The 114,395-nt window shown below is 65.0% G+C and carries 101 protein-coding genes and 1 tRNA gene (2 of these 102 cut by a window edge); 85 read left to right on the plus strand and 17 right to left on the minus strand.

What is annotated here, in order from left to right:
- The 6 genes from LSQ66_RS03650 to LSQ66_RS03675 all read left to right on the plus strand — a co-directional run.
- Nucleotides 1-711: the end of a glycoside hydrolase family 43 protein gene (locus tag LSQ66_RS03650; RefSeq protein WP_231768458.1), read on the plus strand. The gene continues 867 nt to the left of window position 1, outside the view; the window shows 711 of its 1,578 coding nt (coding positions 868-1,578); its start codon lies off the left edge, out of view; the stop codon is at nucleotides 709-711.
- A 2-nt stretch (nucleotides 712-713) separates the two neighbouring features.
- A complete protein-coding gene (locus LSQ66_RS03655) occupies nucleotides 714-3,536 on the plus strand; it encodes a glycosyl hydrolase 115 family protein (protein WP_231768459.1) in 2,823 nt (940 codons plus the stop codon).
- Nucleotides 3,537-3,551: 15 nt separating this feature from the next.
- On the plus strand, nucleotides 3,552-5,699 hold the full coding sequence (locus LSQ66_RS03660) for an alpha-glucuronidase family glycosyl hydrolase (RefSeq protein WP_231768460.1): 2,148 nt from the start codon (nucleotides 3,552-3,554) through the stop codon (nucleotides 5,697-5,699).
- 93 nt (nucleotides 5,700-5,792) lie between these two features.
- Complete coding sequence (locus LSQ66_RS03665) at nucleotides 5,793-6,884, plus strand: LacI family DNA-binding transcriptional regulator (protein WP_231768461.1); 1,092 nt, start codon at nucleotides 5,793-5,795, stop codon at nucleotides 6,882-6,884.
- 228 nt (nucleotides 6,885-7,112) lie between these two features.
- Nucleotides 7,113-10,172 carry a TonB-dependent receptor gene (locus LSQ66_RS03670; RefSeq protein WP_231768462.1) on the plus strand — a complete coding sequence of 1,020 codons (3,060 nt, stop codon included), beginning with the start codon at nucleotides 7,113-7,115 and terminating at the stop codon, nucleotides 10,170-10,172.
- 58 nt (nucleotides 10,173-10,230) lie between these two features.
- Nucleotides 10,231-11,883 carry a GH35 family beta-galactosidase gene (locus LSQ66_RS03675; RefSeq protein ID WP_231768463.1) on the plus strand — a complete coding sequence of 551 codons (1,653 nt, stop codon included), beginning with the start codon at nucleotides 10,231-10,233 and terminating at the stop codon, nucleotides 11,881-11,883.
- 29 nt (nucleotides 11,884-11,912) lie between these two features.
- On the opposite strand, the gene LSQ66_RS03680 is transcribed toward LSQ66_RS03675, so the two are convergent.
- A complete protein-coding gene (locus LSQ66_RS03680; RefSeq protein ID WP_231768464.1) occupies nucleotides 11,913-12,410 on the minus strand; it encodes a MarR family winged helix-turn-helix transcriptional regulator in 498 nt (165 codons plus the stop codon).
- A 246-nt stretch (nucleotides 12,411-12,656) separates the two neighbouring features.
- Between LSQ66_RS03680 and LSQ66_RS03685 the strand changes: the two genes are divergently transcribed.
- Entirely contained in the window at nucleotides 12,657-13,049 is a 393-nt protein-coding gene (locus LSQ66_RS03685) for a hypothetical protein (protein ID WP_231768465.1), read from the plus strand.
- Here LSQ66_RS03685 and LSQ66_RS03690 read toward each other — a convergent pair.
- Both LSQ66_RS03690 and LSQ66_RS03695 read right to left on the minus strand, forming a co-directional pair.
- Nucleotides 13,046-14,095 carry an SDR family oxidoreductase gene (locus tag LSQ66_RS03690; RefSeq protein WP_231768466.1) on the minus strand — a complete coding sequence of 350 codons (1,050 nt, stop codon included), beginning with the start codon at nucleotides 14,093-14,095 and terminating at the stop codon, nucleotides 13,046-13,048. The two genes, LSQ66_RS03685 and LSQ66_RS03690, sit on opposite strands and share 4 nt — an antisense overlap.
- A 77-nt stretch (nucleotides 14,096-14,172) precedes the next feature.
- Nucleotides 14,173-15,069 (minus strand): LysR family transcriptional regulator, encoded by an 897-nt coding sequence (locus LSQ66_RS03695; protein WP_231768467.1) that lies wholly within the window; start codon nucleotides 15,067-15,069, stop codon nucleotides 14,173-14,175.
- A gap of 102 nt (nucleotides 15,070-15,171) precedes the next feature.
- Here LSQ66_RS03695 and LSQ66_RS03700 point away from each other — a divergent pair, with 102 nt between their 5' ends.
- The 3 genes from LSQ66_RS03700 to LSQ66_RS03710 all read left to right on the plus strand — a co-directional run bounded on the left by LSQ66_RS03700 (nucleotide 15,172) and on the right by LSQ66_RS03710 (nucleotide 17,023).
- Nucleotides 15,172-15,906, plus strand: coding sequence for an SDR family oxidoreductase (locus LSQ66_RS03700; RefSeq protein ID WP_231768468.1), 735 nt, complete (start codon nucleotides 15,172-15,174; stop codon nucleotides 15,904-15,906).
- Between the two features lie 115 nt (nucleotides 15,907-16,021).
- A complete protein-coding gene (locus LSQ66_RS03705; protein WP_231768469.1) occupies nucleotides 16,022-16,495 on the plus strand; it encodes a hypothetical protein in 474 nt (157 codons plus the stop codon).
- A 51-nt stretch (nucleotides 16,496-16,546) separates the two neighbouring features.
- Entirely contained in the window at nucleotides 16,547-17,023 is a 477-nt protein-coding gene (locus tag LSQ66_RS03710; protein WP_231768470.1) for a hypothetical protein, read from the plus strand.
- 9 nt (nucleotides 17,024-17,032) lie between these two features.
- Here the strand turns inward: LSQ66_RS03710 and mgrA are convergent, their stop codons facing one another.
- From mgrA to xseA, 4 genes are all read right to left on the minus strand, one after another.
- Entirely contained in the window at nucleotides 17,033-18,070 is a 1,038-nt protein-coding gene (gene mgrA, locus LSQ66_RS03715) for an L-glyceraldehyde 3-phosphate reductase (protein ID WP_231768471.1), read from the minus strand.
- A gap of 67 nt (nucleotides 18,071-18,137) precedes the next feature.
- Nucleotides 18,138-18,716: a superoxide dismutase [Fe] gene (gene sodB, locus LSQ66_RS03720; RefSeq protein ID WP_231768472.1), complete on the minus strand. Its 579-nt coding sequence runs from the start codon at nucleotides 18,714-18,716 to the stop codon at nucleotides 18,138-18,140.
- 74 nt (nucleotides 18,717-18,790) lie between these two features.
- On the minus strand, nucleotides 18,791-19,789 hold the full coding sequence (locus LSQ66_RS03725) for a LacI family DNA-binding transcriptional regulator (RefSeq protein WP_231768473.1): 999 nt from the start codon (nucleotides 19,787-19,789) through the stop codon (nucleotides 18,791-18,793).
- A gap of 103 nt (nucleotides 19,790-19,892) precedes the next feature.
- Nucleotides 19,893-21,227, minus strand: a complete 1,335-nt coding sequence (gene xseA / locus LSQ66_RS03730) for an exodeoxyribonuclease VII large subunit (protein WP_231768474.1) — start codon at nucleotides 21,225-21,227, stop codon at nucleotides 19,893-19,895.
- A gap of 799 nt (nucleotides 21,228-22,026) precedes the next feature.
- Between xseA and LSQ66_RS03735 the strand changes: the two genes are divergently transcribed.
- The 27 genes from LSQ66_RS03735 (at nucleotide 22,027) to LSQ66_RS03865 (ending at nucleotide 52,880) form a co-directional block, all read left to right on the plus strand.
- Nucleotides 22,027-22,632, plus strand: a complete 606-nt coding sequence (locus tag LSQ66_RS03735; RefSeq protein WP_231768475.1) for a MotA/TolQ/ExbB proton channel family protein — start codon at nucleotides 22,027-22,029, stop codon at nucleotides 22,630-22,632.
- A gap of 18 nt (nucleotides 22,633-22,650) precedes the next feature.
- The gene (locus LSQ66_RS03740) at nucleotides 22,651-23,070 is read left to right on the plus strand and encodes an ExbD/TolR family protein (RefSeq protein ID WP_231770043.1); all 420 of its coding nucleotides are present in this window, start codon (nucleotides 22,651-22,653) and stop codon (nucleotides 23,068-23,070) included.
- Between the two features lie 3 nt (nucleotides 23,071-23,073).
- Nucleotides 23,074-24,105, plus strand: coding sequence for a tetraacyldisaccharide 4'-kinase (gene lpxK / locus LSQ66_RS03745; RefSeq protein WP_231768476.1), 1,032 nt, complete (start codon nucleotides 23,074-23,076; stop codon nucleotides 24,103-24,105).
- Entirely contained in the window at nucleotides 24,086-24,262 is a 177-nt protein-coding gene (locus LSQ66_RS03750) for a Trm112 family protein (protein ID WP_231768477.1), read from the plus strand. Before lpxK ends, LSQ66_RS03750 begins: the two co-directional genes overlap by 20 nt.
- A 3-nt stretch (nucleotides 24,263-24,265) precedes the next feature.
- Complete coding sequence (kdsB, locus tag LSQ66_RS03755) at nucleotides 24,266-25,015, plus strand: 3-deoxy-manno-octulosonate cytidylyltransferase (RefSeq protein WP_231768478.1); 750 nt, start codon at nucleotides 24,266-24,268, stop codon at nucleotides 25,013-25,015.
- Nucleotides 25,016-25,103: 88 nt separating this feature from the next.
- Nucleotides 25,104-25,760, plus strand: coding sequence for an adenylate kinase (gene adk / locus LSQ66_RS03760; protein ID WP_231768479.1), 657 nt, complete (start codon nucleotides 25,104-25,106; stop codon nucleotides 25,758-25,760).
- Nucleotides 25,761-26,058: 298 nt separating this feature from the next.
- Nucleotides 26,059-28,227, plus strand: coding sequence for a sodium-translocating pyrophosphatase (locus tag LSQ66_RS03765; protein ID WP_231768480.1), 2,169 nt, complete (start codon nucleotides 26,059-26,061; stop codon nucleotides 28,225-28,227).
- Nucleotides 28,228-28,551: 324 nt separating this feature from the next.
- Nucleotides 28,552-30,348 carry a DUF1800 domain-containing protein gene (locus LSQ66_RS03770; RefSeq protein ID WP_231768481.1) on the plus strand — a complete coding sequence of 599 codons (1,797 nt, stop codon included), beginning with the start codon at nucleotides 28,552-28,554 and terminating at the stop codon, nucleotides 30,346-30,348.
- 9 nt (nucleotides 30,349-30,357) lie between these two features.
- Nucleotides 30,358-31,773, plus strand: coding sequence for a DUF1501 domain-containing protein (locus tag LSQ66_RS03775; RefSeq protein WP_231768482.1), 1,416 nt, complete (start codon nucleotides 30,358-30,360; stop codon nucleotides 31,771-31,773).
- A gap of 36 nt (nucleotides 31,774-31,809) precedes the next feature.
- Complete coding sequence (locus LSQ66_RS03780) at nucleotides 31,810-32,337, plus strand: hypothetical protein (protein ID WP_231770201.1); 528 nt, start codon at nucleotides 31,810-31,812, stop codon at nucleotides 32,335-32,337.
- Nucleotides 32,338-32,406: 69 nt separating this feature from the next.
- Entirely contained in the window at nucleotides 32,407-33,165 is a 759-nt protein-coding gene (locus tag LSQ66_RS03785) for an SDR family NAD(P)-dependent oxidoreductase (protein ID WP_231768483.1), read from the plus strand.
- A gap of 63 nt (nucleotides 33,166-33,228) precedes the next feature.
- Nucleotides 33,229-35,007: a gamma-glutamyltransferase gene (ggt, locus tag LSQ66_RS03790; protein ID WP_231768484.1), complete on the plus strand. Its 1,779-nt coding sequence runs from the start codon at nucleotides 33,229-33,231 to the stop codon at nucleotides 35,005-35,007.
- Between the two features lie 160 nt (nucleotides 35,008-35,167).
- Complete coding sequence (locus LSQ66_RS03795) at nucleotides 35,168-36,337, plus strand: patatin-like phospholipase family protein (protein WP_231768485.1); 1,170 nt, start codon at nucleotides 35,168-35,170, stop codon at nucleotides 36,335-36,337.
- Nucleotides 36,338-36,347: 10 nt separating this feature from the next.
- Entirely contained in the window at nucleotides 36,348-40,535 is a 4,188-nt protein-coding gene (locus LSQ66_RS03800) for a hybrid sensor histidine kinase/response regulator (RefSeq protein WP_231768486.1), read from the plus strand.
- Nucleotides 40,536-41,255 carry a response regulator gene (locus LSQ66_RS03805; RefSeq protein ID WP_231768487.1) on the plus strand — a complete coding sequence of 240 codons (720 nt, stop codon included), beginning with the start codon at nucleotides 40,536-40,538 and terminating at the stop codon, nucleotides 41,253-41,255. It abuts the gene before it with no gap.
- Nucleotides 41,256-41,349: 94 nt separating this feature from the next.
- Nucleotides 41,350-42,975, plus strand: a complete 1,626-nt coding sequence (locus LSQ66_RS03810) for a benzoate-CoA ligase family protein (protein ID WP_231768488.1) — start codon at nucleotides 41,350-41,352, stop codon at nucleotides 42,973-42,975.
- Nucleotides 42,976-42,982: 7 nt separating this feature from the next.
- A complete protein-coding gene (locus LSQ66_RS03815; RefSeq protein ID WP_231768489.1) occupies nucleotides 42,983-45,358 on the plus strand; it encodes a bifunctional salicylyl-CoA 5-hydroxylase/oxidoreductase in 2,376 nt (791 codons plus the stop codon).
- 2 nt (nucleotides 45,359-45,360) lie between these two features.
- Nucleotides 45,361-46,143, plus strand: coding sequence for an SDR family NAD(P)-dependent oxidoreductase (locus tag LSQ66_RS03820; protein WP_231768490.1), 783 nt, complete (start codon nucleotides 45,361-45,363; stop codon nucleotides 46,141-46,143).
- Complete coding sequence (locus LSQ66_RS03825; protein ID WP_231768491.1) at nucleotides 46,143-46,667, plus strand: MarR family winged helix-turn-helix transcriptional regulator; 525 nt, start codon at nucleotides 46,143-46,145, stop codon at nucleotides 46,665-46,667. Before LSQ66_RS03820 ends, LSQ66_RS03825 begins: the two co-directional genes overlap by 1 nt.
- Entirely contained in the window at nucleotides 46,664-47,518 is an 855-nt protein-coding gene (locus LSQ66_RS03830; RefSeq protein ID WP_231768492.1) for an enoyl-CoA hydratase family protein, read from the plus strand. The genes LSQ66_RS03825 and LSQ66_RS03830 overlap by 4 nt, the downstream gene beginning before the upstream one ends.
- Nucleotides 47,519-47,520: 2 nt before the next feature.
- Entirely contained in the window at nucleotides 47,521-48,675 is a 1,155-nt protein-coding gene (locus LSQ66_RS03835; protein WP_231768493.1) for an acyl-CoA dehydrogenase family protein, read from the plus strand.
- A gap of 18 nt (nucleotides 48,676-48,693) precedes the next feature.
- On the plus strand, nucleotides 48,694-49,089 hold the full coding sequence (locus tag LSQ66_RS03840) for a RidA family protein (protein WP_231768494.1): 396 nt from the start codon (nucleotides 48,694-48,696) through the stop codon (nucleotides 49,087-49,089).
- An 89-nt stretch (nucleotides 49,090-49,178) separates the two neighbouring features.
- On the plus strand, nucleotides 49,179-49,895 hold the full coding sequence (locus LSQ66_RS03845) for a PEP_CTERM-anchored TLD domain-containing protein (RefSeq protein WP_231768495.1): 717 nt from the start codon (nucleotides 49,179-49,181) through the stop codon (nucleotides 49,893-49,895).
- 5 nt (nucleotides 49,896-49,900) lie between these two features.
- Entirely contained in the window at nucleotides 49,901-50,518 is a 618-nt protein-coding gene (locus LSQ66_RS03850; protein WP_231770044.1) for a DapH/DapD/GlmU-related protein, read from the plus strand.
- A gap of 94 nt (nucleotides 50,519-50,612) precedes the next feature.
- Nucleotides 50,613-51,170, plus strand: a complete 558-nt coding sequence (locus LSQ66_RS03855) for a PAAR domain-containing protein (RefSeq protein ID WP_231768496.1) — start codon at nucleotides 50,613-50,615, stop codon at nucleotides 51,168-51,170.
- A gap of 1 nt (nucleotide 51,171) precedes the next feature.
- Nucleotides 51,172-52,215, plus strand: a complete 1,044-nt coding sequence (locus LSQ66_RS03860) for a DUF2515 family protein (protein WP_231768497.1) — start codon at nucleotides 51,172-51,174, stop codon at nucleotides 52,213-52,215.
- Between the two features lie 158 nt (nucleotides 52,216-52,373).
- Nucleotides 52,374-52,880 carry a hypothetical protein gene (locus tag LSQ66_RS03865; RefSeq protein ID WP_231768498.1) on the plus strand — a complete coding sequence of 169 codons (507 nt, stop codon included), beginning with the start codon at nucleotides 52,374-52,376 and terminating at the stop codon, nucleotides 52,878-52,880.
- A gap of 25 nt (nucleotides 52,881-52,905) precedes the next feature.
- Here the strand turns inward: LSQ66_RS03865 and LSQ66_RS03870 are convergent.
- Nucleotides 52,906-52,980, minus strand: a tRNA-Arg gene (locus LSQ66_RS03870).
- 98 nt (nucleotides 52,981-53,078) lie between these two features.
- Between LSQ66_RS03870 and LSQ66_RS03875 the strand changes: the two genes are divergently transcribed.
- The 20 genes from LSQ66_RS03875 (at nucleotide 53,079) to LSQ66_RS03970 (ending at nucleotide 77,878) form a co-directional block, all read left to right on the plus strand.
- On the plus strand, nucleotides 53,079-54,983 hold the full coding sequence (locus tag LSQ66_RS03875) for an ATP-binding cassette domain-containing protein (protein WP_231768499.1): 1,905 nt from the start codon (nucleotides 53,079-53,081) through the stop codon (nucleotides 54,981-54,983).
- A 115-nt stretch (nucleotides 54,984-55,098) separates the two neighbouring features.
- A complete protein-coding gene (locus LSQ66_RS03880; RefSeq protein WP_231768500.1) occupies nucleotides 55,099-55,833 on the plus strand; it encodes a CAAX prenyl protease-related protein in 735 nt (244 codons plus the stop codon).
- A gap of 34 nt (nucleotides 55,834-55,867) precedes the next feature.
- Nucleotides 55,868-57,079, plus strand: a complete 1,212-nt coding sequence (gene epsL, locus LSQ66_RS03885; protein WP_231768501.1) for an XrtB/PEP-CTERM-associated polysaccharide biosynthesis outer membrane protein EpsL — start codon at nucleotides 55,868-55,870, stop codon at nucleotides 57,077-57,079.
- 9 nt (nucleotides 57,080-57,088) lie between these two features.
- Nucleotides 57,089-58,471 carry an undecaprenyl-phosphate glucose phosphotransferase gene (locus LSQ66_RS03890; RefSeq protein ID WP_231768502.1) on the plus strand — a complete coding sequence of 461 codons (1,383 nt, stop codon included), beginning with the start codon at nucleotides 57,089-57,091 and terminating at the stop codon, nucleotides 58,469-58,471.
- A 248-nt stretch (nucleotides 58,472-58,719) separates the two neighbouring features.
- Nucleotides 58,720-59,694 carry an EpsD family peptidyl-prolyl cis-trans isomerase gene (locus LSQ66_RS03895; protein WP_231768503.1) on the plus strand — a complete coding sequence of 325 codons (975 nt, stop codon included), beginning with the start codon at nucleotides 58,720-58,722 and terminating at the stop codon, nucleotides 59,692-59,694.
- A gap of 35 nt (nucleotides 59,695-59,729) precedes the next feature.
- A complete protein-coding gene (gene epsE, locus LSQ66_RS03900; RefSeq protein ID WP_231768504.1) occupies nucleotides 59,730-60,521 on the plus strand; it encodes a polysaccharide export protein EpsE in 792 nt (263 codons plus the stop codon).
- A gap of 27 nt (nucleotides 60,522-60,548) precedes the next feature.
- Nucleotides 60,549-61,946 (plus strand): chain length determinant protein EpsF, encoded by a 1,398-nt coding sequence (gene epsF / locus LSQ66_RS03905; protein WP_231768505.1) that lies wholly within the window; start codon nucleotides 60,549-60,551, stop codon nucleotides 61,944-61,946.
- A gap of 13 nt (nucleotides 61,947-61,959) precedes the next feature.
- Nucleotides 61,960-62,844 carry a chain length determinant protein tyrosine kinase EpsG gene (gene epsG / locus LSQ66_RS03910; protein WP_231768506.1) on the plus strand — a complete coding sequence of 295 codons (885 nt, stop codon included), beginning with the start codon at nucleotides 61,960-61,962 and terminating at the stop codon, nucleotides 62,842-62,844.
- Nucleotides 62,844-63,755 (plus strand): exosortase B, encoded by a 912-nt coding sequence (gene xrtB / locus LSQ66_RS03915; RefSeq protein ID WP_231768507.1) that lies wholly within the window; start codon nucleotides 62,844-62,846, stop codon nucleotides 63,753-63,755. The genes epsG and xrtB overlap by 1 nt, the downstream gene beginning before the upstream one ends.
- The gene (epsI, locus tag LSQ66_RS03920) at nucleotides 63,752-64,435 is read left to right on the plus strand and encodes an exosortase-associated protein EpsI, B-type (RefSeq protein WP_231768508.1); all 684 of its coding nucleotides are present in this window, start codon (nucleotides 63,752-63,754) and stop codon (nucleotides 64,433-64,435) included. The genes xrtB and epsI overlap by 4 nt, the downstream gene beginning before the upstream one ends.
- Nucleotides 64,436-64,464: 29 nt before the next feature.
- On the plus strand, nucleotides 64,465-65,259 hold the full coding sequence (locus LSQ66_RS03925) for a glycosyltransferase family 2 protein (RefSeq protein WP_231768509.1): 795 nt from the start codon (nucleotides 64,465-64,467) through the stop codon (nucleotides 65,257-65,259).
- A 4-nt stretch (nucleotides 65,260-65,263) separates the two neighbouring features.
- Nucleotides 65,264-66,373, plus strand: coding sequence for a DegT/DnrJ/EryC1/StrS family aminotransferase (locus LSQ66_RS03930; RefSeq protein WP_269449141.1), 1,110 nt, complete (start codon nucleotides 65,264-65,266; stop codon nucleotides 66,371-66,373).
- Between the two features lie 12 nt (nucleotides 66,374-66,385).
- Nucleotides 66,386-66,958 carry an acyltransferase gene (locus tag LSQ66_RS03935; RefSeq protein WP_231768510.1) on the plus strand — a complete coding sequence of 191 codons (573 nt, stop codon included), beginning with the start codon at nucleotides 66,386-66,388 and terminating at the stop codon, nucleotides 66,956-66,958.
- Nucleotides 66,955-68,031 carry an acyltransferase family protein gene (locus LSQ66_RS03940; RefSeq protein WP_231768511.1) on the plus strand — a complete coding sequence of 359 codons (1,077 nt, stop codon included), beginning with the start codon at nucleotides 66,955-66,957 and terminating at the stop codon, nucleotides 68,029-68,031. Before LSQ66_RS03935 ends, LSQ66_RS03940 begins: the two co-directional genes overlap by 4 nt.
- The gene (locus LSQ66_RS03945) at nucleotides 68,028-69,269 is read left to right on the plus strand and encodes a lipopolysaccharide biosynthesis protein (protein ID WP_231768512.1); all 1,242 of its coding nucleotides are present in this window, start codon (nucleotides 68,028-68,030) and stop codon (nucleotides 69,267-69,269) included. Before LSQ66_RS03940 ends, LSQ66_RS03945 begins: the two co-directional genes overlap by 4 nt.
- Nucleotides 69,270-69,292: 23 nt before the next feature.
- The gene (locus LSQ66_RS03950) at nucleotides 69,293-70,858 is read left to right on the plus strand and encodes an O-antigen ligase family protein (protein ID WP_231768513.1); all 1,566 of its coding nucleotides are present in this window, start codon (nucleotides 69,293-69,295) and stop codon (nucleotides 70,856-70,858) included.
- On the plus strand, nucleotides 70,848-71,861 hold the full coding sequence (locus LSQ66_RS03955) for a glycosyltransferase (RefSeq protein ID WP_231768514.1): 1,014 nt from the start codon (nucleotides 70,848-70,850) through the stop codon (nucleotides 71,859-71,861). The genes LSQ66_RS03950 and LSQ66_RS03955 overlap by 11 nt, the downstream gene beginning before the upstream one ends.
- Nucleotides 71,862-71,864: 3 nt before the next feature.
- The gene (locus tag LSQ66_RS03960; RefSeq protein WP_231768515.1) at nucleotides 71,865-72,899 is read left to right on the plus strand and encodes a glycosyltransferase family 2 protein; all 1,035 of its coding nucleotides are present in this window, start codon (nucleotides 71,865-71,867) and stop codon (nucleotides 72,897-72,899) included.
- A 332-nt stretch (nucleotides 72,900-73,231) separates the two neighbouring features.
- Nucleotides 73,232-75,478, plus strand: a complete 2,247-nt coding sequence (locus tag LSQ66_RS03965; RefSeq protein ID WP_231768516.1) for a heparinase II/III domain-containing protein — start codon at nucleotides 73,232-73,234, stop codon at nucleotides 75,476-75,478.
- 1,249 nt (nucleotides 75,479-76,727) lie between these two features.
- A protein-coding gene (locus tag LSQ66_RS03970; protein ID WP_231766978.1) for an IS3 family transposase occupies nucleotides 76,728-77,878 on the plus strand; the annotation gives its coding sequence in 2 pieces (ribosomal slippage) (nucleotides 76,728-76,968 and nucleotides 76,968-77,878; 1,152 coding nt in all).
- Nucleotides 77,879-77,893: 15 nt separating this feature from the next.
- Here the strand turns inward: LSQ66_RS03970 and LSQ66_RS03975 are convergent.
- On the minus strand, nucleotides 77,894-78,703 hold the full coding sequence (locus LSQ66_RS03975) for an RHS repeat domain-containing protein (RefSeq protein WP_231768517.1): 810 nt from the start codon (nucleotides 78,701-78,703) through the stop codon (nucleotides 77,894-77,896).
- A 910-nt stretch (nucleotides 78,704-79,613) separates the two neighbouring features.
- Complete coding sequence (locus LSQ66_RS03980) at nucleotides 79,614-80,942, minus strand: phenylacetate--CoA ligase family protein (protein WP_231768518.1); 1,329 nt, start codon at nucleotides 80,940-80,942, stop codon at nucleotides 79,614-79,616.
- Nucleotides 80,943-81,144: 202 nt separating this feature from the next.
- Here LSQ66_RS03980 and LSQ66_RS03985 point away from each other — a divergent pair, with 202 nt between their 5' ends.
- The 10 genes from LSQ66_RS03985 (at nucleotide 81,145) to LSQ66_RS04030 (ending at nucleotide 92,850) form a co-directional block, all read left to right on the plus strand.
- Entirely contained in the window at nucleotides 81,145-82,200 is a 1,056-nt protein-coding gene (locus LSQ66_RS03985) for a glycosyltransferase family 4 protein (RefSeq protein ID WP_231768519.1), read from the plus strand.
- Between the two features lie 84 nt (nucleotides 82,201-82,284).
- Entirely contained in the window at nucleotides 82,285-82,749 is a 465-nt protein-coding gene (locus LSQ66_RS03990; RefSeq protein ID WP_231768520.1) for a serine O-acetyltransferase, read from the plus strand.
- A 19-nt stretch (nucleotides 82,750-82,768) separates the two neighbouring features.
- A complete protein-coding gene (locus LSQ66_RS03995) occupies nucleotides 82,769-84,751 on the plus strand; it encodes a heparinase II/III family protein (protein WP_231768521.1) in 1,983 nt (660 codons plus the stop codon).
- A 35-nt stretch (nucleotides 84,752-84,786) separates the two neighbouring features.
- On the plus strand, nucleotides 84,787-86,097 hold the full coding sequence (locus tag LSQ66_RS04000) for a nucleotide sugar dehydrogenase (protein ID WP_231768522.1): 1,311 nt from the start codon (nucleotides 84,787-84,789) through the stop codon (nucleotides 86,095-86,097).
- On the plus strand, nucleotides 86,078-87,316 hold the full coding sequence (locus LSQ66_RS04005) for a glycosyltransferase family 4 protein (protein WP_231768523.1): 1,239 nt from the start codon (nucleotides 86,078-86,080) through the stop codon (nucleotides 87,314-87,316). Before LSQ66_RS04000 ends, LSQ66_RS04005 begins: the two co-directional genes overlap by 20 nt.
- Nucleotides 87,316-88,314 (plus strand): UDP-glucose 4-epimerase GalE, encoded by a 999-nt coding sequence (galE, locus tag LSQ66_RS04010; RefSeq protein ID WP_231768524.1) that lies wholly within the window; start codon nucleotides 87,316-87,318, stop codon nucleotides 88,312-88,314. The genes LSQ66_RS04005 and galE overlap by 1 nt, the downstream gene beginning before the upstream one ends.
- A 26-nt stretch (nucleotides 88,315-88,340) precedes the next feature.
- Nucleotides 88,341-89,510: a sugar phosphate nucleotidyltransferase gene (locus LSQ66_RS04015; RefSeq protein WP_231768525.1), complete on the plus strand. Its 1,170-nt coding sequence runs from the start codon at nucleotides 88,341-88,343 to the stop codon at nucleotides 89,508-89,510.
- Nucleotides 89,507-90,925: a mannose-1-phosphate guanylyltransferase/mannose-6-phosphate isomerase gene (locus LSQ66_RS04020; RefSeq protein ID WP_231768526.1), complete on the plus strand. Its 1,419-nt coding sequence runs from the start codon at nucleotides 89,507-89,509 to the stop codon at nucleotides 90,923-90,925. The genes LSQ66_RS04015 and LSQ66_RS04020 overlap by 4 nt, the downstream gene beginning before the upstream one ends.
- Nucleotides 90,926-91,263: 338 nt before the next feature.
- Nucleotides 91,264-91,776 (plus strand): FxDxF family PEP-CTERM protein, encoded by a 513-nt coding sequence (locus tag LSQ66_RS04025; protein WP_231768527.1) that lies wholly within the window; start codon nucleotides 91,264-91,266, stop codon nucleotides 91,774-91,776.
- 66 nt (nucleotides 91,777-91,842) lie between these two features.
- Complete coding sequence (locus tag LSQ66_RS04030) at nucleotides 91,843-92,850, plus strand: TIGR03790 family protein (RefSeq protein WP_307730242.1); 1,008 nt, start codon at nucleotides 91,843-91,845, stop codon at nucleotides 92,848-92,850.
- Nucleotides 92,851-92,982: 132 nt separating this feature from the next.
- Here LSQ66_RS04030 and LSQ66_RS04035 read toward each other — a convergent pair whose 3' ends face one another.
- Nucleotides 92,983-93,642 carry a PEP-CTERM sorting domain-containing protein gene (locus LSQ66_RS04035; protein ID WP_231768528.1) on the minus strand — a complete coding sequence of 220 codons (660 nt, stop codon included), beginning with the start codon at nucleotides 93,640-93,642 and terminating at the stop codon, nucleotides 92,983-92,985.
- Nucleotides 93,643-93,901: 259 nt separating this feature from the next.
- Here LSQ66_RS04035 and gspG point away from each other — a divergent pair, with 259 nt between their 5' ends.
- From gspG to LSQ66_RS04095, 12 genes are all read left to right on the plus strand, one after another.
- On the plus strand, nucleotides 93,902-94,330 hold the full coding sequence (gene gspG, locus LSQ66_RS04040; protein WP_231768529.1) for a type II secretion system major pseudopilin GspG: 429 nt from the start codon (nucleotides 93,902-93,904) through the stop codon (nucleotides 94,328-94,330).
- 21 nt (nucleotides 94,331-94,351) lie between these two features.
- Entirely contained in the window at nucleotides 94,352-95,536 is a 1,185-nt protein-coding gene (locus LSQ66_RS04045; RefSeq protein WP_231768530.1) for a type II secretion system F family protein, read from the plus strand.
- Nucleotides 95,533-97,245, plus strand: a complete 1,713-nt coding sequence (locus LSQ66_RS04050; RefSeq protein ID WP_231768531.1) for a GspE/PulE family protein — start codon at nucleotides 95,533-95,535, stop codon at nucleotides 97,243-97,245. The genes LSQ66_RS04045 and LSQ66_RS04050 overlap by 4 nt, the downstream gene beginning before the upstream one ends.
- Entirely contained in the window at nucleotides 97,238-98,062 is an 825-nt protein-coding gene (locus tag LSQ66_RS04055) for a hypothetical protein (RefSeq protein ID WP_231768532.1), read from the plus strand. Before LSQ66_RS04050 ends, LSQ66_RS04055 begins: the two co-directional genes overlap by 8 nt.
- Nucleotides 98,059-98,604, plus strand: a complete 546-nt coding sequence (locus LSQ66_RS04060) for a PilN domain-containing protein (protein WP_231768533.1) — start codon at nucleotides 98,059-98,061, stop codon at nucleotides 98,602-98,604. Before LSQ66_RS04055 ends, LSQ66_RS04060 begins: the two co-directional genes overlap by 4 nt.
- Nucleotides 98,601-99,149 carry a hypothetical protein gene (locus LSQ66_RS04065; RefSeq protein WP_231768534.1) on the plus strand — a complete coding sequence of 183 codons (549 nt, stop codon included), beginning with the start codon at nucleotides 98,601-98,603 and terminating at the stop codon, nucleotides 99,147-99,149. Before LSQ66_RS04060 ends, LSQ66_RS04065 begins: the two co-directional genes overlap by 4 nt.
- A complete protein-coding gene (locus tag LSQ66_RS04070) occupies nucleotides 99,146-99,691 on the plus strand; it encodes a hypothetical protein (protein ID WP_231768535.1) in 546 nt (181 codons plus the stop codon). Before LSQ66_RS04065 ends, LSQ66_RS04070 begins: the two co-directional genes overlap by 4 nt.
- Entirely contained in the window at nucleotides 99,691-101,733 is a 2,043-nt protein-coding gene (locus LSQ66_RS04075; RefSeq protein WP_231768536.1) for a secretin N-terminal domain-containing protein, read from the plus strand. The genes LSQ66_RS04070 and LSQ66_RS04075 overlap by 1 nt, the downstream gene beginning before the upstream one ends.
- A gap of 11 nt (nucleotides 101,734-101,744) precedes the next feature.
- Nucleotides 101,745-102,221, plus strand: coding sequence for a type II secretion system protein (locus LSQ66_RS04080; RefSeq protein WP_231770047.1), 477 nt, complete (start codon nucleotides 101,745-101,747; stop codon nucleotides 102,219-102,221).
- On the plus strand, nucleotides 102,215-102,595 hold the full coding sequence (locus tag LSQ66_RS04085) for a type II secretion system protein (RefSeq protein WP_231768537.1): 381 nt from the start codon (nucleotides 102,215-102,217) through the stop codon (nucleotides 102,593-102,595). The genes LSQ66_RS04080 and LSQ66_RS04085 overlap by 7 nt, the downstream gene beginning before the upstream one ends.
- On the plus strand, nucleotides 102,561-103,268 hold the full coding sequence (locus tag LSQ66_RS04090) for a type II secretion system protein (protein WP_231768538.1): 708 nt from the start codon (nucleotides 102,561-102,563) through the stop codon (nucleotides 103,266-103,268). The genes LSQ66_RS04085 and LSQ66_RS04090 overlap by 35 nt, the downstream gene beginning before the upstream one ends.
- A gap of 150 nt (nucleotides 103,269-103,418) precedes the next feature.
- Nucleotides 103,419-103,892: an FxDxF family PEP-CTERM protein gene (locus LSQ66_RS04095; RefSeq protein ID WP_231768539.1), complete on the plus strand. Its 474-nt coding sequence runs from the start codon at nucleotides 103,419-103,421 to the stop codon at nucleotides 103,890-103,892.
- 46 nt (nucleotides 103,893-103,938) lie between these two features.
- Here the strand turns inward: LSQ66_RS04095 and murJ are convergent, their stop codons facing one another.
- The gene (gene murJ / locus LSQ66_RS04100) at nucleotides 103,939-105,489 is read right to left on the minus strand and encodes a murein biosynthesis integral membrane protein MurJ (RefSeq protein WP_231768540.1); all 1,551 of its coding nucleotides are present in this window, start codon (nucleotides 105,487-105,489) and stop codon (nucleotides 103,939-103,941) included.
- Between the two features lie 213 nt (nucleotides 105,490-105,702).
- Between murJ and rpsT the strand changes: the two genes are divergently transcribed.
- Nucleotides 105,703-105,969: a 30S ribosomal protein S20 gene (rpsT, locus tag LSQ66_RS04105; protein ID WP_231768541.1), complete on the plus strand. Its 267-nt coding sequence runs from the start codon at nucleotides 105,703-105,705 to the stop codon at nucleotides 105,967-105,969.
- A gap of 88 nt (nucleotides 105,970-106,057) precedes the next feature.
- Here rpsT and LSQ66_RS04110 read toward each other — a convergent pair whose 3' ends face one another.
- Nucleotides 106,058-106,495 carry a DUF192 domain-containing protein gene (locus LSQ66_RS04110; RefSeq protein WP_231768542.1) on the minus strand — a complete coding sequence of 146 codons (438 nt, stop codon included), beginning with the start codon at nucleotides 106,493-106,495 and terminating at the stop codon, nucleotides 106,058-106,060.
- A 33-nt stretch (nucleotides 106,496-106,528) separates the two neighbouring features.
- Nucleotides 106,529-107,089 (minus strand): pseudouridine synthase, encoded by a 561-nt coding sequence (locus LSQ66_RS04115; protein WP_231768543.1) that lies wholly within the window; start codon nucleotides 107,087-107,089, stop codon nucleotides 106,529-106,531.
- Between the two features lie 129 nt (nucleotides 107,090-107,218).
- On the opposite strand from LSQ66_RS04115, the gene icd reads away from it, so the two are divergent.
- From icd to LSQ66_RS04130, 3 genes are all read left to right on the plus strand, one after another.
- Nucleotides 107,219-108,472: an NADP-dependent isocitrate dehydrogenase gene (gene icd / locus LSQ66_RS04120; RefSeq protein ID WP_231768544.1), complete on the plus strand. Its 1,254-nt coding sequence runs from the start codon at nucleotides 107,219-107,221 to the stop codon at nucleotides 108,470-108,472.
- Nucleotides 108,473-108,611: 139 nt separating this feature from the next.
- Nucleotides 108,612-109,016, plus strand: a complete 405-nt coding sequence (locus tag LSQ66_RS04125; RefSeq protein WP_231768545.1) for an STY0301 family protein — start codon at nucleotides 108,612-108,614, stop codon at nucleotides 109,014-109,016.
- A gap of 82 nt (nucleotides 109,017-109,098) precedes the next feature.
- A complete protein-coding gene (locus LSQ66_RS04130; RefSeq protein ID WP_231768546.1) occupies nucleotides 109,099-110,367 on the plus strand; it encodes a DUF4214 domain-containing protein in 1,269 nt (422 codons plus the stop codon).
- Nucleotides 110,368-110,419: 52 nt separating this feature from the next.
- On the opposite strand, the gene cspE is transcribed toward LSQ66_RS04130, so the two are convergent.
- Entirely contained in the window at nucleotides 110,420-110,623 is a 204-nt protein-coding gene (cspE, locus tag LSQ66_RS04135) for a transcription antiterminator/RNA stability regulator CspE (protein ID WP_107141363.1), read from the minus strand.
- Between the two features lie 332 nt (nucleotides 110,624-110,955).
- On the opposite strand from cspE, the gene clpS reads away from it, so the two are divergent.
- Nucleotides 110,956-111,258, plus strand: coding sequence for an ATP-dependent Clp protease adapter ClpS (clpS, locus tag LSQ66_RS04140; RefSeq protein ID WP_231768547.1), 303 nt, complete (start codon nucleotides 110,956-110,958; stop codon nucleotides 111,256-111,258).
- Entirely contained in the window at nucleotides 111,255-113,558 is a 2,304-nt protein-coding gene (clpA, locus tag LSQ66_RS04145) for an ATP-dependent Clp protease ATP-binding subunit ClpA (protein WP_231768548.1), read from the plus strand. Before clpS ends, clpA begins: the two co-directional genes overlap by 4 nt.
- Before the next feature lie 40 nt (nucleotides 113,559-113,598).
- Here the strand turns inward: clpA and LSQ66_RS04150 are convergent, their stop codons facing one another.
- Both LSQ66_RS04150 and LSQ66_RS04155 read right to left on the minus strand, forming a co-directional pair.
- The gene (locus tag LSQ66_RS04150; protein ID WP_231768549.1) at nucleotides 113,599-114,321 is read right to left on the minus strand and encodes a LytR/AlgR family response regulator transcription factor; all 723 of its coding nucleotides are present in this window, start codon (nucleotides 114,319-114,321) and stop codon (nucleotides 113,599-113,601) included.
- Nucleotides 114,318-114,395, minus strand: partial view of a sensor histidine kinase gene (locus LSQ66_RS04155; protein WP_231768550.1) — the final stretch only. The gene runs 954 nt beyond the window's last position; only the last 78 of its 1,032 coding nucleotides appear in the window; its start codon lies off the right edge, out of view; its stop codon occupies nucleotides 114,318-114,320. Before LSQ66_RS04155 ends, LSQ66_RS04150 begins: the two co-directional genes overlap by 4 nt.

Genomic DNA, 114,395 nt, shown 5'->3' on the forward strand with positions numbered 1-114,395 from the left:
CTGCTCGCGCCGGTGGAGTGGACGGCGGAAGGCTGGCCGGTCGTCAATGGGGGCAAGGCCATCGGCACGACGATGACAGTGGATGGCCTGCCTGCGCCCCACCCCTGGCCAGCGGAACCGGTGCGCACACAGTTCAATACAGGGAAGCTTGCCCCGCACTGGACGCACCTGCGCACCGCGGCGAGGGATAAATGGTCGCTCAGCGAACGTCCCGGCTTCCTCCGTCTGAAAGGTTCGGCAGAAACGCTGGCGGATGTTGCCTCCCCAGCGTTCGTCGCCCGCCGCCAGCAGCATTTGCATATGCGGGCAGCCGCGCAAGTCGAGTTTTCGCCGTCGGGCGAACGGCAGGCGGCAGGTCTGGTGCTGCGCCAGAATGAAGACAACCATTACGCACTGCGCATAACGGGCGTGGCGCACCGGCGTGTGGAACTGGTGCAGCGGGTGAAAGGCCGTACAAGCGTTGTCGCGTCCGCGCCGCTGCCTGTGGGTGCAGCCAGGCTCCAGATCGAATCGTTCCCGGACCGATATGAATTCTCCTATGCCATGGCCGAAGGAGCGATGAAGAAGCTCGGCGAAGCTCCGGCCGCGCCGCTGTCCTCCGAGAACGCCGGCGGTTTCACGGGAGTCTTTGTCGGCATGTATGCGGACGGTGAAAATAATATGGCGCCAGCGGACTTTGCCTGGTTCGACTACGAAGCGCTCGGAGACTGATAGTGAAAATCCTGGGTATTGTCCTGTGGCTTCTCGCCACACCTGCGTTTGCACTCGGCGGGAACAATGTGGTCCGGTTTGGGAACGACACTGGCGCCCTGGTGGTCGCTTCGGGCGGCAAGGCCGCGCCGCTTCATCTTGACCCGCAGGACTGGCCGGGCGTGATCCGTGCCGCGCGGGACCTGCAGGCCGATATCCAGCGTGTCAGCGGCGCCTTGCCCGCCCTGAAGCTCGGCCCGGCTGCTGGAAAGCAGGCTGTCATCGTCGGCACCATCGGCCGCAGCGCCCTGGTGGACCAGCTCATTGCTTCGGGAAAGCTCGACGCATCTTCCATTCGCGGCAAATGGGAGGGATGGATGATGCAGACCATCGACAATCCAATGCCCGGCGTGTCGCAGGCGTTGGTCATTGCGGGCAGCGACAAGCGGGGAACGATCTACGGAATATATGAACTGTCCGAACAGATCGGCGTATCGCCCTGGTACTGGTGGGCGGATGTGCCGCCGGTCCGGCATGCCACCATCGCCGTCAGCGCCGCGCAAGCGGTGAGCGATGCTCCTGTCGTGCAGTACCGGGGCATTTTCCTGAACGACGAGGCTCCGGCGCTGACCGGGTGGGCGAAACAGCGCTATGGCGGCTATAACCATCGCTTCTACGAGAAGGTATTCGAGCTGATTCTGCGCCTGCGCGGCAATTACTTGTGGCCCGCCATGTGGGATGCCGCCTTCTTCGATGACGATCCGCTCAACGGCAAGCTGGCGGACGAATATGGCATTGTCATGGGCACCTCGCACCACGAACCGATGATGCGGGCACAGAAGGCGTGGCACCGCCACGGCACGGGCCCATGGGACTACCAGCGCAACGAGCAGGTGCTGAAGGATTTCTGGCGCGGCGGCTTGCGCAATACGCGGGACTACGAGAAGGTGTTTACCCTGGGCATGCGTGGCGACGGCGACGAGCCCATGTCCGAGGAATCGAATGTGGCGCTGCTGCAGCGCATCGTACGCGACCAGCGCGAGATGATTACGCAGGAGATCAACCCCCGCCTCAGCGAAGTGCCCCAGGCATGGGCGCTGTACAAGGAGGTGCAGGAATACTATGAGAAAGGCATGCGGGTGCCGGACGACGTGCTGCTGCTGTGGTGTGACGACAACTGGGGCAATATCCGGCGCCTGCCCACGGCGGAAGAACGCAAGCGGCCCGGCGGTGCGGGCGTCTACTACCACTTCGACTACGTCGGCGGCCCGCGATCCTACAAATGGCTGAACGTTACACCGCTCCCGAAAGTCTGGGAGCAGATGCATCTGGCGTGGAAGCATGAGGCCACGCGCATGTGGATCGTGAATGTGGGCGACCTGAAGCCGATGGAGGTGCCTATCGAGTTCTTCCTCAGCTATGCCTGGAACCCCGCGAAGTGGCCCGCCGAGCGGCTGCCGGAGTACCTGAAGCTCTGGGCTGCCCGGGAATTCGGACAGGAATACGCGGCCGACATCGCCGATATCGTTTCGAAGTACACCAGGTACAACAGCCGCCGCAGGCCGGAGATGCTGGAGCCCACCACCTACAGCCTCCTGAACTACCGGGAGGCGGAGCGGGTGGTGGAGGACTACAAGACCATCGCCAAGCGCGCACAGGACGTTTCAGCGAAGTTGCCAGCCGCGCGCCGCGATGCCTTCTTCCAGCTGGTGCTGCACCCCGTGCAGGCTGGCGCGGTGCTGAACGAGATGATGGTGAGCGCGGGCCAGAACCGGCTGTATGCGAAGCAGGGCAGGGCCTCGGCCAATGCGCTCGCCGAACGTGTGCGCGCCCTGTTTCGCGAAGATGCAGCGTTGACGCGCCGCTACCATACTATCAACGGCGGCAAGTGGAACCACATGATGTCGCAGACGCATCTGGGCTATACCTACTGGAACCAGCCGCCACGCAATGTCATGCCTGCGGTGACCGAAATCCAGCTGCCCGAGGCAGGCGACATGGGCGTTGCCGTGGAAGGCAGTGAACAGGTGTGGCCGGGGCCTGGCGGCGATGCACTTGCCGTGCCCACGCTGGAGATGGCGGACGGGCAGCCGCGTTTCATCGATGTGTTCAACCGCGGAAGCAAGCCGTTTGCCTATTCCATCCGCAGCGACCAGCGCTGGCTGAAGGTCAGCCAGACCAAGGGCGCCGTCACCAGCGAGCAGCGGGTCTGGATCAGCGCGAACTGGAATGACGTTCCCGAAGGCGAGCAGCAGGCCATGCTCACCGTTTCCGGCCCGGATGGCGCGGAAGCTAAGGTACGTGTGCCCGTGCGGAAGCAGCATGCCGCGCCGGGCTTCACTGAAACGAATGGCGTTGTGTCCATCGAAGCGGAACACTATGCCAGGGCGCTGGCGTCGGCTGGGCGTCAATGGCTGCGGGTGCCGGACCATGGACGCACGCTGTCCGGCATGACGTCGGTCGAGGCGGGATCGGCGGGCGCAGAGCAGGCCTCGCACCTTGAGTACCCCGTGGTCCTGCACAAGGCGGGCGAAGTGACGGTGCAGGTAACGCTGGCGCCGACCCTGAAGTTCCAGCCGGGGCAGGGCCTGCGCTACGGCATTTCCTTCGACGACGAGCCGCCGCAGATCGTGAATGTGCATGCCGACCAGTCCCTCGCGCACTGGGAAAAGATAGTGGGAGATGGCGCTGCGCAGTTCACATCGAAGCATCGCCTGCCGCAGGCGGGAGCGCATACGCTGAAATTCTGGGCGGTCGATCCCGGCCTCGTGGTGCAGAAGCTGGTGATCGATGCGGGAGGCCTCGAGCCCAGTTATCTCGGGCCGCCCGAGAGCCCAAGAAAATAATACGGAGACGATGGAATGAAGAGAATTCTTGGCGCGATAGCGCTTCTGGTGGCAACGGCGCTCGCCGTCCCGGCGTGGGCCGTCGAGGAAGACGGCTATCAGCTATGGATGCGCTATCGCCCCCTGGACAGGGCAGCACAGGCAAGACTGGATGCCAGTGCCATTATCTATCAAGGTGCGGCATCGCCTACTGTGAACGCGGCCATCGGTGAGCTTCAGCGCGCCACCAAGGGCTGGGCAGGGCATGCTGCCCCGCTGCGCTCCGGGTTGCAGGATGGAGCCATCGTGCTCGCCACGCCCGCCAATGCGCCACAGCTCGCGGCGCAGATCGATGGCCTCAAAACCCTTGGCGCTGAAGGCTATGCGCTGAAGCGCCTCAAGCTGCAGGGCCGCCGCATCACGCTCATTGCCGCGAACACCGATATCGGCCTGCTGTACGGCAGTTTCGCATGGCTGCGCGCGGCTGGAAGCGGGGCTGCGCTGGACAAGCTCGATGAGCGCTCCGCGCCAAAGCTCCAGTTGAGGGTTCTGAATCACTGGGACAACCTGGACCGCACGGTGGAACGCGGCTATGCGGGCGAATCCATCTGGGACTGGTGGGCCCTGCCCGAAGTGCGCGACCGCCGCTACATTGACTACGCCCGCGCCAACGCTTCGCTGGGCATCAACGGCGCAGTGCTGAACAACGTGAATTCCAAGGCCGAGATCCTGACGGCGCCATGGATCGCCAAGGCCGCCGCAGTGGCGGATGTTCTGAGGCCCTATGGCATCAGGGTCTATCTCTCCGCGCGCTTCTCCACGCCGCTGGAATTGAAGGAGACCGCCACGGCGGACCCGCTGGCGCCCGAGGTGGCGGCCTGGTGGCGCAGGAAGGCGGACGAGATCTACCGCGCCATTCCCGATTTCGGCGGCTTCCTCGTCAAGGCGAATTCCGAAGGCCAGCCCGGCCCGCAGGACTATCACCGCAGCCACGCCGACGGCGCCAACATGCTGGCCCAGGCGCTCGCTCCGCACAAGGGTATTGTGATGTGGCGTGCATTCGTCTACGCGGCAGAAAAGCCGGTGGACCGCGCCCGGCAGGCTTACGACGAGTTCAAACCGCTGGACGGCAGCTTCGCGCCCAATGTCATGGTGCAGGTCAAGAATGGCGCCATCGACTTCCAGCCGCGCGAACCCTTCCATCCCCTGTTCGGGGCGATGAAGCATACTCCGCTGATGATGGAGTTCCAGATCACGAAGGAGTATCTGGGCTTCGCGACGCACCTCGCCTACCTTGGCCCCTTGTTCCAGGAAACCCTGCGCAGCGATACCAGGCAGCGCGAAGGTGGGTGGACGGTGGCCCAGGTGCTGGAGGAGGGCGCCGGTCCTGCAGGGCTGACCGGCATGGCAGGCGTCGCCAATATCGGCAGCTCGCGCACCTGGAGCGGTTCGCATTTCGACCAGGCCAACTGGTACGCCTTCGGCAGGCTGGCGTGGAATCCGCAGGCTTCCGCGCGCCATATCGCGCAGGAATGGGCGGCACAGACCTTTCCGCCCGCCGCGGCAAAGGACATCACGGACATGATGATGATGTCGCGCGAGGCCGTGGTGAACTACATGACGCCTCTCGGCCTGCACCACCTCATGGGAACCGGCCATCACCACGGCCCGGCGCCCTGGGTGGACGATCTGGGGCGGCCGGACTGGAACCCCGTCTACTATCACAAGGCCGACCGCAAGGGCGTGGGCTTCGACCGCACGGCGGGCGGCAGCGGCGCCCTGGCGCAGTACGCGCCGGAGCTGGCGCGCCGCTGGTCGGACCCGCGCAGCACGCCGCCCGAGCTGCTGCTATGGTTCCACCATCTCCCATGGACCTACGCCATGCCTTCCGGCCGTGATCTGTGGACAGAGCTTGTGGCGCATTACGATCTTGGCGTGTCGCAGGCGGACGAGCTTCGCAAGCGCTGGGCGAAGCTCCGGCCCATGATCGACGCCGAGCGTTTCGAGGACGTCAGCACTTTGCTGGACAAGCAGTACAAGGAGGCGCTGTGGTGGCGCGATGCCAGCGTGGCCTACTTCCAGTCCGTTTCCGGCCTGCCGCTGCCAGCGGGCGTACGTGCGCCGGAGCGCAGCCTGGAAGAATACAAGCGCCAGCGCTTCCCCTTTGCTCCGGGCAGGGGCTGAGCGCCCGCAAGCCCGGATGGCCACGCTGTGGTAAAGTCCGGGCTTGATTTGACAACGCTGTCTGACTAACTTTTCCCATCGTTTCCTAGCCAAATGACCAAAGCAAAGGCGAGTGCTCCAGCCGCGAGATCGGGCGCCCCGACCATGGCCGACGTGGCCCAGCTGGCCGGAGTGTCCCCGATGACGGTGTCCAGGGTAATGAATGGCGACCCCAATGTACGGCTCACGACGCGCAAGAAGGTCGATGCCGCCGTCGCTGCGCTGAACTATGTGCCGAACCAGGCGGCGCGCCGCCTTGCCGGTGCGCGCCCAATCCGTGTCGGTTTCCTCTACAGTAATCCCAGCGCGGGCTATCTGAGCGAGTTCCTCGTGGGCCTGCTGAACCAGGCCAGCCTGCACAATATCCAGCTGGTTGTGGAGAAGTGCGAAGCGGGCCTGGACTGGCAGGTGCAGACGCGCCGCCTGATCGACAACGGCGTCGACGGCATCATCCTGCCGCCGCCCCTGTGCGACCTGCCGGGCCTTATCGACATGATCAGCAAGGCGGGCACGCCCGCCGTCACGGTTGCCTGCGGCAAGCCGGACAAGCGCGCAGGCGCCGTGAGCATCGACGACTACCAGGCCGCCTTCACCATGACCAGCCACCTGATCGCGCTGGGCCACCACCGCATCGGCTTCATCATCGGCCATCCGAACCAGACCGCCAGCGCGCGCCGCCTGGCGGGCTTCGAAGCGGCCGTGGCGGAGAAGGGCGGAGACGCTTCGCCCGAGCTGCGCGTGCAGGGCCTGTTCACCTACCGTTCCGGCCTGGACGCGGCGGAACAGCTTCTGGCACTGGAGCAGCGGCCCACCGCCATCTTCGCCAGCAACGACGACATGGCGGCAGCCACGGTCGCCATCGCGCACCGGCTGGGCCTCGACGTTCCGGGCGATCTTACGGTCGCAGGTTTCGACGATACGGCGCTTGCCACCACCATCTGGCCCGAGCTGACCACCGTGCGCCAGCCCATTACCGAGATGGCCGAAACGGCCGTGCGCTTCCTGGTGCACCAGATCCGGGCCCTGCGCGAAGGCGAGGGCGACTCGCCGGAGCACATGGTGATGGACTTCTCCCTCATCCGCCGCCAGTCCGACGCGGCGCCCCGTATGCGCCCTCCGCTCAAGATAGGCGCTAACAAGCGCTGAGGCGCAAGCCCGCTCCAGCGCTGGTTTCCGGCGCTACTCTCCATACACAGCAGCCAAAACGCCCCGCCACCGGGGCGTTTCTTCTATTTGCGACAAAAATGGTTGCGCATAACATTCGATGTTAAAAGATGTTGACTTTGAGTTGTACGACAACTACACTCGAATCGCTAACAAGCACATAACGCTGCCCACCGGAGCGGCGATCAAGAACATAGAGGAGACCAAACGATGTTGAAGACACGCAGCACGGCCGCAGTGCGCCCCAGCCGTACGGTGGCGTTGACCCTCACGGCGATGGCGAGCCTGATTTCCCAGGCTTACGCGCAGCAGGCCACGCCGGCGCCCGCGGACTCGATGCAGACCGTCCAGGTGACGGGCTACCGCACCAGCCTTATTTCGTCCGCCAAGGACAAGCGCGAAGCCACCGGCTTCCAGGATTCGATCAACGCCGAAGACTTCGGCAAGTTCCCGGACAAGAACATCGCCGAGTCCCTGAGCCGCGTTCCCGGCGTGCAGGTGGCGCGCGACGTAACGGGCGAGGGCATGACGATCCAGATCCGCGGCCTCGGTTCGAGCTTCACCAAGATCCTGCTGAATAATTCCTCCGTTGCCGTTGCCTCCTCCGGCCCGATCGATGGCCAGAACAGTAACCGCGAGGTGGACCTCGACCTGCTGCCCACCGACCTGTTCACCAAGCTCACTGTCAGCAAGAGCCCCACCGCCAGCATGCTGGAAGGCGGCGCCGCCGGTATCGTGAACCTGCGCAGCGCGCGTCCCTTCGACAAGGAAGGCCAGTATGTCGCCGTGAACGTCACCGGCACCCGCACCAAGATCGCGGGCAAGACGGGCGGCCGCGGCTCCGTAATCGCCAGCCGCACCTTCGGCGACACCTTCGGTATCCTGGGCGGCGTGGCGCTCTCCCGCCAGGAAGCCCGCACCACCGGTTTCGAGACCGTGGGCTGGACCAATCCCAACCTGACCGCCGCGCAACGCGCCGGAACCCGCAACCCCACCGGCGGCGGCAACTGGACCATTCCCGCCACCGTGCCGGCCAACGCAGGCAACGGCCTGGTGCCGGGCACCGTCATCGACCAGGCCTTCCTGCTCGCGCACAATCCCGGCCTGACGATCGACCAGATCGACAATGCCATCGTGCCGCGCCTGGGCCGCACCATGGACTACTTCGGCACCAAGGACAAGGTCTCGGCCGTGGTCAGCGCCGAATACCGCCCCACCGAATCGCTGCACTTCTACCTGGACACCATGTACAGCAAGAAGGACGACGACATGCAGCGTATCGCCTACAACTGGGCGGTGCGCAATAACGCGGCCATCCCGCTGAACATGACCGTGGACCGCAACGACTGCTCCAACGGCTGCGTGGTCACGGGAGGCACCTTCGCCAACACGCTGCACTTCATCGAATACGGCCCGCGCCGCGACAAGGTGGACCTGCTGGGCATCAACCCGGGCATGGAATGGAAGATCACGCCGAGGCTGAAGCTGGACGCCCAGGCGAACTACAACCGCAGCCGCTTCAGCCACGAAGCGCCGACCGTGATGCCGATCACGCCCGTCAACGGCGGCGATACCGTCACCTACAAGAACGAGGGTGGCATTCCCTCCATCGTTTCCAACCTGGACCTGAACAATCCCTCCACCTATGTGTGGGGCGGCGGCCGCGTGAACATCCAGAACGAGCTGCGCGAAACCCGCACCAAGGGCCTGCATACGGACCTGACCTGGGGCGACAAGTCCTTCAACATCAGGACCGGCGTGGCCTACGACGACATCAACCGCCGCATCCGCGCCCAGGAGAACTCCGCCGCATGGCAGGCGGCCGTCTGCGGCAACAACCCGAGCGTGTTCCTGCAGGGGCCTAACGGCGCGCCTCCATGCGACGGCGCATCGACGCCTGGCGCCAGCGCCGCTGCGCTGTATCCTGGCTTCGGCACCGGCTACACGGCAGGCCGCACCGACACGCTGACCTATGGCGGCTCGCTGATTCCAGCCAGCGCCCTGGCCAGCTACATCATCCCTGGCCCTTACGGCAAGCCGGTCATCGACTGGGCGCGCTTCCGCAAGGACTCGAAGTACGACTACTACAACGCCACAGCGCCGGACGCGGGCTCCTCGTCCACCGGCGCCAGCGCGGGCTATATCGGCGAGAAGAGCACCGGCTTCTACGTCGAAACGAACGGCGAGGCGGAACCGGCGGGCTACAAGCTGCGCTACAACGCAGGTGTGCGCTACGTGCGCACCGAGCAGCAGGTGGGCTCCTACAACGGCGTTTCCGATCCGCGCAACGCCACCCTTACGCTCAACGGCAGCAAGTACCCCAACATCAACCAGTGGGTGTACCAGGAGAGCAGCTACCACAACACCCTGCCGTCGGCCACCGCCGCGCTGGACCTGCGCAAGGACGTGGTGCTGCGCGCCGCGGCATCGCGCAGCATGACCCGCGTGGACCCCAACGCCCTGCGTCCGGGCATCAACTTCTCCTCCGTGTCGGCGGATGTTGGCACGGTGGGCAATGCGTCCCTGAAGCCCTACATCTCGGACAACATCGACCTGGGGCTGGACTGGTACACGGGCCGCGAAGGCTATGTGAGCCTGACCGCCTTCCAGAAGCGCATCAACGGCTTCACGGTCAACGAGAACATCACACAGCCATTCACCTCGCTCGCGGCCTATGGCGTCACCTATGACAACCTGGCGCCGAACCAGAAGGACGCGATCAATGCCCGCGGCGGCCCGAATGTGGCGACGGTGGTGCTGACCCGTCCGCGCAATGCGGAAGGCGAGCTGCGTATCCGCGGCCTGGAGCTGGGCTGGGTGCAGCCGCTGGACAAGTGGATTCCATGGCGCGGTTTCGGCTTCAACGAAACCCTCACGCTCATCAACCAGCGCGCCAGCGGCGAAGGCAGCAAGGGCTTCATTGCGCTGGGCGTGCCGAAGAAGACCAACAACTTCGGCATCTACTACGAGAACCACGGCTACATGGCGCGCCTGTCGCACACCTACAGCCAGGGCTCGCAAGTGGCCAACGCCAACCAGAACGGCATCACCAATGCCGCCCTGTTCGGCGACGACTACAAGCAGCTGGACTTCTCGTCGAGCGTGGAGCTGGACCAGGTGTTCGACCGCGAGGGCTGGCCAACGCTGTCCTTCGACATCGTGAACCTGAACAACGCAACGCGCCGTTCCTACTTCCAGTTCCCGAACGCGACCATGTCGCAGTACTCGCCGGGCCGCACCTACTCCCTCGGCCTGCGCATGAAGTTCTGATGCGCATGGAGGCGGCGGCCAGCGGCCGCCGCCTTGTCCCATCCTCGAAAGGCTAGCAATGAAGCGACACCGTTGCCACGCCTGGCTGCTTGCTGCAGTCCTGGCGTTGCCCTTGGCCCGCGCGGCCGCCGCAGATCCCTCCATTCCCCACCTGCGCAAGCAGGGCACTGCCACCCAGCTCATCGTGGACGGCAAACCCTTTCTTGTCCTGGGCGGCGAGCTGTATAACTCCTCTGCTTCCCATCTTCCCTATCTCGAAAAGCTTTGGCCCGCGCTGAAGGCGGCCAATCTCAATACGGTGCTCGCGCCCGTGGAGTGGGACCAGATCGAACCGGAAGAGGGGAAGTTCGATTTCGCCGTCCTTGACGGCATGCTGCGCCAGGCGCGCGCCAACGACACGCGACTTATCCTGCTCTGGTTCGGCGCCTGGAAGAATTCCATGTCCACCTATCCGCCAGCCTGGGTCAAGCGCGATAACCAGCGCTTCCCCCGCGCGCGCAACAGGGCAGGGGAACCGCAGGACATCCTGAGCCCCTTCAGCGCCAATACCCTGAAGGCAGATCGCGCCGCCTTCGCCGCGATGATGGCCCACCTGAAGAAGGTGGACGCGCAGCGCACTGTCATTATGGTGCAGGTCGAGAACGAGATCGGCATGCTGCCGGATGTGCGGGACTTTGGCCCCGAAGCCAATGCCGCCCTTGCCGGACCTGTTCCACGAAGCCTGACCGCCTATCTCCACTCCCATCGCGAGGGCCTGCATCCCTATGTGCGCAAGCTGTGGGAAGCGAACGGCAGCCGCAGTGCGGGCAGCTGGACGGAGGTATTCGGGAGCTCCATCGAAGCGGAAGAAGTGTTCCAGGCCTGGCACTACGCCGCCTTCACCGAGGAACTCGCCAGGGCGGGCAAGGCGGCGTACGGCCTGCCGATGTTCGTCAACGTGGCCCTGAACCGTCCGGGCAGGAAGCCGGGTGAGTACCCGAGCGCTGGGCCGCTGCCGCATCTCTTCGATATCTGGAAGGCGGGCGCGCCCGCGGTGGACCTGATCGCGATCGACACCTACTTCCCGAACTTTCCTGACTGGGCCAGGCAGTTCAAGCGGCCGGACAATCCGCTCTTCGTACCCGAGGGGAACCGGCTTGGCCGTCCCGAGCTGGGCGCCAACGCCATCTGGTCCATCGCGGAGCTGGACGGCATGGGCTACTCGCCCTTCGCCATCGACAACCCCACCGACCTGAAAACCGACCCGCTGCCCGCCGCCTTCGCGCTGCTCAAGCAGCTTACGCCCGTCATCATGGCGGCGCAGGGCACGGGACGCATGCGCGGCTTCAAGGCCCAGGTATCGTATGACGGCGTGATCGACATGGCGCCGCAGACAGTACAGATGGGCGCGTACAAGCTCCATGTCAGCCTGCAGAACCAGTGGGGCAAGACCGAACCTTCGGAAGTGGAATCGCGCGGCGGCCTCGTGATCCAGACGGGAGACGACGAATTCATCGTGGCCGGCAAAGGCATCACGGTCACCTTCTCCGACCCGCAAGGGCCTGCCACGGGCGTGGGCATCGAGAAGCTCACGGAAGGGAAGTTCCTGGAGGGGCGCTGGAAGGAAGGCCGCTGGCTGAACGGGGACGAGAGCCACCAGGGGCGGCACGTGCGCCTGCCCGCCAACGACGGCTTCACGGTGCAGCAGGTGAAGCTCTACAAATTCCGCTAGCAGGAGGGCCGCCGCGCGGCGGCCTTTTCTCAGCTCGCGTTTTCCAGATTGCTGAGCTGGCGCAGGAAGAGCGCTTCCTGGGTGCGGATATCTTCGAAATTGAAATCGTCGTAAGCGCGCGTGGTGCGCGCCCACACTTCCGGCATCACCTGCTGGATCAGGCCCCGCCCCGCATCGGTGAGGGAGATCATCACGCAGCGGCGGTCGCCCGGACGGTTGCCGCGCACGATCAGGCCTTGCGCCTCCAGGTCGTTGCACACGCGTGTGAGGTTGGCGGGTTTTTCCATGCAAGCCTCACCCAGCGCCGACGCGGTGGCGCTTTCGTTTTCCGAACCATACAGCACCGCCAGCACCATATAGCTGGCATCCACCAGCTCATATTTGCGCAGCACTGCATTGGACAAATCCTTCACCCGCTTTTGGACATGATGGGTCATGCGCAGCAGGCGCATGAGGTCTTCCGGGAAGGCGGGCATGCGGGAACGAATGGTTTTCAGGCGCTTGTCAGTCGCTTCAAAACTGCTCATTACGCTCTCCTGGAAAAGTTATATTTTTGAAATAGGAATTGTACTATTGTTGCTCATTGGGAAATTCCTTTTTGACCAGGACGGGACGTTTGTGGTGGCGCAGAAACCACGAAACCGGGACAATATTGCCGACCTGAAACGTGAAAACGATGCCGGGCGCGCCGCAGGGGTGCGCCGCCGATCCAGCCGCTTTGTTAGAGTGAATTCAAGGCCGCCTTGTGCGGCGTTGCATTTATGGAGGCAATCATGTCAGGCACCAGCACTCTCGATCCCGACAACTTCCCCAGCGCGCCCGACCGCGTGCTGGGCCGCGGGCACGGCACCGGCGCGCTCGGCCCGAGCGACACGTCCGATTCAGGCAGCGACGTACAGGGCGGCTCCGGCCTGGCCCAGCAAGTGGACACCGGCCTCGATCAAGGCACCAATGAGGATACGGACCAGAACACGGCAGGCGGCACCGCCGGTCCGGATGTAGGCGACGCCAATCTCGACAGCGACACGGATGCGGGCGGCACCGGTGAGCGCGCCACCGTGGGCCGCGACAACACGGCGCCCGACGGCGGCGACATCGATGTGGACCACGTCGAAACCATCCCCCTCACCACGAAGGAGGAGAGGGAGAGCATCGAACGCGCTTAATGTGGGCGGGCGCCCAGCTGGCGCCGGCCTTCGGGCCGCGCCTGCGACTGGCGGCTCAGCATCCACGCCGCCATGAGGGCTCCTCCACCCAGCAGGGCCAGTTTCATGGGGCTGGCGCCCGTCGTCACGCGGGTGTAGATGCTGTTGCGGTGCGTGCCTTCCTGGTTGCGGCTCTGCTTCAGCTCCTGCGATTCGTCCGGCGCGTGCAATGCGTCCTTGCGGTTGCGCGCACTCGGCCTGTCGCTGCGCTGCTGGCCGAACATGAAGGCCTCGGCGTATTTGTCGAAGAAGCGCGGCATGTGGAAGGCGCCAAGGGAGTTCGCCTTGGCTGCGCCGCCCACGAAGATGTCGCGCTGCGGTTTCTCGGCGGCGCTCAGGATGGCCTCGGCCACCAGCTCGGGCGCGTACAGCGGGGCAGGCAACCGGGGTTCCTTGTCCATATAGTTCTTGGCATGCACCGTGAACAGGGTGTCGATGGCGGCTGGCTTGATCAGCGTGACCGACACGGGCGCACCGTCCTTCTCCAGTTCCATGCGCAACGCATCGGTAAAGCCTTTCACCGCGTGCTTGGACGCCGAATACATGCCCTGCAACGGCACCGTCACGTCGGAAACTTCGCTGCCCACATTGATCAGCGCTCCGCCGCTCTTGCGCAGGTGCTTCACGGCCTCCAGGGAGCCGTACACCGTGCCCCAGAAGTTGGTCTGGAACAGGCGGCGCTGGTCTTCCATCGATACGTCCTCGGTACGGCCGAAGATGGAGATGCCCGCGTTGTTGACCCAGGTGTCGATGCGGCCGAAGCGCGCCTTGGCCACGTGGGCCAGGCTCTCGACGGCATCCTGGTCGCCCACGTCCGTGGGCACGCCGAAGCATTCGGTACCCTGGGCGCGCAGCTCCTGTTCCAGCTGGCTGAGCGCCTCTTCGCTGCGTGCGGCCAGCACCAGTTTCGCGCCGCGCCTTGCCGCCATGCGGGCCGTGGTCAGCCCGATGCCGCTGGTGGCGCCGGTAATCACAATCACCTGCTCGGATAGTTTTTTCAAGCGCATCGTATTCTCCCCTGTCGGTTTGGTTCGCGCTTCATCGTACAGTCAGGCAGGGCAGCGGCGGCACACCATTCCTTCAGTCAATCCACGCCCGACATCAGCTCCGCCAGCCAGTCCACGAACACGCGCACGCGGGGCGACAGCTGGCGTTGATGAGGGTAGAGCACGGAAACCGGCAGCGACGGCGGCGGGTACTTGGGCAGCACTTCGCGCAGGGCGCCGCTGTCGAGCAGTTCGGCCACGCGGTAGCGCGGCACCTGCACGATACCCAGGCCGTTGAGGCAGCATTCCATGTAGGCGTCCGCGCTGTAGACGCTCACCTTGCCGTTCAGCTCAACGGTGCGCAGGGCGCCATCCACCAGGAACTCCAGGGGCAGCAGGCGGCCCGTTGCCGAGGAGTGGAAGTTGACGGCGAGATGCGTCGCGAGATCGTCCAGCGTTCTCGGCTTGCCGTGCCGTTTCAGGTAGGCGGGCGTGGCGCAGCTCACCTGGCGCATGGTGGCAACACGGCGCGCCACCATGCTCGAATCGCGCAGCGTGCCAACGCGCAGCACGCAGTCCATTCCCTCGCGCACCAGGTCCACATAGCGGTCTCCCGTGCCGATTTCCAGTTCGATCTCCGGAAAGTGCGCCAGGAACTCGCGCAGGCGCGGCAGCACGAAGCGCCGGGCCAGCGTTTCCTGCAGGTCGACCCGCAGCTTGCCCTTCGGCGGCGCGCCGCTTCCGCCAAAACCTGCCTCGGTTTCCTCCACATCCGCAAGAATGCCGAGGCAGCGCTGGTAATAGGCCTCGCCATCCTGCGTGGGGCTCACCTGGCGCGTAGTCCGGTGCAGCAGGCGCACGCCGAGCCGCGCTTCGAGCTGTTGGATGGCGTGCGTGGCCGTGGCGGGCGGCAGCATGAGGTCTTCAGCAGCCTTGCTGAAGCTCTTCAGCTCCACGATGCGCGTGAACAGGCGCATGGCGTCGAATCGGTCCATATTATTGTTGGAATTGGAATAGTGATACCAAGTTTAGTGCATTTATTCATGGGTGTGAATGCGGAATACTGGCGCCATCCCCAACCATCCAGGAGCACAAGCATGAATCAGCAAACAGCCATCGTCACCGGCGCCTCGCGTGGAATCGGCGCCGCCATTGCCCGCCGCCTGGCCGCCGAAGGCTATGCCGTCGTCGTCAACTATGCAGGGAGCGCAGCGGAGGCCGGGCAGCTCGTCGCGAGCATCGTGGAGCAGGGCGGGACCGCTGCCGCGATCCGCGCCGACGTGGCCGACAGCGCGGCCGTCGTGGCGCTGTTCGAGGAAACCATTGCCCGGTTTGGGCGGGTGGATGTACTGGTCAACAACGCCGGCATCATGCCGCCATCGCTGCCGCGGCTGTCCGAGACGGATGACGCCACCTTCGACCGGCTGATGGCGGTCAACGTCAAGGGAACGTTCAACACCCTGCGCGAGGCGGCGCGGCGCATGCGGCAGGGCGCGCGCATCGTCAACCTCTCGACCAGTGTGACCGGGCTTGGGCGTCCGGGCTACGCCGTCTACGGTGCCACAAAGGCTGCGGTCGAAGTCATGACCAACGTCCTGTCGAAGGAGCTGCGCGGCCGCGACATCGTCGTGAATGCCGTGGCGCCAGGACCGACAGCCACGGAGCTGTTCCTGAACGGGAAGACAGAGGAACAGGTAGACGCCATCGCGAAACTGGCGCCCTTGGAGCGCATCGGCAGGCCGGAGGAGATTGCCGAAGTGGTGGCCTTCCTTGCGCGCCCTGGAATCTGGGTCAACGGGCAGACCCTGCGCGCCAACGGCGGCATGGTCTAACGCTCTGGCGCTACGTCAGACACGGTCAGGGATTTCGGCGCGGCGATGGGCAGAATTGAATCCGGTTGCACAAGCATCCGGGCACTCTTCAAACCATCATCGAAAGGGAAATACCATGAAAACCCTGCGTCAACTGTCAGCCCAGCCAAAGCGCTTCGCCGTCCGCCTTGCATCGATCGTCATGTCGATCCTGATCGTTTCCTTCCTGCCGGCTGCCGCTCACGCCGCACCGCCGGCGACCGTTGCCTCCTGCCAGGGCATCAAGGATGCATATCCCATCCTCGGAACGCAGTGCGAAACCAATTACGCGAACATCAACCACGCGCCCGGCAATGCCCAGGAGCGCTCCGCAACCTTCGGGGCAAGGAAAACGGTCCTGCAGATCTTCCGCAAGGCGGTCCTGTGCAACGGCATGTACGGCGCATCGTCGTCGGCGCAGCAGAGCTTCAAGAGCGGCGAACCAGGGCATCTGACCGCCATCGCCAATGTCCGTACAGCGATGGTGAATGCCAACGACACGAATATTCCCGCCCCCTACACCGCCACCGACCTGAATGCGATCACGATGACAAAGCAGCAGTGCAAGTAAGGGACCACGTCGGCCCAGGTCACTTCTCACACAAATCGAAACGGGAATGCTATGAAAACCTTACGTCAAACACTGTCTCAACCGAAGCAGCACATCGTTCGTTTTGCATCGATTGCGATGCCGCTCCTGATCGCTTTCGTCCTGCCCACCACCGCTTACGCCGGGGGACCCGCGACAGACCCCAGCTGCGAGGGTATCCAGGCAGCCTACCCCATCCTCGGAACGCAGTGCGAGAATGCGTATAAGAGGATTAACCACTCGCCCAGCACCCCAGACGAGCGCTTTGCCACTTTCACTGCAAGAAAAACGGTTCTGCAGATTTTCCGGAAGGCGGCCGTGTGCAATGCAGTAGTTTACGACACGCCATCGTCGGAGCAGCAGCGCTTCCTGCGCGACGAGCCAGGTCACCTCGAGGCGCTCACCAATGTCCGCGATGCGATGGTGAATGCCAACGACAGGAATATTCCCCCCGAGTTCACCATCCGGGACCTGAGGGAGATCAGGATGACCAGGCAGCAGTGCAAGTGAGCGCCTTCGTCAGGACTTCGATGACTTGGCCCACAGGTTCAGGTTTCCTTCCTGCGCCTGCTTGTCGATGGCTGCCAGCTCCTCGGCGCTGAAGGCGAGGTTCTTCAGCGCGCCCACGTTCTCGCGGATCTGCGCGCTGCTGGAGGCGCCGATCAGGGTGGAGGTGATGCGTCGATCGCGCAGCACCCAGGCCAGGGCCATCTGGGCCAGCGACTGGCCGCGCGCCCTGGCGATATCGTTCAGGCCGCGCACCCGCGCAAGGTTTTCCTCGCTCAGGTGCGACTCCTTCAGCGAGCCGCCGCCGGGACGGTTGATGCGCGCGTCCTGCGGAATGCCGTTCAGGTATTTGTCCGACAGCACGCCTTGCGCCAGCGCCGTGAAGGTGATGCAGCCGATGCCTTCCTCGCCCAGCGCGTCGAGCAGGCCTTCGGTCTCGATCCAGCGGTTCAGCATATTGTAGGAGGGCTGGTGGATCAGGCAGGGCACCTTCCATTCGGCCAGCAGGGCCTTGGCCTCGCGCGTTTTCTCGGCGGAGTAGGAGGAAATGCCCACATACAGCGCCTTGCCCTGGTGGACGGCATGGGCCAGCGCGGCCATGGTCTCTTCCAGCGGCGTATCGGGATCGAAGCGGTGAGAGTAGAAGATGTCCACATAGTCGAGACCCATGCGCTTGAGGCTCTGGTCCAGGCTCGCCAGCACGTATTTGCGCGAGCCGCCGCCTTCGCCATAGGGCCCGGGCCACATGTCCCAGCCCGCCTTGGTGGAGATGATCAGCTCGTCGCGGTAGGGCTTGAAGTCTTCCTTGAAGATCGTGCCGAAATTGCTTTCCGCGCTGCCGTAAGGCGGCCCGTAGTTGTTCGCCAGGTCGAAGTGGGTGATGCCGTGGTCGAAGGCCGTGCGCAGCATGTCGCGCTGGGTGGCGAGCGGCGTCGTGTCGCCGAAGTTGTGCCACAGGCCCAGCGAGAGCAGCGGCAATTTCAGGCCACTGCGGCCGCAGGTGCGGTACTGCATTTCTTCGTAGCGGTGGCGCGAGGCGGTATAGCTCATGCATGTCTCCTTGAAAAGAAAAAGCCCGCACAGGCGGGCTCTCTCAGGATGCGGTCAAGCGCTTCGCTCAGGCGAAGTTCTTGTTCACGAAGTCCCAGTTCACCAGGTTCCAGAAGCTTTCCACATACTTCGGACGGGCGTTGCGGTAGTCGACGTAGTAGGCGTGCTCCCAGACGTCGCAGGTCAGCAGGGGCTTGTCGGCGCTGGTCAGCGGGGTGGCGGCGTTGGAGGTGTTGACGATGTCCACGGAACCGTCGGCCTTCTTCACCAGCCAGGTCCAGCCGGAACCGAAGTTGCCCACGCAGGACTTGGTGAATTCTTCCTTGAACTTGTCGAAGGAGCCCCACTTGGCGTTGATGGCTTCAGCCACGGCGCCGCTGGCCGCACCGCCGGCGTTCGGCGCCAGGCAGTTCCAGTAGAAGGTGTGGTTCCATACCTGGGCGGAGTTGTTGAACACGCCGCCGGAGGACTTCTTGATGATCTCTTCCAGGGACAGGTTTTCGAACTCGGTGCCCTTGATCAGGTTGTTCAGATTGGTCACATATGCCTGATGGTGCTTGCCGTAGTGGTATTCCAGGGTTTCCTTGGAGATGTGCGGCTGCAGGGCGTCCATCGCATACGGCAGCGGCGGCAGAGTATGTTCCATGAGTGTTTCCTTTTAGTAGAGACAGAAGGTTATTTTTGCCGAAACGGCCACTATTGTAATCCGAAAGCGCAGGTCTAGTGCGGGCGGGTCGTTTCGCGCACCACCAGTTCCACCGGCGGCACGCGCGGGGTGACGCGCTCGCCGTTGATCAGGCGCAGCAGGGCGTTGGTGGCCGTCAGGCCGATGTCGTAGAGGGGCTGGCGCACGGTGGTGAGCGGCGGCGTGGTGAATTCGGAGCCGTGCAGGTCGTCGAAGCCCACCAGCGAAATGTCCTCCGGCACGCGGATGCCCTTGCGGTAAAGGGCCAGGCGCACGCCATAGGCGCTCAGGTCGTTCGCCGCGAACACGGCGCTGAACTGGGTCTTCTTTCCCAGCAGGTGGTTCACGGCCTGCAGGCCGCTCTCTTCGTGGAAGTTGCCTTCCACGACCAGGGCCGGGTCGAAGGGAATGTCCGCTTCGTCCAGGGCGCGGCGGTAGCCCTGCATGCGGTCTTCCGCGTCGATATTGGTGGGCGGGCCGGAGACGAAGGCGATGCGGCGGTGGCCCAGTTCGATCAGGTGCCGCACGGCGAGCCAGGCGCCGTGTTCATTGTCCATCTTGAAGCCCAGGGCATGCTCGGTGTCGAGCTCGCGGCCGGTGGACACAATGGGGCGCTGGCTGGAGAACTGCAGCACCGTTTCGTCCGCCATGCGGCCCGAGAGCAGGATGATGCCGTCCACCTTGCGCGCCAGCAGCAGGCGGATGCGCTCGGCTTCCTCGTCCGCGTTCCAGTGGCCGCTCACGATCACGGAGGCGTAACCGGTGCCTTTCAGGCCGTCGTCCACGCCTTTCAGGGTCTCGTCGAAGAAGGGGGAGGAGATATCCTGCACCACGATACCAATGGTGTGGGTGCGGCCTTTTTTCAGGCCTTGCGCCATCAGGTTGGGAGCGAAATTGGTGCGGGCAATGGCCTTCATCACGGCCTGGCGCTTGTCGTCCGACACGCGCGCCGTACCGTTCAGGATGCGCGACACGGTGCTGGGCGATACACCCGCCTCGCGCGCCACGTCGATCAGGGTCGAAGGTCCGGTCATCTGTTCTTCTTTTGTCACTTCCTGTCCACGGGATGAGTACGAACCGGGCCAAGATTACCATAAAAGAACATTATGCTTGCAGCAATTGCATACCAGTTGCCAATTAGTCCAGTAAGGGTTGCACTGCCGCCACGTCCACCTTTGCGCTGCCTTCCGCGAGCCGGATGGTGACGCTTTCGCGCGGCAGCAGCTGCGCGGGCGCGCGCAGGATGGCGCCCGCTTCGTTGCGCACGATGGCATAGCCGCGCTCCAGCGTGCGCTGGGGATTGAGCATCTCCAGCTGGGCCGACAGGCCGTTCAGCGCCTCGCGCCGGTGCCGCAGCTGGCTGGCGATGCACACGCCGCCCCGGTGCTGCAGGGCTGCCAGGTGGGCGCGCACTGCCCGCAGGTCCGGCCGCTGCGCGGCGAGGCGTCCCGCCAGCTTTTCCAGCGCGTGGCGCGACTGGTTCAGGGGTGCGCGGTTGGCGTGCATCATGGCCGTCGACAGGGCGAGCAGCTTGAGGCGCTGCTGGCGGATCTGGGCGGCGGGGCTGAGCAGGCGGCGCGAGAGATGGTCCAGCGTCTGCGAGGCATCGTTGAGCGTGCGGCGCATGGCGCGGCGCAGATCGGCCGCATCCGCGCTCAGCGAGGCGACCCAGTCCGCGCGCGGCGTGGCCGCCAGTTCGGCGGCGGCGGTGGGCGTGGCGGCGCGCAGGTCGGCCGCGAAATCGGCGATGGTGAAATCCGTTTCGTGGCCCACGCCCGAAATCACGGGCATGCTGCAGTTCACGATGGCCCAGGCCACCGCTTCCTCATTGAAGCTCCACAGGTCTTCGATGCTGCCGCCGCCCCGGCACACGATCAGCACATCGCATTCGGCGCGGCGCGAGGCGGCGTCGATCTGCGCGGCGATGCGCTCGGCCGCGCCCTGGCCCTGCACGAGGGTGGGGTAGAGCACAATGTTCACATGGGGCGCGCGGCGGCGCAGTGCCGTGAGCACATCGCGCAGGGCCGCCGCCTGGGGGCTGGTGACGATGCCGATGGTGCGCGCGAACAATGGCACGGGGCGCTTGCGGTCTTCATCGAACCAGCCCGCGGCGCCCAGCCTTTCCTTGAGCCGCATGAAGGCTTCGAAGAGCTGGCCCACGCCTGCGCGGCGAATGGCCTCCACATTGATCTGGTAGTCACCGCGCGGCCCGTACAGGGTGACGAGGGCGCGCACCTCCACCTTGTCGCCTTCGCGCGGCGTGAAGCCCGCGAACTGGGAGCGGCCGCGGAACATCACGGCCCGCACCTGGGCCGCATCGTCCTTCAGGGTGAAATACCAGTGGCCGGAACTGGCGCGCGTGAAGTTGGAGATCTCGCCTGCGATCCACGTCAGGGGAAAGGAGCGCTCAAGCAGGCGGCTGACGGCCTGGTTCAGGGCGCTCACGGTGATGACTTGGTTCGGGTCGCTCATATCCACAAGACGGGCAAAAGGTCATGCTTATGTCATAGATCGCAAGCTACAGCAAGAGTTTTTTGTAAACCCCTGATTTTGCACGGTAAACCGCTCTGCACGAAACGCGTGCAGCAGCACTTTTCCCGTTCGGATCAAGCACTTAGCGATTTCACCCGGCCCTTACGCACAAAGATATCCACAGAAAATGTGCGGAACTCGCAGGCCGGAAAGCTGCCCGTTTTTTGAGCCGCGAAAAATTTCCCTTTGAAATCAAGGCGCTTGGCGCTTGTGCCTTCCCTTGCTCACAATATTGTCCACAGTTTTTGTGCAGAATGGGGGATTTGTCCCCATCGCGCCCTGTGAACAGGCAATTTTATGCCACTGCGAAATTTTTACGCAGGGAAAAAATGTTCTTTTAAATCAAGGCTCTTGGGTGGCCTCCACGGGCTTGCCAACAATCTTATCAACAGAATATGTGAAGAACGCACAACAGGGGATATGGCAGGCTGCGCAGATTTTACGCACGGAAAGTTTTCTGTTACAGTTCAAGCACTTAGCTTGCAGACAAGGGCATTGCTAACAATTTTGTCCACAGAAAATGTTAAGAACCGCACAGACGAGCCGGCTGTGGACAGTGCCACAATTTTGCGCACTTCGAAATTCCTCTTTGAAATCAAGGCACTAGCCCGCATTCGGCGGCCTTGCTCACAATCTTTTCCACAAAATTTGTGCAGAAGGCCCTACTTGCCGAAGGCGGGCCAACACGATACATTGCGGGCTGCCTTACCTTACTTATCCCGGAACACAGGAGTTCGTTTTGCTCGCCATTTTCCAAGCTGCCGGCTGGCCTATCTGGCTGTTGCTGATCGCATCGGTCGTTGCCACCGCCCTGATCATCGAACGCCTGATCGCCTTGCGCCGCGCGCGCATCATTCCTCCCAGCCTGCTGAACGAGGTGGTGGGCGTGTACCGCGGCGGGAACGTGACCCCGGACATCATCGACAAGCTGGAAAAGAGCTCGCCCCTGGGCGTGGTGCTGGCCGCCGCCCTGCGCAATGTGAACGCGCCGCGCGACGTGATGAAGGAAGCCATCGAGGAATCGGGCAGCGGCGTGGGCCACATGCTGGAACGCTTCCTGACCACTCTGGGCACCATCGCATCGCTTGCGCCGCTCATGGGCCTTTTCGGCACCGTGGTCGGCATGATCGAGATCTTCGGCGCGCAGAATGCTTCGGGCGCCAATCCCGCCCAGCTGGCGCACGGCATCTCCGTCGCCCTGTACAACACGGGCTTCGGCCTTGCCATCGCCATGCCAACGCTGGTGTTCTACCGCCACTTCCGCGCACTGGTGGACAGCTTCATCATCGAGATGGAGCAGCAGGCCATCCGCTTCGTGGACGTGGTCCACAACTCGCGCAAGTAAGCGGGGCAGGGCATGGCACTGAACTTCCGCAAGGGCCAGCGGCGCGAGGACCCGGAGATCAACCTGATCCCCTTCATCGACGTGCTGCTGGTGATCCTCATCTTCCTCATGGTGAGCACCACCTACAGCAAGTTCACGGAACTGCAGATCACGCTGCCGACCGCCGATGCGGAGAAGGCGGTGGAGCAGCCCAACGAAATCAACGTGACGGTGGACGCCAAGGGCAACTACACCGTCAACAATGTGCCGGTCTCCTTCCAGAACGTGGAGGGCCTGGCGCAGCAACTGAAGGCAGCATCGAAGGGCGCGAATCCTGTGGTGATCGTCAACGCCGACCAGTTCGCGATGCACCAGATGGTGGTGAACGTGATGGAAGCGGCGCGCATTGCGGGCTTCGAACGCCTCACCTTCGCCGCGCAGACCGGCGCCGCCAAATAATCCATGAGTCTTGAATCCACGCTGACCCGCGCCTGGCTGCGGCGCGGGCCGCTGGCGTGCGCGCTCTGGCCGCTCTCCCTGCTGTTCCGCGCGCTGAGCGCTGTGCGGCGCGGCCTGTACCGCGCGGGCGTGCTGAAGTCCTCGCGCCTGCCGGTGCCGGTGGTGGTGGTGGGGAATATCTTTATCGGCGGGACGGGCAAGACGCCGCTTACCATCTGGCTGGTGGAGGCGCTGCGTGCGGCGGGCCTGAAGCCGGGCGTCGTTTCGCGGGGTTTCGGCAGCGAGGCCGGCGCGGCGCGGCCGGTAACGGCGCAGTCCCTTCCTTCCGAAGTGGGGGACGAACCCGTGCTGATCGCGGCCCGCACCGGAGCGCCGCTGATGGTGGGGCGCGACCGCGCCGCCGCTGGCCGCGCGCTGCTCGCGGCGCATCCGGAGATCGATGTGATCGTGACCGACGACGGCCTTCAGCACTACGCGCTGCAGCGCGACGTGGAGGTGGTGCTCTTCGACGGGCGCGGCACGGGCAACGGCTGGACGCTGCCCGCCGGTCCGCTGCGCGAGCCGCCGTCGCGCCGGCGCGACTTCACGGTGGTGAACGCGGCCGAGGTCACGCCGCAGCTGCGCGCGCAGCTGGGCGGGGAGGATGTCTACCAGATGAGCGTGGGCGGTGGCCATGCCGAACGGCTGGGCGAGCCTGGCCAGCGGGTGGCGCTGGCGGAGCTGGCGCAGCGCGGCGGGAGAATCGTCGCGGCGGCGGGCATCGGCAATCCGGCGCGCTTCTTTGCCACCCTGCGCGCCGCAGGGCTGTCGTTTGCCGAGCTGCCGCTGCCCGACCATTACGATTTCCACGCCAATCCTTTCGCCGCGCTGGACGCGGACCTGGTCCTGCTGACGGAGAAGGATGCAGTAAAATGCAGCCACATTGAAGAACTCAGAAACGATCCGCGTCTGTGGGTCGTTCCGGTCAGCGCCCGCATCGATTCCGCGCTGGCCGACCATATTGTGGAGAAATGCCGTGGACGCACGTTTGCTTGATATCCTGGTCTGCCCTGTGTGCAAGGGCCCGCTGGAATACGATAAGAAGGCCCAGGAAATGATCTGCCGCGGCGACCGCCTGGCCTACCCGATCCGCGACGGCATCCCCATCATGTGGGCCGACGAAGCGCGCACCCTGCAGGATTCGGTGGAATAAGCCTTGTCCTTCATCGCCATCATTCCCGCCCGCCTGGCTTCGACCCGGCTGCCGAACAAGCCCCTGGCCGACCTGGGCGGCAAGCCCATGGTGGTGCGCGTGGCCGAGCGCGCCGCCGAATCGGGCGCCAGCCGCATCATCGTCGCCACCGACCATGAGGACATCCGCGCCGCCTGCGTGCAGCACGGCGTGGAGGTGTGCATGACGCGGGCCGACCATCCCTCCGGCACCGACCGCATCGCGGAAGTGGCGCGCACCCTGAACCTCGCGCCCGATTCGGTGGTCGTCAACCTGCAGGGCGACGAGCCCCTGATCGATCCGGCCCTGCTGGCCGCCGCCGCAAGCCGCATCGGCCCGGACGTGCCGATGTCCACCTGCGCCCATCCCCTGCACGACGCGGCCGACGTCTTCAATCCGAACGTGGTGAAAGTGGTATTGGACCGCCTGGGCCGTGCCCTCTACTTCAGCCGCGCCGCGATTCCGTGGGCGCGCGACGCCTTCGCCGCGTCCCGGTCCGTGCTGCCCTCCGGCTACCAGCCGCTGCGCCATATCGGGCTTTACGCCTACCGCACCGATTTCCTTCTTGCCTATCCCGGCCTGGCGGTTTCGCCGCTGGAAGGCATCGAAGCGCTGGAACAGCTGCGGGTGCTGTGGCACGGCTATCCCATCGCGGTCCACGTGACGGACTCGGCGCCCGCCGCGGGCGTCGATACGCCCGAAGACCTGGAGCGCGTACGCCGCCATTTCGGCTGAAATATGGCGTTCAGGGGAAGTTTTGTGGTAAGTTTCGTGACAAGCTGTCCATACTTACCATTATATTAAAAACGATTTAGGAATTTTCATGCGTCTCATTCTGTTAGGAGCACCTGGCGCCGGCAAGGGCACCCAAGCCAACTTCATCAAGGAAAAGTACAACATTCCACAGATCTCGACGGGTGACATGCTGCGCGCAGCCATCAAGGCCGGCACGGAGCTGGGCCTGGCTGCGAAGAAGGTGATGGACGCTGGCCAGCTGGTGTCCGACGACATCATCATCGGCCTGGTGAAGGCGCGCCTGCAGGAGCCGGATTGCGCGAAGGGCTACCTCTTCGACGGCTTCCCGCGCACCATTGCGCAGGCCGACGCCCTGAAGGATGCAGGTGTGAAGATCGACTACGTGCTGGAAATCGCCGTGCCGGACGAATCCATCATCGAGCGCATGGACGGCCGCCGCTGCCACCCTGGCTCGGGCCGCGTGTACCACGTGAAGTTCAATCCGCCCAAGGTGGAAGGCAAGGACGACGTGACCGGCGAGCCGCTGGTGCAGCGCGACGACGACAAGGCGGAAACCGTGAAGAAGCGCCTTGACGTGTATCACAACCAGACCGAAGTCCTGCTCGGCTACTACCATAACTGGGCCGATTCGGGCGACGCCAACGCGCCGAAGTACCGCCGCATCGAGGGCGTGGGACCTGTGGAGGAAATTCGCGACCGTGCCTTTGCCGCACTGTCGCAGTAAGTAAAGAGCGGACCCGAGGGTCCGCTTTTATTTTGCATAGTGGCAGCAGAGGGGACAGACCCCGGATGGGGGCTGTCCCCGGTGACCCGGTCGATAACCGAACACAGTTCGCAGACTGTGTTCGGTGGCGGACTGGGGTTTCGGGGACAGACCCCCTGAGGTCTGTCCCCTATGAGCCTGCCCCTCGCCGTATCAAGGTTTTGCAGTACGCAGCATTGGTTGGTCGCCAGCCCCACAAGGGCCGGCGGTTTTCTGAAGTTCGTTTTGTAGCTTGATTCAAAAAACAGAGGGGACATTTATGGCAGAAAGTTTGTGGTTTACGATCGCCTGCGGGGTGATCGCCGTGGTGTATGGCCTATGGTCGCGCAGCTGGATCCTGCGCCAGGACGCGGGCAATCCGCGGATGCAGGAGATCGCCTCGGCGATCCAGCAGGGAGCAAGCGCGTATCTCGCAAGGCAGTACCGCACTATCGGCATCGTGGGTGTCGTTCTCCTGGTTGCCATCTTCTTCCTGCTCGGGCTCCAGACCGCGCTGGGCTTTCTGATCGGCGCGGTGCTTTCCGGCGCCTGCGGCTTCATTGGCATGAACGTCTCGGTGCGGGCCAATGTGCGCACCGCGCAGGCGGCGTCGCGCAGCATGAACGATGCGCTCAACGTCGCCTTCAAGGGCGGCGCCATCACCGGCATGCTGGTGGTGGGCCTGGGCCTGCTGGGCGTGGCAGGCTTCTACATGGTGCTCACAAGCCTTGGCGGCGGCAGCGGCCTCACGCCGCATGACGTGATCAAGCCGCTCATCGGCCTGGCCTTCGGCGCATCGCTCATCTCCATCTTCGCGCGCCTTGGCGGCGGCATCTTCACCAAGGGCGCTGACGTGGGCGCCGACCTGGTGGGCAAGGTGGAGGCGGGCATTCCCGAGGACGACCCGCGCAACCCCGCCGTGATCGCCGATAACGTGGGCGACAACGTGGGAGACTGCGCCGGCATGGCGGCCGACCTGTTCGAGACCTATGTGGTGACCCTGATCGCCACCATGCTCCTGGGCGCGTTGATGATCGTCGATGCGCCGAACCAGGCCATCCTGTACCCGCTACTGCTGGGCGCCGTGTCCATCATCGGCTCCATCATCGGCTGCTCGATGGTGAAGGCCAAGCCGGGCAAGAAGATCATGTCCGCGCTGTACACGGGGCTGTGGTGGTCCGCAGGGCTTTCGCTGATCGGCTTCGTGGTCGTGACCTGGATGATCTGGCCCGACGACGTGATGCGCTATAAGATGCTGGGCGTGACCGTGGTGGGCATCGTGCTCACGGGCCTCATGGTCTATATCACCGAGTTCTACACCGGCACCGACTTCAAGCCCGTGCGCCACATTGCCGAGGCGTCCACCACCGGCCATGGCACGAACATCATCGCGGGCCTTGGCGTATCGATGAAGTCGACCGCCTGGCCAGTGCTGGCAGTGTGCATCGCCATCCTGGTGTCCTACAAGCTGGGCGGCCTCTATGGCATTGCCATTGCCGCGACTTCGATGCTCTCGATGGCTGGCATCGTGGTAGCGCTGGACGCGTACGGGCCGATCACCGACAACGCGGGCGGTATCGCCGAAATGTCCGGCATGCCCGACTCCGTGCGCGCCATCACCGATCCGCTGGACGCCGTGGGCAATACCACCAAGGCCGTGACCAAGGGCTACGCCATCGGCTCCGCAGGCCTGGCTGCGCTGGTGCTGTTCGCGGACTACACCCACGCGCTGGAATCGGTGGGCAAGAGCATGACCTTCGACCTCTCCAACCCCATGGTGATCGTAGGCCTCTTCATCGGCGGCCTGATTCCCTATCTCTTCGGCGCCATGGCGATGGAAGCGGTGGGCCGCGCGGCGGGCGCGGTGGTGGTGGAAGTGCGCCGCCAGTTCCGCGACATCAAGGGCATCATGGACGGCAGCGGCAAGCCGCAGTACGACAAGGCGGTGGACATGCTGACCGCTTCGGCCATCAAGGAAATGATCGTGCCTTCGCTGCTGCCGGTGGTGGTGCCCATCCTGGTGGGCATGCTGCTGGGCCCCGCGGCCCTGGGCGGCATGCTGATGGGGACCATCATCACCGGCCTGTTCGTGGCCATTTCAATGACCACGGGCGGCGGCGCCTGGGACAATGCCAAGAAGTATATCGAGGACGGCAACCATGGCGGCAAAGGGTCGGAAGCGCACAAGGCGGCCGTCACCGGCGACACCGTGGGCGATCCTTATAAGGACACCGCCGGTCCCGCCGTCAACCCCCTCATCAAGATCATCAACATCGTGGCGCTCCTGCTGGTGCCGCTGCTGCCAGCTTCCGGCTGGCTGTCGGTGACGATGATGGGGCCGATGCAGGCGAAGACCGGTGCCCCTGCCGTCGCTGTGGAGCAGAAGGTGACCGCACCCGTGGCCGCTGCGGCGCCTGCGGCGGTAGCGGACGCAAAACCCGCACAATAAGCTTCATCCATCAGCCCGCGCCGTCCGGCGCGGGCTTTTTTCCGCCCCTTCCCATTCGTATTCGGAATCAATCGGCCCGATCGATTCGCGAACAGTCTCAGTATTTGCAGCTAATCCGCAACAAATCAAAATTATTTCCAAATGTTAAATGATTAAGGTCACTTTCTTCTTGGAAGGTTCCTGTATTTTCGCGCTTTTTGCGTTCATCGTCGGCTAAAAAAATTCAAATAATTCAATATTGTGACTTGCAAAGGTGCGTTTCCACACCCCAATCGGGTTTCTGTTCCTAAAATTCCGCTCGTCAATTGCTAACCCAACAGACAAATGCAAACCAAACTACGACGATTCCTGATTCCGGCACTGGTGGCCGCACTTCTTTCCGCCTGCGGCGCAGGCAGCAACAGCGACACCGCAGACATGGGCAGCGCCCAGGACAGCGCGGCGGCGCAGACGGCCGGCCCGCTCCGCCTCGCGGCGACGACCATGGTGAGTGGCGGTTCGGCGACCCTGCCGACCACCGATCCCAGTTACACGGCCAGCTCCACGCGCTGGGCCACTACCGCTTCGCAGGCGGCGCGCTTCCTGGCCCAGGCCAGCTTCGGACCTACGACGGACAGCATCAATGCCGTCATGGCGGGCGGGCCGAATGGCTGGCTGGATGCGCAGTTCTACAAGGCGCCGACCCTGCACCGCTATTACATCGACGCCGTGGCGGCGAGCACCGGCCGTGCCACCATCGACAATGTGTACGAGTCCTTCTGGAAGCAGGCCGTGACCGGCGAGGACCAGCTGCGTCAGCGTGTGGTGTTCGAGCTCTCGCAGATCTTCGTGGTGTCGTTGCAGGACAGCCAGGTCTACAACTTCCCGCGCGGCGTGGCGAGCTACTACGACACCCTGGGCCAGCACGCCTTCGGCAACTTCCGCAACCTGCTGGATGCGGTAGCGAAGCATCCCATGATGGCGCTGTATCTCTCCTATATGCACAACCAGAAGGAGAGCGCCACGCGCGTGCCGGACGAGAACTTCGCCCGAGAGATCATGCAACTGATGACGATTGGCCTGTACCAGTTGAACCAGGACGGCACGCAGAAGCTGGTCAACGGCAGGCCGGTGGAAACCTATGACCACGACGACGTGGCAGGCCTGGCCAAGGTGTTCACGGGCTGGAGCTGGGCAGGCCCGGACAAGTCGCTGAACCGCTTCTTCGGCAACGACCGCAGCTACGCCTACCGCGACTTCATGCCGCTGCAGATGTACCCCACCTACCACTCCACGTCGAGCAAGAGCTTCCTGGGCGTGACGATTCCGGCGGGCGGCACGGGCGAGGGCGACCTGAAGATCGCCCTCGACACCCTGTTCAACCACCCGAACGTGGGCCCCTTCATCGGCAAGCAGCTGATACAGCGCCTGGTGACGAGCAACCCGAGCCCGGCCTACGTGGCGCGCGTGGCTGCCGCCTTCAACAACGACGGGCGCGGTGTGCGCGGCGACATGAAGTCCGTGCTGGCCGCCGTGCTGCTGGACCCGGAAGCGCGTCCCGCCACGCCAAGCGCAAGCAGCGGGCGCCTGCGCGAACCCATCGTGCGCCTGGCGAACTGGATGCGCGCCTTCGACGCCAAGTCGACCTCCGGCCGCTACCTGCTGGCAAACCTGGACGATCCTCTGACGGGCCTGGGGCAGACGCCGCTGCATTCGCCGTCCGTGTTCAACTTCTACCGCCCGAACTACGTGCCCCCTGGCGGCAGCGTGGCTGGCGCGGGCCTGGTGGCGCCCGAGATGCAGATCGCCTCCGAGCCTTCGGTGACGGGCTACGTGAACTTCCTGCAGGACCTGGTGCCGAAGGGCGTGGGCCGCAACTGGGACATCAAGGCCACCTATCCCACGGAGCTGACGCTGGCGCTCAATCCCGGCGCGCTGGTGGACCGCATCAACCTGCTGGTGCTGAACGGCATGATGTCGTCCACCTTGCGCAGCCAGATCCTGGCCGCCGTCACTGCCGTGCCGCAGCCCGTGCCCAATGGCGCCACCAATGCCAACCTCGTGCTGCAGGCAAAGATGAACCGCGTGTACCTGGCGATCTTCCTCGCCATGGCCTCGCCTGAATACCTCGTGTCGAAATAAGGTGATTGAATGAGCGATCAACAGTTTTCCCGCCGCCGCTTCCTCGGTTCCCTGGCCGCCATGGCCGGCAGCTCCGCGGCGCCTTTCGCGATGAACCTGGCTGCCATGAGCAATGCCGCGGCGGCCGACCTCACGGGCTACAAGGCCCTGGTCTGCCTCTTCATGGTAGGCGGCAATGACCACTACAACACCGTGCTGGCCACGGATTCCACGTCCTGGAACAACTACCAGAAGCTGCGCTATTCCGTGGAAACGGACAGCATCGCCCTGGCGGCGGGCAGCGTGCTGCCGATTGCGCCGAACACGCCGCAGGCGGGCCGCAGCTTCGCCCTGCACCCGCAGCTGGGCGCGATGAAAACCCTCTTCGACAGCGGCCGCGCCGCCATCGTGTCCAACGTGGGCACGCTGGTGCAACCGACCACCCTGGCGCAGTACAAGGCCGGCTCCGTGCCGCTGCCGCCCAAGCTCTTCTCGCACAACGACCAGCAGTCCACCTGGCAGTCCGGCCGCCCCGAGGGTTCCACCTTCGGCTGGGGAGGGCGCATGGGCGACCTGATCGCCTCGGGCAATGCGAATGCCAACTTCACCTGCGTCTCCGCCTCCGGCAACGCCGTCTTCGTGGCCGGGAAGATCGTGCGCCAGTACCAGGTCAATTCGGCCGGCGCGGTGCCGATCCGTGGCCTGAGCGGCACGCTGTTCGGCAGCACCGTCAACCCGCTGCGCGCCATCGTTACCGGCAACAGCGCCAACGCGCTGGAACAGGACCACAAGGCGCTGACCAACCGCGCCATCGGCTCCCAGTCCGCGCTCAGCGCCGCCATGGTGCCTGCTGGCGCGGGCGGCGTTCCGGAGCCGAGCTGGTACATCAATCCCAACAACGGCGTCGCCTCCGTCAACCCGCTGGCCAAGCAGCTGCAGACAGTGGCGCGCGTCATCGCCGCGCGCGGCACGCTGGGCCTGCGCCGCCAAGTCTTCTATGTGACGCTGCCCGGCTGCGACACGCACGACGGCCAGCGCTCGCTCCAGGCGGACAATATGGCCAAGCTGGCGCATGCCATGGCGTACTGGGACAGCATCATGGGGAACCTGATGGGCGTGAACATGCGCAACCAGGTCACATTGTTTACCGCATCCGACTTCGGCCGCACCCTGGTCAGCAACGGCGACGGCACGGACCATGGCTGGGGTTCCCACCATTTCGTGGTGGGCGGCGCGGTGAAGGGCAAGAACATCTACGGCACCTTCCCTGTTGTGGGCGTGGGCCATGCCAACGATGTGGGCTACGGCGCGCTGCTGCCGACCATCTCGGTGGAGCAGTACGGCGCGACCCTGGCAACGTGGTTCGGCCTTTCGGCCACGGAGATCGCCGACGCCTTCCCCAATATCGTCAACTACAGCCTGCGCAACCTGGGCTTCATGGCCTGAGCAATGGTGCGGCGGGCGGGCAGGGGCGGGCGTATCATGGACCGCATGAAACGCTCCCTGTTCCTGCCGCTGTCCCTTGCCATGCTGCCGCTCGCGGCGGCGGGGCAGGGCGCGCCGGACAAGGCAAGCATCGAGGCGTACGCCCGGCTCCCGGTCTGCAAGCTGACGCCGGATGGGCGCAAGCTCGCCGTCGAGCCATGCCGCACGGCGGCGCCTAAACGGCCCATGCCGCGCCGGCCCGTGCCCCAGGCTGTGGAGCCGGTGGCGCGCATGGCTGTACCCCAGCCCATGCCGCACACGCAGGAGGGGCCGGTGCTGCCCCTGGTGCTTACGCCGCGCCCTCCGGCGACGGCAACGCCGCCTTCCCTGTCCAGCAACCCCGCTCCGGGCGCCTTTGCCGCGCCGCCGCCGGGGCCTTCCGCCCCCATGCCCGCCCTGTGCGGAGCGGGCGGCTGCCGCGATGCCGCCACCGGCACGTTCTACGGCGGCGGCCCCGGCGTCACCGTGAGCCCCAGCGGACGGCAATGCGTCACCTCGTCTTCCGGCTTGGTTCAGTGCTTCTGATCCGCTACAATACGGCCACTTGACGTTTACGTAAACGTCATCCAGACCAATCGAACAGAGGGGACGGCCATGCAAATCAAGGACAATGTATTCATCATCACCGGCGGCGCATCGGGCCTGGGGGCGGCCAGCGCGCGCATGATCGCTGCCGCAGGCGGCAAGGTCGTGCTGGCGGACGTGCAGGCCGAAGCGGGCGAAAAGCTCGCAGCGGAACTGGGCGGCGCCTTCGTGAAATGCGACGTGACCTCGGAAGCGGACGCGCAGGCCGTGGTGGCCAAGGCCACCGGCATGGGCACCCTGCGTGGCCTGGTCAACTGCGCGGGCGTGGCGCCCGCCATCAAGACCGTGGGCAAGGACGGCCCGCACCCGCTGCAGAACTTCCAGCGCACCATCGACATCAACCTGGTGGGCACCTTCAACATGTGCCGCCTGGCCGCTGACGCCATGGGCAAGACGGAAGCCGCGGAGCACGGCGAGCGCGGTGTCATCATCAATACCGCCTCCGTTGCGGCCTTCGACGGCCAGATCGGCCAGGCCGCCTACGCCGCCTCCAAGGCCGCCGTGGCAGGCATGACGCTGCCGATGGCGCGCGACCTGTCGCGCAGCGGCATCCGCGTGATGACCATTGCGCCCGGCATCTTCGAAACCCCCATGCTGCTCGGCATGCCGGCCGAAGTGCAGGACGCGCTGGGCAAGATGGTTCCGTTCCCGCCGCGCCTGGGCAAGCCGGACGAATACGCCCACCTGGCCAAGGCCATCATCGAGAACGTGATGCTGAACGGCGAAACCATCCGCCTCGACGGCGCCATCCGCATGCAGCCGAAATAAGGTAGGATTCTAGCGTCGCAGGCGCGCGGCTCCGGCCGCGCGCTTTGTTTTTCCGGAGAGTCCATGATCCAGCTGAAATCCCTCGCTTTCGGCGCGGCGCTGCTGTGCGCTGCCGCCATTCCCTCCCTGCATGCCCAGGAAACGCTGCAGCGTGCACCCGAAATCGCCACCGGCTATGCCGAGAAGGCTGGCGTCACCGCCCGCAAATACATGGTGGCGGCGGCCAATCCCCTGGCTTCGGACGCGGGCTACCAGATGCTCAAGCGCGGCGGCAGCGCCATCGACGCCGCCGTTGCGACGCAGCTGGTGCTGACCCTTGTCGAACCCCAGTCCTCGGGCATCGGCGGCGGCGCCTTCATCATGTACTTCGACGGCAAACGCGTGCAGTCCTTCGACGGGCGCGAAACGGCCCCGTCGGCGGCCACCGAAAAGCTGTTCCAGACGGCGGACGGCAAACCCATGCCGCGCATGGAAGGCCTGGTGGGCGGACGCTCCACCGGCGCGCCCGGCGTGCTGCGCATGATGGAGATGGTGCACAAGCAGCATGGCAAGCTGCCGTGGGCCAAGCTGTTCGCGCCCGCCATCAAGCTGGCGGAGGAGGGCTTCGCCGTGTCGCCGCGCCTGCACGCCCTGGTGAGCAACGACCGCTATCTGGCGAAGGACCCTGTGGCGCGCGCCTACTTCTACGATGCGGAAGGCAAGGCATGGCCGGTGGGGCACATCCTGAAAAATCCCGCGCTCGCGCGCACCCTGCACGAAGTGGCGAAGAACGGCGCGGACGCCTTCTACAAGGGCCGCATCGCCCAGAACATCGCGGCGAAGGTGGCCAGCCACCCGAGCAATCCCGGCCTGCTGACGGCGGCCGACATCGCGGCCTACCAGCCGAAGGAGCGCGAGCCCGTGTGCGCGGACTACCGCCAGTGGAAGGTATGCGGCGCGCCGCCGCCATCGTCCGGCGGCATTGCCATTGCCGAGATGCTGGGCATCCTCGAAAACACGGCGATTGCCGCGCATCCGCCCGTGAAAGGCGTGCCCGATGCGGAAGCCATCCACTTATTCTCCGAAGCCGGACGCCTGGTCTATGCGGACCGCAACCGCTACGTGGCCGACACCGACTTCGTGCCGCTGCCCGGCAAAGGCATTGCCTCGCTGACGGACAAGCGCTACCTCGCGCAGCGCGCCAGCCTTATTGGCGAGCGCTCGATGGGGCAGGCGCAGGCGGGCAAGCCTAGCGAGATGCAAGTCGCGTGGGGCGCCGACAAGGCGCTGGACCGTCCCTCCACCTCGCACCTGGTGGCGGTGGACAGCTTCGGCAACGGCCTGTCCATGACCACCTCGGTGGAAGACGCATTCGGCTCGCGGCAGATGGTGGACGGCTTCATCCTCAACAACCAGCTGACCGACTTCTCCTTCGAATCGCAGGACGCGGACGGCCCCATCGCCAACCGCGTACAGGCGGGCAAGCGGCCGCGCAGCGCCATGTCGCCGACGCTCGTCTTCGACAAGGCGACGGGCAAGCTGGTGCTGGCGACGGGATCGCCGGGCGGCTCGGCCATCATCAACTACGTGGCCAAGGTGCTGGTGGGGACGCTCGACTGGAAGCTCGACGTGCAGCAGGCCATCAGCCTGCCGAACTTCGGCAGCCGGAACGGCCCGACGGAGCTGGAAGCGGGCCGCATCCCGCCGGCGGTTGCCGAACAGCTGAAGGCGCGCGGCCACGAAGTGCGGATGTTCGACCAGACCTCCGGCCTGCAAGGCCTGCAGCGCATCCAGCGCAACGGCGAATGGCTCTGGTTCGGCGGCGCCGACCCCCGCCGCGAAGGCGCCGTCCGCGGCGAGTAGAAAAACCACTACGCCCCAGCCCGTGTCCACTTCTGGTGCCAGGGAAGATTTTTGGACACGAGCTCAGCGCTAGGCTGTTGTCCTGCCGAGCCCGTGTCCACTTTTCTTCCCTGGCACCAGAAGTGGACACGGGCTCGGCAGGGCATGTTACTCTTTAGACATGGGACAGAAAAAGAAAACTGGCCTGATCATGACCGGCGGCGGCGCCCGGGCCGCCTACCAGATCGGCGTGCTCCAGGCGATCTCGGAGATCTTGTGGGAAGCGGGCTGGCCGCCGTCGCGCAATCCGTTCCAGATTATCTGCGGCACCTCCGCGGGGGCCATCAATGCCACCGCGCTGGCCTGCCGCGCCGATAATTTCGGCGAGGGCGTGCAAACCCTGCTCGATGTGTGGACCAACATCACCGTCGAGCAGGTCTATCGCGCCGATTCGATCGGCGTGCTGCGCTCCGGCGCGCGCTGGCTCTCGCTGCTGTCCTTCGGCTGGCTGCTGCGCAAATGGCGCGCGGCGCCTCCCATGTCCCTGCTCGACAACACGCCCCTCGTGAACCTGCTGCATCGCATGCTGGACCTGCCGCGCCTCGACACCGTGCTGCAGGAAGGCCTGCTGCACGCGCTGGCCGTGACGGCGTCGTCCTACACGGGCGGCCAGCACCTGACTTTCTACCAGACCGCCGCCGATATCGCACCCTGGATCCGCATGCAGCGCGTGGCCCTGCAGGACCAGATCGGCGTCGAGCACCTGCTGGCATCGTCGGCCATTCCTTTCATCTTCCCGGCCACGCCGCTGTACCTTGGCGGTCACCGCGAGTACTGCGGCGACGGATCGATGCGCCAGCTGGCGCCCATTTCGCCGGCCATCCACCTCGGCGCGACAAAGGTGCTGGTGATCGGCGCCGGTCGCCTTACCGAGCCCGCGCGCGCGGCGACCGAATCGGCGCGCTATCCCAGCCTGGCTCAGATCGCGGGCCATGCCATGTCGTCCATCTTCCTGGACAGCCTGGCGGTGGACATCGAGCGCCTGAACCGCGTGAACAGCACGCTGTCGATGCTGCCGCCGGAGCTGCTGGAGAAAACGCCGCTGCGCCCCGTGGAGCTGCTGGTGATCGCGCCTTCCGAGCGGCTGGACGATATCGCCTCGCGCCACGTGGACAGCCTGCCTTCGCCAGTGCGCGCCATGCTGTCCGGGATCGGCGCCACGGAAACGCGCGGCGCCGCGCTGGCTTCCTATCTGCTGTTCGAATCGAGCTACACGGGCGAGCTGATTCGCCTGGGACAGCGCGATACGCATGCGCGCCGCGAAGACGTGCTGGCGTTCTTCAATTCGTGAGGAGAACGGTGTGCGCAGACTGTTGATCGCCTCCCTCCTTGCCGTCATGGCGGCGGCCGCCGCCGCGCCGCCGCGCACCCTGCGCTTCGAGCAGCTGAGCGTGGAGGACGGCCTGGCGCAGGAGTCCGTGCTGGCCATCGGCCAGGACCGGCAGGGCTTCATGTGGTTCGGCAGCCAGGCGGGCCTGTCGCGCTTCGACGGCTACCGCACCGTCATCTACCGCAATTCGGTGACGGATCCGGACAGCCTGGCCGAGAACTGGGTGCGCATCCTGCACTTCGATCCGCAGGGCCGCATGTGGGTGGGCACGGACAATGGCCTGGACCGTTTTGATCCGCGCACGCGCAAATTCATTCACTACCTGCCGAAGGAGCCCGAGAGCCGGGGCAACGGCAACCGCCACGTGCGCGCCATCATCGACGACGGCACCGGCGGCCTGTGGGTCGGCACGGCCGACGGCCTGCAGCGCTTCGATCCCGCCACCGGGCGCTTCACGATCTGGCATAGCGACAAGACGCGTTCGGACACGCTGGCCAGCGACCAGGTGAATTCCCTCGCGCTGGACAAGGCGGGCCGCCTGTGGATCGCCACGCCCGAGGGCGTGGACATGCTTGCGCCCGGCGCGCCGAACTTCCGCCACTTCCAGGTGCGCGGCCCGTCCGGCCAGCCGATTGCGGTGCGGACGCTGCTGATCGATTCGGAACAGAACCTATGGGTCGGCTCGCATGCCGGCATGGAGCGCTGGAAGCTGCGCGGCAATGTGGACACGGAACCTGAGCGCGTGCGCCTCGGCGCCAACGAGGGATTGGCCACAGACACGGTGATGAGCGCCTACCAGGACTCGGACGGCGTGATCTGGGTGGGCATGCGCAACGAAGGCCTGTTCCGCTGGCGCGCCGGGGAAGGGCGCTTCGTCCAGTACCGCCACCAGATCAGCGATGCGCACAGCCTGGCGGACGACTATGTCTCCTCCCTGTTCCGCGACCGCGCCGGTACGCTGTGGGTAGGCACCTGGTATAACGGCGCGAGCCGCGTGGACCTGGCCAGCGGCGGCTTCGCCCGGCTGGTGCGCGATCCCGACCAGCCGCGCTCCCTGAGCGACAACAAGGTGCGCGCCATCGTCGATGCGGGCGACGGCAAGCTGTGGGTGGGGAATAACGCAGGCCTGAATCTCTACGATCCCATGACGGGCGCGAACCAGGTATTCACCGTGCGTCCTGGCGGCACCGGCTCGGACGAGCATGTGACGGCGCTGTGGCGCATGGGCGGCACGCTGTGGGTGGGCTACCGCAAGGGCGTGCGCCGCTTCGACATCGTGCGCCGCAGCTTCAGTGAGCTGATGATTACGCGCGGCGATCCCGAAACGGACACCGTGCGCTATCTGTATGGCGACCGTTCCGGCATGGTGTGGGTGGGCTCGCGCTCGGGCCTGCACCGCATCGATCCCGGTACGGGCGCAGTACGCAGCTTCCGCCACGACGTCGCCGATCCGGCCAGCCTGGCCGACAACACCGTGCGCCCGATCCTCGAGGACAGCAAGGGCAACCTGTGGGTCGGTACCTTCAATGGCCTCGACCTGCTGGACCGCAAGACCGGCCGCTTCACACACCACCGCCACAATCCGAACGACCCCAAGAGCCTGAGCCACGACGAGGTGCACTACCTGTACGAAGGCCGCGACGGTGCGCTGTGGGTGGGCACGGCCTCGGGACTGAACCGCATGGAGCGCGACAGCAAGGGCGAGGTGAGCTTCCGCCGCTATCTGCGCAAGGATGGCTTCTCGGACGATTCCATCGCCGCCATCCTGGGCGACAAGCTCGGCCACCTCTGGCTCTCCACCAATACGGGCATGTCGCGCCTGGACCTGGAGGGCGGCACCATCCGCAACTACACGGGCGCGGACGGCACCATCGAAGGCGCCTACTTCGACGGTTCGGCCATGGAGGCGCCGGACAACACCATGTACTTCGGGGGCTTCAACGGCATCACCGCCTTCGACCCGGTGGAGATCCGCGAGAACAGCATGGTGCCTGCGGTGGCGATCACGGACTTCCAGGTCTTCAACAAGTCGCTGCGTCCGGGCCAGGCCACGGATGGCGGCACGCTGCTCAAGCACGCCATCGAATATACGGATGCCATCACCCTTGGCCAGTCGGACTCCGTGTTCTCCTTCGAGTTCTCGGCCCTGCATTACGCGGCGCCGCAGCGCAACCGCTTCGCCTACCAGCTGCAAGGCTTCGACAAGGACTGGGTCGCCACGGACGCGGGCAAGCGTTTCGCCACCTACACCAATCTCGATCCGGGCCGCTACGTCTTCCGCGTGAAGGCCGCGAACAAGGACGGCATCTGGACGGACAGCCCCGCCACGCTGGAGATCACGATCCTGCCGCCGTTCTGGAAGAGCTGGTGGTTCCGCACCGCCATCGGCCTGCTGGCGCTGGGCGGCGGCTTTGGCCTTTACCGTGCAAGGGCCCAGGTGCAGCGCACCTTGCGCTCGCGCCTCGAATACCAGGTCAGCCTGCGCACCACGGAGGTCGAGGACAAGAACCGCATGCTGGAGCACCAGAAGCAGGAGCTGGAACGGCGCGACGAGCGATTGAGCCAGGCCAAGCAGAAGGCGGAAGATGCAACGCGCCAGAAGTCCGAGTTCCTGGCCAATATGAGCCATGAAATGCGCACTCCGCTGGCAGGCGTGATCGGCATGCTCGGCTTCGCGCTGCGCGACGAAAGCCTGCAGCCTGCCACACGCGAGCAGATCGAACGGGGCCAGGCCAATGCCCAGTCCCTCCTGTCCATCATTAACGACCTGCTGGACTTCTCGAAGATCGAGGCGGGCAAGCTCACCATCGAGAACATCGATTTCGCCCTGGCCTCCACGGTGGAGAATGTGGTGAGCCTGTTCGAAGAGCAGGCGGCGGCGCACAGCGTGGGCTTCAAGGTGGAATTCGGCCCAGGCCTGCCACCCTTTGTGCGGGGCGACCCCACGCGCCTGCGGCAGGTGCTGGTGAACCTGGTGGGCAACGCCTTCAAGTTCACCCAGCGCGGGCATGTCACCCTGCGCGTGAGCCGCGTGCCGGACAAGAAGCGCAGCGACGGCTGCAACCTGATCTGCTTCACGGTGGAGGATACCGGCATCGGCATTCCCGCCGACGAGCTCCCGCGCCTGTTCGAGAAATTCGAGCAGGCCGACGCCACCACCACGCGGCGCTACGGCGGCACGGGCCTCGGCCTGGCCATCTGCCGCCAGCTGGTGGACCTGATGGATGGCCAGATCACCGCCATCAGCCAGCCGGGCAGCGGCAGCATCTTCAGCTTCACGCTGCCTCTGCCGGACGGCGTGGCGCCGCCGCTGGTGCCGCATGTGCCGCGCGAGCCGCACAGCCACCAGCTGAAGGTGCTGTGCGCCGAGGACTTCCCCACCAACCAGATCATCATCCGCATGATGCTGGAGGACCTCGGTCACAAGGTGGACATCGCTGGCAACGGCGCCGTTGCCGTTGCCGCCTGCGCGCAGACGCGCTATGACCTGATCCTGATGGACGGCCGCATGCCGGAAATGGATGGCCCCACGGCCACGCGCCTGATCCGCTCCGGCGGCCCGCTGGAAGCGCCGGTGCGCGACCAGGAGCTGATGATCATCGCGCTCACCGCCAACGCCAGCGAGGAAGACCGCAGCCGCTATCTCGCCGCGGGCATGGATGATTTCCTGACCAAGCCGATCGACGAGGCGGCCCTGCATTACCAGCTGAGCCGCGCCATCGAACGCCAGCTGCAGCGCGGCATAGCGCTGCAGCCCATGCCGCATCGCGGCCCGCCGCAGCGCCCGAGCATCGCGGAACTGGACGCCATGTTCGGTGTGATCACCAGTGCGCTGCCGGAACGCCAGGCGCAGCGCGCTCCGGGCGAGGCAGCCGATGCCCTGCGGCTGCGCCTGCGCGACGCCTTCATTTCTGACCTGCCCGCGCGGCTGGACGAACTGGATGCGGCCCTGGCAGCGGCGGACGCCGACGCGGCGGGCCGTATCTTCCACGGCATGAAAGGCAGCGCGGCCTACCTGGACGAAGCTGAACTGCACAACCTGTGCGCAGAGCTTGAGCGCGCCGCCGACCGCGCCCTGTGGCCGGCCATCCGCCACAAGCTCCCGCGCCTGCACCAGATGCTGAGCCGGATCGTGACCCCGGCCAGCAGGGAGATGTAAATGAAGGTACTAGTGATCGACGATGACGTCGTATCGCGCATGATGCTGATGCATCTGATCGACAACTGCGGAACGTTCGAGATCTTCGAAGCGGAGGATGGCGCGGACGCCTGGCGCCAGCTGGAGGAGGGCCTGCGGCCCGGCATCTGTTTCTGCGACCTGCGCATGCCGCGCCTGTCCGGCATGGAGCTGCTGCAGCGCGTGCGGGCGACGCCGTCGCTGCAGGAGATTCCTTTCGTGCTCGTCTCCTCGGCCAGCGACCGCGACACCGTGCAGCAGGCCAGCGCCGCCGGCGCGGCGGGTTATATCGTGAAGCCCTTCCAGGCCGAGGATGTGCGCATGCACCTGAGCGGCTTCGTGGACAAGGCCCCCACCAGTTATCAGCACGTGGCGGAAACGCCTGCCGCAACGCTGGAGCGGCTGGGTATCGGCGCCGAGCGCCTGCTGGCCTATCTTTCGGGCTTCCAGCAGCAGCTCAATACGGCGGCAATCGAACTGGAAGTCCTGCTGGCGCAGGGCGGACAGGCCGAGGCGCGGAACCGCCTCGAGAAGCTGCACGCCGGCGCCGCCACCCTGGGCCTGAGCGGCGCCGCCAATGCCCTGCGCTCCCTGCTGCCAGGCCAGCTGGCGGCGGACGCCGTGCTGGCTGCCGTGGCCGAAGCCGCGCGCGCCGTGCGGCAGCAGACAGAGATCGTCCGGGAATCGCAAGCCGGGGAGTAATCGCGCTTCCCCTGCGGGAGCCGCTTGCGCGCAAGGTATTTTAAGTTTAAAGTAAATGCCTGCCGCCTGAATGCTCCCAACCGGAAGGGTGACCATGAACAGAGCCTCTGCCGCATCTGCCAGCGCGCATGTCGATACTTTCGCGCGCGACCATCTGCCGCCGCGCGAACTTTGGCCCGAACTCGTGTTCGAGCTGCCCGAGCTGCAATATCCGGAACGCCTGAACTGCGTCGCCGAACTGCTGGACCGTCCGGTCGCCGAAGGCATGGGCGCCCGTCCCGCCATTCACGGCGAGCGCGAAACCTGGACCTACGGCGAATTGAGCGAACAGGTGGACCGCATCGCCAATGTGCTGCGGCACGACATGGGCCTCGTGCCGGGCAACCGCGTGCTGCTGCGCGGCGCCAACTGCCCGATGATGGCCGCCGCCATCCTGGCGGTGCTGAAATCGGGGTGCATCGCCGTGCCGACCATGCCCCTGCTGCGGGCGCGCGAACTGGACGCCATCCTCGCCAAGGCCGAAGTGAACGCCGTGCTGTGCGCCTCGGCCCTGCGCGGCGAGATGGAGGCCACGGCTTACAAACCCGCGCACCTTTGCTGGTTCGGCGGCGAGGCGGCGCGCGATTCGCTGGAAGCGCGCATGGCGCGCCAGCCTGCCGTGTTCGAGGCCTGCGATACGGCGGCGGACGATGTCTGCCTTATCAGCTTCACCTCCGGCACCACGGGTGTGCCGAAGGGGACCATGCACTTCCACCGCGACATTCTCGCGATCTGCGACTGCTTCCCCCGCCATACCCTGAAGGCCGATGCTTCGGACCTCTTCATCGGCACGCCTCCGCTGGCCTTCACCTTCGGCCTTGGCGGCCTGCTGCTTTTCCCGATGCGGGTGGGAGCGTCCACGGTGCTGCTGGAGAAGCTCACGCCCGAAACCCTTCTGCAGGCGATCGAGCGCTACCGCGCAACGGTGTGCTTCACGGCGCCCACCTTCTACCGCCAGATGGCTGCGCTGGCGCCGAAATACGATCTCTCCAGCCTGCGCAAGACGGTGTCCGCAGGCGAGGCCCTGCCGGTCGCCACGCGCGAGAGCTGGCAGCAGGCCACGGGCCTGCGCATGATCGACGGCATCGGCGCCACGGAGATGCTGCACATCTTCATTTCGGCTGCGGATGACGATATCCGCTCCGGCGCGACGGGCAAGCCCGTGCCGGGCTACCAGGCGTGCATTCTGGATGCGGCCGGCAAGCCTTGCGGGCCGGGCGTGATCGGCAGGCTCGCCGTGAAAGGCCCCACGGGCTGCCGCTACCTGGCGGACGAACGCCAGCGCGACTATGTATTCAACGGCTGGAACCTCACGGGCGACGCCTACGAGATGGATGCGGACGGCTATTTCATCTACCGTTCGCGTACGGACGACATGATCATTTCGGCCGGCTACAACATCGCCGGACCCGAAGTGGAGGACGCGCTGCTGCGCCATCCCGCAGTGGCAGAATGCGGCGTGGTGGGCAAGCCGGACGAGGAGCGCGGACAGATCGTGGAGGCGCACGTGGTGCTGAAGCCGGGCCATACACCTTCGCCCGAGATGGCCGCCGAGCTGCAGGAATTCGTCAAGCAGCAGATCGCCCCCTACAAGTATCCGCGCGCCGTGCAGTTCCTTGCCGCGCTGCCGCGCACAGAAACCGGCAAGCTGCAGCGCTTCAAGCTGCGCTCTGCCCAATAAGGACATCATGAACATCCTCTGTATCGGCGGCGGTCCCGCAGGCCTGTATTTCGCGCTGCTGATGAAGAAGCAGGACCCCGGCCACCGCATCGTGGTGGTGGAGCGCAACCGCCCCTATGACACCTTCGGCTGGGGCGTGGTCTTCTCAGACCAGACCCTGGGCAACCTGGTGAACGCGGACGAGCCGACCGCGCGCGACATCCTCCAGTCCTTCAACCACTGGGACGATATCGACGTCTGGTTCAAGGGCAGCATGGTGCGCTCCGGCGGCCATGGCTTCTGCGGCATCGGCCGGAAGCGGCTGCTGAATATCCTGCAGCGGCGCTGCGAAGAGCTGGGCGTGGAACTCGTGTTCGAGACCAATGTCGAGGACGACCAGGCGCTGGCGGGCTTCTACCAGGCCGACCTGGTGATCGCCTCGGATGGGCTGAACAGCCGTATCCGCAGCCGCTACGCCGCCACCTACCAGCCCCAGGTGGAGGCCCGGCAATGCCGATTCGTCTGGCTTGGCACGACGAAGAAGTTCGACGCCTTCACCTTCGATTTCCGCGAGACCCCTCACGGCTGGTTCCAGGCCCACATCTACCAGTACGACGGCGATACCTCCACCTTCATCGTCGAAACGCCGGAAAGCACCTGGCGCGCCGCGGGGCTTGCCGACATGTCCCAGGAAGAAGGCATCGCCTTCTGCGAGAAGCTCTTTGCCGACAGGCTTGAAGGGCACAAGCTCATGTCGAATGCCGCCCACCTGCGCGGTTCGGCCATGTGGATCACCTTCCCGCGCGTGGTGTGCGCGCAGTGGGTGCGCTGGAACGGCGATGTGCCCGTGGTGCTGATGGGCGACGCCGCGCACTCGGCGCATTTCTCGATCGGTTCGGGAACCAAGCTGGCGCTGGAAGACGCCATCGAGCTCTCGCGCTGCTTCGCCCGGCACGGCAGCGACATTCCCGCCGCGCTGCAGGCTTACGAGGCCGTGCGCACAGTGGAAGTGCTCAAGATCCAGAGCGCGGCGCGCAACTCGATGGAGTGGTTCGAGAACGTGCAGCGCTACACGGCGATGGAGGCGCCGCAATTCGCCTACTCCATGCTCACGCGCAGCCAGCGCCTCTCGCACGAGAATCTGCGCCTGCGCGACCCGCAGTACGTGGCGGACTACGAAGCCTGGCTCGCGCGGCGCGCTTTCGAACAGGCAGAGCTGCCGCTGCCGGACAAGGCGGACATCCCGCCCATGTTCACGCCCTTCAAGGTGCGGGGGCTGCTGCTGAAGAACCGCATCGTGGTGTCGCCGATGGCGCAGTACAGCGCCGTGGACGGCACGGTGGGCGACTACCACCTTACGCATCTTGGCGCGCGGGCCATGGGCGGCGCGGCCATGGTGATGGCTGAGATGACCTGCGTATCGGCCGACGCGCGCATCACTCCATATTGCCCCGGCATGTACACGCCGGAGCACACGCAGGCCTGGAAGCGCATCGTGGACTTCGTTCACGCGCATACAGACGCGAAGATCGGGCTCCAGCTCGGCCACGCGGGCGCCAAGGGTTCCACGCGCGCCATGTGGGACGGCATCGACCTGCCGCTCGACACGGGCAACTGGCCGCTGGTATCGGCCTCGCCCCAGCAATACCTGGCTGGCGTATCGCAGGTGGCGCGCGGCGCAACGGCGGCGGACATGCAGCGCATCGAAGACGATTTCGTGCGCGCCACCATCGCCGCCGAGCATGCAGGCTTCGACTGGCTGGAGCTGCACTGCGCGCACGGCTACCTGCTGTCATCCTTCATTTCGCCGCTGACCAACCAGCGCGGCGACGAATACGGCGGCAGCCTGGAAAACCGCTGCCGCTTCCCGCTGCGCGTGTTCGCAGCCATGCGCGCCGCCTGGCCGGTGCACAAGCCCATGAGCGTGCGCATCTCGGCGCACGACTGGGTGGAAGGCGGCATCACGCCGGACGACGCGGTGCGGATCGCAGGCCTGTTCAAGCAGGCGGGCGCGGACGTCATCGACTGTTCCTCGGGCCAGGTGAGCAAGCTGGAAAAGCCCGTCTTCGGCCGCATGTTCCAGACGCCATTCGCAGACCGCGTGCGCAACGAGGCGCACATTGCCACCATGGCCGTGGGCTCCATCTTCGAAGCGGACCACGCGAACGGCATCATCGCCGCAGGCCGGGCGGACCTGTGCGCAGTGGGCAGGCCGCACCTTGCGAACCCCGCCTGGACGCTGACCGAAGCAGCTAAAATCGGCTACCGTGCCATGCCCTGGCCGAAGCAGTACCTGGCGGGCAAGCAGCAGCTGGAACGCAATCTCGAACGCGAACGGCAGATGGCTGCCGCAAGCAGCGGCCTCACACCGCAACAGGTGGCGGCAAAACTTCTGGAGGGTTAGCAGTGGCATCACTCGACGGCAAACATGCGCTTGTCACCGGCGGCGGACGCGGAATCGGCGCGGCCTGCGCAAAAGCCCTGCTGGCGCAAGGGGCGCGCGTCACGATAGCGGGCCGCGACAGGGCAGGGCTGGAGCGCACCGCCGAATCGCTGCGCGCCGCCAGCGCGCCGGACCGTGTCGCAATCGTGGCGGTGGATGTTTCGGACGAAGCTGCCGTGCATGAAGCCTTCCGCGAGGCAGCGCTGCTCTCCGGTGCAATCGATATCCTCGTCAACAATGCTGGCCAGGCGCTGTCCGCGCCCTTCATGAAAACCAGCGCCGCGCACTGGCGCCAGATGCTGGACGTGAACCTCACCGGCGCCTTCCACTGCACGCAGGCGGCTTTGCCCGGCATGCTGGAAGCGGGCTGGGGGCGCATCGTGAATGTCGCATCCACCGCAGGCATGACGGGCTACCGCTATGTGAGCGCCTATGTCGCGGCCAAGCACGGCGTGGTCGGCCTGACGAGGGCACTGGCGCTGGAGGTGGCGGCGAAGGGCGTGACCGTGAATGCGGTATGCCCCGGCTTCACGGAGACCGACATGGTGCAGCAGGCCGTAGCCGCCATCATGCAGAAGACGGGCCGCAGCGAAGACGAGGCGCGCGCCGAACTGGCGGCGGGCAATCCGCAGCGCCGCCTGGTGCAGGCGGAGGAGGTGGCGAACGCCGTCGCCTGGCTGTGCCTTCCCGAATCGGCGGCCATGAACGGGCAGGCGATTGCCGTTGCGGGCGGCGAGGTGATGTGATGCCTTTGACCGGCCTGCCCGAAGAAGGCGGCGAGGAGCCGGTGCTGGACCTGGCGAGCCGCCTCACGAAGGACCACCACCAGTCGCTCAAGCTCTGGCTGCGCATGCTCTCCTGCACCGTGAAGATCGAGAACGAGATCCGCGGCAGGCTGCGCGCGCAATTCGGCATCACGCTGCCGCGCTTCGACCTGATGGCGCAGCTCGAGCGTTTTCCCGACGGGCTGCGCATGGGCGAACTCTCGCGCCGCATGATGGTCACGGGCGGCAACGTCACCGGCATCACCGACCAGCTGGAACAGGAGAAGCTGGTGCAGCGCGTGCCCGACCCCAAAGACGGCCGCGCGTACAGCGTCAAGCTCACGCCAGCGGGACGGCGCGCCTTCGCCGAAATGGCGCAGGTGCACGAAGGCTGGGTGGCCGAGCTGCTGGAAGACATGCCGGTGGAAGACAAGGGACAGCTGATCGAGCTGCTGTCGCGCATGAAGGAACATCTCTACGCCCGCGAGGCAAAGGACAAACCATGAAATACCTGCAAGGCGAAGCGCACAGCCTTCCCGGCAACCGCAGTTCCCTCGGCGGCTATATGGCGCGCCATTTCCTGTTCACGGTGGATGACGGCGTAGCGACGCTGACGCTGAACCGCCCGGAGCGAAAGAATCCCCTCACCTTCGAATCGTACGCGGAGCTGCGCGACCTGTTCCGCGAAATGGCGCTGGCGGACGATATCAAGGCCGTCGTTATCACGGGCGCGGGCGAGAACTTCTGCTCGGGCGGCGACGTGCACGAGATCATCGGCCCGCTCACGAAGCTGGACATGCCTGGCCTGCTCGCCTTCACCCGCATGACGGGCGACGTGGTGAAGGCCATGCGCGCCTGTCCGCAGCCTATTGTCGCGGCCATCGACGGCGTATGCGCGGGCGCGGGCTCGATGCTGGCGCTGGCGTCGGACATCCGCTTCGGCACGGAGCGCAGCAAGACGGCCTTCCTGTTCACGCGCGTCGGCCTGGCGGGCTGCGACATGGGCGCCTGCGCACTCCTGCCGCGCGTGATCGGCCAGGGCAGGGCGGCCGAGCTGCTGTACTCCGGCCGTTCCATGTCCGGCGCGGAAGGCGAGCGCTGGGGCTTCTTCAACAGCCTGCATGCGCCGGACGATGTGCTGCAGGCCGCGCACAGCTTCGCATGGGGCCTCGCGCAAGGCCCCACCTTCGCGCATGGCATGACGAAGAAGATGCTCCAGCAGGAATGGAATATGGGCGTGGATGAAGCCATCGAGGCCGAGGCCCAGGCCCAGGCCATTTGCATGGCCACCAACGACTTCCACCGCGCCTATCACGCCTTCGTGGCGCGCGAAAAGCCGCAGTTCGAAGGGGATTGAACATGGCGGACAAGGATTATCTCGGCTGGCCATTTTTCGAGGAGCGCCATGCGGCGCTGGAGCGGGAGCTGGATGCCTGGGCCTCGGCGCAGCTGAGCGGCGCGCACGGCCGCGATGCGGACGCCATCTGCCGCAAGCTGGTGCGCCAGCTGGGCGCCGCGGGCTGGCTGCGCCACGCCATCGCCAAAGGCGGAAACGCGGCGATCGACACCCGTGCCATCTGCCTGATCCGCGAGACACTGGCGCGCCATGCAGGCCTGGCGGATTTCGCCTTCGCCATGCAAGGCCTCGGCTCCGGCGCCATCAGCCTGTTCGGCAGTGAGGCGCAGCGCGCCGAATGGCTGCCGCGCGTGGCGTCGGGCGAAGCCATTGCCGCATTTGCGCTCTCCGAGCCGCAGGCCGGTTCCGATGTGGCGGCCATGCAGTGCAGCGCCGTGCTGGACGGCGAACACTATGTGCTGAACGGCGAGAAGACCTGGATCTCCAACGGCGGCATTGCCGATTTTTACGTGGTGTTCGCGCGTACGGGCGAAGCGCCCGGCGCGCGCGGCATCAGCGCCTTCATCGTGCCTGCCGGTACGCCGGGCTTCGACGATTCGCAGCGCATCGAAGTGATCGCTCCCCACCCATTGGCCACGCTGCGCTTCAGCGATTGCCGGGTACCCGTGTCGGCGCGCATCGGCGAGGCAGGGCAGGGCTTCAAGGTGGCAATGGCCACGCTCGACGTCTTCCGCACCTCGGTGGCCGCCGCGGCGCTGGGCTTTGCCCGCCGCGCCTTCGATGAAGCCATCGCGCACGCCCAGCAGCGCAAGATGTTCGGCCAGACCCTGGCCGACTTCCAGCTGACGCAGGCGAAACTGGCCCAGATGGCGGCAGGCATCGACGCCGCCGCGCTGCTCACCTACCGCGCCGCCTGGCAGCGCGACCAGGGCCGCAAGGTCACCAAGGAAGCGGCCATGGCCAAGATGCAGGCGACCGAAACGGCCCAGCAGGTCATCGACGCCGCCGTGCAGATGTTCGGCGGCCTGGGCGTGATGAGCGGGCATCCCGCTGAAACCCTCTACCGCGAGATCCGCGCGCTGCGCATCTACGAAGGCGCGACGGAGGTGCAGCAGCTCATCATTGCCCGCGAACTGCTGCGCGAGCGCGCAGCCTGATTTCAGGAGAAAAGGAAAATGCAGATTCTTCAACCGCCGGGCTGGCCGCGGCCACGTGGCTACAGCAACGGCATCGCCGCCGAAGGCCGCATGGTCTTTGTCAGCGGCATGGTCGGCTGGGACAAGGACGGCAAGTTCCAGACCATGGACTTCGCCGGCCAGGTACGCCAGGCCCTGGAAAATATTATTGCCGTGCTGGCCGAGGCGGGCGCGGCGCCGACACACATCGCGCGCATGACCTGGTATGTCGTGGACAGGGACGAGTATGTGCAGGCCTATCCCGAGATCGGCCGCCACTACCGCGAGCTCATCGGTACGCACTACCCGGCGATGACCGCCGTGCAAATTGCTGGGCTGGTGGAGCCGCAGGCGCGCGTCGAGATCGAAGTGACGGCTGTTGTACCTTTGACGTAAATTGTAATAATTGTAATGTCGTGACCGGTAAATTTGGGACGATGTGCTAGAGTAGATTGTATTGTTCGTCACGTCCTAAAGGTGCCACCATGCAAGCACATTTCAAAGGCGTTGCCAGCGCCTGCCTCTCAGCGCTTCTTCTTGCCTGGGGGCAAAGTGCCTGGGCGGACGACCTGCTGAACGATGGGCACCGGGCCATTCTTGCAAGCTGGCTGGGGCAGGCGGACGTAGGCCTGAGCAATATCTACACCAAGCAGACCGGCGACACCTCGGCCGACTTCCACCATGCCGTCGACGGACGCGGACGCACCTTCGCGGTCATGGAGGCCACCACCTCGCTGGGCGAGACCTTCCTGGTGGGTGGCTACAATCCCGCCAGCTGGGACAGCGTCACGGGCTTCCGCATGACGCCCACGAACGCCGAACGCACGGCCTTCCTGTTCAATCTCACGACGGGCGAGCTGCACCGCCAGACCTTGATCAACCATGTCTTCGACACGGTGGGCGCCTACCAGACCTACAACGACATCAACTACGGCCCCACCTTCGGCTGGGGCCACGACCTGTTCGTGCCGCAGGACCTGACGAACGGCGGCTTCTCGCTGCTGTACTCCTACATCGAGCCGGACGGCGCCGATTTCCAGACCAGCCTGCTGGACGGCCGCACCTACACGGGCCCGGACGTCACCATCGGCCGCATGGAAATCTACGCGATCGCTCCTGTTCCCGAACCGGGCAGCATCGGCATGACCCTGGCCGGGCTGGGCCTGCTGGGTATGGTCGCGGCCCGCCGCCGCAAGCCGTGAGCGCGATGCTGAACGCGGACACCTGGCGTCAATACGGCCGCCACGGCCGGCTGCTTGCCTTCAAAGGCTTCCTCACGCGGCGCAGCTTCCGCCCTATCGTCACTTTGCGCCTGTGCCAGGCGGCGCAGCGTGGCGGTCTGCCCGGCAGGCTGCTGCTTCCCTTCTATAAATTGCTGCACAAGGCGGCGACCCAGCTGGCCGGCATGGACTTCGCGTGGCAGACGCAGGTTGGCCCCGGCCTGGCGCTGACTCATGGCTGGGGTCTGGTGATCAACCCCGGCGCCCGCATCGGCAGCAATGTGACCATGTTCCATGGCGTGACGCTGGGCCAGCGCGACCGCATCGCCGCCGACGGCTCCCGCGTCAGCGAATGTCCGGTGATCGAGGACGAAGTATGGATCGGCCCGCATGCCATCATCGTCGGCGGCGTGCGCATCGGCCGTGGCAGCCGCATCGGCGGCGGCGCCTTCGTTACCGAGGACGTCCCGCCTTATTCCGTGGTGGCGGGCAACCCAGCTGCCATCGTCAAGACCGGCTGCGTGCCGGACGTGATGAACCGCGCCGACATCGGCGACTCCGCGCCCGCGGCGGCGCAGCTGACGGGCCTGCACGAGCAGTCCTAGTTCCGGACCTCCCGGTCCTATTGACGGCAGTCAATATCATTCCCTCTGCCAAGGCCTAGATTGAAGGCTTCGTTCACTTCGAACTGGAGGCTTCATGAGGCGCTACCACATCACGCTCGGCGCGAAGACCACGGCTGGCGGCGTGGTCACCTCGGCGACGAGCCTGTGCTCCATCAACGGGGTGCTGATGGCGGTCGAAGGCGACACCGTCAACTGCCCGGCATGCAAGAGCGTGGGAAGGATCATGTGCGATGGGCCGCGGTTGTCCGAGCGCTGGAACGGCAAGCAGGCAGCGCTGAGCGATGACCTTTGTATATGCGGCTGCCATCCACCGCCCCGGCTGCTTGCTATCCAGACCCAGAAGTCGCAGCTGATCGAAACCGAAGGAGACGACCTCAGCCCTGCCGAAACCCAGCGGCTGGCCGAGTCGCGCAGACCTTCCAGCGCGGCCACCGAGGAAGCGGTATCGCTGCGCCTGATGGACCAGGCAAGCAGGGAGCCGTACAGGAACCTGCCTTACCGTCTTGAGCTGTCAAGCGGGCAGGTGATCGAAGGTGTCACGGACGGGAACGGGCTCACAAGGCCGCTGACGGCTTTCGAGCGTTCGGGACTGCTTGCCTGGCATGTGACACCTGCGGCAGCGCCGGCCTGACATGCCCGACGCGCCCTTTACACCGCACGAGCACGACGCGCTTCCGCTTGGACGCAATACGGTCCCCGTTTCCGAATGCAAGATTCATCCCGCGCTTCAGGAAGGGCAGGTCGCCCAGGTAGTCGATGTTCCCTTATTGAGCTGCTCCAGCGTGTGGCTCCGCTGCCAGCAGGAGGCCCGGAAATGGGTCTCCGACTGCAACGGCAAGATCCTGAGCGACGCGATGCAGATCAACCGGCGCATCAACGCCGCCTACGCCCACCTCTGGCTCACCGACCGCCGCTTCCAGTGGGCGGGTCTCGCCGCATTCGCATCCAAGCAGGTGGGATGTGGGCTGCTGCACGCCGCAAAAACCTCGAAGGCGACTTTGCAGCGTGTGCGAAACCACACGGGAGAGGATAGTGCAGATTTCCTCTCCAGGAATGTATTCGATCTTGGAGTCGGCGCGGGGGCGGAGTACGTTGCAAGACAGCTGGCCTTGGGCAACCTGACGCTTTTCCTTGATATCTATCCTCTGCACCGCTTTTATATGCTCAGAGGTTTCGAAGGGATTCGTAGCTGCCTTGCGGAGCGGGAAGCCATCAAGGATTTAGTTTTCTGGCCTCCCGAAGCGCGGAGCAAATTGGTGTTCGGTAAGTTCTGCAAAGAGATCCTTACCGGATTCGAGCAAATCGAAGGAGGCCAGATCAGTGAAAGTGTACGGAGCTTGGCCCACCACGAACCAATCAACATCTTGCAGAAAGTGATTTACGACGATCCGGTCACACAAAAGGCGTTGGACAGTAATCAGTTTGCGTGGGTTACCAAGCTTCCGACGGGAGACTATGCGGAGATACAGCTAACCCTGTCGGCTGGCTGCTCTCCCAAACTGGGCTGGACACAATGGTTCGCCAAATCGTCGGACGTCCATCTGTGGAACAAGGATGACAGGATGCGATTCGTGATCCGTGCGGCAGATGAGTTCGATCGTCTCCTTAAGGGGCGCGCCGCTGGCGATCTTCGTAAGTCCATCGAGGAGATTTACCTGCTTGGGGAAAGAGGGTGAGAACACGAAGCAAGTTGCTTGTGCTCACAGCGGCGTGCGCCGGGCTTGTCGCTTGGCATGCCGGAGAGCCCAAACCGACAACACTTGTCTTAAGACTTGACCAGACATTTGAAGAAGTGGTGAAAAATTCTACTTACCCCGTTCTGGAGAACTCGAACTTGCCTTCGCAGGATCCTGGTGACACAAAATTTGGAGTCATCTGGGTCGACAAGCCTTCCGTTATCATCAAGTACGACGATCCAGCCAATGGTTTTGTGCTCCCGCCGACGACATTCGCCGGTGTCCCCTTCATGCATAACAGGGTTCAAATCATTCAGACCTCGCCGATGCTGAAAGCCCTTTCGTACGACGAGGCAGTAGAAGTCCTGGGATCGTTGCAGGGCCAATTCAAGGCGCGGGGTTGGGAGCCGTGGACTGTGAAGGGAAGGGAAAGCAAAAGCGACTGGTTCGACCTTTCCGTGAGTGGAAAGAAACAGCTGTACGATGAGATGTACCGCACCAGCGGGTCCCGGACAATCTCGATTGGCGTCCCCAAGAAAAATTTGGAAGTGCTGCTCCGGATACATTGCGCCATCCACTGCGACGACGAGAACAAGGCCGGCGCCAAGTTCCTCGTTGATGTCGAGGTTGGGCACAAGGCCCTGTACGACTGGGACGGACGGTAGTGCGAAAGCACGGCGGGCAGGGGAGTGGTCCCCCCGACTGGAATCGAACCAGTATCCCACGCTTAGGAGGCATGTGCACTATCCATTGTGCTACGGGGAGGACGCGGGCGCCATTATAGCCGACAGATGGGCAATTGTTAGGGGGATGGCCGGTCTGCCGGTACAATGCGCGTTTCACCGCATCGAATTGTCTTTCCCATGGCTGTCATTTCCCTGTCTGACGCGCAACTGGCCTTCGGCCACCATGCGCTGCTCGACCACGCTGAATTTTCCCTGGAGACCGGCGAACGCGTCGGCCTGATCGGCCGCAACGGCACCGGCAAGTCGTCCTTGCTGAAGATTATCTCCGGCGCCTTCAAGCTGGATGACGGCCTGCTCGTGATGCAGCAGGGCCTGAAGATCGCCTACGTGGAGCAGGAGCCCGTGTTCGAGCCCGAGATGACGGTGTTCGACGCCGTCGCTTCCGGCCTGGGCGAGCTGCCCGCCCTGGTCAAGGAATACGATGCCCTCACCAGCCAGTTCGGCCAGGGCGACGATGAACGCCTGATGGAGCGCATGCACGACATCCAGCAGAAGCTGGACGCGGCCGATGCCTGGAGCATCAACAACAAGGTCGAGCAGACCCTGGACCGCCTGAACCTGGGCCCGGACGCGCAGATGAAGACCCTCTCCGGCGGCATGCAGAAGCGCGTGGCCCTGGCCCGCGCCCTGGTCGCCGCGCCGGACGTGCTGCTGCTGGACGAGCCCACCAACCACCTCGATTTCACTTCGATCCTGTGGCTGGAAGGCCTGCTGCGCGACTTCAAGGGCAGCGTGCTCTTTATTACCCACGACCGTTCCTTCCTCGATAACGTGGCCACCCGCATCATCGAGCTGGACCGGGGGAACCTGCTGTCCTATCCCGGCAACTTCAGCGCCTACCAGACCCGCAAGGCCGAACAGCTGGCCATCGAGGAGGTGGAGAACGCGAAGTTCGACAAGTTCCTGGCCCAGGAAGAAGTGTGGATCCGCAAGGGCGTGGAGGCGCGCCGCACCCGCAACGAGGGCCGCGTGCGCCGCCTGGAGCGCCTGCGCGAGCAGCGCGTGGCGCGCCGCGAGCAGCAGGGCCAGGTGCGCCTGGAAGTGGCTTCCGGCGAGCGCTCGGGCAAGATCGTGGCCGAGCTCGATGGCGTGGACAAGCGCTTCGGGGAAAAGACCATCGTGCGCGGCTTCAGCGCCACCATCCTGCGCGGCGACAAGGTGGGCCTGATCGGCCCCAACGGCGCGGGCAAGACCACCTTGCTCAAGCTGATCCTGGGCGAGGAAACGCCGGACGCGGGCACCGTCAAGCAGGGTACCAGGCTCCAGGTGGCCTACTTCGACCAGATGCGCGCCCAGCTCAATGAAGAGGCGAGCCTGGCCGACACCATCTCGCCCGGCAGCGACTGGGTGGAAATCAACGGCCAGAAGAAGCACGTGATGAGCTACCTGGGCGATTTCCTCTTCGCCCCGGAACGGGCACGCTCGCCCGTGCGCACCCTCTCGGGCGGCGAGCGCAACCGCCTGCTCCTGGCCCGCCTCTTCGCCAAGCCCGCCAACGTGCTGGTGCTGGACGAACCCACCAACGACCTCGACATCGATACCCTGGAGCTGCTGGAAGAGCTGCTGGAGGATTACCAGGGCACGGTCTTCCTCGTCAGCCACGACCGCATGTTCCTGGACAATGTGGTGACCCAGGTCATCGTGGCCGAAGGGCAGGGCGCCTGGAAGGAGTACATCGGCGGCTACAGCGACTGGGAGCGGGTCAAGCCCGCCGTCGCCGCGCAGCTTGCGCCGAAGAAGGCGGAGAGCAAGCCTGCGCCCAAGGCGGAGGCGGCGCCGCCCGCTCCGGCCAAAGGCAGGAAGCTCAGCTTCAAGGAGCAGCGCGAGCTGGAGGAACTGCCGCAGCGCATCGCTCAGCTGGAGGACGAGCAGGCGGCCCTGAACGTGACCCTGTCGGACCCGGATTTCTACAAGAAAACGCCGGCCGAGGCCAAGCGCCTGAATGCCCGCATTGCCGAGATCGAAGAGGAACTGATGGCGGCGCTCGAACGCTGGGAAGCCATCGAATCGCGCAACTCTTGATCTGGATTTCCTTTACGCACGATTCGTGCGCTGCTGCCCGCTAGCCTTGTTGTAAGATCTGCAAACCTTGAGAGGCTGGCAACATCCTTGCAATTCACAGGAAGGCAGATCGCGCATGACACTCCCGCAGCAGGACCCTCCCACTGTCGGCACGGCGGCCAGGCCGGAAGCGGCCCACGGCCCGCTGCTGTACCGCAGCGCCTGGGCCCGCATCCTGCCCTTCGCCCTGTACATGGCCTTTATCGCCGTGTCCGATACCCTGCAGCGCTTCGGCTGGACGGTCAAGGAACTGCACTGGCTCTACCCGGTCAAAGTGGCTGTGGTGCTGCTGGCCCTGCTGGCCTTCCGCCGCAGCTACAGCGAACTGGCCTGGCAGCCCCTGCGCGCCCGCACCTGGCTGGCCTCGGTCGCCACCGGCCTGGCCGTGCTGGTGCTGTGGATCAACCTGGACGCGGGCTGGATGCAGATCGGCTCTCCGGCGGGCTACCAGCCCCTGACGGAATCGGGGCAGCCGGACTGGCTGCTGATCGCCCTGCGCCTCGCCGGGGCAGCCCTGGTGGTGCCCCTGATGGAGGAACTGTTCTGGCGCTCCTTCCTGCTGCGCTGGATCGACCATCCGGGCTTCCTGACCGTGCCGCCCGCGCTGGTCACGGCCAAGGCCCTGGCCTTCACCACGGTGCTCTTCGGCTTCGAGCACAGCCTGTGGCTGGCGGGGATGGTGGCGGGCGCGGCTTACGGCCTGCTGTACATGCGCACCGGCACCCTGTGGGCGCCCATTATCGCCCACACCGTCACCAACAGCATGCTGGGCGTGTGGGTGGTAACTACAGGCAACTGGACCTACTGGTAAGACTATCGATAACCTCTAGAGAAGACAGAGAATAATGTTGAGCTCATCGCACAAACCATCGGCCGCACTGCGCATCCTGCCACTGCTCCTGGGCGTCCTGTACGCGGGTAACGCCCTGGCCGACATCAGCGACACCATCAAGCCCTTCGTGTCGGTGGCCTATACCTACGACGACAACCTGCTGCGCCTGCCGGACGATTTCCCCACCGCCTTCGGCCCGCGCGGCGACCGCGCCACCCAGAGCCAGGCGGGCGTCCTGTTCGACCGCCCCATCGGCCGCCAGCGCCTGACCGGCTCGGCCAAGGTGTCGCGCGTGAGCTTCGACCATTACGACGCTCTGGACTACAACGGCAAGGACTTCAATGCCGACCTGGCATGGCAGCTGGGCAACCATCTGGAAGGCAACCTGGGCGGCAGCTACTCGCAGACCCTGACGCCCTTCACGGACTTCCACACGGACGACCGCAACCTGCGCACCCAGCGCCGCGAATACTTCAACGGCGCCTGGCGCTTCCATCCCAGCTGGCGCGTGCGCGCGGCCTACAACCGCTTCGACTTCAGCTACGAGCTGCCGGTGCAGCGCTTCAACAACCGCGTGGAGGACACGAGCGAGGCGGGCGTGGATTACCTGGCCAGGAGCGGCAGCCGGGTCGGCTTGGTGGTGCGCAAGCTGAAGGGCCGCTACGATTTCCCGCGCCGCTTCGGCTCCCTGCTGGACGAGGGCTACGAGCAGGACGAGCTGAAGGCCAACATCTACTGGACCGTGAGCGGCATCACCACCATCCAGGTGCTGGCCGGCTACGCCAAGCGCAAGCACGACGTGTTCAAGGAGCGCGACGCCAGCGGCGCCAACGGCCGCATCACCATGGACTGGAAGCCGAGCGGCAAGCTGCGCTTCAAGTTCGAAGGCTGGCGCGACTTCGCGGCGGTGGAAAGCTCGGTCGTGAACAACAGCCTGAACAAGGGCGTCAGCGCGGCGGCCACCTGGGATATCTCGGCCAAGCTGCAGGGCACGGCCAGCGTGCGCCGCGAGCGCCGCAATTTCGAACGGGTGAGCGGGGTGACCTTTACCGGCGACCCCAGCGACACCACGCGCGGCGCCACCGTGGGCCTGCAGTACCAGCCCCTGCGCAATGTGCAGGTGGGCGTGAGCGCCTTCAGCGACCGCCGCAACGGCAGCCCCTTCCTGGGCACTGGCAGCTACCGCGCCAAGGGCGCCTCGGTGAACGCCAGCGTGCAGTTCTGATCGACCAAGATGACACTTAACGATACGCCTCTCGTTTCCTTCTTCCAGCGGGTGCTCGACCCGCTGATCATCATGGGAACGCTGTACGCCACCTGCATGCTGTACCGGGAGCCCTTTACGGGCTACTCCCTGGTGCTGATGATCCTTGCCTTCTTCCTGTCCAATTCCATCTACCAGCACATCGACCCCTACCGCACCTGGCGCAGCGGGCGCATGCTGGCCTATTCGCGCGACATCTTCGCGGGCTGGATCCTCACGGCCCTCATACTCGTTTTCCTGGGCAATGTGAGCGGCCTGGCCTACCACTACGAGGAGAACGTGGTGCTGAGCTGGTTCCTGGCCACCCCCTTCGTCCTGCTGGTGAGCCACCTGGCCGTGCGCAAGGTGGGCGTGGACCCGGCCAAGGACAGCGAGGTGCGTTCCGTGCTCATCGTGGGCGCGAACGATGTGGGCATCAAGTTCGCCCGCACCATCGAACGCTTTCCCAATCTCTTCATGAGCGTGCACGGCTTCTTCGACGACCGCACCGACAAGCGCCGCCCGGCCGACCTGAAATATCCCGTGCTGGGCACCATGGACGATGTGGCGGGCTTCGTGCGCGAGCACCAGATCAAGATGATCTTCATCAGCCAGCCCATCTCGGCCCAGCCCCGCATCCGCAAGCTGCTGGACGACCTGCAGGACACCACGGCCTCCGTCTATTTCCTGCCAGATATCTATGTCTTCGACCTGATGCAGGCCCGCTTCGACAACGTCGGCGGCATGCCCGTCATCGCCATCACGGAAACCCCGTTTACGGGCTTCAACAGCATGATCAAGCGCGCCAGCGACATCATCCTGGCCAGTTTGATCCTGCTCATGCTTTTGCCGCTGATGCTGGTGATCGGCCTCATGGTCAAGCTATCCTCGCCGGGACCGGTCATTTTCCGCCAGCGCCGCTACGGCCTGTATGGCGACCAGATCTTCGTCTACAAATTCCGCTCCATGACGGTGGAGGAGGATGGGCCGAACGTGGTGCAGGCCACCAAGAACGACCGCCGCGTCACGCCCGTGGGCGCCTTCCTGCGCCGCAGCTCATTGGACGAACTGCCGCAATTTATCAATGTGCTGCAGGGCCGGATGAGTATCGTGGGACCAAGGCCGCACGCGGTGGCGCACAACGAGATGTACCGCAAGCTCATCAAGGGCTACATGCTGCGCCACAAGGCCAAACCCGGCATCACGGGCTGGGCCCAGGTGAACGGCCTGCGTGGCGAAACAGAGACATTGGACAAGATGGAGGCGCGCATCCGCTACGACCTGGACTACCTGCGCAACTGGTCCCTGTGGCTGGACCTGTGGATCATCCTGCGCACCGTCAAGGTGGTGCTGCAGCGCCAGAACGCCCACTGAAAAGCGGGCGGGGAAAAGCGGCGCCGGGCATTGAAAAAATAAATTGCTTTCCATGCCGGATTTGAATTGTGCGCACCCTTTCCTTCGCTACAATGGCTTTACGAAGTTGCAAGTTTGTCCAGTTTCTTGCGCCGCGCACGATTGAAACAGTGTTGTCGTTTTTATCTCAATCTGATAATTTTGTAAATGTTTCCTGTGGTGATGTTTCCTCTCACCATGGCGCATACCTGACGAACCGGAGGAGTATCTTGAACCCACTACACCAAGCAAGCGCCGTCCCCGCCACCCGCAAGCTGCTGTGCGCAGCGCTGGCACTCGCGGCAGCCACGGCGCTCAGCGCCTGCGGCGACAAGGCCGCGGCGAAGAAGCCCGGCCAGGCCCTGGCCAGCGTCAATGGCGAGGAAATCACCGTGCTGCAGCTGAACGAGGAGCTGGGCCGCGTGAACCCGGCGGCGGCCCAGCAGGAGACCGCGCGCAAACAGCTGCTGGAGGCCCTGATCGACCGCCAGCTGCTGCAGAACGAAGCGAACAAGGAAAAGCTGGACCGCGACCCGAAGGTGGTGCAGGCCATCGAGCGCGCCAAGGCCCTGATCGTGGCCCAGGCCTATATGCAGAAGCGGGTGGGCAACCTGGCCCGTCCCACCAAGGAAGAGGTGGCGGCCTACTACAGCCAGAACCCGCAGTTCTTCGCCAACCGCAAGAGCTTCGACATGCGCGAGCTGGTGCTGGCCACGGCGGACGTGAACGACGAGGTGAAGAAGGCGATGGACGGCGCCAAGTCCCTGGAGGAAGTGGCCGTGTGGCTGGACAGCAAGGGCATCAAGTACAACCGCGCCCAGCTGACCCGCACCAGCGCCGAGCTGCCGCCTGAGCTGAGCAGCCGCCTGCTGGCCATGCCCAAGGGCCAGCTCTTCATCATCCGCGAGGGCGACCGCAGCATGCTGATCTCCATCGCCGAGACCAAGGATTCGCCGGTGGCGCTGGAGCAGGCCTCGGCCCAGATCGAGCAGTACCTCTTCAACAAGAAGAACAAGGAGGCGGCGGAGGCGGAGGTCAAGCGCCTGCGCTCCACCGCCAAGATCGAGTACATGAACGCGCCGGCCGGCGGCGCTGCGGCCACGGCGGCCGCTCCGGCGGCAGCGCCGGCGCCCGCCGTGCAGGCCGACGCGGGCAGTGCGCCCTCGGCCGATGCCGCCGCGCGCGGCGTGGCCGGCCTGAAATGATTTGTTTAACCTGATAAGCAAAGGCAGGGAAAAAAATGAAAAAACTGATGATGTGGGTAATGGCGCTCCTGATGGGGCTGGCGACGATGGGCTGGGCCAACGCCCAGGAAGCGACCCTGGGCGTGGGCGACGTGATCAAGATCACCGTGTACGGCAGCCCCGACCTCTCCACCGAGACCCGCGTGAGCGAAGCGGGCCAGGTCACCTTCCCCCTGCTGGGGCAGGTGAAGGTGGGCGGCCTGACCGTGGCCCAGGCCGAGAAGGAGCTGGGCCAGCGCCTGGAGAAGGGCGGCTTCCTGCGCAAGGCCCAGGTGAACATCCTGGTCACCGGCATCCAGAGCCAGCAGATCGCCGTGCTGGGCGCGGTGAACCGTCCCGGCCGCTATCCGATCGAGGGCAAGCGCTCCGTGCTGGACATGCTGGCCCTGGCGGGCGGCATGAATCCGGACGGCGCCGACACCATCAGCGTGATCCGCAAGCGTAACGGCCAGACCACCAAGGAAACCATCGACGTGGTCGAGATGATCCGCAACGGCGACCTGAACCGCGACTACGACCTGGGCGCCAACGACATCATCTACGTGGAGCGTTCGCCCCGCTTCTATATCTACGGCGAAGTGCAGCGTCCCGGCGCCTTCCGCCTGGAGCGCTCCATGACGGTGCTGCAGGCCCTGGCCGTGGGCGGCGGCCTGACCCCGCGCGGCACCGAGCGCGGCATGCAGATCAAGCGCCGCGGCCCGGACGGCAAGCTGCAGATCATCGACGCCGCCCGCGACGACATGGTACAGATCGACGACGTGGTCTATATCAAGGAAAGCTGGTTCTGATTCACCCCCTTTGACGAGACCACAACCATGAGTTTCTCCCAATTCCTGCTGATCCTGCGCGCCCGGCGCTGGATCCTGATCGCCACCGTGCTGCTCACGGTGTCGGTGACCCTGGTGGTCAGCCTGCTGCTGCCCAAGACCTACAAGGCGACGGCTTCGCTGCTGCTGAACTACAAGGGCATGGACCCCGTGACCGGCCTGACCATGCCGGGCCAGCTGCTGCCCGGCTACATGGCGACGCAGATCGACATCATCAGCTCCAAGAACGTGGCCCTGCGCGTGGTGGACCGCCTGCGCCTGGCCGAGAGCCCCAGCGTGGTGGCCCAGTTCCAGGAAGCCACGGGCGGCAAGGGCACGGTGCGCGACTGGCTGGCCGAGCTGCTGCTGGCCAAGCTGGACGTGAATCCCTCGCGCGAGAGCTCGGTGGTGGAAGTGGGCTTCAAGGGCAGCGACCCCGAGTTCGTGGCCGCCGTGGCCAACGCCTTCGCCGACGAGTACCAGCTGGTAAACACCCAGCTGAAGGTGGAGCCCATGAAGAAGGCTTCCAGCTACTTCAACGACCAGATCAAGCTGCTGCGCGACAACCTGGAAACGGCCCAGAGCCGCCTCTCCAAGTACCAGCAGGAGCACGGCATCGTCAGCGTCGACAACCGGGTGGACGTGGAATCGAACCGCCTGAACGACCTGTCGGCCCAGCTCGTGATGGCCCAGGGCCAGCTGGCCGAAGCGGCCTCGCGCCAGCGCCTGGCGGGCAACGAGTCGCCGGACGTGGCCAACAGCCCCCTGATCCAGAGCCTGAAGATCAACCTGGGCCAGGCCGAATCCAAGTTCGCCGAACTGTCGGCCCGCCTCAGCCCGAACCACCCGCAGTACCAGGCCGCCAAGTCGGAAGTGGACAAGCTGCGCTCGGCCCTGAACGAGCAGCTCAGGGTCACCTCCAACAGCGTGGGCGCCAATGCCGCCATCCTGCAGCAGCGCGAGGCCACCATCCGCGCCGCCCTGGAAGCCCAGAAGGCCAAGGTGCTTGAGCTGAACCGCACCCGCGACGAGATGAACGTGCTGAACAAGGACGTGGAGAGCGCCCAGCGCGCCTTCGACGCGGCCTCCCAGCGCCTGTCGCAGACCAATATCGAAGGCCAGTCCAACCAGTCCGAGATCGCCGTGCTGAATCCGGCCGTGGCGCCGATCAAGCCGGCCGGTCCCAAGATCCTGCTGAACACCGTGCTGGCAGGCATGCTGGGCACCATGCTGGGCCTGGGCTTCTCCATCCTGGCCGAGATGCTGAACCGCCGCGTGCGTTCGGAGAGCGACATCGCCGACGCCCTGCAGATTCCCGTGCTGGGCGCCATCGACTGGAAGGCCACGCCGCCGCGCCGCGCCGGCTTCATGAACTCTCTCACCATGCGCCGCCTGGGCGCTTCCTGATATGGACCCGATCATGACTCATCCTGCGCTTGCCAGTGCCGCCCAGCGGCACAACCCTCCCGCCGCGCGCGGCGACTCCAGCATCGGCGGCCTGCTGCTCGAATCCGGCAAGATCACGCCGGAAGCGGCAGAGCGCGTCCTGCGCATGCAGAAGGACCTGGGCATCCGCTTCGGCGAAGCGGCACAGCGCCTGGGCCTGGTGACCGAGGCCGATATCCAGCAGGTGCTGGCGCGCCAGTTCGACTATCCCTACCTGCTGCCGGGGCAGGGCAACTACTCGCCCCGCCTGCTGGCCGCCTACCAGCCCTTCAGCCCCCAGGTGGAAGCGCTGCGCGCGGTGCGCAGCCAGCTCATGCTGCGCTGGTTCGCCCGCGGCCGCAAATCGCTCGCCATCCTGGGCGTGAACGCGGGCGACGGCGCCAGCCTGTTCGCGGCCAACCTGGCGGTGGTGTTCTCCCAGCTGGGCGAACAGACCCTGCTGGTGGACGCCAACCTGCGCACGCCCAGCCAGCACGACATCTTCGACATCAAGACCCGCCAGGGCCTGTCGGACATGCTGGCCGGGCGCGCCGAACTCGACACGATCAACCGCATCGAGTCCTTCGTCGACCTCTCCGTGCTGCCTTCGGGCACCCTGCCGCCCAATCCGCAGGAGCTCCTGAGCCGCAGCGCGTTCAGCGAGCTCAATACGCGCCTGGAAGAGCGCTACGACGTGGTGCTCTACGATGCGGCCCCGTTCTCGGCCGGTTCCGACGGCGTGGCCCTGGCCGCGCGCGCGGGCGGCGCGCTGCTGCTGACCCGCCGCAACCAGACCCTGCTGGCGGAAGTGCATGCGCTGAGCCAGCAGCTGCACCAGAACGGCACCCAGATCGTCGGCTCCGTGATGGTGGAATTTTGATGTCCGAGACCGTCAAGCCGGCCATGGCTGCCAGCCTGTCCAAGCCCAGCCTGCGCGCCCTGGCGCCTGAATGGCTGCCGCTGGCGCTGGGCTTCCTGCTCATGTACGGCGTAGCCTTCTGGGGGCTCTTCCATGGCGTCTGGGCCAGCGAGGAGCAGGCTCACGGGCCCATCATCCTGATCCTGTCGCTGTGGCTGATCTGGCGCGCCTGGCCGGAGCTGCGCGCGCTCGCGCCTCGTCCGGCCCCGGCCGCGGCCTGGCCCCTGCTCGTCTTCGGCCTGCTGCTCTACATGCTGGGCGTTTCCCAGCAGGTGGACGCCTTTACCATTTCCTCCTTCATCGTGGTGCTGGGCGCGCTGCTGCTGATGAAGCTGGGCTTCCCGGCCCTGCGCCTGCTGTGGTTCCCCTTCTTCTTCATGCTGTTCATGATCCCCCTGCCCGGGGCCGTGGTCAGCACCCTGACCCTGCCGATGAAGATGGCGGTGTCCTATGTCACGGAGCAGCTGCTGTTCGCCTTCGGCTACCCCATTGCGCGCACCGGCGTGATCCTGCAGATCGGCCAGTACCAGCTGCTGGTGGCCGACGCCTGCGCCGGCCTGCAGACCCTGCTGACCCTGGAATCGCTCGGCCTGTTCTACCTGAACGTGGTGCGCCACACTTCGGCCTTCCGCAACATCATGCTGGCGCTGCTGATCATTCCGATCTCGTTCACGGCCAACGTGATCCGTGTGTGCGTGCTGACCCTCATCACCTTCTACTTCGGCGACGCGGCGGGGCAGGGCTTCCTGCACGGCTTCGCCGGCATGGTGCTCTTCGTCAGCGCCCTGGTCCTGATCATCGCCGTGGACTCCCTGCTGCAATGGGTGGCGCGCCGCCGCCTGAAGGCTGTCCCGGCAAGGAGTGCAATATGAAACGTGCAGTGGTATCGAGCGTGGTGGCCGGCGTGCTGATGGCCGCGTCGGCGGTCGGCGCCCAGATGCTGGTGCCGCGCCACATGCTGGCCGACTCGCTGCCCCCCGTGCAGCTGGCCGAGAGCATTCCCACCCGCTTCGGCGAGTGGCGCGAGGAGCAGCAGGGCATGTCTGCCGTCGTCAACCCCAGCGTGGAGGCGGAGCTGCGCAAGATCTACACCCAGACCCTGGGGCGCACCTATGTGAACCGGGACGGCTACCGCATCATGCTGTCCCTGGCCTATGGCGCCAACCAGAGCGACGGCCTGTCCATGCATTACCCCGAGATCTGCTATCCGGCCCAGGGCTTCGAGGTCACGGGCAACAGCAACGGTGTGCTCAATACCCCGCGCGGGCAGATCCCGGTCAAGCGCCTGCAGACCAACCTGGCGGGCCAGCGCTTCGAGCCCGTCACCTACTGGGGCACGGTGGGCGACAAGGTGGCGATCGGCGGCTTCGACAAGAAACTGGTCGAAATGCGCTACCGCCTGGGCGGGAATATCCCGGACGGCCTGCTGTTCCGCATTTCCGCCATCGACAGCGATCCGGCCCGCTCCTACGCCATCCAGGAGCGTTTCGTCAGCGAGCTGCAGGCGGCGTTGCCACCGGCCACACGCCTGCGCTTCATGGGGCTGAACTGAGGCGGCGCGCCGCCTTCACTGAGGGAGAAATGTTGTTGAAGACCTTGAAGAACGGTGTGCATCGGACCCTGATGCGCTGCCGCGAACCCCTGCGCTCCATGCGCGACCTCGGCTGGTCGGCGCGCAGCCGCTTCCGGGCGGCGCGCCGCTCGCCGGACTACCAGGCGGCCTTCGAGAAGGAGCTGCCCCTGGTGACGGTGTGCGTGGCCACCTACAACCGCGGCGAGCTGCTGGTGGAGCGCTGCCTGAAGTCCCTGCTGCGCCAGGACTATCCCCATCTGCAGATCGTGGTGGTGGGCGACTGCTGCACCGACGATACGGCGGAGCGCGTGGCGGCCCTGAACGACCCGCGCATCGAGTTCGTGAACCTCACGGAGCGCGGCAAGTATCCGGACGAGCCGCGCCACCGCTGGATGGTGGCGGGCACGGTGGCCATCAACCACGCCCTGTCGCTGGCGCGCGGCGACTTCGTCACCCACCTGGACGACGACGACGAGCATGCGCCGGACCGCGTCAGCAAGCTGCTGGCCCTGGCCCGCGCCACGCGCGCCGACTTCATCTGGCATCCCTTCGACTACGAGCGCGTGCCGGACGAATGGCATGTGAACCATGCGCCGGAGTTCGCCGTCAACAACGTGTCGACGTCCTCCGTGTTCTACCACCACTGGCTCAAGTCGGTGCCGTGGGATATCAACGCCTGGCGCTACAACGAGCCGGGCGACTGGAACCGTTTTCGCAAGATCCGCTACCTGGGCGTGAACGCCGTGCGCTCGCCCGAGCGCCTGCTCAAGCACTACCGCGAGCGCAATCAGAAGAAAGCCTGACATCATGAAAAAGATCTACGTCACCGAACCGGCCCTGCCGCCGCTGGACGAATTCGTGCCCTACCTGGAGAAGATCTGGGAAAGCAAGTGGCTCACGAATGCGGGCCCCTTCCACCACCAGCTGGAGGAGGAGCTGGCCTCCTACCTGGGCGTCAAGCACCTGGCCTTGTTCACCAATGCCACCATCGCGCTGGTGACGGCGCTTCAGGCCCTGCGCATCTCGGGCGAAGTGATCACCACGCCGTACTCCTTCGTGGCCACCGCCCACTCGCTCGTGTGGAATGGCATCAAGCCCGTGTTCGTGGACATCGACCCGCACACCTTCAATCTCGACCCGAAGAAGATCGAGGCGGCCATCACGCCCCAGACCACGGCCATCTTCCCCGTGCACGTCTACGGCACGCCCTGCGACGTGGACGAGATCCAGCGCATCGCTGACGTCTACGGCCTGAAGGTGATCTACGACGCGGCCCATGCCTTCGGCGTGCGCACCCAGGGCCAGAGCGTGCTCAATTTCGGCGACCTGTCAGTGCTGAGCTTCCACGCCACCAAGGCCTTCAACACCTTCGAGGGCGGCGCCATCATCTGCCCGGACGCCAAGACCAAGCAGCGCATCGACTACCTGAAGAACTTCGGCATCGCCGACGAGGTCACGGTCGTTGCCCCCGGCATCAATGGCAAGATGAGCGAATTCCAGGCCGCCTTCGGCCTGCTCCAGCTGAAGCACGTGGACAAGGTGCTGGAAAAGCGCGCCGCCATCGACGCGCGCTACCGCGAGCTGCTGCCCGCCATCAATGGCATCACCGTGCCCGCGCTGGCGCAGGCGGACCGCCTGAACCACTCCTACTTCCCCGTCTTCATCGAGCCGGACTACCCGCTGGGGCGCGATGAGCTGTACAGCTTCCTGCAGACCAAGGACATCATGACGCGGCGCTACTTCTACCCGCTGATCACGGAGTTCCCCATGTACCGCGGCCTGCCTTCGGCGCGCCCGGACCTGCTGCCGGTGGCCCACCACGTGGCCGACCGCGTGCTCTGCCTGCCCATCTTCCCGGATCTCCCGCTCGAACAGGTGGACCGCATCTGCGGCTTCCTCGCTTCGCCGCGCCGATAAAGGACCGAACGCATGGCTTCCTTCATGACCGAGAACGAGATCGCCGCCATCGGCTTTGCCCACGTGGGGCAGGGCGTGCAGATCTCGCGCCTGGCCTCCTTCCACAACCCCGGCCGCATCCGCATCGGCGACCGCTCGCGCATCGACGACTTCTGCGTGCTGTCGGCAGGCGAGGGCGGCATCGAGATCGGGCGCAACGTCCATATCGCCGTGATGTCCACGCTGATCGGCAAGGGCCGCATCACCGTGAGCGACTTCGCCAACATCTCCTCGCGCGTGGCCGTCTACTCCAGCAACGACGACTACAGCGGCGAGCACATGACCAACCCCACCGTGCCTGCCGCCTACACGAACATCACGAACGGTCCGGTGCACATCGGCCGCCACGTCATCATCGGCAGCGGCTCGGTGGTGACCCTGAACGTGACGATAGGCGAGGGCGTGGCCGTGGGCGCGCTGTCGCTCGTGCGCAGCGACTGCGAGCCCTTCGGCATCTACGTGGGCAGCCCGGCGCGCCGGGTGAAGGAGCGCAGCCGCCGCCTGCTGGAACTGGAACAGCAGCTGCTGCAGTCGGAACGGCAATGATCGCGCGGGCCGACAATAACAATTTCAACCCGATCCGCCTGGCCGCGGCCTGGCTGGTGCTGTTCTCGCACAGCTACCACCTGAGCGGCCTCCCTTATGCCGAACCGCTGATGCGCCTGACGGGCAACCAGATGACCTTCGGCACCTTCGCCGTGGGCGTCTTCTTCGCCATCAGCGGCTACCTGATCACGGGCAGCGCCTACTCGCGCAGCAGCCTCCGGTCCTTCCTCGACGCGCGCATCCGCCGCATCTTCCCGGCCCTCATTGCCGTGCTGCTGCTGACGGCCCTCGTGCTGGGACCGCTCATGACGCTGCTGCCCCTGTCCGACTATTTCGCCAGCAGCGCCGTCGCCACCTATGTGCTGCGCAACGCGGCCCTGCTGCGCCTGCAGTACGAACTGCCGGGCGTCTTCGCGGGCAATCCCTACGGCGCCGCCGTGAACGGCTCGCTGTGGACCCTGCCCATCGAGTTCGGCCTCTATCTTGCCGTGGGCGCCGCCGTCTGGCTGCTGCGCCGCACGGGGCAGGGCGGCAGCCGCCTCCTGCCCGGCATCGCCGCCGCTGCCGCCTGCCTGCTGGCCTGGGGCCTGCTGCTGAGCGGACGCAGCAGCGGCACCTACCTGCTCATTCCCTATTTTATGGTGGGCGCCCTGTGCCAGCTGTGGCGCGGCTGGCTGCCCCTGCACGGCGGCGCGGCGGCCGCACTGGGCCTGCTGTGGGCCGCGGCGGCGGCCTTCGAGCTCCCCGGTTTCGCCGTGTTCGCCTGCCTGGCCATCAGCTACGGCGCCTTGTGGATCGGCCGCCATCCGCGCTGGATCCTGCCTTTCAGCACCGAGCGCTGGGGCGACCTCTCGTATGGCGTCTACCTGTATGCCTTCCCCATCCAGCAGACCCTCGTGGCCCTTGGCGTGGCCGGGCCGGCGGCCGTGACCCTGGCGGCGACGCCTCTGGTGCTGGCCTGCGCCTGGCTGTCCTGGCACCTGGTGGAGGCGCGCTGCCTTGCGCCGCGCCGGCGCGGCTCGCATCCGGTGCCGGCGCCGGGCGTGGCGCCCCTGCAGAAAGCGGGTTCATGAGCGACCTGCGCCGGATCGCCGGCATGAGCATGGCGAAGGGATATGGAGTGCTGTTGTCGCTGGCCATGCTGTTCGTGTCGGCCAGGCTGCTGGGGCCGGAAGGGCGGGGCGAATTCGCTGCCGCCACCGCCTGGGCGGCGCTGTTCGCCACCTTGTGCAACCTGAGCCTGGGGCAGGCGCTGCAGCACCGCCTGCAGGCAGCGGCCGCCAAGCCCAGCCTGGGCGAGCAGCTGGGCACCCTGGGCGGCATGGCGGGCCTGCTGTCGGCCCTGGCGCTGGGCCTGGCCGCGGCCCTCTACCTGGGCAGCGGCGGGGCCCTGTTCAAGGGCATTGGGCCGCTGTCCATGGTCCTGGCCCTGGCCACGGTGCCGCTGCTGGTGTGGGAACAGTATTCGGGAAATATCGGCGCGGCCGCCTCGCAGACGGGGCTGCTGAACCGGGCGCAGTACATTGGCCGGACCGTGGGCTTTGCCGCCTTCTTCCTGCTGGTGATGGCGCTGGGGTGGGGGGTGGCGGGGGCGCTGAGCGCCCAGCTGATCGGGCAGCTGCTGGTGGGCCTGCTGGTGGCATGGCCCCTGTTCAAGCTGGCGGGCGGTTCGCTGAACTGGCTGCAGCGGGAAGTGAAGCCCCTGCTGCGCTCGGGGCTGGCGATCCATCTGACGACGGTGAGCGCCTTCCTGCTGGACCAGGTGAGCCTGCTGCTCATCAACCATCACCTGAGCAAGCCGGAGGTGGGCTGGTATCAGCTGGCGCAGCAGATGGTGGCGCTGATGCTGATCGTGCCGCAGAGCGCGCTGATGATCGTCTACGGCGGCCTGGCCAACAGCACGCCGGACGCCTACTGGCCGCGCCAGCGCCGCCTGAACTGGCGCCTGCTGGGCGGACTGGCGGGGCTGGCCGTGGCGGCCTGGCTGCTGGCGCCCCTGGTGGTGCCGCTGGTGGCGGGGCAGGCCTTCGCGCCCAGTGTGCCGCTGTTCCGCATGCTGCTGCCGACGGTGCTGGGCATCAGCCTGGCGCTGCTGATGACGCCGCAGTGGATCGGCCGCGGCCTGCTGCGCCTGAACATGGCGCTCACCTGCGTCACGGGCGCGGCGGTGGTGGCGGCCAGTTTCTGGGCCATTCCGCACTACGGCCTGGATGGTGCGGTGTGGGTGCGCCTGGGGGTCTATGCTGTATGGGTGCCACTGGCACAAATCGTATTTTGGCTCTGGTGCAACCGCCAGGCCGCGAAGGAGTAGATATGTTACGGAACGCAAGATTGATGCTGCCCAGAAGCAAACTGGTCGGCGCCATGCTGATGGGACTGGGCGCGCTCTTCCTCTGCCTGCTGCTCGGCCTCATGGCCGCCGTGATTCCGCCGGGCGGCCTGGTGCGCCTGATGGTGGTGCCGGGCGCCGTGGCCGCGCTCATCGCCATCTGGGTCCTGCCCAAGCAGCAGCGCGCGCCGGGCGGCTTCCTCCTCTTCCTTCTGCTCGGCCTGCTGGCCACCCTGAACCTGTGGCCGCCTTACGTCATCTACCGCTTCGGCGGCCTGCCTGCGCTCAGCCCCATCAAGCTGGCCTGGCTGGCCCTGCTGGTGCTGGGCGGCTACTGGGTGCTGTCGAGCAAGGAGATGATGCAGCGCGTGAAGGACCGCTGCCGCAGCCACAAGCTGCTGGTGCTGCTCGTGCCCACCCTCATGGCCTGGCGCATCCTCACCTCGGCCATGGGCGAGCAGCCCATTCCCCAGGTGCTGACCATGGTGACGGACGTGCTTTCCTGCTACATCTTCTTCTTCATCGTCCTGGCCGTGCTGCGCGACGCGGGGGACGTGCACCGCATGCTGTCCCTGCTGGTGGTGGTGGCGGTGGCCCAGGCCCTCCTCGCCAGCTACGAATCCATGGTGCGCCACACCCTGTTCGACCGTTTCATCTCCGTCAGCGCCGAGGATTCCGCGGTGCAGATGGACATCATCCGCCAGAAGTTCCGCGACGGCCGCTACCGCGCGCAGGGCACCTTCGAGCACCCCATGGTGCTGGCCGAATTCATGGGCATGATGGTGCCTCTGGCGGCGGCCCTCTTCGTCACCACCCGCAAGCGCTGGATGCGCTGGGGCAGCGCCGCCTTCCTGCCGCTGGCCGTGTTCGTCATCGGCGCCTCGGGCAGCCGCTCCGGCTTTGCCGTGCTGATGGCGGGCGCCCTGCTGGCCGCCATCCTGTGGCTGATGCCGCGCCGCCAGCTGCACGGGGGCTCCAGCCGCGGCGTGCTGCTGCTGGCCGCCATCGCGCTGCTGCTGCCCGTGATCCTGGGGGTAGGCTATGTGGTCCTGCAGGAGGTCATGGCCATGGTCGCGGGCCGCACGGCCAGCGAAGTCAGCAGCTCCATGATGCGCGTGCTGATGATGGAGCGGGGCATTCCCCTCGTGATGGACGAGCCCCTGTTCGGCTATGGCGGCGGCATGGGCGCCATCAAGCTGGGCTTCTATGACGGCACCCGCTTCAACATCGACAACTACTGGCTGGGCCTGAGCCTGGACGCAGGCCTGGTCGGCCTGGTGCTGGCGGGCGCGTTCTGGCTCGGCTCCATCTTCTACGGCCTGCTGCTGTACTACCGCTATCCCGACCGCAACGGCACGGCCGCCGGACTGATCTCCGTTTCCCTCACCGTTCTGCTCATCAGCAAGTCGGTGCTGTCGATTAATTCCGGCTTCACTGTCGCCTATGCCCTGGTGGCCGCGCTGCTGGTGCTGGAGGAGGCCTCGCGGCGCGAGGCGGCCGCCGTCCTGCCGGAGGCGCAGCCAGGCGCGCTGGCGCCGGTGTCCGTACGGGGAGTCAGCCATGCAGCCTAAGGTTTGGATCGTGCTGGTGAACTGGAACGGCTGGCGCGACACGGTCGAGTGCCTGGAAAGCGTGTTCCGCCTGCACCATGACAATTTCGGCGTCATTGTCTGCGACAACGCCTCAAGCGACCACTCCGTGGAGCAGTTGGCGGCCTGGGCCAGCGGCACGCTGACGGTCGCCCCGGCCGCCGGCCCGCTGGGCGCCCTGAGCAGCCCCGCACTGCCCAAGCCCCTGCGGCATGCCGTGCTCGACCAGCCTGCCGGCTACCGTATCGGACCCGACACGCCCTCCCTGCTCATCGTGCGCACAGGCGGCAACCTCGGCTTTGCTGGCGGCAACAATGTGGGGATCCGTCTCGCGCTGAGCGACCCCGGCTGCGCCTACGTCTGGCTGCTCAATAACGACACGGTGGTCGAGCCCGAAACCCTGCCGCGCCTGCAGGCGGTGGCGCTGCGCGAGGCGGCCGGCATCACAGGAGCGCTGCTGTGCTATTACCATGAGCCCGACCGGATCCAGGCCCTCGGCGGGGGCATGTTCTCGCGCTATCGCGTGTATGGCCGCCTGCTGGGCAATGGCCTGCGCCGCAGCCGCCTGACGCCGCAGGACACGGCGGCCGCGAGCGCCGAACTGGGCTGGGTGAGCGGCGCGTCCATGCTGGTCAGCCGCGACTTCCTAGACACGGTGGGCGAGATGGAGGAGCGTTACTTCCTCTATTTCGAGGAGATCGACTGGGCCTGGCGTGCGCGGCGCCGTTTCCGCTTTGCCCTGGCGGCCGATGCCGTGGTCTATCACAAGGCGGGCGCGGCAACGGGCGAACGCACGGAGAGCACCTATTCCGTGTACACGATGTGCCGCGCGCGCTACAAGCTGTACCGCAAGTTCGTGCCCGCCTTGCTGCCCGCCTGCTACCTGCGGGCAGGCAAGGAGATGCTGCAGGCCCTGCTGCGCGGGCGCCGGGCGAGGGCAGGGGCCATCCTGCGCGCCAGCCGCGACGAGATCCTGGGCGGGTGAACGATGGCCCAGTCTCCCGACATCACCATCATTATCAAGGCCCTGAACGAGGAGGAACACATCGAAGCCTGCCTGCGTTCGGCCCTGGCGGCCCTGCAAGGCTTCGACGGCGAAGTGGTGCTGGCCGACTCCGTCTCCACCGACCGCACCATCGAGATCGCCCAGCGCTTCCCCGTGCGCATCGTGCAGTTCGCGTCCGCCGCCGACCGCGGCTGCGGGGCGGGCCTGCAGCTGGGCTACCAGTTCGCGCGCGGGCGCTTCATCTATGTGCTGGATGGCGACATGCAGCTCGATGCCGCCTTTCTGCGCCGCGCCCACCAGTACCTGAACGCCCACCCGGATGTGGCGGGCGTGGGCGGCCGCCTGGTCGATACCCAGTTCAACACCCTGGCCGACAACTACCGCGCCCGCGAATATGCCCGCCTGCGCCCGGAACAGGATGTGGCGAGCCTGGGGGGAGGGGGCCTGTACCGGCGTTCGGCCGTCGAGCAGGTGGGCTATCTGTCCAACCGCTGGCTTTCCGCCTACGAGGAAGCCGAACTGGGCATGCGCCTGCGCGCGGCGGGCTTCCGCCTGGTGCGCCTAGCGGACGCCGCGGTTTTTCATTCCGGGCATAATGAAGACTCGCTGCAAATGCTGTTGCGCCTATGGAGAAACCGCCGCATCCAGGCCGTGGGCGTGCTTCTGCGGGGGGCGCTGGGCCGGCCCTGGCTGGCCGACTGCCTGCGCCAATGCGCCTTTGTGTTCGCGGCGCCGGTGCTGTATGGCGCGGCCGCTGTGCTGGCCGTTCTCGCCGCCGCAGGCGGGGCCCGGTGGCCCCTGGCCCTTGGCGGCAGCGTGCTGGCCGTGCTGGGCGCGGCCTGGGCTGTGCAGGCAGTGCGCAAGCGCAGCGGGCGTGAAGCCCTGATGGCCCTGCTGCACTGGCACCTATGTTTCATCGGGGCGCTGCGCGGTTTCCTGCGCCGCATGCCCGACCCGGCGGAGCCCATTCCGGCCCGCATTCTGGCTGATGGAGAAAGGTCAAGAAGGCAATATTAAGAGTTAGAAATATCGCTGTATAAGCTAATAATAGATGTCGGAAAGCTGCAACGAACGAATAACGTTTTGAAAATGTTTCGCGGTTATTTGGAAAATTTTCCTTCCGTACGGCAATTTTTATGGCGAACTACGGTAAAATCCCTCCCGTGCACACCTCTGGCGCAAGCTGCCAGATCCCACTGCGCGGCCAAAATGCTGCCGCGCCCGGTGGAAAAAACGTTCCAGCCCTGGACCCGTTTTCAAGAATAAAAAACACACGGCGACGAACAGTCGATGATGCCGGCACCCGCAAGGCGCCGGGGGGTATTTTATTTCTCTCTCAAAAGGTTGCCATGAAATTTAGGACTGTTAATATTTTGCAAGGCATGATCGCGCTGGCCTTCGCCGTCAGCAATGTCAGCCATGCCGACTGGGCACAATCGCCCAGCGCCCGGGTGGTGCGTCCCGCGCCGGCCAATCTGCAAGTGCAGCCACAGAACCCGCCCAGCTTCACCTGGGCCATGCACAGCACCAAGCCTGCCGCCTATGTGCTGGAGCTGACCCGCTCCGGCGGCGTCGCCGAAACCTTCACCACCGACCGCAACTGGTTCCTCCCCACCGCGGCCCTGGCGGCCGGCACCTATACGTGGCGCGTGCGTCCGGCCAACAGCACGGACTGGTCTTCGCCCCGTTCCTTCGTGATCGACGCCACCAAGTCCAAGGCCTTCATTGTGCCGGAGAACGCCGTGCTGAAGCAGCGCGTGACTGCCAAGGTCCATCCACGCGGCCTGAACGGCAGCGCCACGCTCAAGAGCACCTGGAGCGCCGCCCAGACCGCCGAGCGGGGCGCCCCGCTGACTCGCCTGTCGAATGCCGTACTGGTCCGCATCACCTCCATCCCCGTGTATACGGATGCTAACTGGACGCTGAACACGACCGGCACGATGACGGCCGCCGTGAATACCCAGCTGTCGAACATCCGCTGGGCGATGATGGACGTCACGCGCCAGGTCGAGGCTTCGGCCCTGCTGTGGCGCCTGACCGGCAACCGCACCTTCCTGAACGAAGCAATCAAGCGCGGCAACCAGCTGGCGGCCCTGAGCCCGAGCGGACCGACCAGCTATGCCTCGTCCGACCAGGGCTGCCGCATGATCGCCATGGCCCTGGCCAAGGCCGTCGACTTCCTGGCCGCTGACCTGGACGCCACCACCAAGGCGCGCTGGCTGGGCATTATCGAGAACCGCACCAACCAGATGTACGACGCCTTCCAGGCCTGGTCTGTGTCGAGCGGCGGCGGCATGGACCAGTTCCCCTTCGACTCCCACGGGCAGACCGTGCAGGGCTACATCGCCCTGATCGCCGCCCTGACCCTGGGCGATATTCCGTCGGCCGAGAAATGGTTCGACTGGTCGGTGCGCAGCTACGTGCACTCCATCTACCCGTGGTCCGGTCCGGAAGGCGGCTTCGCCAACGGCACGTCCTACGGCCAGCACACTGCGCTGAGCTCGCTGGAAGTGTGGCAGCCCCTTGCCTACGCCACGGGCGTGAACCTGTTCGACAAGCCCTGGTCGGAAGGCTTCATGCGCTCCTTCGTGCACTTCCAGCCGCCCGGTTCGGTGCGCCATACCTTCGGCGACGAACATGAGCAGGCCCCGCAGCCGACCGAGCTGAAAGGCTTCGCCTCGCGCTTCGACACGCCGGAAGCGGCTTGGTACTCGAAGAGCCTGGGCGGCGAGGAAGATCCGCTGACCCTGCTGCAGGCGCCGTACCCCCTGCCGGTCACGCGCGCCACCACCACGACCGCGCCGCCGAATGGCGCCCTGTATCCGAGCATCGGCTGGGCGGCCATGCACAGCGACATCACCAACCCGCTGCGCACTTCGCTGTACTTCAAGTCCAGCCCTTACGGCTCGCTGAACCACAGCCACGGCGACCAGAACAGCCTGGTGCTCAACAGCGGCGGCCGTCCGCTGCTGATCGAAAGCGGCTACATGGACTGGTATGGTTCGCCCCTGTGGAATGACTGGTACCGCCAGACGAAGGCGCACAACGCCATCACCTTCGACGGCGGCAAGGGCCAGAACGTGGGCGGCAACTACGACACGAACCTGACCCGCAACGGCACCATCACGTCCTTCGCCAGCACGCCCGGCATGGACTATGTGGAAGGCGATGCGACCCCGGCCTATGACGGCGTGCTGACCCGCGCCCGCCGCCAGATGTGGTATCTGCGCGCCATGGACGCCGTGATCGTGCGCGACACGCTGGACTCGGCCACCGCCCACACCTACGAATGGAACTTCCACGCGCCGGTGGTGATGAACGTGGCCAACAACGTGGCGACCATCACCAATGTCGACCGCAGTGTGTGCGTGCGTCCGGTGACGGGCGACATGACTCTGGAGAAGCGCGTGGGCGCGGCCCCGAAAGCGGGCGTGGTGGAAGACCATGCCGCCTTCGTGAAGGCGCCTGCGACGAAGGCGGAGTTCCTGGTCGTGCTGGATGTAGGCTGCAAGAACCCGACGATTGCGCTGACGCCGACGGCGACCGGCCGCACCCTGACGGTAGGCGGCGTCAACATCACGCTGCCGAACTACTGATCGCTTTCAAGCCGATTCGAAAGCCCGCTCCGGCGGGCTGATGAAATGGACCCTGCACCCGCAAGCTCAATGCTTGCGGGTGTTTTTACTTGTGCCTACTGCAGATGATCATGGCGCTCCTCACGAGATGACATTGCATGGCCCACCTGGCGACTTGCTGTTTTCACTGCATCTCCGATCCCTCACCAAGGCCTTTGCTTCTACCATTTGTACACCCGCATCGCGGGCAGTGTTCCGCCGTAAGCAGCCATTGCAACCATTCCCCAGCTCCCTTCCTGGACGTTGCGTACAGTACTAGTCTCAGCCTACAGTGCCTGCAGCGTATCGCACCAATAACCCAAACAAGCGTGCCGAAGGTGAAGGCCATCGCGCTGAACCGAATGGAAACGTTGTCAAACCTGAAGGCCTGCCCGAGCCAGTTTGGGAAGAAGAGACCAAGCCCTGCAACAGCAAGCACGGCACAGAACAGCCACAACTTCCACTTGTTTGGAGAAATGAGCCGTTGTGGGTCGTCGTTGCCCCTATCATTCTTCTGCCTGTACCGACGCTCCCTCATCTATGCCTCCCCCAGTCTTCCCATTCGGCGATCAATCCATTGACAATCAATGCTAGTCCGGCTATCAGGGACGCCCGCAGAAAATCCAGCTTGAAGAAGCAGCTTCCTAGTGCGCCGGCCCAAAGCGATGTGGCCGCCCAGATTAAGATGTGAGCAAATTTTCGCATTGGCCTTCGTACGTCAGTACAGCAATTCCGCCGCCTTGGCGAGATCTGCCCGGATAGCATGGTCAGTCTTAGCGCTTCGCTAGGCAACAGCTTTGATAGGCGCATCAGTTCTTCATCAACTTCCTTATCAAGTATGCAGCGAGGCCAAGGAAAATCAGCACAAGGCCGCCCCACACTCCAGAATTCAAAACTACTCTGTCCATAGAAGCGTTGGGACCGGCGCCAAGCGGAAACAGTGCCTGCAGCAACCCTACTGCCGAATACAGAAGGATCAAAATACATGCCACTAAGCCCACAAACAGAGACCACCGTATGGACTTCGCATTAGTAGAATTGTTCATAATTCAGTCATGAGGACGCGGAGTAAGATAGTCGGGAGGCAGCTTGTTCGGATCCATCTTCGGACCTGTTGAACAGGCTCGAATCACATCTTGCACAAACGATTGGCATTGATTCCAGGGAGACCAATGAATCGCCACCATACCACTAGACACTCCTGAGCCATAATTTAGGCAAAGGAGTCATCATGAGCGGAAAGCGGTACACGGAAGAATTCAAGGTTGCGGCGGTCAAGCAGGTGCTGGATCGCGGGCATCCAGCAGCGCAGGTGGCTGAGCGCCTCGGCGTGAGCATTCACAGCATCTACGCTTGGATCAAGCGCTACGGCGTTCCCGAGGCCGAGCGCAAGGCCAACGACGCCCAGACAGAGGAAATGCGGCGCCTGAAGGCCGAACTGAAACGCGTCACCGAGGAGCGCGATATTTTGCGAAAGGCCGCGGCGTACTTTGCCAAGACGTCCGGGTAAGGTACGCCTTCATTCGCGAGCACCAGGCCGTGCATTCAGTCCGGCGGCTGTGCAAGATGGTCAAGGTTCACCCCAGCGGCTATTACGCTTGGTGCATCACTGCCGAAAGTCCGCGTGAGAAAGAGAACCGACGGCTGCTTGGCCATATCAAGCAGTCTTGGCTGGAGAGCGGCGCGGTCTACGGTTACCGCAAGGTCTACGATGACTTGCAGGAGCTTGGTGAGCAATGCGGGATCAACCGAGTTCATCGCCTGATGCGATCTGAGGGCATACGTTCTCAAACGGGCTACGCCAAGCGGAAGTCGAAGCGCGGCGGCCCACCATCGGTCGTCGCACCCAACCACCTGCAACGGGAGTTCGATGTTACTGAACCAAACAAGGTGTGGGTCACCGATATCACCTACCTGCGAACCTGTGAGGGATGGCTCTACCTGGCAGTTGTCTTGGACCTGTTCTCTCGTCAGGTAATCGGATGGTCGATGAGTTCACGGATCGACCGCGAGCTGGCGATGAGCGCTTTGCTGATGGCTGTATGGCGCCGACAACCGACTGAAGAGGTTATGGTCCACTCAGATCAGGGGAGCCAATTTAGCAGCTACGATTGGCGCGACTTCCTGGCGGCACATGGCCTCGTGCAAAGCATGAGCCGACGAGGCAATTGTCACGACAATGCCGTGGCTGAGAGCTTTTTCCAGTTGCTAAAGCGCGAGCGAATACGGCGCAAGACCTATTCGACCCGCGACGAGGCCAGGCAGGATGTCTTCGACTACATTGAGATGTTCTACAATCCAAAGCGTCGCCATGGATTCAGCGAAAGGCTTTCGCCGATCGAATTCGAAAAGCGGCATTCTCTACGGCTGCAGAGTGTCTAGAGAAATGATGGCGATTCAAGGATAGGAGAAGGTATAGCGGTAGGCAGCGCCGGCATGTTCAGAATCGAGAACCCGGCCTTCACCATCGTATGTGAACTGGGCGAATTTCACCCCTGGTTCATGCTCGATGCTATCGAGAAAAAAACGGCTCTCCCATGTGGCTCCGTCGACGTAGTGGTAACGCGTGGTAGCCAGTTCCTCGCCTCCCGCGCCTTTCCTGGCTTGGCCGCGAAGTCTATGCAGGCTGGCAACACCAGTATCCATGGCTTCGTGTTCGTAGAGTGTTGCCCCCTCCACATTGCGAATCGCTGTGAGATTCCCGTCCTGTGTCCACTCAAGATCGACGGTGCGCCCGAAGGCGTCTGCGATTTGAATCAGTCTGTTGTCCTGGTCGTAGCTGTAGTTGATGCCCAAGCCCGTTGCGGCGTGAGTGCTTGCCAGTCGATAGGCTTTGCCTACTTTCACGTAGATGTCCAACAAGCCCGTCGGCCGCAGATGAGCCCACCTATCGTAGCTAGAATTCAGCGGTTTCAATACCCCCTTCGAAGTTCGCGAACTATAGATCTCGCCACTTCTCCTATAGCTGTCGAGACTTCCGTCGCTGTCCGTAATCTTGACTTCAAAAGGAATAACCATAGAGGTTCTTACCACTTCAAAACCCCGGTCGAAAGAGAAGGACCAAGCTTGATGCTGGGCCGTACTGGGCATTGCCTCACGCGCAGATCGATAGAAGCGCAAGATGCGATGCAGGGCTGACGGCCCCCATACAAAGTCTGTTACCTCTTCTACTTTTATTCCCGAGGTAATCACGACTGGATTGCCCACTGTGTGAGTTGGCTCGTTTGATGGACAACCCGAAGGCTTCGGCTGACGAAGGGTAGGCCGAGTGCAGATGCCAGGCCAAGCACGAGAAGAGTCTCGGGGACAACGAAGCGCCGTGTCCGCGGTAATGATGATTCCTCCCAATGCTAGCCGATACGAGCACTCGTAAATCGAGCCGCTCCACGCACCATCTATGTGAGGTGCCGGTTTCGCATACAAGTACTGGTCTCGAAGCATTCGTTTCATCCGCCGACATGCTTCATCCGGTGTTGGCGCAACAGCGTAAGTTGGCGGCAACCACCCAGTGGTATAGAGCCATCCCACGGCATCGTCCTGTGCGCGGCAAAGGAAAGGCCATTGGGATAAGAGCAGAACAAGGGCCAGGACAGCATGTTGCATCATCCCGGCGCCGGGCTCCCGTCCAAAATTCGGCATGATGTGCTCCTTTCTCATCAGCAAAACTGGCTCATCGAGTCCTGTTGATGCTAAAGGGCAGATCGGACCCTAACTCTGCGACACCTCAGGCCGAAGGCAAGGTATTCTTACTGAAAGTTGCTGCAGAACAATCTAACTAGCCCACTCACTATTTCAACGGAGCCTTGCCATCGCCAGCCTGTCAGATGGCGATGGCTTCCTGTTCCAACTGTCGGGGGGGAACTCCTGAGAGAGGGCAGCCTGTTGTCGCTGAAGCTGTCGCGCGCAAGAGCAAGCTCAATTCCGGCTGGCGTGAGCAGCCTGAGCACAACAGCGTGGTCGAGACGGGCCGGAAGGGAAAGGAGGCAGAGGCGCGCCAATGGCAGCGCAGCAATGAGGAGGCGCGCAAGGGCTGCGGCAACGTCTGATGTTGGCGCCGAAGCACCGGGCCGCCCCTTACGCGCGTGAAGAGCTGAAAACTCTGAAGTGAGCGATACCGCTAGTTATTTGAGGGGGCTGCGTGAGCCCACCCCAGCTCGCGCGCGCCCGGCCATTCCTGCGACACCCACTTGAATTTGCCGCTGGCCTGCAGGGGAATGTCTTCCACGAGCTGGATGCGCAGCGCGATCTTCTGGCTCACATAGGTCTGGAAGTTCTGCCGCATGCGCTCCGGGCTGTGCACGTCGTAGCCTTCGCCCGGCACGATGCGCACCACCCATTCGCCAGGCCCGGTCTGGGCCACCTGCGATTTCTCGATGCTGTCCAGGCCCTTGAGCGCGAAGGTGATGATGGAGGCGCTTACCGGCGTGCCTTCGGCGTCGAAGAGCTGGTCCTCCACCTTGCCCGAGGAGAGCTCGATGCGCGGGTAGTGGCGGCCGCAGGGGCAGTCTCCGGGCAGCCAGCGGGCGCGGTCGGAGATACGGTAGCGCAGCAGCGGCATGGCCAGGTTGCGCAGCGTGGTGCCGACGATATTGCCGAAGTCCGTAGTGGGCGCATTGTCCTCGTCCAGGATCTCGACGTAGGAATACTCGGGGTTCAGGTGATAGAAACCGTGCTCGCACTGGGCGGCGAAGGCGATGCGCTCCGCCATGCCGTAGAAGTCGGACACCCGGCAGCCGAAGCTGCGCTCGATCTGTTCCCGCTGCCCGGGGTAGAGGGGCTCGGAACCGGCAATCACGGCATCCAGCCGCAGCCGGTGGCCCAGGCGTTCCGCGTGGCGCGCGAGGTCGAACAGCGAGGACGGGTAGCCGCGCAGCTGCCGCGCACCCGACTGCTCGATGGCGTCCAGCATGGCTCCCGCCGTGGCCTTGTTCATGTGCCGCGTGGAGAGGAAGAGCTGGCGGCCGAAACGGTCCCACATCCAGTAGGGCGGCTTCTGGTCTTCGATGGGCTTGATCTGGTCGCCGCGCAGCACGGCCTGGGCGCGTCCGGGCCGCCAGCCTGCCCACTCCCAGAACTGCAGGTGGAAGGCCTCCTCCCAGATCACGGAATCGATGCTGCGGAAGACTTCGAGCGGCGAGCCCGAGGTGCCGCTCGTTTTCCCCAGCGGCCACCATGGCCGGCGCCGGCCGCCGTTCGGATAGAAGTCCTGCCGCCGGCTCACCAGGTCGGCTTTCGCGATCACGGGCGCGTGCTGGTGCAGCCAGGCGCGGGGATCTTCGCCGTCCAGCAGGGCGGGCAGGGCGCGGTAGCAGGGGATATCGGCCTGGGCCGCCAGGATGGTCTCGCACAGCAGCTCGTCCTGCATGCTCTGCAAGGCGGAAGGGGAGGCGCCTTCGCGCTCGCGCAGTCCGCGGACGCGCGACATCGCCAGGGCATTGCGCCGCATCAAATGACGGCCCAACAGTGAGAGGTTTTTTGCTGCGGCGGAGGACATTTGATCTATTGTTGGATTTGTAAGTTTCAAAAACTATAGACGGCTTCCTTCCGTCCAGTCAATTGTGCTCTAGCGCACGAATGAAGGAGCTTACAATGCCGCAAATTTGACAATCTGTTAATGTCTGGCCATGAAGGAAACCAAGCAAATCGTAATGGTGGGCACCGACCCGCAGACCATGGGCGGGGTGGCGGCCGTGGTCAACGTCTACCGGGAGGCTGGCCTGTTCCAGCAGTATCCAGTGCGCTATCTCTCCACCCATCGCGACGGCGGCGGCTGGACCAAGCTGCGCGCGGCGGCGGGCGCCCTGCTGAGTTTCGCCGGCCTGCTGCTGCGGGGCCGCGTGTCGCTGCTGCACTGCCATACCGCCTCGCGCAACAGCTTCTGGCGCAAGACTCCCTTCTTCCTGCTGGCTTTTCTCTTCCGTGTTCCGGCCATCCTGCACCTGCACGGCGGCGAGTTCCATCTCTTCTACGAGAAGGAGAGCGGGCCGCTCAAGCGCCGCCTGATCCGCTTCATCTATGACCACGCCGCCCACATCATCGTTCTGTCGGAGCGCTGGCGGCAATGGGTGAGCGGCATGAGCCGCAATCCGAATATCTCCGTCATCTACAACCCCGTGCTGCTGCCGCAGCCCGCGCCGGACTGGTCGCAGCGGGTGCCGGGCCAGACGCTGTTCTTCGGGCGCCTGGGAAAAGGGAAGGGCGTGTACGACCTGCTGGCGGCCGCGCGGGAGCTGAAGGATGGGCATCCCGGCCTGCAGCTGGCGCTGGGCGGCGATGGCGAGGTTGAGCAGGCGCGCGCCGCTGCTGCCGAGCTGGGCATCGGCGAGCAGACCGCCTTCCTGGGGTGGGTGCGGGGCGAGCAGAAGTTGAGCGCGCTCAGGCAGGCCACCATCTACACCCTGCCTTCCTATAACGAAGGCATGCCCATGAGCATTCTCGAAGCGATGGCCTGGGGCCTGCCCGTGCTGGCGACGCCCGTGGGCGGCATTCCCGATGCTATCAGCGATGGTGTCGAAGGCTTCCTGGTCGCGCCCGGCGACGTGGGCGCGCTGGCGCAGCGCTGGGCCCAGCTGCTGGATGATCCCCAGCTGGCGCAACGCATGGGCGAGGCGGCGCGCCGCAAGGTCGCCGCCGTCTTCGCGACGGACGCCGTGCTGCCGCGCCTGGGCCAGCTCTACCAGTCCCTGGGCGCCCGCGACGCCTGATCGCAGCATTCTTGATCAAGCGTGCGAGCTGTGGTGTGCGGAAATGTTAGCATTTCTTCATCTAAACACTTGCAGGAGCGACAAATGATCCAGATCTACAAACTGTCAGCTCTCCTGTACCGCCTGCACATTCCGGTGCTGCCGAAGCTGCTGTATTTGATGAACCGCGTTCTCTTTTCCCTTGTTCTTCCGGCCACCGTGAAAGTCGGCCACCGGGTGACCTTCGCCTACCAGGGCATCGGCACCGTGGTGCATGCGCGCGCCGTGATCGGCGACGACGTCTATATCGGCCCGCAGGTCATCATTGGCGGCCGTTCCGGCGAGGTGGCAGTGCCCGTGATCGAGAGCGGGGCCTTTATCGGGGCTGGGGCCCGCGTGCTCGGGCCGGTGGTGGTGGGCCGTGGCGCCAGGGTGGCGGCGGGGGCGCTGGTGCTGCACGACGTGCCGCCCGGCGTGACGGTGGCGGGCATTCCCGCCAAAGCCATCCACAGCAGCCGCATCCAGCCTGACCTGGACCTGATGGGCGGCGCCCGCAACGCTTTCCGTTGATTATGCAAACGAAGACTTTATGAGTTCACTGGCGTGGAAACTTAACCGTGTGAAGCTGATGGGTGCGCCGGAAATCGCCTGGCGCGTGCAGCAGGTAGTGCAGAAAGGGGCAAGCAGGCTGGGTGTCGGTCTCGCCTCGCATCCCCCGGAGCCTGTGCTCTCGCACTTGGGCATCGCCTTTGTCGGCGCGCCCGCCGAGGGCATCGACCTGGCCGCGCTGCGCGCCGCGGCCGACGAGGTGCTGGCGGGGCGCTGGAACGTGTTTGCGCTGCGCGGCCTGCAGCTGGGCTTTCCGCCCAACTGGAACCGCGATCCCAAGACCGGCACCGAAGCGCCAATGAAGCTGGGCAAGGCCATCGACTACCGCCGCGAGTCCGTGGTGGGCGACATCAAATACCTGTGGGAGCCGAGCCGCCACCTGGAACTTGTGACCCTCGCGCTCGCCTGGCGCGCAACGGGAGAGGAGCGCTATGCGCAAGGCGCCCGCGCCCTGCTCGAATCCTGGTTCGAGCAGTGCCCCTATGCGCGCGGCGTGCACTGGACCAGCTCCCTCGAACTGGCGGTGCGCCTGGTGAACTGGGCCTTCGCCTGGAACCTGCTGGGCGGCGCGGATACCGCGCTCTTCAATGGCCAGGCGGGGCGCGACTTCCGCCGCCGCTGGCTGGACAACATTTACCAGCACTGCCACTTCATCCGCGGCTATTTCTCCCGCCATTCCTCGGCCAACAACCACCTCTTCGGCGAGTACATGGGCCTCTTCATCGCCAGCGTGCAGTGGCCTTGCTGGGCCGCGAGCGCAGGCTGGCGCGAGCTGGCGCGGCGCGGCCTGGAAGCGGAGGCGCTGAAGCAGAACACGGCGGACGGCGTGAACAAGGAGCAGGCCATCTACTACCAGCACGAGGTGATGGACATGATGCTGCTCTGCCAGCACGTGGCCCGCGCCAACGGGGCCAGCTTCTCGCCCGCCTATCTGGAGCGCCTGGAGCGCATGGCCGAATTCGTGGCGGCCCTGATGGATGCGGGCGGCAATGTGCCCATGACGGGCGATGCGGACGACGCGCAGATGGTGCGCCTGTCCTACGAGGCGGACTGGAGTCCTTACCGCTCCCTGCTCGCCAGCTGTGCCCTGCTGTTCGGGCGGGGCGACTTCAAGCGCAAGGCGGGGCGGCTGGACGACAAGAACCGCTGGCTCTTCACCCACGATGGCGCGGAACAGTGGGAAAACCTGCCGCCTGCCGGGCCGGAGCAGCCCGTGATGGCCTTCCCCGAAGGCGGCTACTACCTGCTGGGCAAGGACTTCGGCGGCCCGCGCGAAGTGCGCATCGTGGCCGACTGCGCGCCCCTGGGCTACCTCTCCATCGCCGCCCACGGCCATGCCGACGCCTTGTCCTTCACGCTGTCCGCCGGGGGAGAGGAGCTGCTGGTCGACCCCGGCACCTATGCCTATCACACGCAGAAAGCGTGGCGCGATTACTTCCGCAGCACGGCCGCCCACAACACGGTGCAGGTGGACGGCATGGATCAATCCGAAATCGCGGGCAATTTCATGTGGCTGCACAAAGCGAACGCCCGGCTCCTGGCGCACGATGTCTCGGGCGGGGTCCAGGTATTCGAAGGCGAGCACGACGGATACCGCCGCCTCGCGGATTCTGTGTTGCACCGCCGCAAAATTTGCTTTGATTCCAATCGGAACGTGGTTGTTGTAAAAGATATATTAGAATCGTCCAACGATCACGAAGTAGTCCTGCACTGGCATTTCGCCGAGGGCTGTGCAGTGGAAAAAACGCCGGAAGGCCTGCGTGCCGCAGGAAGCCGGGTCAGCATGAACATGAAATGCGGGCTGGGCGAGGGGGCTGAATTGCTGCGTTGCAGCGAAGCACCTATCGGCGGCTGGATCTCACGCAGATTCGATGAAAAAACAACGATCACCACTGCCGCCTGGCGCGGCAGGATTCGTGGAACGGCCGAGATTGTGACCGAAATCGCGTTGCAATGGCTGTGACTGGGCAGCACGTCTAAACATTGAGGAGCAGGATCTTGAAAATCAGTATCTTTGGCCTGGGCTATGTGGGCGCCGTCTCGGCGGGCTGCCTGGCATCGGACGGCCACACCGTCATCGGCGTCGATCCCAACCGCACCAAGGTGGACCTGATCAACGAAGGGCATACGCCCATTATCGAGAAGGACATCGGGGCCATGATTGCGGCCACCGTGAAGGACGGCCTGCTGCGCGCCACCACCGACGTGCGCGACGCGGTGCTCAATACGGACATGTCCCTCATCTGCGTGGGCACGCCTTCCCAGCTGAACGGCAATCTGGACCTGAGCCACGTGCGCAAGGTCTGCCAGCAGATCGGCGCGGCCATGAAGGAGAAGGACGGCTTCCACGTGGTGGTGGCGCGCAGCACCATGCTGCCCGGCTCCATGCGCGCCGTGGTCATTCCGACCCTGGAGGAAGCTTCGGGAAAGAAGGCGGGCGTCGACTTCGGCGTGTGCAACAACCCCGAGTTCCTGCGCGAAGGCACGGCCGTGCACGACTACTACCATCCGCCCAAGACCGTGATCGGCGAGACCGACGAGAAGGCGGGCGAGATGCTGCTCAAGCTCTACGAGAAAATGGACGCGCCCCTCGTGCGCACGGACGTGGAAACGGCCGAAATGGTCAAGTACACGGACAACACCTGGCACGCCGTCAAGGTGGCTTTCGCCAACGAGATCGGCAATATCTGCAAGGCCGTGGGCATCGACGGCCACAAGGTCATGGAGATCTTCTGCCAGGACACCAAGCTCAATCTCTCGCCTTACTACATGAAGCCCGGCTTCGCCTTCGGCGGCTCCTGCCTGCCCAAGGACGTGCGCGCCCTGACCTACAAGGCGCGCAACCTGGACCTGGACCTGCCGCTCTTGAACAGCATCCTGCCGTCCAACCAGAAGCAGGTGGAGAAGGGCCTGAAGATGATCATGGACAAGGGCGCGCGCAAGGTGGGCATCCTCGGCTTCTCCTTCAAGGCGGGCACGGACGATCTGCGCGAATCGCCCCTGGTGGACGTGATCGAGCACCTGCTGGGCAAGGGCTACGAGCTCAAGCTCTACGACAAGAACGTGAACCTCGCCGCGCTGACGGGCGCGAACCAGGACTACATCCTGAACCACATCCCGCACATCTCGAAGCTCATGGTGGAGTCGATGGACGAAGTGCTGTCCTTCGCCGAGACCGTGGTCATTGGGAACGGCGCCGCCGAATTCAAGGCCGTGCCGGGCATGCTGAAGGAAGGGCAGACCGTGGTGGACCTGGTGCGCATCAGCAAGGAGCAGAGCGGGGGGCAGTATGACGGCATCTGCTGGTAAGCGCGTCCTCATCCTGGTCGAGAACCTGCCTTCGCCCTTCGACCGGCGCGTGTGGCAGGAAGCCACCACGCTGTACGCGAACGGCTACGAAGTCTCGATCATCTGCCCCACGGGCAAGGGCTACGAGAGCCGCTACGAGGTCATCGACGGCATCCACATCTACCGCTACCGCCTGCCCCTGGAGGCCGAGGGCGCGAAAGGCTATGCCATCGAATACTCGCTGGCCCTGTTCCACACCTTCCGCCTGGCGTGGAAGGTGCTGTTCCAGCGCGGCTTCGACATCATTCATGCCTGCAATCCGCCCGACCTGCTGTTCCTGATCGGCGGCTTCTTCAAGCTCGCGATGGGCAAGAAGTTCCTCTTCGACCATCACGACATCAACCCCGAGCTCTACGAGGCCAAGTTCGGCCGCCGCGATTTCTTCTACAAGCTCATGGTGCTGTTCGAGCGCTGGTCCTTCAACACGGCCGACGTCTCCATCGCCACCAACGAATCCTACAAAAAGATTGCGATAGAGCGGGGCGGCATGGACCCGGACAAGGTATATGTCGTACGCAGCGGCCCCAAGCTGGACCGCCTGAAGGTGCTGCCGCCGGTGGAGGCCCTGAAGAAGGGCCGCCGCTTCCTGGTGGGCTATGTGGGCGTGATGGGCGCCCAGGAAGGCATCGACCTGCTGCTCGAATCGGCCCGCCACCTGATCCAGGACATGGGCCGTACCGACGTGCAGTTCGGCCTCGTGGGCGGCGGCACCTCGCTGGAGCAGATGAAGGAGCTGGCGCAGAAGATGGGCATCGCCGACTACGTGACCTTCACCGGCCGCGTGCCCGACCAGCAGCTGCTGGAGATGCTCAACACCGCCGATGTCTGCGTCAATCCCGACGTGGCCAACGACATGAACGACAAATCGACCATGAACAAGATCATGGAGTATATGGCGCTGGGCAAGCCCATCGTGCAGTTCGACCTGGTGGAAGGCCGCTATTCGGCCCAGCAGGCTTCGCTGTACGCGGCCAAGAACGATCCGGTGGACATGGCGAGGAAGATCGCCGAGCTGCTGGACGATCCGGCGCGGCGCGCCCAGATGGGCGAATTCGGCCGCAACCGCGTCATCAATGAACTCGAATGGGAATACGAAGCGCCCAAGCTGCTGGCCGCCTACGAAAGACTGTACTCGGCCAATGCACCCTTGCCGCAGGTATTCCAGAAGAAGGAAAGCTGATGAAGATACTGGTAACGGGCGGCATGGGCTATATCGGCTCCCATACCGTCGTGGAGCTGATGCAGGCGGGCCATGAGGTGGTGGTGATCGACAATCTGTCGAACGCCGACCCCTCGGTGCGCCAGCGCGTGGCGCGCATCACGGGCAAGGAGTTCGAATTCCAGAACGCCGACATCCGCGACCGCGCAGCGCTGGAGCAAGTGTTCGCAGGGCGCGGCATCGGGGCCGTGATCCATTTCGCGGGACTGAAGGCGGTGGGCGAGTCGGTGGCCCAGCCCCTGCGCTACTACGACAACAACGTGAGCGGCAGCGTGGCCCTGTGCGAGGTGATGGCAAAGCACGGCGTGAAGACGCTCGTGTTCAGCTCCTCGGCCACCGTCTACGGCGACCCGGCCACGGTGCCCATCACCGAAGACTTCCCCCTGTCGGCCACCAATCCCTACGGGCGCAGCAAGCTCATGATCGAGGAGATCCTGCGCGACCTGCATGTGTCCGACAACAGCTGGCGCATTGCCCTGCTGCGCTATTTCAACCCGGTAGGCGCGCACGAAAGCGGCCTGATCGGCGAAGCCCCGAGCGGCATTCCCAACAACCTGCTGCCCTATGTGGCCCAGGTGGCGGAGGGGCGGCGCGAGAGCCTGTCCGTGTTCGGCGGCGACTACCCCACGCCGGACGGCACGGGCGTGCGCGACTATATCCACGTGGTCGACCTTGCGCTCGGCCACCTGAAGGCGCTGGACAAGCTGGCCGAAGGGCCGGGCGTGCGCACCTGGAACCTGGGCACGGGCCATGGCTACAGCGTGCTGGACATGGTGCGCGCCTTCGAGAAGGCCAGCGGCAAGCCGGTGCCATACAAGATCGTCGGCCGCAGGCCGGGCGACATCGCCACCTGCTATGCGGACACTGCGCGCGCGGAGCGCGAACTGGGCTGGAAAGCGCGTTACGACATCGACCGCATGTGCACCGATGCCTGGCGCTGGCAGTCCTCAGCGAAATAAACGGATCAACAGATAAGGGGTTACCGATGAAAGCTATGATTCTTGCGGCCGGCAAAGGCACGCGCGTCCGCCCTTTGACCTATGAGCTGCCCAAGCCCATGATTCCCATCCTCGGCAAGCCGGTGATGGCCTACCTGGTGGAACACCTGGCGCGCTACGGCGTCACGGAGATCATGGTCAATGTCAGCTACCTGCACGACAAGATCGAGGAGTATTTCGGGGAAGGCCACCAGTTCGGCGTGCAGATCGGCTACTCCTTCGAGGGCTATACCAACGACGACGGCGAAGTAGTGCCCGAGCCCATCGGTTCGGCGGGCGGCATCAAGAAGATCCAGGAATTCGGCGGCTTCTTCGACGAGACCACCATCGTGCTGTGCGGCGATGCCGTGATCGACCTCGATATCAAGTCGGCCCTGTTCGAGCACCGCCGCAAGGGCGCGCTGGCCACCGTCATCACGCGCGAAGTGCCCTGGGAAAAGGTGAGCAGCTACGGCGTGGTGGTGAGCGACGAGGACGGCCGCGTCACCGCCTTCCAGGAAAAGCCCAGCCGCGAGCAGGCGCGCTCGAACTGCGCCAGCACCGGCATCTATATCTTCGAGCCGGAAGTGATCGACCTCATACCCTCGGGCCGTCCCTTCGACATCGGCTCCGAGCTCTTCCCCCTGCTGGCCGAGCGCGGCCTGCCTTTCTACAGCCAGACCCGCAAGTTCGACTGGATCGACATCGGCAGCGTGAAGGACTACTGGGAAGTGCTGCAGGCCGTGCTGCTGGGCGACGTCGCCAATATGAAGGTGCCGGGCGTGCAGGTGGAGGAGGGCGTGTGGGTGGGCTTGAACACCAGCATCGACTGGAGCGAGGGCACGCAGATCGAAGGGCCCGTGTACATTGGCTCCGGCGTGCGCATCGACCCCGGCGCCCACATCGTGGGGCCGAGCTGGATTGGTCACGGCAGCCATATCTGCTCGGGCGCCAAGGTGGTGCGCAGCGTGTTGTTCGAATATACTCGTGTGTTACCGGATGTTACGCTGGAGGAATTAATCGTCCTGAAGGATTATAGTGTCGACCGCTCCGGCGAAATGAAGCATGTGTCGCAGTACGACTCGAACGAATGGGCCAATGCGCGCGACCGCCGCGCGCAGCGCCGCCATCTGGAGAGCCTGGGCGACCTCACCCAACTAGAACAGAAGAAAGCATGAAAATCTATCCCGTTATCCTGTCCGGCGGCGCCGGCACCCGTCTGTGGCCACTTTCGCGCGCGGCGCTGCCCAAGCAATTGCTGCCCCTGGTCTCCGACAAGACCATGCTGCAGGATACGGCGCTGCGCCTGCATGGCCGCGCGGAACTGATGCCGCCGCTGGTGGTGTGCGGCAATGAGCACCGCTTCCTCGTCGCCGAGCAGATGCGCGAGATCGGCATCAAGCCCATGGCCATCCTGCTGGAGCCGGTCGGCCGCAACACGGCGCCCGCCGTGGCCGCTGCCGCGCACTTCCTCAAGCGCAGGGACCCGGAAGCGATGATGCTGGTGCTGCCCGCCGACCACGTCATCACCGATACCGAAGCCTTCCACCAGGCCATCGGCCGCGCCGCCGAACAGGCTGCCGCCGGTGCGCTCGTCACCTTCGGCATCGTGCCCACGGGACCGGAAACGGGCTATGGCTACATCAAGAGCGGCGAACCGATGCCCAAGGGCGAGCAGGCCTTCAAGGTCGAGCGCTTCGTGGAGAAGCCGGACCGCGCCACGGCCGAAGGCTTCGTCGCAGCGGGCAACTACTACTGGAACAGCGGCATGTTCCTGTTCCAGGCGGAAGCCTACCTGAAGGAGCTGGGCCAGTTCCAGCCCGCCATGCTGGCCGCCAGCGCGGAAGCGGTGGACAAGGGCTACGGCGACCTGGATTTCTGCCGCCTGGAAGAAGCCGCCTTCACCAGCTGCCCGTCGGACTCCATCGACTACGCCGTGATGGAGCATACCCGCCACGCAGTGGTGATTCCGGCCTCCATCGGCTGGAGCGATGTGGGTTCGTGGTCCGCGCTGTGGGAAGTGCAGCCGGGCGACGGCGACGGCAATGTGAGCCGCGGCGACGTTTACCTGGACAATGTGAAGAACACCCTGGTGCGCGCCGAGAGCCGCATCGTGGCCGTGGTGGGCGTGGAAGACCTGGTGGTGGTGGAAACGCCGGACGCCGTGCTGGTGGCGCACAAGGACCAGGTGCAGCGCGTGAAGCAGGTGGTGGACCACCTGAAAGGGCAGGACCGCACCGAGCACCTGCACCATACGCGCGTGTACCGTCCATGGGGCTGCTATGAGGGCATCGACATCGGCGAGCGCTTCCAGGTCAAGCGCATCACCGTGAACCCGGGCGGCAAGCTTTCGCTGCAGATGCACCATCACCGCGCGGAGCACTGGGTGGTGGTGAGCGGCACGGCGCGCGTCACCTGCGGCGACAAGGTGAGCCTGCTGACCGAGAACGAATCCACCTTCATCCCCATCGGCATGAACCACCGCCTGGAGAACCCGGGCAAGGTGCCGCTGCACCTGATCGAAGTGCAGTCCGGGAGCTATCTGGGCGAGGACGACATCGTGCGTTTCGAGGATGTCTACCAGCGCACCTGAGCGCTTGAGGTGACTTGCAAAAAGGAGGCTTCGGCCTCCTTTTTTTATCTCTGCAGTAAGACGGAGAATGGCTCGCCTGCCCGTAGGTTTCGTCCTACAGCTTTCGCAACACGTTTCGGTCTGCGAAATCACGCCCGTTTTCCCCTTTGCGGGCAGGGACTTAGCGCCGCGGCCGCCTCATCGAATTTACGTAAGGCATTGTTTTTGTTGAGAAATTTTTACATATTTCTTTGACAAGGTGGCATTTTAGACATGTAAGATCGCCCCGCAGTTGTCCGAAAACTGTGTGGGCCAATCCTGGCCTGCGGACTCTTTTTACGGGGGTAATAATGAAGAAAATGAAAACCGTTCTAGCTGCAATCGCCATCGCAGGTACTGCATGGTCGGCCCAGGCGGCCGACATCAGCAGCACCGGCACCATCAGCCTCACCAACGGCACCAACTTCTTTGGCCGCGTGCTGGACGGCGCCTCGGGCGACACCTTCACCGACCGCTGGGACTTCGCCTCGGTGGGCACCTTCGATCTGGCTGCAGGCGTGATCGCCGTCACCCCGGGTACGGTGGACGGCATCTCGATCAGCGGCTTCGAGCTGTTCAATTCGGCCGGCCTGTCCCTGGGCGGGATGCAGCATTCCAGCGGCCTGAGCGATGTGTGGACCCTGTCCACCTCGCACCTGGTGCCGGACAGCTACTATCTGATGGTATCGGGCACGCTGCTGGGCAGCGAGGCGGCCAGCTACGGCGGCACCCTGACCACGGTGAATGCCGTGCCTGAACCGGAGACCTATGGCATGCTGATCGGCGGCCTCGGACTGCTGGGCTTCCTGGCCCGCCGCCGCAAGCAAGGCTGAGCGAAGGCGCTATAATCGAAACGGAAGCTGCGGCTTCCGTTTTTTTATTCATGGAGCGTACCCGTTTTGCGAGCGACCTTCCTGCTGCCAGCCCTGCTGCTGGCCGGCGCCGTCCAGGCGCAAATGACCAGTCCCGGCCTGCAGGCCGCCCACCTTGCCGTCATCGTCAACGACGATGAACCGAACAGCGTGGCGATTGCCGAGCACTACCGCAAGGCCCGCGACATCCCGGCCCGCAACATGGTCCACGTGCGCATCCCCGGCAAGCCGCGCAAGCTCACGGCCGAGCAGTTCGCCAGGCTCAAGGAAGAAATCGACAGCAAGCTGCCTGCCGACATCGACGCCGTGCTCATGGTCTGGACGGCGCCGTACGCGGTGGAATGCAATGCCATCACGGCCGCCTACACGCTCGGCTTCGATCCCCAGCAATGCCTCAAGCCCTGTGGCCCCGGGCGGCCCAGCGCCTACTTCAACTCCGCGGCGTCCAGCCCCCGCGCCGACAGCCTGCGCCTGGCGATGCTCATGCCCACCGAATCCGTGGCCGACGCCAAGGCCCTGATCGAGCGCGGCGTGGCGAGCGGCTTCCGTGCGGCCCCGGCCACGGCCTACTATCTCGTCACGAGCGACAAGGCGCGCAGCAGCCGCGTTCCCTTCTTCCCGCGCTCGGGCGTCATCCCGGCGAAAAAACTCACCATCAAGACCCTGCAGCAGGACGTGCTGGAGGGCGCGAAGGACATTCTCATCTACCAGACGGGGCAAGCCAGCGTCAGCAAGCTGGACACGCTGCAATTCGTCCCCGGCGCCCTGGCCGACCATCTGACTTCCTGGGGCGGCGACCTGCTGGGCGACAGCCAGATGAGCAGCCTGCGCTGGCTGGAAGCGGGCGCGACGGCGACCTACGGCACGGTGAGCGAGCCCTGCAACCACTGGCAAAAGTTCCCCAATCCCACGGTGCTGCTGCGCCACTACCTGAACGGATCGACGGCGATCGAAGCCTACTGGAAGAGTGTCGCCTGGCCCGCGCAAGGCCTGATCCTCGGCGAGCCCCTCGCCGCCCCCTACCATCGCCACTAAACGGCCGAGCCCGTGTCCACATCTGGTGCCAGGGAAGAAAAGTGGACACGAGCTCTACACTAGCGGCTTAGGGCTGAGGTTGTGTCCAAAAATCTTCCCTGGCACCAGATGTGGACACGGACTGGGCTGTGCTTAGCGGCGGCGGGTGAGGGGGAGGAGGGCGAGGCCTGCCAGGAGCAGGGCCCAGGTAGCGGGCTCTGGGACGGCAGCCATGGCGGCTGCCTTTTTGCTGTCGGCGGTGCTCGCGGCCTGCTTGGCCTGGTTGCCTGCAGCGAGGCTCAGGCCGCCAATGCCGAACTGGCCATCGATGCCGCTGAACTGGCCGTAGTATTTTTCGATGAAGCCGAATTCGTCCACCGCGTACGGCGCCCACGGCACTTCGGCTATCTTGCGCCGCGTTTCCGATTCGGTGACGTCGATGGTTTCGACCGTGCGGATGAGCTTGAGCGTGTGCGTGCCTTCATGGCCTTCGTTGAACTTGCGCAGCTCCTGCTCGTCCTCTTCCACTTTCCACTGCTCTACCTTGCGGCCTTCTTCCACAATGCGCGCCTGCTTGAGCTGCCTGCCGTCTTCGAGGCGGCAGGCGCTCTTGATGCCTTCGATCCTGGCATCGGACTTGGCGCGCTCGCGCTCGTCCTTGTCTTGCTGCTTGTTCTTGATGGAATCGAGGCAGGGGGAGGCGCCACGGGCCGGAGGCGTTTCCGCGGGCTGGGCCTGCTGCGCCGACACGCCAGCGCCTGCCAAGGCGGCAAACGCCACCGGCAACAGCTTGCGGAGGAGGGCAGAGGTCATGGCACAGCGGGGGAAATGGATGAGCTAGCAATGTAGCACGGCTGAGCCCGTTTCGCGAGGGAAATCTCTGTTGCAAGCCCCGTGGCATGCGCTTTTCGCGACGTTTTTCCTGTCTCATTTTTCATCGCCGGGCCCTGTTTTGTCTCAAAATGTAATGCTCTTCAGTAAAAGCTCCACACTGGACGGAAAACATTGTCGAAACCTTAAACGGCATGGTAGCCTTGGCCGTTCACTCAGTGTTGAAGGAGCTTGGTTTCGGATGGTGGCAGCACAGAAAATGCGCAAGCGGGCCGGTTTTACCCTGCTCGAACTCCTGGTGGTGATCGTCATCATCGGGCTCCTGGCCGCCTATGTCGGTCCGAAGTATTTCTCGCAGCTGGGCAAGTCGGAGGTCACCGTGGCCAAGGCCCAGATCGAGGCCTTCGAAAAATCCCTCGACACCTTCCGGCTCGACGTGGGCCGCTACCCCACCACCGAGGAGGGCCTGGCCGCGCTGCAGACCGCCCCCGCGACGGCCGGCGCCAAATGGAACGGTCCCTACCTGAAGAAGGGCATTCCACCCGATCCCTGGGGCAATCCCTACCAGTACAAGGCGCCCGGTTCGCGCGGCGAGTACGAGATCACTTCCCTGGGCAAGGATGGCCAGCCCGGCGGCGCGGCGGAAAACGCCGACATCACTTCGCAATAAGACGCCCGCGTCCCTCCCGCCATGCAGTTCGACGTTCGCACCCTGTCGCCGGAAATGGTGATCGGCCACCTGGTGGTCGATGGCCGCGACGAGGCCGACGCGCGGCGCCAGGTGGAGGCGCGGGGCCTGTTCGTGAGCGCCATCCACCCGGTGCGCGGCGCCTTGCGCGCGGGCCGGGGCAAGGCCTTGTCGCTCGTCCTCTTCAGCCAGGAGCTGCTGGCGCTGCTGAACGCGGGCCTCGGCATCGTCGAAGCGCTGGAGGCCTTGCTTGAAAAGGAGGCGGCGCCCGCCACGCGCAGCGTGCTGGAACGGCTGCTGGCTGGCCTGCGCGAAGGCCAGCGCTTCTCGGCCGTGCTGGCCGAGCAGCCGCAGCTCTTTCCGCCCCTCTATGTCGGCATCGTGAAGGCGGCCGAAGGCACCAGCGACCTGCCGCGCTCCCTGGCCCGCTATATCGATTACCAGCAGCGCGTGGACCTGGTGCGCGGCAAGATCGTCAGCGCCGCCATCTATCCCTGCATCCTGCTGCTGGTGGGCGGCGGCGTGAGCATGTTCCTGATCGGCTATGTGGTGCCGCGCTTTGCGGAGGTCTATCAGGGCGCGGGCCGCAACCTGCCCTGGATGTCGCAAGTGATGCTGAGCTGGGGCCAGTTCGCGGGCGCCCATACCGGCGCGCTGCTCGCGGCCCTGGCACTGCTGCTGGGCGGCGCGGTGCTGGGCATCCGGCGCCTCATGGCGAGCGGCGGGCTGGTACGCCTGCTTGGCCGCCTGCCGGGCATCGGCGAGCGGGTGCGCATCTACGAGCTGTCCCGCCTTTACCTCACGCTGGGCATGCTGACCGAAGGCGGCATCACCATCGTGCAGGCCATCGACACCGTGCAGGGCATGGTGTCGGCCAATGTGAAGAGCGGCCTGCAGTCGGCGCGCCTGGCGGTGGAGGCGGGCCTGCCCCTCTCGACCGCGTTCGAGGCCAATGGGCTGACCACGCCGATCTCCCTGCGCATGCTGCGCGTGGGCGAACGCACCGGCGACATGGGCCCCATGCTCACCCAGTCCGCCGCCTTCTACGACGGCGAGATCGCCCGCTGGATCGACCGTTTCACGCGCACCTTCGAGCCCTTGCTCATGGCCGGCATCGGCCTGATCGTGGGCGCCATCGTGGTGCTGCTGTATATGCCTATTTTTGACCTGGCCGGAGAAATGTCATGAGCAACCCGGCATTCAATACCGCCGCTGCGCTGCCCGTTCTGGATGCGGGCCTGCTGGCCAAGGCGCGCAGCGCGCGCGCCCTGTCCAAGCGCACCCTGGTGGAAGAACTCGAAGCGCTCACCGGCAGCGAACCGCGCCTGCTGGTGCGCGCCCTGGCCCGGCCTTTCGGCCTGGAGGTGCTGGAAACGGAGGAGATGCTGGCCTTCACGCCCGCTTTCGACCTGCTCCCGTTGTCGCAGGCCATGGCCCGCCATGCCGTGCTGCTGCGCATGCAGGACGGCTCCGTCATCGGCGTGGTCGCCGATCCCTTCGATCTCGACCAGCAGACCTGGCTGGGAACGCAGGCGCGCGCCACGCCTTCCGCGCCGCTGCGCATCCGCCTGGCGCTGCAGTCGGACATCCAGGCTTACCTGTCCAAGCAGGAGGAATCCGCGCGCGCCGTCGATACCCTGCTGCCGGGCGCCGACAATTCCCGCCGCGATGGCAAGACGGCCGCCGTGCTCTCCTTCGCCACCGTGTCGGAAGGGGCCAGCCCCGCCGTCCGGCTGGTGAACTCCACCCTGTACGACGCACTCAAGGCGGGCGCCTCGGACATCCACCTCGAAAGCACGGCTGGCGGCCTCGCGGTGAAATACCGCGTGGACGGCGTGCTCGATCACGCCACCGCCGTCAATGGCGTGGAAGTGGCGGAGCAGATCATCTCGCGCCTGAAGGTGCTGGCCGAACTGGACATCGCCGAGCGCCGCGTGCCGCAGGACGGCAGCTTCCGCGTCGAATCGGGCGGACGCGAGATCGACCTGCGAGTTTCCATCATGCCCAGCATCCACGGCGAGGACGCCGTTATCCGTATCCTCGACAAGCGCGCCATGATCGAGTCCTACGGCTCGCTCACCCTGGAAGCGCTGGGTTTCGACGCGCCCTCGCTGGCCACCCTGCGCACGCTGGCGCAGGAAGCCTATGGCATGCTGCTGGTCACGGGCCCCACCGGCTCGGGCAAGACCACGACCTTGTACGCAGCCCTGACCGAGATCCACAACGGCCGCGAGAAGATCATCACCATCGAGGACCCGGTCGAGTACCAGCTGCCCGGTATCCTGCAGATTCCCGTGAACGAGAAGAAGGGACTGACCTTCGCCAAGGGCCTGCGCTCCATCCTGCGCCATGATCCGGACAAGATCATGGTCGGCGAGATCCGCGACCGCGAAACGGCGGAAATCGCCGTGCAGTCCGCGCTCACAGGCCACCTCGTGCTGACCACCGTGCACGCGAACAATGTGTTCGACGTCTTCGGCCGTTTCACGCACATGGGCATCGATCCCTACGCCTTCGTGTCGGCCCTGAACGGCATCTGGGCGCAGCGCCTGGTGCGCATCAACTGCCCGCACTGCGCGCGCGAGTACACGCCCAGCGACGAGGAGCTGGCCAGCGTGAACCTCACGCGCGCGGACGTGCACGATTACACTTTCAAGGAAGGGAAGGGCTGCGGCGACTGCCGCGGCACCGGCTTCAAGGGCCGCCGCTCCATCGCGGAGATCCTCACCTTGAACGATGAGATCCGCGAACTGATCGTGGAGAAGCGGCCGATCCGGCAGATCAAGCAGGCCGCCTATGCCAATGGCACGCGCAGCCTGCGCCAGGCCGCGCTGGAAGTGGTCAAGCGCGGCGGCACCACTCTCGCGGAGATCAAGCGGGTGACCTTGCATGCTTAAGTTTCCGGGACAATCCCTGCGCATCGGCATTGCGCCGAATGCGGTATCCCTGCTGCGCGTGAACCGCTGGCGCGCGCCGAAGCTGGAGGTGCTGGCCGAACGCGCCTATGTGGCGCCGGCCGACGGCCCGGGCCAGGCGGAAGCGCTGGCCCATGCGCTGCGCGCCCTGCTCGAAGGCCAGCCCACCCAGGGCTGGCCGGTCGCCTTCGTGCTGTCCGACGAACTGGTTCGCATCTGGCAGGTGACGCCTCCGCCCCAGGCCGCGCGCCTGGCGGACATAGAGGCGGCGGCCACGCTCCGCTTCCACGCCCTGTATGGCGAACCGCCTTCCGCATGGCAGGTGAGCGCGGACTGGCGCGCCAACGGACCGTTCTTCGCCGCCGCCGTGCCGCGCACGCTGCAGGCCGCGCTGGAACACACCGCCCAGGACTACGGCATGGCGCTCGTGGAGTGCGTGCCCATGTTCGTTACGGCCTGGAACCGCTGGCGCCGCGCCGTGCGTGCCGACGCATGGTTCGCCCACGCACATGGAGAGCTGCTGACGCTTGCCGTCATCGAGGCGGGCGAACTGCGCGCGCTGCGCAGCCTGCCCCTGCCCCATGGCGCCGATCACGGATGGCTGACGCAGACGGTGAACCGCGAAGCGCTGCTGCTGGGCACTGGCGTGCCGCCGCTGGTGCAGATCGCGGGCCAGCTGCCGCCAGCGCTCGCCAAGCCCGCTGCGGCGGGCCAGGTGCCGCTAGCCCTGCTGGGAAGCGGAGTTGCTGAAAGTCTTTCCCCGGCCAGCATGCTGGCCGCTTCCGGGAGCCCTGCATGAGGCGCATGCATATCGATTTTGCGCCCGCGGGCTGGCGCCGGACCCTGTACCGCCTGCACCCGGCTGCCGCGCTGGCCGGCGCCGCAGGAATCCTGCTGTGCGCGGGCGCCGCGTGGCTGGCGCTGCACCTGGCGGACCAGCGCGAGGAGAGGACGCAGCAGCTGCGGCGCGTGCAGCAGCGCGCCGCCGTGCTGGCGCAGCAGCCGGCCGCCCTGCCGCAGACTGCCATTCCGGCGGCGCAGGCCAGCGCCGTCAACGCGGCCGTGCTGCAGCTCAATCTCCCATGGCGCGACCTGCAGGATGGCGTGGCCGCTGCCACGCCCGCCAATATCGCCCTGCTGGCGCTGGAGCCCGATGCGCGCAAGCAGGTCCTCAAGATCACGGCCGAGGCAAAGAGCAGCGACGAGATGGTGGGTTACATAGAATTGCTCAAGCAGCAGGAAGTGTTTGTCACGGCGGTGCTGGCGCGCCATGAGATCGGCGACCAGGATCCGAACCGGCCTATCCGCTTCCAGGTTGAAGCGCAGTGGAGAGCGCGATGAAGGACGTGCGCTTCGCGAGCCTGCTGCTCTCCCTGCGTATCTCTGTGATGCGCGCCGGTCCCGCCGTGTGCGCGGCCCTGGCGCTGCTGGCCCTCGGCCTGGCCCTGTGGGCCTGGCTGCTGCCGCAGCGCGCGGCGCAGCAGGCAGTTCTGGCGCAGCCCCTGCCGACGCCCGCTTCCCTGGTGCGTCCGCCTCCGCCGCCTACCGCCAACGAGAACCTGGCGGCGTTCTATCAGGCATTGGGCGAGCGCCGCTACGCCGAGCAGCAGGTCAAGACCCTGTTCGACCTGGCTGCGAAGACGGGCCTGAACCTGCGCCAGGGCGAATACAAGTCCGGCTACGACAAGGCCAGCGCCGTGTCCACCTACCAGATCACGCTGCCGGTGCACGGCCCCTACCAGAACATCTGGCAGTTCGCCCTGCAGGCGCTGGCCGCCATGCCCTTTGCGGCGCTGGACGAGATCAGCTTCCGGCGCGATGCCATCGGCGACCCGACGGTCGAGGCGCGCCTGCGCTTTACCCTCTATTTGAAGGAGCAGCCGTGAAGCCGCGCCATCTGCTTATGGGCGCAGCGCTGCTGGCCGCCGCAGGGCTGGTGCTCTTCGGCGACACGACGCCCAGCAACGGGGTGGCGGAACCGGTGGAGCGCGCGCCGCGCAGCGCGCCCGTGGCGGCGCCGCGCGCCCCCGCGCCAGCCGCCGACGCTGCCACCACCGACAACGCCATCCTGCGCCTGGTTCCCCGCTCCACCCTGATCGGCGAGGCGGGAGAGGCGGCTTTCCGCAGCGGGGAGGGCGTATTCCTCGGCCAAAACTGGAATCCCCCGCCGCCCCCGCCGCCTCCCGGCCCGGTGGCGCCGCCCCAGCCGCCCAGCGCGCCGCCACTGCCTTTTGCTTTCATCGGCAAGTCGGTGACCGACGGGCAGTGGGAGGTCTATCTGGCGCGGGGAGAACAGACCTATGTGGTGCATAACAAGACCGTTATCGACGGAACGTATCGGGTGGAGTCGATCGCGCCGCCGACGCTTACCGTTACCTACCTGCCCATGAACCAGGTGCAGCAGCTCAACATTGGAGTTATCGAGTGATGCCAAGTCACATTCACCGGGCAGGCCGCGGCCTGCGTCATGCGCTTACCCTGACCGCCATGGTGGCAGCCCTGAGCGGCTGCGCCGCCCAGATGGCCTTCCGCGAAGGTAAAGACCTGGTTGCGAAGGACCAGGTGGAAGCGGGCCTGCTCAAACTCAAGGAAGCCGTTGCCAAGGAACCCGGCAATGCGGAGTACCGCGCGGCCTACCTGCAAGCCCGCGACCGCGCCAGCATCCGCTTGCTGCAGCAGGCCGACGCCGACATGGCGGCCGGGCGCAACGAGCTGGCGATGCAGAACCTGCAGCGTGTGCTGGCCCTCGATCCGCAGAACGAACGGGCGCGCGCCGGCTACCGCACCCTGGAAACGAATGAGCGCCACGGCAAGGCGCTGGCCGCCGCCGCCGAACTGTTGGCGCGCAAGGACTACGACCTGGCCAAGTCCCGCGTCAATGCCATCCTCACCGAGAAGCCGGACCACGTCCAGGCGCGCGCCCTGCTGCGCGAGATCAACGAGAAGTCCCCGCCGGTGCAGAACGAAGGCGCCCTGGCCAAAGCGTACAAGCAGCCGATCACGGTGGAATTCAAGGATGCGCCCCTGAAGCAGGTCTTCGACGTGATTTCGCGCCGTTCGGGCCTGAATTTCGTCTTCGACAAGGACGTGAAGACCGATACCCGCACCTCCATCTTCCTGCGCAACAGCACGGTGGAGTCGGCGGTCTACTACCTGCTGATGTCGAACCAGCTGGAGCAGCAGGTCATGGACCAGAACACGGTGCTGATCTACCCGAACATCGCTGCCAAGCTGCGCGAGTACCAGGAAACGGTGATCAAGACCTTCTACCTCGCCAATGCCGAGGCGAAGAACGTGGCCAACACGCTCAAGACCATCCTCAAATCGCGCGACGTGGTGGCGGACGAGAAGCTCAATCTCGTCATCATGCGCGACAATGCGGACGCCGTGCGCATGGCCGAGAAGCTGGTGGCCTTGCAGGACATGCCGGAGCCGGAGGTCATGCTGGAAGTGGAGATCCTGGAGATCAAGCGCAGCCGCCTGATGGAGCTGGGTGTGGAGTGGCCCGCAGGCGTGACGCTGGCGCCAGTCACGAGGTCGAATGGCACCAGCCTGCACCTCTCCGATCTGGATACCCTCAACCGCAGCACCATCGCGATTTCGAGCCTGAGCACCACCATCAACGCCAACGTGACGGACGGCGACTCCAAGCTCCTGGCCAATCCCCGCATCCGCGTGCGCAACAAGGAGAAGGCCAAGGTCCAGATCGGCGACAAGGTGCCGGTGATTACGACCACGGTCTCGCCAGGCGGCACCGCGGGCTTTTCCCAGGAGAGCGTGAACTATGTGGACGTGGGCCTGACCCTGAACGCCGAACCCACTATCTACCTGAACAACGAAGTGGGCATCCGCATTGCGCTGGAGGTGAGCAACCTGGTGAGCCGCATCGAGACCAAGACGGGCAGCACCGCCTACCAGATCGGCACGCGCCAGGCCACCACCATGCTGCAGTTGAAGGACGGCGAGAACCAGGTGCTGGCGGGCCTCATCAACAATACGGACCGCAGCTCGGGCAACAAGATTCCCGGCCTGGGCGAGCTCCCCATCCTCGGCCGCCTGTTCGGCAACAGCACCGACGAAAGCCAGCAGACCGAGATCGTGCTGTCGATCACGCCCCACCTGATCCGCAACCTGCAGCGTCCCGAAGCCTCGGCCTCCGAGTTCTCGGCCGGCACCGAGGCGAACTTCCGCCGCAAGCCGGACGTCAGCGTGCGCACCACGGTCACCGTCCCGGGCCGCAACACCAATGTGCCGCAGGGCGCGCCCGAGGCCCAGCCGTCCGCAGTGCCGCAGCCGCCCGCGCTCAATGCGCCGCCACCGCCGGCGAGCAACGTGTCGATGTCGAGCACCCAGCCGGGACCTGCCAGCAGCGTGTCGCTGCCCGCGCCGCCTCCGCCGCCGCAGACGGTGCAGCCCGCGCAGCCGGCTCCCGCGCCGTCCAATGTGCCGCCGCCCGCCCAGCAGCAGTGAGCCAGGCCATGATGCAGGCGCGGCGCCGCGGTTTCACCCTGATCGAGCTGCTGGTCACGCTGGCCATTCTGGGCGTGCTGGGAGCGATGGTGATTCCGGTCGCCCAGACCACGATCCAGCGCCGCAACGAGGCGGCGCTGCGCGAGGCCCTGCACGATATCCGCAAGGGCCTGGACGCCCACAAGAAAGCCTGGGACGAGGGCCGCATCGAGAAAACCCTGGGCAGCACCGGCTATCCCAAGACGCTGGAGACCCTGGTGGAGGGCGTGCCAGACCTGCGCCACCCGAAGAAGGCCAAGATCTACTTCATGCGCCGCATTCCGCGCGACCCCATGAACAGCAACAGCGAGCTGACGGACGCGCAGACATGGGGCAAGCGCAGCTACGCCAGCGAGCCGGACGAGCCGCGCGAAGGCGAGGACGTCTATGACGTGTATTCCACCTCCGAACAGGCGGGCCTGAACGGCGTGCCCTACCGAAAATGGTAAACAAGAAGGCCAGGGGCTTCACCCTGATCGAACTGCTGGTGGTGCTGGGCATCGTGGCCCTGCTGCTGACGCTCGCCGTGCCGCGCTTTTTCCCCAGCGTGGACCGCAGCAAGGAGACAGTGCTGGCCGAGAACCTGCGCAGCACCCGCGCCACCATCGACCAGTTCTACGGCGACACCGGCGCCTACCCGGAGTCGCTGGAGGAACTGGTGGAGAAGAAGTATCTGCGCGCCGTGCCTGTCGATCCGATCACCGAGCGCAGCGACAGCTGGCTGCTGGTGCCCCCGGAGCAGCCCGCGCGCGGCAACGTGGCCGACATCAAGAGCGGAGCCCCCGGCAATGACCGCAACGGCAAACCCTACGCCGAGTGGTAGGCGGGCCGCGGGCTTCACTTATGTGAGCCTGATCGTCCTGGTGGCCATCATCGGCCTGGTGACGGCGGCGACCCTGCGCCTGGGCGTCGCCATGCGCCGCGCCGCCGCCGAACAGGCCCTGCTCGACATCGGCGAGCAGTTCAGCGACGCCCTGAAAAGCTACGCGGCGGCCACCCCGCCCGGACAGCCGCAACAGCCGCCCACGCTCAAGGAGCTCCTGAAGGACCCCCGCTTTCCCGGCACCCGCCGCCACCTGCGCAAGATCTTCGTCGATCCCATGACGGGCAAGGCGGAGTGGGGCATCGTCTACCTGGGCGACAAGGTGGGCGTGGTCGCCATCTACAGCCTCAGCCAGGCCAGGGCGATCAAGGTGGCGAACTTTCCGACCCGTTTCCAGGCCTTCGAAGGCAAGGAATATGTCGCCGACTGGAAGTTCACGCGCGACGGCCAGCCGCCTTTGCCTCCCAAGTCCGGCCCGGGCCAGCCGGCCGTGCCGCCGCCCCCGGCGCCCACGCCGATGACGGGCGCGCCCTTGCCGCCGCCCGCGCAGGACCCCGATGCGCCGCCCCCGCCGCCGCCCCGCGCACCTGAACCGGAGAGCTCCCCGGCGCCGGAAACGGAGCCCGTCCCGGCCTCCGAACCGGTGGAAAATGTCGAGCAGGAAAAGAAATAGGGCAGAGCTCGCTGTTTGTTACAAAAAAAGCAGCAAAAATAATATTTTTATATCGTGCGCACTGGACGGGCGATAGAAAAATGATATTATTTTTCTCAGCAATTGATTGATCACCGAACAGCGACCAACTACTCTCCTAAGGACAAGCTCATGAAACTGAAATTCGCAGTTGCAGGCCTGCTGGCCGCCGCCTCCTTCTCCGCTTTCGCTGACGACCAGAACGTCGCCCTGAGCATCGGCGCCGACAACTTCTTCAACAGCGCTGGCCAGACCGAAGTGCTGTCCGGCGGCCTGGACGTGATCACCTTCGATGGCCTGGACGCAGGCGTGTACAACATCGTGGTGACCCTGTCCGGTCAGAACCTGACCTTCGACGCCGCTCAGTCCAACCTGAACGGCGTAACCGGTGAAGCTTTCGGCTCCGGCAAGCTGAAATTCTGGGGCATCGACACCACCGGCATGTCGCCGTTCACCCTGGAGCTGTATGGCACTGCCATGGCAGGCGCCAAGTACAGCGGTGAAGTGACCGTGATGGCTGTTCCAGAACCAGAAACCTATGGCATGCTGATCGGCGGCCTGGGCATCCTGGGCTTCCTGGCACGCCGCAAAGCAAAGAAGGCGTAATTAAGCTTTTGGTTTCATGAAGAGGGCCCGCGAAAGCGGGCTTTCTTCATTTGGCGAGCCGTTTGAAGTCGCGCAGGCGGAAGCCCAGCGCGAGCAGCACGCCGAAGTAGACGATGGCGCAGCCGCCGATCACCAGCAGCAGGGCGCCCACGCGCAGCAGGGGCAGGGCGCGCAGGGCGATCCAGTCGAACTGGGCGGAGGCGAACCAGCCCGCCGCTCCCATCAGCCCCGCCGCCACGACCAGCTTGGCGAGGAATTTGCCCCAGCCTGGCTGGGGCTGGTAGATGCCGCGCCGGCGCAGCCCGGCGAACAGGAAGCCCGCGTTCAGGCAGGCCGCCAGCCCGATCGACAGGGCCAGGCCCGCCACGGCGAAGAAGGGCACGAAGAGAAGGTTCATCAGCTGCGTCGCCGCCATCACGCCCAGGGCGATGCGCACCGGCGTGCGGATGTCCTGCTTGGCATAGAAGGCGGGCGCCAGGGTCTTCACGAGGATGATGCCCGTCAGCCCCACGGCATAGGCCACCAGCGGCCCGGCCGAATTGGCCACGTCGCGCGCCGTGAACAGGCCGTAGTGGAAGAGCGTGGCGATCAGGGGCACGGCCGTGACGGCGATGCCCACGGCGGCCGGAATGGCCAGCAGCAGTGTCAGGCGCAGGCCCCAGTCCAGCAGGGCGGAATATTCCGCATGGTCGCCTTCCACGCTGGCCTTGGACAGGCTGGGCAGCAGGATGGTGCCCAGGGCCACGCCCAGCAGGGCGGTCGGCAGCTCCATCAGGCGGTCCGCATAGGTGAGCCAGGACACGCTGCCTTCGGCCAGCCGGGCCGCGATGCCCGTATTGATGATGAGGCTGATCTGGGTGGCCGAGACTGCCAGCACGGCGGGCGCCATCTTCTTCAGCACGCGCCGCACGCCCGGATCGCGCAGGCCGCCCACGGGGTTGATGGACAGGCGTGGCAGCATGCCGATCTTCACCAGCGCGGGGATCTGGATCGCCACCTGCAGCAGGCCGCCCACCAGCACGGCAATGGCCTGGGCGTAGATGGGCTGTTCCAGCCAGGGCGAGAGGAAGAGGATGCCCGCGATCAGGGACAGGTTCAGCAGCACCGGCGTGAAGGCGGGCACCTTGAACTGGCGCCAGGTATTCAGCACGCCGCCGGACAGGGCCACGAAGGACATGCAGGCGATATAGGGGAACATCAGGCGCGTCATCCACACCGTGGCGTCGAAAGCCTCGGGGTTGCGCGCCTCGCTGCCCGCAATCAGCCAGATGAAGAGGGGCGCCGCCACAATGCCCAGCACGCTCACGAAGAGGGTGGCCCAGACCAGGGTGTTGGCCACATGGTCGGCCAGGGACTTGGTCGCTGCCTCGCCCTGCCGCGTCTTGTACTCGGCCAGGATGGGCACGAAGGCCTGGGAGAAGGCGCCTTCGGCGAACAGGCGGCGCAGCAGGTTGGGCAGGCGGAAGGCGATATTGAAGGCATCCGTATAGGCGCCGGCGCCGAAGGCGCGCGCGAACAGGGTGTCGCGCAGCAGGCCGGTGATCCGCGACAGCATGGTCATGCTGGAGATGGCGGCGAGGGTTCTGAGCAGGTTCATGGGCGCTGATTATAGCCGGGCCGCCACGCCCCAAGCTGTTACAAAGGCAATATTTCGGGAGAACGGATTGCTGTGTGCGGAAAAGTTCGTTATAATTTAAGGCTGTACAGAATTCAGTAACGCGGACAGAGCCTCTGGCAGCAGACTGAAACGCACCGGTTTGGCAAACGCTTCTGTTTGCAAACGAACTTTGACAACGATTTAGGAAATTCCATGGCAAATACCGCACAAGCGCGCAAACGCGCTCGTCAAGCAGTCAAGCAAAACGCACACAACTCCGCCCAGCGTTCGACCCTGCGCACCGCCATCAAGGCTGCCCGCAAGGCGATCCAGGCTGGCGACAAAGCTGCTGCGACCCAGATCTTCCAGGCTTCCGTGTCGACCATCGACTCGATCGCCGACAAAAAGATCATCCACAAGAACAAGGCCGCTCGCCACAAGAGCCGTCTGGCAGCTGCCCTGAAGGCACTGTCCGCCTAAGTTCGTGGACGGCGGCAGTCGCCGCCAAACAGGTGCACAGAAATAACCCGCATGGCGCAGCCATAGCGGGTTTTTCGCTTTGTCCGGCCTACTTTTTCGGCAGCCGGGCGATGCTCATGCCCGGTTTGATGTTCTTGTGCCTGAACCAGCCGAGGTTCATCTCCAGCGCGTAGAGCACGGGCTTGCCCTTGGCCGAGCAGTGGCTGTCCAGGGTCTGGGGCTGCATGTCCTCGATATTGACGATCTTCCCGTCCGCGTCGATAAAGGCCACGGAGAGGGGAATGAGGGTGTTCTTCATCCACATGCACTGGCGGGACGGGCTGTCGAACACAAATACCATGCCCGCATTGGGCGCCATCTGTTCGCGGAACATCAGCCCCTGTTCCCGCTGCGGGCCCGTGGCCGCCACCTCCGCCTGGATCAGGTTGACCCCCGCCGAGAGGGTGGTGCTGCCGAACTGGGCGTTCTGCGCCTGGGCCGCCGCGGCGGCCAGCGCCGCCACTATATAGAAGAGGGACTTTTTCATGGCTGGGATTAAGCCATGGGCCCGCGAGGAGCGTCAAGCGCGCAGTTCGGCGGGGTCGACCTCCATCCAGTCCCCCGGCATCAGGGGATGGGTTGCCAGGGAAATGGCGCCGATGGCGCTGCGCACCAGGCGCAGGGTGGGCAGGCCGACGGCCGCCGTCATGCGCCGCACCTGGCGGTTCTTGCCTTCCTGCAGCGTGATGGCCAGCCAGGCGGTGGGCTTGTCCACCCGCACCCGGATGGGCGGGTTGCGCGGCCACAGCCACTCCGGCGCGGCGATGCGCACGGCCGTGCAGGGCTTGGTGACAAAGTCGCCCAGGTCGAGCGGGGCCTGGAGCTTCGCCAGGGCCTCATCCGTCGCCACGCCATCCACCTGCACCAGGTACTGCTTGGCCTCCTTGCGGTCCGGATGGGCGATGGCGTGCTGGAGCTTGCCGTCGTCCGTCAGCAGCAGCAGTCCCTCGCTGTCGGCGTCCAGGCGCCCGGCAGGGTAGACGTTCGGAATCTTCACGTAGTCGGCCAGCGTTTCGCGTTCCGGCTGGGGAGAAAACTGGCACAATACGCCGAATGGCTTGTTCAATAAGATCAGGGACATCCCCGGATTGTACTGGCAATGCCGCTGAAAGATGGCGCCCAGTGAAATACTGGTGCATAATGTGGAATTCGCGTCTTATGTCTTATAGAAGACTGGGCCGCAAAAGAATCACTCACTTCGGAGAACACGATGTACCAACATATCAAAGTACCAGCGGACGGCCAGAAAATCACCGTCAACGCCGATTATTCCCTGACCGTGCCTGACACCCCGATCATTCCATTCCTGGAAGGCGACGGTACGGGCGTGGACATCACTCCGGTGATGATCAAGGTGGTGGACGCCGCCGTGGCCAAGGCCTACAACGGCAAGCGCAAGATCAGCTGGATGGAGATCTACGCCGGCGAAAAATCGACCAAGGTCTACGGCCCGGACGTGTGGCTGCCTTCGGAAACGCTGGACGTGCTGAAAGACTATGTTGTGTCCATCAAGGGTCCCCTGACCACCCCGGTCGGCGGTGGCATCCGTTCCCTGAACGTGGCCCTGCGCCAGGAACTGGACCTGTACGTCTGCCTGCGCCCCGTGCGCTACTTCGCCGGCGTGCCATCGCCCGTGCGCGAGCCTGAGAAGACCGACATGGTCATCTTCCGCGAAAATTCGGAAGACATCTACGCCGGCATCGAGTACCAGGAAGGCAGCGACAGCGTCAAGAAGCTGATCGACTTCCTGGTCAAGGAAATGGGCGTGAAGAAGATCCGCTTCCCGGAAACCTCGGGCATCGGCATCAAGCCTGTGTCGCGCGAAGGCACCGAGCGCCTGGTGCGCAAGGCCATCCAGTACGCCATCGACAACGACAAGCCTTCCGTGACCATCGTCCACAAGGGCAACATCATGAAGTACACCGAAGGCGGCTTCCGTGACTGGGCCTATGCCCTGGCACAGAAGGAATTCGGCGCCGAGCTGATCGACGGCGGCCCATGGTGCAAGTTCAAGAATCCGAAGACAGGCAAGGAAATCATCGTCAAGGATTCCATCGCCGACGCCTTCCTGCAGCAGATCCTGCTGCGTCCGGCGGAATACAGCGTGATCGCCACCCTGAACCTGAACGGCGACTACATCTCCGACGCGCTGGCGGCGCAAGTGGGCGGCATCGGCATCGCGCCGGGCGCCAACCTGTCCGACTCCGTGGCCATGTTCGAAGCCACCCACGGCACCGCGCCGAAGTACGCAGGCAAGGACTACGTGAACCCCGGTTCCCTGATCCTGTCGGCCGAAATGATGCTGCGCCACATGGGCTGGACCGAAGCGGCCGACCTGATCATCTCTTCGATGGAAAAAGCCATCACCTCGAAGAAAGTGACCTACGACTTCGCCCGCCTGATGGAAGGCGCGACCCAGGTGTCGTGCTCCGGCTTCGGCGACGTGATGATCGAGCAGATGTAATTGCTGCGGCGGCCGGGCGCGCCCGGCCTGCTGGCCAAACCCCGCGCTCCGTGAGGACGCGGGGTTTTTCTTTGGCTTGAGCGGGCACAATGCAGGGACCGGCTGGCCGCGCCACCATCTGGGGAGGAGGTGGTTTGCCATGCGTGTCGCGCTCTGCTTAGCTCTCGGCATCGCCGGTCCGGCGGCTGCGGCGCCAAGCTGCCTGCCGGACCTGCCGCCGGCCGCAATCCAGGTCGGCCCGCCGGGCGGCTGGACGCCGTATGTGGCGCGCGCCCTGCGCCTGCAGTCGGTGAGCGTGCTGGAAGGCCCGCCCGCGGAAATGGCGGTGCTCAAGCAGGATGCCAGCCGCAGGGTGTCGGGCGGGCGCATCGACATCTGGCGCAACCTGAACAGCGCACGCGAACCCAAATGGCTCGCCTGCAACTACGGCGCGGCCAACGAGGTCATGCTGGCCCGGCCCCTGGCCGCGAGCACCCGCAGCTGCCGCGTCACCTACCGCCAGCTGCGCGGCCGCCCGACCGCCATCGACATCGCCTGCGACTAAGCTGGTGATAGCCGTCACATAGTTCCATTTTTTGCAATGCTACGATGCGGCTCTTGCAAAATAGCAAAGGACTATCATGCATATGCACCATCCGAGACTGGCCTTGCTGGCCGCCGCCGCAGCCACGCTGCTGTCCGCCTGCGGGGGCGGCACGCCGGAAACCCAGGCGCCGCCGAGCGCGGCGATGCCCGCCCAGCGCAGTGCCGCCGCCCTGGCGCAGCAGGGGCTGACCGCGAAAGACTACGAGCCGCTGATCCAGAGCATGTATCTGGCCTACTTCGGCAGGCCCGCCGAGTTCCTCGGCCTGCCCTATTGGACGCAAAAGTTCGCCGAGCGCGGGCTGCCCTCCACTGTGGACGGCATGCTCGCGGCCTACGAAGGCAACGCCGAAGTGCGCGCCATGATGGACCAGTTCGCGAACAGCGAGGAATCGCAGTCGCTCTATGTCGGCAACAACCGCGCCTTCATCAACGCCGTCTACCTGAACATCTTCAACCGCAACGCGGAGAGCGCCGGGCTGGCGCACTGGGCGGCGAAGATCGACCAGGGGCAGATGAGCCGGGGCCGCGCCGTGCTCACCATCCTGCAGGGAGCGCAGGGCGGGGACCTGGCCATGGCCGCCCTCAAGCTGCGCTTTGCCGCGCAGTTCACGGCCTCCCTCGACGTCACTGCGGAGATCCTCGCCTACACGGGCGACAATATGAACGAGGCGGCCCGCACCCTCCTGTCCACGCTCACGGCCAATGCCGATCCTGCTGCTTTCCAGGCCATGATCGACGACTTCCTCGCGCGCATGACCCAGGTGCCGGGGCCTTTCCCCCTGGTCAGCCGCTACCTGGGCTACCAGTACCAGGCCGATCCTCGCGCGGGGCCTGCCTATTCCGCGCGCTACATCATCGAGCAGTACGGCGTGCTGCTCGCGCCGGAACGCCGGGGCACGCTGGTGTTCGGCGAGGCGCCCGAGCAGGTGAGCTGGACGCGCAGCGCGGGCAATGCCCCCGTGTACGGCGCTCCCATGACGTCCAGCGTCGGCATACCGGCGTCCTATTTCCTGCCGACGCTGACCATGCTGTGCCGCCCGCCCGCGGGGAAGCCCGGCGCCGCGGCGGTGGCCACCGATATCGTGGTGAGCCGCCTGGCTTCGCAAGCCGCACAGGCCGACCTGATGAAGGCAGGCCTGAGCGTCTACCGCGAGCACTGCAAGGCCGCCCAGCCGCGCACGGCCCTGGCCGATGTGCTGAAACAGGACCGGCTGCAAGGCTACAGCTATCAGGTCGCGGACGGCAGCCGCCGCTACCTGCTGGTGGTGCAGGCCGCGCCTGGTGTGCTGGGGCTCTGGTCGCAGGAGTAGGGACGAAAAAAAACCCCGCCGCGGCGGGGTTTCTTCACATCGGGGGGACAGATTAGCTGGCCTGGATGTTGGAAGCTTGCTTGCCTTTCGGGCCTTGCGTGACTTCGAACTGCACCTTTTGACCTTCTTTCAGGGTCTTGAAGCCGTTCATGTTGATTGCGGAGAAGTGTGCGAACAAATCCTCGCCGCCATCATCAGGAGTGATGAAGCCAAAACCTTTGGAGTCATTGAACCACTTAACGGTACCTGTTGCCATAAAAAGAACTTTCAATTAAAAACGGATCACACGAGCCATAAAAGCAAGAAGCTTCCTGCCCCCTCCTCGACAACTCACTTCTTACCAACGTGTACATTGCTGCACCCAGTCGATATCGCATTGTTGGCGGAACAATTTTTAATGTCAAGCGGTTTCAAGCAGCAATAGTAAGTTTTATGCAACACGCTGCCGGAGGGCAAATCGGCCCCTTGATTTTGCGGTCCAGGACCGCCATCTGCGGCTGGTCGGGAAAACGCGTAAGATGAGAACAAGTGGAAACGCCCCTCTAAATGGGCGTTGCATCTATCACGAAAGCATTAGAATATAAGCGTATGGCAACCAAGCACGATACAGACACCGTCCTGGAGCGACAGACGCTGAAACCGCCCCCCATGTACCAGGTGGCGTTGCTAAATGACGACTACACCCCGATGGAATTCGTGGTCGCGATCATTCAGGAGTATTTCAATAAGGATCGGGAAACGGCCACGCAGATTATGTTGAGTGTTCACCGCTACGGCAAGGGCGTGTGCGGTGTGTTCTCGAAAGATATAGCTTCGACAAAAGTGGAGTTCGTTTTAACGCATGCGCGCAAGGCAGGGCACCCCCTGCAGTGCGTGATGGAGGAAGTATGATTGCGCAGGAATTGGAAGTAAGTTTGCACATGGCGTTTGTCGAAGCACGGCAGGCACGGCATGAATTCATCACGGTTGAGCACTTGCTGCTGGCGCTGCTGGACAATCCTTCGGCCGCCGAAGTGTTGCGTGCCTGCGCGGTCAATATTGAAGATCTGCGCAAGACTCTCACCAACTTCATCGGCGACAACACTCCCACCGTGCCCGGCACCGGCGAGGTGGACACCCAGCCCACCCTCGGCTTCCAGCGCGTGATCCAGCGCGCCATCATGCACGTGCAGTCGGCCTCGAACGGCAAGAAGGAAGTGACGGGCGCGAACGTGCTGGTCGCCATCTTCGGCGAGAAGGACTCGCACGCTGTTTACTATCTGCACCAGCAGGGCGTGACCCGCCTGGATGTGGTGAACTTCATCTCCCACGGCGTGCGCAAGGACCAGTCCTCGGACGCCGCCAAGGCCTCGGAAGGCGTGGAAGAGGGCGGCCCGAGCGAAGGCGGCCAGCAGAAGGAAAGCCCGCTGGACCAGTTCACCCAGAACCTCAACAAGTCCGCCGCCGAAGGCAAGATCGACCCGCTCATCGGCCGCGAGGACGAAGTGGACCGCGTGATCCAGGTGCTGTGCCGCCGCCGCAAGAACAATCCGCTGCTGGTGGGTGAAGCGGGCGTGGGCAAGACCGCCATCGCCGAAGGCCTGGCCTACCGCATTACCCAGAACGATGTTCCCGAGATTCTGCAGAACGCCGTCGTCTATTCGCTGGACATGGGCGCGCTGCTGGCGGGCACCAAGTACCGCGGCGACTTCGAGCAGCGCCTGAAGGCCGTGCTCAAGCAGCTCAAGGACAATCCGAACGGCATTCTCTTCATCGACGAGATCCACACCATCATCGGCGCCGGTTCGGCCTCGGGCGGTACGCTGGACGCGTCCAACCTGCTCAAGCCTGCCCTGGCGAACGGCCAGCTGAAATGCATCGGCGCCACCACCTTCACCGAGTTCCGCGGCGTGTTCGAGAAGGACCATGCCCTGTCCCGCCGCTTCCAGAAAGTGGACGTGAACGAGCCGACCGTGGAGCAGACCGTGCAGATCCTGCGCGGCCTGAAGTCGCGCTTCGAAGAGCACCATGGCGTGAAGTATTCGTCCTCGGCGCTGTCGACGGCGGCCGAACTGGCGGCCCGCTTCATCAACGACCGCCACCTGCCGGACAAGGCCATCGACGTGATCGACGAGGCGGGCGCCGCCCAGCGCATCCTGCCCAAGTCCAAGCAGAAGAAGACCATCGGCAAGACCGAGATCGAGGAGATCATCTCCAAGATTGCGCGCATTCCTCCGCAAACGGTCAACCAGGACGACCGCAGCAAGCTGCAGACCATCGACCGCGACCTGCGCAACGTGGTCTTCGGCCAGGACCCCGCCATCGAGGCCCTGGCGTCGGCCATCAAGATGTCGCGCGCCGGCCTGGGCAAGCAGGACAAGCCGATCGGCTCCTTCCTCTTCTCCGGTCCCACCGGCGTGGGCAAGACCGAGGTGGCCAAGCAGCTGGCTTTCATCCTGGGCATCGAGCTGATCCGCTTCGACATGTCCGAGTACATGGAGCGCCATGCCGTGTCGCGCCTGATCGGCGCGCCGCCGGGCTACGTGGGCTTTGACCAGGGCGGCCTGCTGACGGAAGCCATCACCAAGAAGCCGCACGCCGTGCTGCTGCTGGACGAGATCGAGAAGGCGCATCCGGATATCTTCAACATCCTGCTGCAGGTGATGGACCATGGCACGCTGACGGACAACAACGGCCGCAAGGCGGACTTCCGCAACGTGATCATCATCATGACGACCAACGCAGGCGCGGAAGCGCTGCAGAAGGCGCCGATCGGTTTCACCAACACCAAGGAAACCGGCGACGAAATGGCCGACCTGAAGCGCATGTTCACGCCGGAGTTCCGCAACCGCATCGACGCGATCATCAGCTTCCGTGCGCTGGACGAAGAAATCATCCTGCGCGTGGTGGACAAGTTCCTCATGCAGCTGGAAGAGCAGCTGCACGAGAAGAAGGTGGAGGCCGTGTTCAGCGAGAAGCTGCGCAAGTTCCTCGCCAAGAAAGGCTTCGATCCACTCATGGGCGCCCGCCCGATGTCGCGCCTGATCCAGGACATGATCCGCAAGGCCCTGGCCGACGAGCTGCTGTTCGGCCGCCTGGTCGCCGGCGGCAAGGTGACGGTGGACCTGGACGACAACGACCAGATCAAGCTGGACTTCCCGGAACCCGACTCGGCCCCGCTGCCGCCGCCCGAAACGGTGGAAGTGGAGTAAGCCGGAAAAAAGCCGCTCGACCGAGCGGCTTTTTTTTGCCTCAGAGCGCGGCGAACTGGCGGAATTCGACCGCCCGCCTGCGCGACACCTCCACGCGCAGGCCGCCGGCCAGGGACAGTTCGAGCCCGCCCGCCTGATTGGGGGCGACCTGCTGCACCGCGTCCAGGTTCACGATGTGCTGGCGGCTCACGCGGAAGAAGCGCTCGGGCGCGAGCTTCTGCTCCATCTGGTTCAGGGAGCGCAGCATGAGCGGCTTGTTCTCGCCGAAATAGATGCGGGTGTAGTTGCCTTCCGATTCGAACAGGCGGATATCGCCGTAGTCCACGAACCAGCAGCGTTCCCCGTCCTTGATGAAAAGCTTCTGCGGCGCGGGCAGGGCAGGAGCGCTTGCAGCGGCGCCGCGCGCGAGCTGCAGCCGGAAGGCGGCGCGTTCCAGCGCGGCCGCCAGCCGTTTCGCCTGGATGGGCTTCTGCAGGTAGTCCAGCGCATTGACCTCGAAAGCCTGCAGGGCGTAGCGGTCGAAGGCTGTCGTGAAGATGACTTCGGGCGTGGCGTCCAGCGCCTCCAGCATGTCGAAGCCGCTGCCGCCGGGCATCTGCACATCGAGCAGCAGCAGATCAGGGCGCAGGCTCGCCACCTGCTGCACCGCCTCCGCCGCGTTGGCCGCTTCGCCCACGATTTCCACTTCGGGATGCGCCGCGAGCAGGCGGCGCAGCTCGGCGCGGGCCAGCCTTTCGTCGTCCACCAGCAGCACACGCATCATGCGGGCACCTGCAGGGTAGCGCGCACCCAGCCGTCCGTCTCGCGCAGGTCCAGGCTCGCCTCGCTGCCCATCGA

This window comes from Massilia endophytica (genome assembly GCF_021165955.1).
GTDB classification, from domain to species: domain Bacteria; phylum Pseudomonadota; class Gammaproteobacteria; order Burkholderiales; family Burkholderiaceae_D; genus Rugamonas; species Rugamonas endophytica.

What these genes read in the sequence shown, in the direction of transcription:
- LSQ66_RS03680 (WP_231768464.1), bottom strand. Translation starts at nt 12,410, where the DNA reads ATGAGCAGTTTTGAAGCGACTGACAAGCGCCTGAAAACCATTCGTTCC.
- LSQ66_RS04065 (WP_231768534.1), top strand. Translation starts at nt 98,601, where the DNA reads ATGAAGGACGTGCGCTTCGCGAGCCTGCTGCTCTCCCTGCGTATCTCT.
- LSQ66_RS03850 (WP_231770044.1), top strand. Translation starts at nt 49,901, where the DNA reads ATGCTGAACGCGGACACCTGGCGTCAATACGGCCGCCACGGCCGGCTG.
- LSQ66_RS04085 (WP_231768537.1), top strand. Translation starts at nt 102,215, where the DNA reads ATGGTAAACAAGAAGGCCAGGGGCTTCACCCTGATCGAACTGCTGGTG.
- LSQ66_RS04025 (WP_231768527.1), top strand. Translation starts at nt 91,264, where the DNA reads ATGAAAACCGTTCTAGCTGCAATCGCCATCGCAGGTACTGCATGGTCG.
- LSQ66_RS04115 (WP_231768543.1), bottom strand. Translation starts at nt 107,089, where the DNA reads ATGTCCCTGATCTTATTGAACAAGCCATTCGGCGTATTGTGCCAGTTT.
- LSQ66_RS03860 (WP_231768497.1), top strand. Translation starts at nt 51,172, where the DNA reads ATGCCCGACGCGCCCTTTACACCGCACGAGCACGACGCGCTTCCGCTT.
- LSQ66_RS03925 (WP_231768509.1), top strand. Translation starts at nt 64,465, where the DNA reads ATGTTGTTGAAGACCTTGAAGAACGGTGTGCATCGGACCCTGATGCGC.
- murJ (WP_231768540.1), bottom strand. Translation starts at nt 105,489, where the DNA reads ATGAACCTGCTCAGAACCCTCGCCGCCATCTCCAGCATGACCATGCTG.
- clpA (WP_231768548.1), top strand. Translation starts at nt 111,255, where the DNA reads ATGATTGCGCAGGAATTGGAAGTAAGTTTGCACATGGCGTTTGTCGAA.
- cspE (WP_107141363.1), bottom strand. Translation starts at nt 110,623, where the DNA reads ATGGCAACAGGTACCGTTAAGTGGTTCAATGACTCCAAAGGTTTTGGC.
- LSQ66_RS03725 (WP_231768473.1), bottom strand. Translation starts at nt 19,789, where the DNA reads ATGACCGGACCTTCGACCCTGATCGACGTGGCGCGCGAGGCGGGTGTA.
- LSQ66_RS04080 (WP_231770047.1), top strand. Translation starts at nt 101,745, where the DNA reads ATGCAGGCGCGGCGCCGCGGTTTCACCCTGATCGAGCTGCTGGTCACG.
- LSQ66_RS03890 (WP_231768502.1), top strand. Translation starts at nt 57,089, where the DNA reads ATGACACTTAACGATACGCCTCTCGTTTCCTTCTTCCAGCGGGTGCTC.
- LSQ66_RS04005 (WP_231768523.1), top strand. Translation starts at nt 86,078, where the DNA reads ATGACGGCATCTGCTGGTAAGCGCGTCCTCATCCTGGTCGAGAACCTG.
- LSQ66_RS03675 (WP_231768463.1), top strand. Translation starts at nt 10,231, where the DNA reads ATGAAGCGACACCGTTGCCACGCCTGGCTGCTTGCTGCAGTCCTGGCG.
- LSQ66_RS04150 (WP_231768549.1), bottom strand. Translation starts at nt 114,321, where the DNA reads ATGATGCGTGTGCTGCTGGTGGACGACGAAAGGCTGGCCCGCGCCGAG.
- epsL (WP_231768501.1), top strand. Translation starts at nt 55,868, where the DNA reads ATGTTGAGCTCATCGCACAAACCATCGGCCGCACTGCGCATCCTGCCA.
- LSQ66_RS04050 (WP_231768531.1), top strand. Translation starts at nt 95,533, where the DNA reads ATGAGCAACCCGGCATTCAATACCGCCGCTGCGCTGCCCGTTCTGGAT.
- lpxK (WP_231768476.1), top strand. Translation starts at nt 23,074, where the DNA reads ATGAGTCTTGAATCCACGCTGACCCGCGCCTGGCTGCGGCGCGGGCCG.
- LSQ66_RS03985 (WP_231768519.1), top strand. Translation starts at nt 81,145, where the DNA reads ATGGTGGGCACCGACCCGCAGACCATGGGCGGGGTGGCGGCCGTGGTC.
- rpsT (WP_231768541.1), top strand. Translation starts at nt 105,703, where the DNA reads ATGGCAAATACCGCACAAGCGCGCAAACGCGCTCGTCAAGCAGTCAAG.
- LSQ66_RS03785 (WP_231768483.1), top strand. Translation starts at nt 32,407, where the DNA reads ATGCAAATCAAGGACAATGTATTCATCATCACCGGCGGCGCATCGGGC.
- LSQ66_RS03665 (WP_231768461.1), top strand. Translation starts at nt 5,793, where the DNA reads ATGACCAAAGCAAAGGCGAGTGCTCCAGCCGCGAGATCGGGCGCCCCG.
- LSQ66_RS04075 (WP_231768536.1), top strand. Translation starts at nt 99,691, where the DNA reads ATGCCAAGTCACATTCACCGGGCAGGCCGCGGCCTGCGTCATGCGCTT.
- clpS (WP_231768547.1), top strand. Translation starts at nt 110,956, where the DNA reads ATGGCAACCAAGCACGATACAGACACCGTCCTGGAGCGACAGACGCTG.
- epsE (WP_231768504.1), top strand. Translation starts at nt 59,730, where the DNA reads ATGAAAAAACTGATGATGTGGGTAATGGCGCTCCTGATGGGGCTGGCG.
- LSQ66_RS03845 (WP_231768495.1), top strand. Translation starts at nt 49,179, where the DNA reads ATGCAAGCACATTTCAAAGGCGTTGCCAGCGCCTGCCTCTCAGCGCTT.
- LSQ66_RS03690 (WP_231768466.1), bottom strand. Translation starts at nt 14,095, where the DNA reads ATGCGCTTGAAAAAACTATCCGAGCAGGTGATTGTGATTACCGGCGCC.
- LSQ66_RS04060 (WP_231768533.1), top strand. Translation starts at nt 98,059, where the DNA reads ATGAGGCGCATGCATATCGATTTTGCGCCCGCGGGCTGGCGCCGGACC.
- LSQ66_RS03935 (WP_231768510.1), top strand. Translation starts at nt 66,386, where the DNA reads ATGGCTTCCTTCATGACCGAGAACGAGATCGCCGCCATCGGCTTTGCC.
- LSQ66_RS04045 (WP_231768530.1), top strand. Translation starts at nt 94,352, where the DNA reads ATGCAGTTCGACGTTCGCACCCTGTCGCCGGAAATGGTGATCGGCCAC.
- LSQ66_RS03875 (WP_231768499.1), top strand. Translation starts at nt 53,079, where the DNA reads ATGGCTGTCATTTCCCTGTCTGACGCGCAACTGGCCTTCGGCCACCAT.
- LSQ66_RS03685 (WP_231768465.1), top strand. Translation starts at nt 12,657, where the DNA reads ATGTCAGGCACCAGCACTCTCGATCCCGACAACTTCCCCAGCGCGCCC.
- LSQ66_RS03840 (WP_231768494.1), top strand. Translation starts at nt 48,694, where the DNA reads ATGCAGATTCTTCAACCGCCGGGCTGGCCGCGGCCACGTGGCTACAGC.
- LSQ66_RS03980 (WP_231768518.1), bottom strand. Translation starts at nt 80,942, where the DNA reads ATGCGGCGCAATGCCCTGGCGATGTCGCGCGTCCGCGGACTGCGCGAG.
- epsI (WP_231768508.1), top strand. Translation starts at nt 63,752, where the DNA reads ATGAAACGTGCAGTGGTATCGAGCGTGGTGGCCGGCGTGCTGATGGCC.
- LSQ66_RS03825 (WP_231768491.1), top strand. Translation starts at nt 46,143, where the DNA reads ATGCCTTTGACCGGCCTGCCCGAAGAAGGCGGCGAGGAGCCGGTGCTG.
- LSQ66_RS03780 (WP_231770201.1), top strand. Translation starts at nt 31,810, where the DNA reads ATGGACCGCATGAAACGCTCCCTGTTCCTGCCGCTGTCCCTTGCCATG.
- LSQ66_RS03930 (WP_269449141.1), top strand. Translation starts at nt 65,264, where the DNA reads ATGAAAAAGATCTACGTCACCGAACCGGCCCTGCCGCCGCTGGACGAA.
- epsG (WP_231768506.1), top strand. Translation starts at nt 61,960, where the DNA reads ATGACTCATCCTGCGCTTGCCAGTGCCGCCCAGCGGCACAACCCTCCC.
- icd (WP_231768544.1), top strand. Translation starts at nt 107,219, where the DNA reads ATGTACCAACATATCAAAGTACCAGCGGACGGCCAGAAAATCACCGTC.
- ggt (WP_231768484.1), top strand. Translation starts at nt 33,229, where the DNA reads ATGATCCAGCTGAAATCCCTCGCTTTCGGCGCGGCGCTGCTGTGCGCT.
- gspG (WP_231768529.1), top strand. Translation starts at nt 93,902, where the DNA reads ATGGTGGCAGCACAGAAAATGCGCAAGCGGGCCGGTTTTACCCTGCTC.
- xseA (WP_231768474.1), bottom strand. Translation starts at nt 21,227, where the DNA reads ATGAGCGACCCGAACCAAGTCATCACCGTGAGCGCCCTGAACCAGGCC.
- LSQ66_RS03835 (WP_231768493.1), top strand. Translation starts at nt 47,521, where the DNA reads ATGGCGGACAAGGATTATCTCGGCTGGCCATTTTTCGAGGAGCGCCAT.
- xrtB (WP_231768507.1), top strand. Translation starts at nt 62,844, where the DNA reads ATGTCCGAGACCGTCAAGCCGGCCATGGCTGCCAGCCTGTCCAAGCCC.
- LSQ66_RS03775 (WP_231768482.1), top strand. Translation starts at nt 30,358, where the DNA reads ATGAGCGATCAACAGTTTTCCCGCCGCCGCTTCCTCGGTTCCCTGGCC.
- LSQ66_RS03945 (WP_231768512.1), top strand. Translation starts at nt 68,028, where the DNA reads ATGAGCGACCTGCGCCGGATCGCCGGCATGAGCATGGCGAAGGGATAT.
- LSQ66_RS03815 (WP_231768489.1), top strand. Translation starts at nt 42,983, where the DNA reads ATGAACATCCTCTGTATCGGCGGCGGTCCCGCAGGCCTGTATTTCGCG.
- LSQ66_RS03770 (WP_231768481.1), top strand. Translation starts at nt 28,552, where the DNA reads ATGCAAACCAAACTACGACGATTCCTGATTCCGGCACTGGTGGCCGCA.
- mgrA (WP_231768471.1), bottom strand. Translation starts at nt 18,070, where the DNA reads ATGAGCTATACCGCCTCGCGCCACCGCTACGAAGAAATGCAGTACCGC.
- LSQ66_RS03805 (WP_231768487.1), top strand. Translation starts at nt 40,536, where the DNA reads ATGAAGGTACTAGTGATCGACGATGACGTCGTATCGCGCATGATGCTG.
- LSQ66_RS03810 (WP_231768488.1), top strand. Translation starts at nt 41,350, where the DNA reads ATGAACAGAGCCTCTGCCGCATCTGCCAGCGCGCATGTCGATACTTTC.
- epsF (WP_231768505.1), top strand. Translation starts at nt 60,549, where the DNA reads ATGAGTTTCTCCCAATTCCTGCTGATCCTGCGCGCCCGGCGCTGGATC.
- LSQ66_RS03950 (WP_231768513.1), top strand. Translation starts at nt 69,293, where the DNA reads ATGCTGCCCAGAAGCAAACTGGTCGGCGCCATGCTGATGGGACTGGGC.
- LSQ66_RS03855 (WP_231768496.1), top strand. Translation starts at nt 50,613, where the DNA reads ATGAGGCGCTACCACATCACGCTCGGCGCGAAGACCACGGCTGGCGGC.
- LSQ66_RS04130 (WP_231768546.1), top strand. Translation starts at nt 109,099, where the DNA reads ATGCACCATCCGAGACTGGCCTTGCTGGCCGCCGCCGCAGCCACGCTG.
- LSQ66_RS03955 (WP_231768514.1), top strand. Translation starts at nt 70,848, where the DNA reads ATGCAGCCTAAGGTTTGGATCGTGCTGGTGAACTGGAACGGCTGGCGC.
- LSQ66_RS04125 (WP_231768545.1), top strand. Translation starts at nt 108,612, where the DNA reads ATGCGTGTCGCGCTCTGCTTAGCTCTCGGCATCGCCGGTCCGGCGGCT.
- LSQ66_RS03670 (WP_231768462.1), top strand. Translation starts at nt 7,113, where the DNA reads ATGTTGAAGACACGCAGCACGGCCGCAGTGCGCCCCAGCCGTACGGTG.
- LSQ66_RS04090 (WP_231768538.1), top strand. Translation starts at nt 102,561, where the DNA reads ATGACCGCAACGGCAAACCCTACGCCGAGTGGTAGGCGGGCCGCGGGC.
- LSQ66_RS03660 (WP_231768460.1), top strand. Translation starts at nt 3,552, where the DNA reads ATGAAGAGAATTCTTGGCGCGATAGCGCTTCTGGTGGCAACGGCGCTC.
- LSQ66_RS03965 (WP_231768516.1), top strand. Translation starts at nt 73,232, where the DNA reads ATGAAATTTAGGACTGTTAATATTTTGCAAGGCATGATCGCGCTGGCC.
- LSQ66_RS04015 (WP_231768525.1), top strand. Translation starts at nt 88,341, where the DNA reads ATGAAAGCTATGATTCTTGCGGCCGGCAAAGGCACGCGCGTCCGCCCT.
- LSQ66_RS04110 (WP_231768542.1), bottom strand. Translation starts at nt 106,495, where the DNA reads ATGAAAAAGTCCCTCTTCTATATAGTGGCGGCGCTGGCCGCCGCGGCG.
- LSQ66_RS03995 (WP_231768521.1), top strand. Translation starts at nt 82,769, where the DNA reads ATGAGTTCACTGGCGTGGAAACTTAACCGTGTGAAGCTGATGGGTGCG.
- LSQ66_RS03880 (WP_231768500.1), top strand. Translation starts at nt 55,099, where the DNA reads ATGACACTCCCGCAGCAGGACCCTCCCACTGTCGGCACGGCGGCCAGG.
- LSQ66_RS03710 (WP_231768470.1), top strand. Translation starts at nt 16,547, where the DNA reads ATGAAAACCTTACGTCAAACACTGTCTCAACCGAAGCAGCACATCGTT.
- LSQ66_RS03830 (WP_231768492.1), top strand. Translation starts at nt 46,664, where the DNA reads ATGAAATACCTGCAAGGCGAAGCGCACAGCCTTCCCGGCAACCGCAGT.
- LSQ66_RS03765 (WP_231768480.1), top strand. Translation starts at nt 26,059, where the DNA reads ATGGCAGAAAGTTTGTGGTTTACGATCGCCTGCGGGGTGATCGCCGTG.
- LSQ66_RS04055 (WP_231768532.1), top strand. Translation starts at nt 97,238, where the DNA reads ATGCTTAAGTTTCCGGGACAATCCCTGCGCATCGGCATTGCGCCGAAT.
- sodB (WP_231768472.1), bottom strand. Translation starts at nt 18,716, where the DNA reads ATGGAACATACTCTGCCGCCGCTGCCGTATGCGATGGACGCCCTGCAG.
- galE (WP_231768524.1), top strand. Translation starts at nt 87,316, where the DNA reads ATGAAGATACTGGTAACGGGCGGCATGGGCTATATCGGCTCCCATACC.
- LSQ66_RS03940 (WP_231768511.1), top strand. Translation starts at nt 66,955, where the DNA reads ATGATCGCGCGGGCCGACAATAACAATTTCAACCCGATCCGCCTGGCC.
- LSQ66_RS04095 (WP_231768539.1), top strand. Translation starts at nt 103,419, where the DNA reads ATGAAACTGAAATTCGCAGTTGCAGGCCTGCTGGCCGCCGCCTCCTTC.
- LSQ66_RS03700 (WP_231768468.1), top strand. Translation starts at nt 15,172, where the DNA reads ATGAATCAGCAAACAGCCATCGTCACCGGCGCCTCGCGTGGAATCGGC.
- LSQ66_RS03990 (WP_231768520.1), top strand. Translation starts at nt 82,285, where the DNA reads ATGATCCAGATCTACAAACTGTCAGCTCTCCTGTACCGCCTGCACATT.
- LSQ66_RS04035 (WP_231768528.1), bottom strand. Translation starts at nt 93,642, where the DNA reads ATGACCTCTGCCCTCCTCCGCAAGCTGTTGCCGGTGGCGTTTGCCGCC.
- adk (WP_231768479.1), top strand. Translation starts at nt 25,104, where the DNA reads ATGCGTCTCATTCTGTTAGGAGCACCTGGCGCCGGCAAGGGCACCCAA.
- LSQ66_RS04020 (WP_231768526.1), top strand. Translation starts at nt 89,507, where the DNA reads ATGAAAATCTATCCCGTTATCCTGTCCGGCGGCGCCGGCACCCGTCTG.
- LSQ66_RS03960 (WP_231768515.1), top strand. Translation starts at nt 71,865, where the DNA reads ATGGCCCAGTCTCCCGACATCACCATCATTATCAAGGCCCTGAACGAG.
- LSQ66_RS03695 (WP_231768467.1), bottom strand. Translation starts at nt 15,069, where the DNA reads ATGGACCGATTCGACGCCATGCGCCTGTTCACGCGCATCGTGGAGCTG.
- LSQ66_RS03795 (WP_231768485.1), top strand. Translation starts at nt 35,168, where the DNA reads ATGGGACAGAAAAAGAAAACTGGCCTGATCATGACCGGCGGCGGCGCC.
- LSQ66_RS03705 (WP_231768469.1), top strand. Translation starts at nt 16,022, where the DNA reads ATGAAAACCCTGCGTCAACTGTCAGCCCAGCCAAAGCGCTTCGCCGTC.